Annotated in this window: 110 protein-coding genes, 2 tRNA genes and 2 pseudogenes (2 of these 114 running past the window's edge); 62 read left to right on the forward strand and 52 right to left on the reverse strand. The window is 74.7% G+C overall.

Features of this window, described 5'->3' with window-relative positions; all coding sequences use genetic code 11:
* From A2CP1_RS10530 to A2CP1_RS10545, 4 genes are all read left to right on the forward strand, one after another.
* On the forward strand, nt 1–1,248 hold the 3' portion of the coding sequence (locus A2CP1_RS10530) for a methylmalonyl-CoA mutase family protein (RefSeq protein ID WP_012633292.1). It extends 519 nt beyond the left edge of the window; 1,248 of the gene's 1,767 nt are visible here — the last part of the coding sequence; the start codon falls outside the window, past its left edge; it ends in the stop codon at nt 1,246–1,248.
* Nucleotides 1,249–1,274: 26 nt separating this feature from the next.
* Nucleotides 1,275–2,060, forward strand: coding sequence for a class I SAM-dependent methyltransferase (locus tag A2CP1_RS10535; protein WP_012633293.1), 786 nt, complete (start codon nt 1,275–1,277; stop codon nt 2,058–2,060).
* Nucleotides 2,057–2,479, forward strand: a complete 423-nt coding sequence (gene icmB, locus A2CP1_RS10540) for a coenzyme B12-dependent isobutyryl CoA mutase small subunit (RefSeq protein ID WP_012633294.1) — start codon at nt 2,057–2,059, stop codon at nt 2,477–2,479. The genes A2CP1_RS10535 and icmB overlap by 4 nt, the downstream gene beginning before the upstream one ends.
* A 160-nt stretch (nt 2,480–2,639) precedes the next feature.
* Nucleotides 2,640–3,809 carry a C45 family autoproteolytic acyltransferase/hydrolase gene (locus A2CP1_RS10545; protein WP_012633295.1) on the forward strand — a complete coding sequence of 390 codons (1,170 nt, stop codon included), beginning with the start codon at nt 2,640–2,642 and terminating at the stop codon, nt 3,807–3,809.
* 8 nt (nt 3,810–3,817) lie between these two features.
* Here A2CP1_RS10545 and moaA read toward each other — a convergent pair whose 3' ends face one another.
* Both moaA and A2CP1_RS10555 read right to left on the reverse strand, forming a co-directional pair.
* Nucleotides 3,818–4,822, reverse strand: coding sequence for a GTP 3',8-cyclase MoaA (gene moaA / locus A2CP1_RS10550; protein ID WP_012633296.1), 1,005 nt, complete (start codon nt 4,820–4,822; stop codon nt 3,818–3,820).
* Between the two features lie 87 nt (nt 4,823–4,909).
* Nucleotides 4,910–5,983: an HD domain-containing phosphohydrolase gene (locus A2CP1_RS10555; RefSeq protein WP_012526060.1), complete on the reverse strand. Its 1,074-nt coding sequence runs from the start codon at nt 5,981–5,983 to the stop codon at nt 4,910–4,912.
* Nucleotides 5,984–6,140: 157 nt separating this feature from the next.
* On the opposite strand from A2CP1_RS10555, the gene lipA reads away from it, so the two are divergent.
* The 8 genes from lipA to lipB all read left to right on the forward strand — a co-directional run bounded on the left by lipA (nt 6,141) and on the right by lipB (nt 15,177).
* Complete coding sequence (gene lipA / locus A2CP1_RS10560; protein ID WP_012633297.1) at nt 6,141–7,121, forward strand: lipoyl synthase; 981 nt, start codon at nt 6,141–6,143, stop codon at nt 7,119–7,121.
* 14 nt (nt 7,122–7,135) lie between these two features.
* Nucleotides 7,136–8,329 carry a thiamine pyrophosphate-dependent dehydrogenase E1 component subunit alpha gene (locus tag A2CP1_RS10565; RefSeq protein ID WP_012633298.1) on the forward strand — a complete coding sequence of 398 codons (1,194 nt, stop codon included), beginning with the start codon at nt 7,136–7,138 and terminating at the stop codon, nt 8,327–8,329.
* Between the two features lie 13 nt (nt 8,330–8,342).
* Nucleotides 8,343–9,317, forward strand: a complete 975-nt coding sequence (locus tag A2CP1_RS10570) for an alpha-ketoacid dehydrogenase subunit beta (protein ID WP_012526063.1) — start codon at nt 8,343–8,345, stop codon at nt 9,315–9,317.
* Between the two features lie 13 nt (nt 9,318–9,330).
* A complete protein-coding gene (locus A2CP1_RS10575) occupies nt 9,331–10,656 on the forward strand; it encodes a dihydrolipoamide acetyltransferase family protein (protein ID WP_012633299.1) in 1,326 nt (441 codons plus the stop codon).
* A complete protein-coding gene (locus A2CP1_RS10580; RefSeq protein WP_012633300.1) occupies nt 10,653–11,429 on the forward strand; it encodes a TatD family hydrolase in 777 nt (258 codons plus the stop codon). Before A2CP1_RS10575 ends, A2CP1_RS10580 begins: the two co-directional genes overlap by 4 nt.
* A 33-nt stretch (nt 11,430–11,462) precedes the next feature.
* On the forward strand, nt 11,463–12,317 hold the full coding sequence (locus A2CP1_RS10585; RefSeq protein WP_012633301.1) for a tRNA threonylcarbamoyladenosine dehydratase: 855 nt from the start codon (nt 11,463–11,465) through the stop codon (nt 12,315–12,317).
* Nucleotides 12,318–12,559: 242 nt separating this feature from the next.
* On the forward strand, nt 12,560–14,014 hold the full coding sequence (lpdA, locus tag A2CP1_RS10590; RefSeq protein ID WP_012633302.1) for a dihydrolipoyl dehydrogenase: 1,455 nt from the start codon (nt 12,560–12,562) through the stop codon (nt 14,012–14,014).
* 65 nt (nt 14,015–14,079) lie between these two features.
* Nucleotides 14,080–15,177 (forward strand): lipoyl(octanoyl) transferase LipB, encoded by a 1,098-nt coding sequence (lipB, locus tag A2CP1_RS10595; protein WP_012526068.1) that lies wholly within the window; start codon nt 14,080–14,082, stop codon nt 15,175–15,177.
* On the opposite strand, the gene A2CP1_RS10600 is transcribed toward lipB, so the two are convergent.
* Nucleotides 15,161–16,516, reverse strand: a complete 1,356-nt coding sequence (locus A2CP1_RS10600; RefSeq protein WP_012633303.1) for a serine/threonine-protein kinase — start codon at nt 16,514–16,516, stop codon at nt 15,161–15,163. The two genes, lipB and A2CP1_RS10600, sit on opposite strands and share 17 nt — an antisense overlap.
* A gap of 27 nt (nt 16,517–16,543) precedes the next feature.
* On the opposite strand from A2CP1_RS10600, the gene A2CP1_RS10605 reads away from it, so the two are divergent.
* Entirely contained in the window at nt 16,544–18,166 is a 1,623-nt protein-coding gene (locus tag A2CP1_RS10605; protein WP_012633304.1) for an OPT/YSL family transporter, read from the forward strand.
* 19 nt (nt 18,167–18,185) lie between these two features.
* On the opposite strand, the gene A2CP1_RS23745 is transcribed toward A2CP1_RS10605, so the two are convergent.
* Complete coding sequence (locus A2CP1_RS23745; protein WP_049771363.1) at nt 18,186–20,315, reverse strand: ATP-binding protein; 2,130 nt, start codon at nt 20,313–20,315, stop codon at nt 18,186–18,188.
* Between the two features lie 1,009 nt (nt 20,316–21,324).
* A pseudogene (locus A2CP1_RS23750) lies at nt 21,325–22,062 on the reverse strand (serine/threonine-protein kinase); the annotation flags it as partial.
* 256 nt (nt 22,063–22,318) lie between these two features.
* Here A2CP1_RS23750 and A2CP1_RS10615 point away from each other — a divergent pair.
* From A2CP1_RS10615 to A2CP1_RS10625, 3 genes are all read left to right on the forward strand, one after another.
* On the forward strand, nt 22,319–23,707 hold the full coding sequence (locus tag A2CP1_RS10615) for a beta strand repeat-containing protein (RefSeq protein ID WP_012633305.1): 1,389 nt from the start codon (nt 22,319–22,321) through the stop codon (nt 23,705–23,707).
* 14 nt (nt 23,708–23,721) lie between these two features.
* Nucleotides 23,722–24,087 carry an FHA domain-containing protein gene (locus A2CP1_RS10620; RefSeq protein ID WP_012633306.1) on the forward strand — a complete coding sequence of 122 codons (366 nt, stop codon included), beginning with the start codon at nt 23,722–23,724 and terminating at the stop codon, nt 24,085–24,087.
* 215 nt (nt 24,088–24,302) lie between these two features.
* The gene (locus A2CP1_RS10625) at nt 24,303–25,700 is read left to right on the forward strand and encodes an aspartate kinase (RefSeq protein WP_012633307.1); all 1,398 of its coding nucleotides are present in this window, start codon (nt 24,303–24,305) and stop codon (nt 25,698–25,700) included.
* Between the two features lie 48 nt (nt 25,701–25,748).
* On the opposite strand, the gene hutH is transcribed toward A2CP1_RS10625, so the two are convergent.
* On the reverse strand, nt 25,749–27,275 hold the full coding sequence (gene hutH, locus A2CP1_RS10630) for a histidine ammonia-lyase (protein ID WP_012633308.1): 1,527 nt from the start codon (nt 27,273–27,275) through the stop codon (nt 25,749–25,751).
* Between the two features lie 143 nt (nt 27,276–27,418).
* Here hutH and A2CP1_RS10635 point away from each other — a divergent pair, with 143 nt between their 5' ends.
* From A2CP1_RS10635 to A2CP1_RS10650, 4 genes are all read left to right on the forward strand, one after another.
* Nucleotides 27,419–27,826, forward strand: coding sequence for a helix-hairpin-helix domain-containing protein (locus tag A2CP1_RS10635; protein WP_012633309.1), 408 nt, complete (start codon nt 27,419–27,421; stop codon nt 27,824–27,826).
* Between the two features lie 55 nt (nt 27,827–27,881).
* Entirely contained in the window at nt 27,882–29,474 is a 1,593-nt protein-coding gene (locus tag A2CP1_RS10640) for a zinc-ribbon domain-containing protein (RefSeq protein WP_012633310.1), read from the forward strand.
* Between the two features lie 51 nt (nt 29,475–29,525).
* Nucleotides 29,526–30,734, forward strand: a complete 1,209-nt coding sequence (locus A2CP1_RS10645) for a glycosyltransferase family 2 protein (RefSeq protein WP_012633311.1) — start codon at nt 29,526–29,528, stop codon at nt 30,732–30,734.
* 174 nt (nt 30,735–30,908) lie between these two features.
* A complete protein-coding gene (locus A2CP1_RS10650; RefSeq protein WP_012633312.1) occupies nt 30,909–32,519 on the forward strand; it encodes an amidohydrolase in 1,611 nt (536 codons plus the stop codon).
* Nucleotides 32,520–32,670: 151 nt separating this feature from the next.
* Here the strand turns inward: A2CP1_RS10650 and A2CP1_RS10655 are convergent, their stop codons facing one another.
* Complete coding sequence (locus A2CP1_RS10655) at nt 32,671–33,336, reverse strand: CHAP domain-containing protein (RefSeq protein WP_012633313.1); 666 nt, start codon at nt 33,334–33,336, stop codon at nt 32,671–32,673.
* Nucleotides 33,337–33,475: 139 nt separating this feature from the next.
* On the opposite strand from A2CP1_RS10655, the gene A2CP1_RS10660 reads away from it, so the two are divergent.
* From A2CP1_RS10660 to A2CP1_RS10690, 7 genes are all read left to right on the forward strand, one after another.
* The gene (locus A2CP1_RS10660; protein ID WP_012633314.1) at nt 33,476–35,656 is read left to right on the forward strand and encodes an ATP-dependent helicase; all 2,181 of its coding nucleotides are present in this window, start codon (nt 33,476–33,478) and stop codon (nt 35,654–35,656) included.
* Nucleotides 35,657–35,728: 72 nt separating this feature from the next.
* On the forward strand, nt 35,729–37,351 hold the full coding sequence (locus A2CP1_RS10665; protein WP_012526082.1) for an Hsp70 family protein: 1,623 nt from the start codon (nt 35,729–35,731) through the stop codon (nt 37,349–37,351).
* A gap of 3 nt (nt 37,352–37,354) precedes the next feature.
* Nucleotides 37,355–37,765 (forward strand): SCP2 sterol-binding domain-containing protein, encoded by a 411-nt coding sequence (locus A2CP1_RS10670; RefSeq protein WP_012633315.1) that lies wholly within the window; start codon nt 37,355–37,357, stop codon nt 37,763–37,765.
* A gap of 9 nt (nt 37,766–37,774) precedes the next feature.
* A complete protein-coding gene (locus tag A2CP1_RS10675) occupies nt 37,775–38,110 on the forward strand; it encodes a hypothetical protein (protein ID WP_012633316.1) in 336 nt (111 codons plus the stop codon).
* A 53-nt stretch (nt 38,111–38,163) separates the two neighbouring features.
* A tRNA-Val gene (locus A2CP1_RS10680) sits at nt 38,164–38,235 on the forward strand.
* A 437-nt stretch (nt 38,236–38,672) separates the two neighbouring features.
* Complete coding sequence (locus A2CP1_RS10685) at nt 38,673–39,263, forward strand: hypothetical protein (RefSeq protein ID WP_041450494.1); 591 nt, start codon at nt 38,673–38,675, stop codon at nt 39,261–39,263.
* Entirely contained in the window at nt 39,264–39,527 is a 264-nt protein-coding gene (locus A2CP1_RS10690; RefSeq protein WP_041450495.1) for a hypothetical protein, read from the forward strand.
* A gap of 13 nt (nt 39,528–39,540) precedes the next feature.
* Here A2CP1_RS10690 and A2CP1_RS10695 read toward each other — a convergent pair whose 3' ends face one another.
* The 19 genes from A2CP1_RS10695 to A2CP1_RS10780 form a co-directional block, all read right to left on the reverse strand.
* Nucleotides 39,541–39,993, reverse strand: coding sequence for a hypothetical protein (locus A2CP1_RS10695; RefSeq protein WP_012633318.1), 453 nt, complete (start codon nt 39,991–39,993; stop codon nt 39,541–39,543).
* Nucleotides 39,990–40,238, reverse strand: coding sequence for a hypothetical protein (locus A2CP1_RS10700; protein WP_012633319.1), 249 nt, complete (start codon nt 40,236–40,238; stop codon nt 39,990–39,992). The genes A2CP1_RS10695 and A2CP1_RS10700 overlap by 4 nt, the downstream gene beginning before the upstream one ends.
* Nucleotides 40,235–40,684, reverse strand: a complete 450-nt coding sequence (locus A2CP1_RS10705; protein WP_012633320.1) for a hypothetical protein — start codon at nt 40,682–40,684, stop codon at nt 40,235–40,237. The genes A2CP1_RS10700 and A2CP1_RS10705 overlap by 4 nt, the downstream gene beginning before the upstream one ends.
* On the reverse strand, nt 40,681–40,830 hold the full coding sequence (locus tag A2CP1_RS23465; RefSeq protein ID WP_012633321.1) for a hypothetical protein: 150 nt from the start codon (nt 40,828–40,830) through the stop codon (nt 40,681–40,683). Before A2CP1_RS23465 ends, A2CP1_RS10705 begins: the two co-directional genes overlap by 4 nt.
* Before the next feature lie 107 nt (nt 40,831–40,937).
* Nucleotides 40,938–41,453 (reverse strand): hypothetical protein, encoded by a 516-nt coding sequence (locus tag A2CP1_RS10710; protein WP_012633322.1) that lies wholly within the window; start codon nt 41,451–41,453, stop codon nt 40,938–40,940.
* A complete protein-coding gene (locus tag A2CP1_RS10715; protein ID WP_012633323.1) occupies nt 41,450–41,953 on the reverse strand; it encodes a hypothetical protein in 504 nt (167 codons plus the stop codon). The genes A2CP1_RS10710 and A2CP1_RS10715 overlap by 4 nt, the downstream gene beginning before the upstream one ends.
* A 134-nt stretch (nt 41,954–42,087) precedes the next feature.
* Nucleotides 42,088–42,318: a hypothetical protein gene (locus A2CP1_RS10720; RefSeq protein ID WP_012633324.1), complete on the reverse strand. Its 231-nt coding sequence runs from the start codon at nt 42,316–42,318 to the stop codon at nt 42,088–42,090.
* A gap of 69 nt (nt 42,319–42,387) precedes the next feature.
* Nucleotides 42,388–42,936 carry a hypothetical protein gene (locus A2CP1_RS10725; RefSeq protein WP_012633325.1) on the reverse strand — a complete coding sequence of 183 codons (549 nt, stop codon included), beginning with the start codon at nt 42,934–42,936 and terminating at the stop codon, nt 42,388–42,390.
* A gap of 7 nt (nt 42,937–42,943) precedes the next feature.
* Nucleotides 42,944–43,201, reverse strand: coding sequence for a hypothetical protein (locus A2CP1_RS10730; protein ID WP_012633326.1), 258 nt, complete (start codon nt 43,199–43,201; stop codon nt 42,944–42,946).
* Nucleotides 43,202–43,233: 32 nt separating this feature from the next.
* A complete protein-coding gene (locus A2CP1_RS10735; RefSeq protein ID WP_012633327.1) occupies nt 43,234–43,710 on the reverse strand; it encodes a hypothetical protein in 477 nt (158 codons plus the stop codon).
* A 58-nt stretch (nt 43,711–43,768) separates the two neighbouring features.
* Nucleotides 43,769–45,463 carry a hypothetical protein gene (locus A2CP1_RS10740; protein ID WP_041450498.1) on the reverse strand — a complete coding sequence of 565 codons (1,695 nt, stop codon included), beginning with the start codon at nt 45,461–45,463 and terminating at the stop codon, nt 43,769–43,771.
* Nucleotides 45,464–45,471: 8 nt separating this feature from the next.
* Complete coding sequence (locus A2CP1_RS10745; RefSeq protein ID WP_012633329.1) at nt 45,472–45,819, reverse strand: hypothetical protein; 348 nt, start codon at nt 45,817–45,819, stop codon at nt 45,472–45,474.
* On the reverse strand, nt 45,809–46,105 hold the full coding sequence (locus A2CP1_RS10750; protein ID WP_012633330.1) for a hypothetical protein: 297 nt from the start codon (nt 46,103–46,105) through the stop codon (nt 45,809–45,811). The genes A2CP1_RS10745 and A2CP1_RS10750 overlap by 11 nt, the downstream gene beginning before the upstream one ends.
* Nucleotides 46,095–46,973: a hypothetical protein gene (locus A2CP1_RS10755; RefSeq protein WP_150106338.1), complete on the reverse strand. Its 879-nt coding sequence runs from the start codon at nt 46,971–46,973 to the stop codon at nt 46,095–46,097. The genes A2CP1_RS10750 and A2CP1_RS10755 overlap by 11 nt, the downstream gene beginning before the upstream one ends.
* Nucleotides 46,974–47,024: 51 nt before the next feature.
* Nucleotides 47,025–47,444, reverse strand: a complete 420-nt coding sequence (locus A2CP1_RS10760; RefSeq protein WP_012633332.1) for a hypothetical protein — start codon at nt 47,442–47,444, stop codon at nt 47,025–47,027.
* Nucleotides 47,441–47,638 (reverse strand): helix-turn-helix transcriptional regulator, encoded by a 198-nt coding sequence (locus A2CP1_RS10765; RefSeq protein ID WP_012633333.1) that lies wholly within the window; start codon nt 47,636–47,638, stop codon nt 47,441–47,443. Before A2CP1_RS10765 ends, A2CP1_RS10760 begins: the two co-directional genes overlap by 4 nt.
* A gap of 107 nt (nt 47,639–47,745) precedes the next feature.
* Nucleotides 47,746–48,513, reverse strand: coding sequence for a hypothetical protein (locus A2CP1_RS10770; RefSeq protein WP_012633334.1), 768 nt, complete (start codon nt 48,511–48,513; stop codon nt 47,746–47,748).
* Between the two features lie 66 nt (nt 48,514–48,579).
* On the reverse strand, nt 48,580–48,798 hold the full coding sequence (locus tag A2CP1_RS10775; protein WP_012633335.1) for a helix-turn-helix domain-containing protein: 219 nt from the start codon (nt 48,796–48,798) through the stop codon (nt 48,580–48,582).
* Nucleotides 48,795–49,010, reverse strand: a complete 216-nt coding sequence (locus A2CP1_RS10780) for a hypothetical protein (RefSeq protein ID WP_012633336.1) — start codon at nt 49,008–49,010, stop codon at nt 48,795–48,797. Before A2CP1_RS10780 ends, A2CP1_RS10775 begins: the two co-directional genes overlap by 4 nt.
* Nucleotides 49,011–49,135: 125 nt before the next feature.
* On the opposite strand from A2CP1_RS10780, the gene A2CP1_RS10785 reads away from it, so the two are divergent.
* The 3 genes from A2CP1_RS10785 to A2CP1_RS10800 all read left to right on the forward strand — a co-directional run bounded on the left by A2CP1_RS10785 (nt 49,136) and on the right by A2CP1_RS10800 (nt 51,803).
* A complete protein-coding gene (locus A2CP1_RS10785; protein ID WP_012633337.1) occupies nt 49,136–49,498 on the forward strand; it encodes a hypothetical protein in 363 nt (120 codons plus the stop codon).
* Between the two features lie 793 nt (nt 49,499–50,291).
* Complete coding sequence (locus A2CP1_RS10795) at nt 50,292–50,816, forward strand: hypothetical protein (protein ID WP_012633339.1); 525 nt, start codon at nt 50,292–50,294, stop codon at nt 50,814–50,816.
* A gap of 156 nt (nt 50,817–50,972) precedes the next feature.
* Nucleotides 50,973–51,803 (forward strand): hypothetical protein, encoded by an 831-nt coding sequence (locus A2CP1_RS10800; RefSeq protein WP_012633340.1) that lies wholly within the window; start codon nt 50,973–50,975, stop codon nt 51,801–51,803.
* A 3-nt stretch (nt 51,804–51,806) separates the two neighbouring features.
* On the opposite strand, the gene A2CP1_RS10805 is transcribed toward A2CP1_RS10800, so the two are convergent.
* Both A2CP1_RS10805 and A2CP1_RS10810 read right to left on the reverse strand, forming a co-directional pair.
* Nucleotides 51,807–53,594: a sensor histidine kinase gene (locus tag A2CP1_RS10805; protein ID WP_012633341.1), complete on the reverse strand. Its 1,788-nt coding sequence runs from the start codon at nt 53,592–53,594 to the stop codon at nt 51,807–51,809.
* A gap of 118 nt (nt 53,595–53,712) precedes the next feature.
* On the reverse strand, nt 53,713–54,102 hold the full coding sequence (locus A2CP1_RS10810) for a hypothetical protein (RefSeq protein WP_012633342.1): 390 nt from the start codon (nt 54,100–54,102) through the stop codon (nt 53,713–53,715).
* 54 nt (nt 54,103–54,156) lie between these two features.
* On the opposite strand from A2CP1_RS10810, the gene A2CP1_RS10815 reads away from it, so the two are divergent.
* Both A2CP1_RS10815 and pheA read left to right on the forward strand, forming a co-directional pair.
* On the forward strand, nt 54,157–54,831 hold the full coding sequence (locus A2CP1_RS10815) for an HAD family hydrolase (RefSeq protein WP_245530037.1): 675 nt from the start codon (nt 54,157–54,159) through the stop codon (nt 54,829–54,831).
* Nucleotides 54,832–54,871: 40 nt separating this feature from the next.
* A complete protein-coding gene (gene pheA / locus A2CP1_RS10820) occupies nt 54,872–55,705 on the forward strand; it encodes a prephenate dehydratase (protein ID WP_012526090.1) in 834 nt (277 codons plus the stop codon).
* Here pheA and A2CP1_RS10825 read toward each other — a convergent pair.
* The 3 genes from A2CP1_RS10825 to A2CP1_RS10835 are packed head-to-tail and all read right to left on the reverse strand — an operon-like array spanning nt 55,702 to nt 59,197.
* Complete coding sequence (locus A2CP1_RS10825; protein ID WP_012633344.1) at nt 55,702–56,562, reverse strand: homocysteine S-methyltransferase family protein; 861 nt, start codon at nt 56,560–56,562, stop codon at nt 55,702–55,704. The genes pheA and A2CP1_RS10825 overlap by 4 nt on opposite strands.
* Nucleotides 56,559–57,818, reverse strand: a complete 1,260-nt coding sequence (locus tag A2CP1_RS10830; RefSeq protein WP_012633345.1) for a patatin-like phospholipase family protein — start codon at nt 57,816–57,818, stop codon at nt 56,559–56,561. Before A2CP1_RS10830 ends, A2CP1_RS10825 begins: the two co-directional genes overlap by 4 nt.
* Entirely contained in the window at nt 57,815–59,197 is a 1,383-nt protein-coding gene (locus A2CP1_RS10835; RefSeq protein ID WP_012633346.1) for an MBL fold metallo-hydrolase RNA specificity domain-containing protein, read from the reverse strand. The genes A2CP1_RS10830 and A2CP1_RS10835 overlap by 4 nt, the downstream gene beginning before the upstream one ends.
* A gap of 91 nt (nt 59,198–59,288) precedes the next feature.
* On the opposite strand from A2CP1_RS10835, the gene A2CP1_RS10840 reads away from it, so the two are divergent.
* The 5 genes from A2CP1_RS10840 (at nt 59,289) to A2CP1_RS10860 (ending at nt 64,638) form a co-directional block, all read left to right on the forward strand.
* A complete protein-coding gene (locus tag A2CP1_RS10840) occupies nt 59,289–59,678 on the forward strand; it encodes a (deoxy)nucleoside triphosphate pyrophosphohydrolase (RefSeq protein WP_012526094.1) in 390 nt (129 codons plus the stop codon).
* Nucleotides 59,679–59,856: 178 nt separating this feature from the next.
* Nucleotides 59,857–61,977, forward strand: coding sequence for an ATP-dependent zinc metalloprotease FtsH (gene ftsH, locus A2CP1_RS10845; protein WP_012633347.1), 2,121 nt, complete (start codon nt 59,857–59,859; stop codon nt 61,975–61,977).
* A 15-nt stretch (nt 61,978–61,992) separates the two neighbouring features.
* Nucleotides 61,993–62,220 (forward strand): RNA polymerase sigma factor region1.1 domain-containing protein, encoded by a 228-nt coding sequence (locus A2CP1_RS10850; RefSeq protein ID WP_012526096.1) that lies wholly within the window; start codon nt 61,993–61,995, stop codon nt 62,218–62,220.
* A gap of 90 nt (nt 62,221–62,310) precedes the next feature.
* Nucleotides 62,311–62,949: a nucleotide exchange factor GrpE gene (locus tag A2CP1_RS10855; RefSeq protein ID WP_012633348.1), complete on the forward strand. Its 639-nt coding sequence runs from the start codon at nt 62,311–62,313 to the stop codon at nt 62,947–62,949.
* Between the two features lie 114 nt (nt 62,950–63,063).
* Complete coding sequence (locus A2CP1_RS10860) at nt 63,064–64,638, forward strand: trypsin-like peptidase domain-containing protein (protein ID WP_012633349.1); 1,575 nt, start codon at nt 63,064–63,066, stop codon at nt 64,636–64,638.
* Nucleotides 64,639–64,704: 66 nt separating this feature from the next.
* On the opposite strand, the gene A2CP1_RS10865 is transcribed toward A2CP1_RS10860, so the two are convergent.
* Nucleotides 64,705–65,310, reverse strand: a complete 606-nt coding sequence (locus A2CP1_RS10865; RefSeq protein ID WP_012526099.1) for a DUF6066 family protein — start codon at nt 65,308–65,310, stop codon at nt 64,705–64,707.
* 204 nt (nt 65,311–65,514) lie between these two features.
* Here A2CP1_RS10865 and A2CP1_RS10870 point away from each other — a divergent pair, with 204 nt between their 5' ends.
* From A2CP1_RS10870 to A2CP1_RS10880, 3 genes and pseudogenes are all read left to right on the forward strand, one after another.
* Nucleotides 65,515–65,886: a PilZ domain-containing protein gene (locus A2CP1_RS10870; protein WP_012633350.1), complete on the forward strand. Its 372-nt coding sequence runs from the start codon at nt 65,515–65,517 to the stop codon at nt 65,884–65,886.
* A gap of 93 nt (nt 65,887–65,979) precedes the next feature.
* Nucleotides 65,980–66,747 (forward strand): annotated as a pseudogene (locus tag A2CP1_RS10875) (ABC transporter ATP-binding protein).
* Nucleotides 66,744–68,366 (forward strand): hypothetical protein, encoded by a 1,623-nt coding sequence (locus A2CP1_RS10880; protein ID WP_012633351.1) that lies wholly within the window; start codon nt 66,744–66,746, stop codon nt 68,364–68,366. Before A2CP1_RS10875 ends, A2CP1_RS10880 begins: the two are co-directional and overlap by 4 nt.
* Before the next feature lie 52 nt (nt 68,367–68,418).
* On the opposite strand, the gene A2CP1_RS10885 is transcribed toward A2CP1_RS10880, so the two are convergent.
* A complete protein-coding gene (locus A2CP1_RS10885; protein WP_012526103.1) occupies nt 68,419–69,945 on the reverse strand; it encodes a Glu/Leu/Phe/Val family dehydrogenase in 1,527 nt (508 codons plus the stop codon).
* Between the two features lie 322 nt (nt 69,946–70,267).
* Between A2CP1_RS10885 and A2CP1_RS10890 the strand changes: the two genes are divergently transcribed.
* Complete coding sequence (locus A2CP1_RS10890; RefSeq protein ID WP_012633352.1) at nt 70,268–70,855, forward strand: GNAT family N-acetyltransferase; 588 nt, start codon at nt 70,268–70,270, stop codon at nt 70,853–70,855.
* On the opposite strand, the gene A2CP1_RS10895 is transcribed toward A2CP1_RS10890, so the two are convergent.
* Complete coding sequence (locus A2CP1_RS10895) at nt 70,819–71,187, reverse strand: GIY-YIG nuclease family protein (RefSeq protein ID WP_012633353.1); 369 nt, start codon at nt 71,185–71,187, stop codon at nt 70,819–70,821. The genes A2CP1_RS10890 and A2CP1_RS10895 overlap by 37 nt on opposite strands.
* Nucleotides 71,184–71,768: a DUF2239 family protein gene (locus A2CP1_RS10900; RefSeq protein WP_012633354.1), complete on the reverse strand. Its 585-nt coding sequence runs from the start codon at nt 71,766–71,768 to the stop codon at nt 71,184–71,186. The genes A2CP1_RS10895 and A2CP1_RS10900 overlap by 4 nt, the downstream gene beginning before the upstream one ends.
* Before the next feature lie 346 nt (nt 71,769–72,114).
* On the opposite strand from A2CP1_RS10900, the gene A2CP1_RS10905 reads away from it, so the two are divergent.
* From A2CP1_RS10905 to A2CP1_RS10950, 10 genes are all read left to right on the forward strand, one after another.
* Nucleotides 72,115–73,701, forward strand: coding sequence for a multiheme c-type cytochrome (locus A2CP1_RS10905; RefSeq protein WP_012633355.1), 1,587 nt, complete (start codon nt 72,115–72,117; stop codon nt 73,699–73,701).
* 76 nt (nt 73,702–73,777) lie between these two features.
* The gene (locus A2CP1_RS10910) at nt 73,778–75,562 is read left to right on the forward strand and encodes a sensor histidine kinase (RefSeq protein WP_012633356.1); all 1,785 of its coding nucleotides are present in this window, start codon (nt 73,778–73,780) and stop codon (nt 75,560–75,562) included.
* Nucleotides 75,540–76,172 carry a response regulator gene (locus tag A2CP1_RS10915; RefSeq protein ID WP_012633357.1) on the forward strand — a complete coding sequence of 211 codons (633 nt, stop codon included), beginning with the start codon at nt 75,540–75,542 and terminating at the stop codon, nt 76,170–76,172. Before A2CP1_RS10910 ends, A2CP1_RS10915 begins: the two co-directional genes overlap by 23 nt.
* Before the next feature lie 114 nt (nt 76,173–76,286).
* Complete coding sequence (locus A2CP1_RS10920; protein ID WP_245530038.1) at nt 76,287–77,438, forward strand: tellurite resistance/C4-dicarboxylate transporter family protein; 1,152 nt, start codon at nt 76,287–76,289, stop codon at nt 77,436–77,438.
* Nucleotides 77,435–77,800: a hypothetical protein gene (locus A2CP1_RS10925; RefSeq protein WP_012633359.1), complete on the forward strand. Its 366-nt coding sequence runs from the start codon at nt 77,435–77,437 to the stop codon at nt 77,798–77,800. Before A2CP1_RS10920 ends, A2CP1_RS10925 begins: the two co-directional genes overlap by 4 nt.
* Nucleotides 77,801–77,907: 107 nt before the next feature.
* Nucleotides 77,908–79,707 carry a transporter substrate-binding domain-containing protein gene (locus tag A2CP1_RS10930; protein ID WP_012633360.1) on the forward strand — a complete coding sequence of 600 codons (1,800 nt, stop codon included), beginning with the start codon at nt 77,908–77,910 and terminating at the stop codon, nt 79,705–79,707.
* Nucleotides 79,704–81,140 carry a sigma-54-dependent transcriptional regulator gene (locus A2CP1_RS10935; protein WP_012633361.1) on the forward strand — a complete coding sequence of 479 codons (1,437 nt, stop codon included), beginning with the start codon at nt 79,704–79,706 and terminating at the stop codon, nt 81,138–81,140. The genes A2CP1_RS10930 and A2CP1_RS10935 overlap by 4 nt, the downstream gene beginning before the upstream one ends.
* A gap of 239 nt (nt 81,141–81,379) precedes the next feature.
* On the forward strand, nt 81,380–82,807 hold the full coding sequence (gene aspA, locus A2CP1_RS10940; RefSeq protein WP_012633362.1) for an aspartate ammonia-lyase: 1,428 nt from the start codon (nt 81,380–81,382) through the stop codon (nt 82,805–82,807).
* 11 nt (nt 82,808–82,818) lie between these two features.
* Nucleotides 82,819–84,180, forward strand: coding sequence for an anaerobic C4-dicarboxylate transporter family protein (locus A2CP1_RS10945; RefSeq protein ID WP_012633363.1), 1,362 nt, complete (start codon nt 82,819–82,821; stop codon nt 84,178–84,180).
* Nucleotides 84,181–84,217: 37 nt separating this feature from the next.
* Complete coding sequence (locus A2CP1_RS10950) at nt 84,218–85,252, forward strand: porin (protein WP_012633364.1); 1,035 nt, start codon at nt 84,218–84,220, stop codon at nt 85,250–85,252.
* Nucleotides 85,253–85,366: 114 nt separating this feature from the next.
* Here the strand turns inward: A2CP1_RS10950 and A2CP1_RS10955 are convergent, their stop codons facing one another.
* Nucleotides 85,367–85,768, reverse strand: coding sequence for a group I truncated hemoglobin (locus tag A2CP1_RS10955; protein ID WP_012633365.1), 402 nt, complete (start codon nt 85,766–85,768; stop codon nt 85,367–85,369).
* A gap of 117 nt (nt 85,769–85,885) precedes the next feature.
* Nucleotides 85,886–86,344, reverse strand: coding sequence for a GNAT family N-acetyltransferase (locus A2CP1_RS10960; RefSeq protein ID WP_012633366.1), 459 nt, complete (start codon nt 86,342–86,344; stop codon nt 85,886–85,888).
* Between the two features lie 488 nt (nt 86,345–86,832).
* Between A2CP1_RS10960 and A2CP1_RS23755 the strand changes: the two genes are divergently transcribed.
* Nucleotides 86,833–87,114, forward strand: coding sequence for a hypothetical protein (locus A2CP1_RS23755; RefSeq protein ID WP_012633367.1), 282 nt, complete (start codon nt 86,833–86,835; stop codon nt 87,112–87,114).
* Between the two features lie 223 nt (nt 87,115–87,337).
* Nucleotides 87,338–87,607: a hypothetical protein gene (locus A2CP1_RS10970; protein WP_012633368.1), complete on the forward strand. Its 270-nt coding sequence runs from the start codon at nt 87,338–87,340 to the stop codon at nt 87,605–87,607.
* A 78-nt stretch (nt 87,608–87,685) separates the two neighbouring features.
* On the opposite strand, the gene A2CP1_RS10975 is transcribed toward A2CP1_RS10970, so the two are convergent.
* The 5 genes from A2CP1_RS10975 to map all read right to left on the reverse strand — a co-directional run bounded on the left by A2CP1_RS10975 (nt 87,686) and on the right by map (nt 90,721).
* A complete protein-coding gene (locus tag A2CP1_RS10975; protein ID WP_012633369.1) occupies nt 87,686–87,934 on the reverse strand; it encodes a hypothetical protein in 249 nt (82 codons plus the stop codon).
* A 164-nt stretch (nt 87,935–88,098) separates the two neighbouring features.
* A complete protein-coding gene (locus tag A2CP1_RS10980) occupies nt 88,099–88,572 on the reverse strand; it encodes an RES family NAD+ phosphorylase (RefSeq protein ID WP_012633370.1) in 474 nt (157 codons plus the stop codon).
* A gap of 1 nt (nt 88,573) precedes the next feature.
* Entirely contained in the window at nt 88,574–89,104 is a 531-nt protein-coding gene (gene parS / locus A2CP1_RS10985) for a type II RES/Xre toxin-antitoxin system antitoxin (protein ID WP_012633371.1), read from the reverse strand.
* A 182-nt stretch (nt 89,105–89,286) separates the two neighbouring features.
* The gene (locus A2CP1_RS10990) at nt 89,287–89,808 is read right to left on the reverse strand and encodes a flavodoxin family protein (protein WP_012633372.1); all 522 of its coding nucleotides are present in this window, start codon (nt 89,806–89,808) and stop codon (nt 89,287–89,289) included.
* 115 nt (nt 89,809–89,923) lie between these two features.
* Nucleotides 89,924–90,721, reverse strand: a complete 798-nt coding sequence (gene map / locus A2CP1_RS10995) for a type I methionyl aminopeptidase (protein ID WP_012633373.1) — start codon at nt 90,719–90,721, stop codon at nt 89,924–89,926.
* A 138-nt stretch (nt 90,722–90,859) separates the two neighbouring features.
* Between map and A2CP1_RS11000 the strand changes: the two genes are divergently transcribed.
* On the forward strand, nt 90,860–91,117 hold the full coding sequence (locus A2CP1_RS11000; protein ID WP_041450503.1) for a LysR family transcriptional regulator: 258 nt from the start codon (nt 90,860–90,862) through the stop codon (nt 91,115–91,117).
* Between the two features lie 142 nt (nt 91,118–91,259).
* The gene (locus A2CP1_RS11005) at nt 91,260–91,682 is read left to right on the forward strand and encodes a hypothetical protein (RefSeq protein ID WP_150106339.1); all 423 of its coding nucleotides are present in this window, start codon (nt 91,260–91,262) and stop codon (nt 91,680–91,682) included.
* A gap of 190 nt (nt 91,683–91,872) precedes the next feature.
* Here A2CP1_RS11005 and A2CP1_RS11010 read toward each other — a convergent pair.
* A tRNA-Thr gene (locus tag A2CP1_RS11010) sits at nt 91,873–91,945 on the reverse strand.
* A 111-nt stretch (nt 91,946–92,056) separates the two neighbouring features.
* Between A2CP1_RS11010 and A2CP1_RS11015 the strand changes: the two genes are divergently transcribed.
* Complete coding sequence (locus tag A2CP1_RS11015; RefSeq protein WP_012633376.1) at nt 92,057–92,395, forward strand: hypothetical protein; 339 nt, start codon at nt 92,057–92,059, stop codon at nt 92,393–92,395.
* 34 nt (nt 92,396–92,429) lie between these two features.
* Here A2CP1_RS11015 and A2CP1_RS23470 read toward each other — a convergent pair whose 3' ends face one another.
* The 3 genes from A2CP1_RS23470 to A2CP1_RS11030 form a co-directional block, all read right to left on the reverse strand.
* On the reverse strand, nt 92,430–93,557 hold the full coding sequence (locus A2CP1_RS23470; protein ID WP_168165120.1) for a hypothetical protein: 1,128 nt from the start codon (nt 93,555–93,557) through the stop codon (nt 92,430–92,432).
* Nucleotides 93,558–94,157: 600 nt separating this feature from the next.
* Nucleotides 94,158–97,391 (reverse strand): BamA/TamA family outer membrane protein, encoded by a 3,234-nt coding sequence (locus A2CP1_RS11025; protein ID WP_012633377.1) that lies wholly within the window; start codon nt 97,389–97,391, stop codon nt 94,158–94,160.
* Nucleotides 97,388–98,353 carry an alpha/beta fold hydrolase gene (locus tag A2CP1_RS11030; RefSeq protein ID WP_150106340.1) on the reverse strand — a complete coding sequence of 322 codons (966 nt, stop codon included), beginning with the start codon at nt 98,351–98,353 and terminating at the stop codon, nt 97,388–97,390. The genes A2CP1_RS11025 and A2CP1_RS11030 overlap by 4 nt, the downstream gene beginning before the upstream one ends.
* Before the next feature lie 128 nt (nt 98,354–98,481).
* On the opposite strand from A2CP1_RS11030, the gene A2CP1_RS11035 reads away from it, so the two are divergent.
* Both A2CP1_RS11035 and A2CP1_RS11040 read left to right on the forward strand, forming a co-directional pair.
* Nucleotides 98,482–99,510 carry a cation diffusion facilitator family transporter gene (locus A2CP1_RS11035; RefSeq protein ID WP_012633379.1) on the forward strand — a complete coding sequence of 343 codons (1,029 nt, stop codon included), beginning with the start codon at nt 98,482–98,484 and terminating at the stop codon, nt 99,508–99,510.
* 167 nt (nt 99,511–99,677) lie between these two features.
* Nucleotides 99,678–100,715, forward strand: coding sequence for a sulfate ABC transporter substrate-binding protein (locus A2CP1_RS11040; protein ID WP_012633380.1), 1,038 nt, complete (start codon nt 99,678–99,680; stop codon nt 100,713–100,715).
* Nucleotides 100,716–100,782: 67 nt separating this feature from the next.
* Here A2CP1_RS11040 and A2CP1_RS11045 read toward each other — a convergent pair whose 3' ends face one another.
* The 6 genes from A2CP1_RS11045 to cysD are packed head-to-tail and all read right to left on the reverse strand — an operon-like array spanning nt 100,783 to nt 106,450.
* Nucleotides 100,783–101,862, reverse strand: a complete 1,080-nt coding sequence (locus tag A2CP1_RS11045; protein ID WP_012633381.1) for a sulfate/molybdate ABC transporter ATP-binding protein — start codon at nt 101,860–101,862, stop codon at nt 100,783–100,785.
* Nucleotides 101,859–102,710 carry a sulfate ABC transporter permease subunit CysW gene (gene cysW / locus A2CP1_RS11050; protein ID WP_012633382.1) on the reverse strand — a complete coding sequence of 284 codons (852 nt, stop codon included), beginning with the start codon at nt 102,708–102,710 and terminating at the stop codon, nt 101,859–101,861. Before cysW ends, A2CP1_RS11045 begins: the two co-directional genes overlap by 4 nt.
* Complete coding sequence (cysT, locus tag A2CP1_RS11055; RefSeq protein ID WP_012633383.1) at nt 102,707–103,561, reverse strand: sulfate ABC transporter permease subunit CysT; 855 nt, start codon at nt 103,559–103,561, stop codon at nt 102,707–102,709. The genes cysW and cysT overlap by 4 nt, the downstream gene beginning before the upstream one ends.
* A complete protein-coding gene (locus A2CP1_RS11060) occupies nt 103,558–104,277 on the reverse strand; it encodes a phosphoadenylyl-sulfate reductase (RefSeq protein WP_012633384.1) in 720 nt (239 codons plus the stop codon). The genes cysT and A2CP1_RS11060 overlap by 4 nt, the downstream gene beginning before the upstream one ends.
* Complete coding sequence (locus tag A2CP1_RS11065) at nt 104,274–105,524, reverse strand: sulfate adenylyltransferase subunit 1 (RefSeq protein WP_012633385.1); 1,251 nt, start codon at nt 105,522–105,524, stop codon at nt 104,274–104,276. The genes A2CP1_RS11060 and A2CP1_RS11065 overlap by 4 nt, the downstream gene beginning before the upstream one ends.
* Complete coding sequence (cysD, locus tag A2CP1_RS11070; protein ID WP_012633386.1) at nt 105,524–106,450, reverse strand: sulfate adenylyltransferase subunit CysD; 927 nt, start codon at nt 106,448–106,450, stop codon at nt 105,524–105,526. Before cysD ends, A2CP1_RS11065 begins: the two co-directional genes overlap by 1 nt.
* A 97-nt stretch (nt 106,451–106,547) precedes the next feature.
* On the opposite strand from cysD, the gene A2CP1_RS11075 reads away from it, so the two are divergent.
* The 4 genes from A2CP1_RS11075 to A2CP1_RS11090 all read left to right on the forward strand — a co-directional run.
* Nucleotides 106,548–107,477 carry a hypothetical protein gene (locus A2CP1_RS11075; protein ID WP_012633387.1) on the forward strand — a complete coding sequence of 310 codons (930 nt, stop codon included), beginning with the start codon at nt 106,548–106,550 and terminating at the stop codon, nt 107,475–107,477.
* On the forward strand, nt 107,474–108,013 hold the full coding sequence (rsmD, locus tag A2CP1_RS11080) for a 16S rRNA (guanine(966)-N(2))-methyltransferase RsmD (protein ID WP_012633388.1): 540 nt from the start codon (nt 107,474–107,476) through the stop codon (nt 108,011–108,013). Before A2CP1_RS11075 ends, rsmD begins: the two co-directional genes overlap by 4 nt.
* 19 nt (nt 108,014–108,032) lie before the next feature.
* Nucleotides 108,033–108,527, forward strand: a complete 495-nt coding sequence (gene coaD / locus A2CP1_RS11085; protein WP_012526143.1) for a pantetheine-phosphate adenylyltransferase — start codon at nt 108,033–108,035, stop codon at nt 108,525–108,527.
* A gap of 147 nt (nt 108,528–108,674) precedes the next feature.
* Nucleotides 108,675–109,548, forward strand: partial view of a pyridoxal phosphate-dependent aminotransferase gene (locus tag A2CP1_RS11090; RefSeq protein ID WP_012633389.1) — the 5' portion only. The gene runs 329 nt beyond the window's last position; the window shows 874 of its 1,203 coding nt (coding positions 1–874); its start codon is at nt 108,675–108,677; its stop codon lies beyond the right edge, outside the window.

A 109,548-nucleotide genomic window follows, 5' to 3' on the forward strand; every position in this document is an offset into this window, starting at 1 on the left:
ACGCTGGAGGACTTCGAGATCCTGTTCGACGGGATCCCGCTCGGCGACGTCACCACCTCCATGACCATCAACGCGACCGCGGTCATCGCGCTCGCGATGTACGTGGCGGTCGCGGAGAAGCAGGGCGTGCCGCGCGCGAGGCTGGGCGGGACGCTCCAGGCGGACATGCTGAAGGAGTACATCGCGCAGAAGGAGTGGATGATCCCGCCCACGCCGGCGGTCCGCATCGTCTGCGACATGATCGAGTTCTGCGCGAAGGAGATGCCGCGCTGGAACCCGGTCTCGATCAGCGGCTACCACATCCGCGAGGCGGGGGCGACGGCGCTGCAGGAGCTGGCGTTCACGCTCGCCGACGGCATCGAGTACGTGCAGGAGTGCGTGGACCGCGGCATGGACGTGGACGCGTTCGCCCCGCGCCTCTCGTTCTTCTGGGACGTGCACAACGACCTGTTCGAGGAGGTCGCGAAGTTCCGCGCGGCGCGCCGGATCTGGGCGCGGACCATGAAGGAGCGCTTCGGCGCGAAGAAGCGCGAGTCGCTGCTGCTCCGCACCCACGCGCAGACGGCCGGCGTCTCGCTCACCGCGCAGCAGCCGTACAACAACGTGGTCCGCGTGGCGCTGCAGGCGTTCGCGGCGGTGCTGGGCGGCACGCAGTCGCTGCACACCAACTCGCTCGACGAGACCTACGCGCTGCCCACCGAGGAGGCGGTCACCGTCGCGCTCCGCACCCAGCAGATCATCGCGCACGAGTCCGGCGCCGACCGGGTGATCGACCCGCTCGCCGGCAGCTACTACGTCGAGTACCTCACCGACGAGATGGAGCGGCGCGCCATCGAGTACCTCCGCCGCATCGACGACATGGGCGGCATGCTCCGCGCGGTGGAGGAGGGCTACCCGCAGCGCGAGATCGCCGAGAGCGCGTACCGCTGGCAGCGCGACGTGGAGAGCAACGATCGGCTGGTGGTCGGCGTGAACGCGTTCCAGGCGCGCGAGGAGCAGCAGATCCCGCTGCTCCGGATCGACGAGACGGTGGCGCGCGAGCAGGTGGAGCGCCTGAAGGCGCTGAAGGGCCGGCGCAGCGCCGCGCGGGTGGCCGAGGCGCTGGCGGGCGTGGAGCGCGCGGCGCGCGAGGGGACGAACGTGGTCCCGCCGGTCATCGAGGCGGTGAAGGCGTACGCGACGCTCGGCGAGATCGCCGACACGTTCCGCAAGGTCCACGGCACCTACCGCGAGGACGGCCGGTTCTAGGCCGGCGCTTCCGGTACACTGGCCGGGTGGACGGCTCCCCGGCGCCGCACTGGTCCGACGGCTACTACGGCCCGCTCTACCTGGAGCCGGTCGCGGACCTGCTCACCCCGGGCCTGACCGCGCTCGAGGCGGACGTCATCGCCGGCCTGCTCCGGCTCGGCCCGCGCGACCGCGTGCTCGACCTCGCCTGCGGGCACGGGCGCCACGCGCGGGCGCTGGCGGGCCGCGTCCGGGCGGTGGTGGGGCTCGAGCGCAGCGCCGCGTACCTGGCGCGCGCCCGGGCCTCGTCGTCGGCAGGCGGGGGGCCCGGCCCGGCCTGGCTCCGCGCCGACCTCCGCGCGCTGCCGCTGCGGCCGGGCGCGTTCGACGCCGCGTTCTCCTGGTACGCCTCGCTGTTCATGTTCGACGACGCGCGGAACGCCGCCTGCCTGGCGGCGCTGGCGACCGCGATCCGGCCGGGCGGACGGCTCCTCGTCCACCACGCGAACCCGCTCCGGCTCGCGCTCCAGCCGCGCGACGCGTCGCGTCGCACCCTGCCGGACGGCTCCCTGGTGGAGGAGACCTCGGAGTTCGACCCCGCCGCCGGCGTGGACCGCTGCCACCGCCGCCTGGTCCGCCCCTCCGGCGCGGTGTTGGCGGGCACGGCGGAGTTGCGGTACTACAGGCCTTCCGAGTGGAGGTCCCTGGCCGCTGGCGCCGGCCTCCGCGTCCTGGAGCTGACGAGCACGACCGGCGCGGGGGAGCACCCGGGCCGTGAGCTGGATCCCGAAGCGCCGGATCTCATCGCCCTCTTGGAGAAGCCGACCACATGAGCCCCGCCACCGAGCGCCCCCTCCGCATCCTCGTCGCCAAGCCCGGCCTGGACGGCCACGATCGCGGCGCCAAGATCATCGCCCGCGCGCTGCGCGACGGCGGCTTCGAGGTCATCTACACCGGCCTGCACCAGACGCCGGAGATGATCGTGGCCGCCGCCGTCCAGGAGGACGTGGACGCGATCGGCCTCTCGATCATGTCGGGCGCCCACATGACGCTGTTCCCGGCGGTGATCGAGCTGCTGAGGGAGAAGGGCGCCGTGGACATCGTGGTGTTCGGCGGCGGGATCATCCCGCAGGACGACGTTCCCCGCCTGAAGGAGAAGGGGACCGCCGAGGTGTTCCTGCCCGGCTCCTCCACCCAGGCGATCATCGAGTGGATCCGCGCGAACATCCGTCCGCGTGCCGCGGCCGCCTAGGCGCGAGCCGACCCTCGCCCCTCCCCGCGAGGCCCGCACCGGGCGCCGGGCGTCTGCCCGGCCGCCCGCCGGCGCGCGGGGTCGCACGCGTTCGGCAGTGACCCCATCGGTGCCCCCGGAGCGCCCTCCGCCCGCCTAGTGTCTCCTGCGGGAGGCGCTCATGCCTGCACGCGTGGAGGAGCGGCTCGTCGCGGGCGGCGAGGGCGGCGCGCTCGTCGTCCACCACCTGGTGCTGCGCGGCTCGAACCGCGCCATCGGCCACCACCTCGGCGAGATCGCCCGGACCCGCTACGGCCTGGAGGCGACCACGGCGCGCGACCCGCTGCGCGTGCGCGTGCAGCAGGAGTGGCTGCGCCGGAACGCGCCCGTGCTCCACGAGCGCATGCGCGGCGCCGCGGACGCCTTCGGGGTGGACGCGGACGACGACGCCTACGACGTCTCGCGCCTCGGGGCGCCGCCGCGGGTGGCGGGCTGCTCCGCCGCGTTCGTCCCGCCGCGCGACGCCGCCGGGGGGCACCCGCTCGTCTCGCGCGCCTTCGACTTCGCGCTTCCGTGCGTGAGCAGACCGCGGGGCAGCGGGCCGGGCGCCGACCGGCCCTACCTGCTCGAGCTGCACCCGACCGACGGGCACGCCACGCTGGCGGTGGTGGCGTTCGAGCTGCTGGGCGGCGCGCTCGACGGGATCAACGCGGAGGGGCTGGTGGTGGTGGCCGCCTCCGACGTCGAGGCGGCCGAGGCGCGCCCGCTCGAGCCGGAGGCGGAGACGGTGGGCCTCGACGAGCTGCAGCTCGGGCGGCACCTGCTCGAGACCTGCGCGAACGCGATCCAGGCGCGCGAGGCGCTGCTCGCGGCCAAGCACCACTACGCCGCGTACCCGGTGCACTGGCTGGTGGCGGACCGCCACGGCGACGCGTTCGCGTTCGAGGTGGGCCTGGGCCGCAACCGCGCGCACCTGCTGGACGCGGCCGGCCTCCCGCTCGTGCTCACCAACCACGCGCTGCACCGCCACCCGGAGCGCGAGCCGCTGCCGGCGGGCCCCGGCCCGGCGGGCACCTACGCGCGGTGGCGCGCGCTGCGCGGCGCCCTGGCGGAGGCCTCCGAGCCGTGGACCCCGCCGGCGCTCGCCGCCGCGGCGGCGCGCGCGTTCGTGGAGCCGCCGGGCGGCCCCGGCGAGCTCACCGACGAGCGGACGCTCTGGCACGGGGTCTACGACCTGCGGGAGCGCGCGCTCGAGGTGACGTTCTTCGAGCGCGACGAGCCGGATCCGCTCCGCCGGGGCGGGCTCCGCTCGGTGCGCACCCCGCCGCTCCGCTTCGAGCTGCGAGACTGACGACCGCGCTACCCGCCGGTGCCGATCATGGGCAGCAGCCCGTCGCCGCCGCGCTCCATGTCGTGGCGCTCGCCCTTGCCGAGCAGCGCCGCGCGGATGGCCGCGGCGATGTCCGCGTCGCTGGCGGCGCCGCGCAGCAGCTCCTTCAGCCCGAGCCGCTCGCGGCCGCCGAGGCAGGCGCGCAGCGAGCCGTCGGCGCCCACCCGCACGCGGTTGCAGCCGTCGCAGAAGTTCTCGGTCATGGCCCCGATGAAGCCGACCAGGCCGGTGACGGTCCGTCCCTCGTGCTCGGAGGTGCCGCGCATGTGGTAGGCGGGCCCCCAGCCGCGCGTCGCGTCGGGCTCGAGCCGGATGCCCTGCGCCTCGAGCAGCCGCTTCACCTCGGCGGTGGGCACCGGCTTCCCGGGGCCGAACGGCATCAGCTCGATGAACCGCGCGGTGGCCCCGAACCCCCAGGCGAAGCGGGCCAGCGCGCCCAGCTCGTCGTCGTTCTGCCCGCGCACCACCACCACGTTCAGCTTCACCGAGGCGAAGCCGGCGCGGTAGGCGGCCTCGATCCCGGCCACGATCCGCTCCAGCGTCGCGGCGCGGCCGGCGATGCGGTGCAGCTTCTCCGCGTCGAGCGTGTCGAGCGAGACGTTGAGCCGCGTGACGCCCGCCTCGCGGAGCGGGCCGGCGAGCGCCTGGAGCAGGTGGCCGTTCGTGGTGAGCGCCACCTCCTCGATGCCGGGGGCGCGCGCCACCTCGCGGATCACGTCCAGCACGTCGCGGCGGAGCGTGGGCTCACCGCCGGTCAGGCGCACGCGCCGGATGCCCAGGCCGCCGAAGATGCGGACCAGCCGCGCGACCTCGTCGCGGGCGAGCGGATCCTCGTGCGTCTCCGGTGCGGCCGGCGAGCAGTAGCTGCACCGGAAGTTGCAGCGGTCGGTGAGGGAGAGCCGGAGGTAGACGATCCGGCGGCCCTGGCCGTCCACGAGCGGCGCGGCGGCGGGGGAGGGGGGTTGCTGGAGCACGGCGCCTCATACCACCACCGCGGGGGGAGGAGAAAGCCACCGGGACGCCTGCGCGGGCCCGCGCAGCGCCGCCCGCCGCGCGGAGCGTCAGATGGGCCGCTCGTCCGACGGTCGCGACAGCTCCAGGAGCTCGTCCTCGCCGAGCGACAGGAACGCGTCGGCGGCGCGCGGGTCGAACTGCGTCCCCGCGCAGCGCAGGATCTCCTTGCGCGCGTTCTCGGTGGAGGTGCGCTTGCGGTAGGGCCGGTCGCTGGTCATCGCGTCGAAGCAGTCGGCGATCGCGAAGATGCGCGCCGAGAGCGGGATGGCGTCGCCGGAGAGGCCGCGCGGGTAGCCGCCGCCGTCGAAGCGCTCCTGGTGGCAGAGCACCATCTCGGCGGGCACCTGCAGGAAGTCGACGCTCTTCAGGATGTTGAAGCCGATCTGCGGGTGCTTCCGCATCTCGGTCCACTCCTCCGGCGTCAGCTTCCCCGGCTTCAGCAGGATCGCGTCGGGCACGCCGATCTTGCCGATGTCGTGCAGCAGCGCGCCGCGGCCCACGTCGGGGAGCGCGGTCTCTGCGAGCCCCACCCGGCGCGCGATGGCGAGCGTGTAGCGCACCACCCGCTGCGAGTGATCGCTGGTCTCGTGCTCTCGCGCGTCGAGCGCCGCCACCAGCGTCCAGAGCGTCTGCGAGTAGGTGCTCTCGAGGTCGTGCAGGGTGCGGGAGAGCTCGGCGGTCTTCTCCTTGACCCGGTTCTCGAGGCTGCGGCGGTACCGCCCGCGCGCCAGCTCCAGGCGCCGCCGGCCGAGCGCCCGCTCGATCGCCCGGATCAGCTCGGTGACCTTGGGCGGCTTCAGCAGGTAGTCCGCCGCGCCGTTGCGCAGGCACTCGACCGCCGCCTCGGTGTCGCCGTAGGCGGTCAGCATGATGACCGCGGTGTCGGGCGAGGCCTCGCGCATCTGCTCGAGCAGCCAGAACCCGTCGCGCGCCGGCATCCGCACGTCGCTGATGACGAGCGGGTAGTCGGTCTTGCGCGCCTCGTCGAGCGCCGCCTCGGCGCTCGCCACGGTGGTGCAGACGTAGCCTTCTTCCCGCAGGAGCACCGTGATGACGTCCCGGACCGCGGCGTCGTCGTCCACGATGAGGATCCGGGTGGCTTCGGGGGCGATCTCCGTCATTGGTAACCGGGGCGGACTGGGCGAACCCAAGAGGGGAGAAGCGCGCGGAGTATAGCATGCAGGTACGCTCCCCAATGTGTAGGGTAGCAGAGGGCGGGCGGGCAAAGGAGCGGCGCGTCTTGACCCGGCTCGAACCCATCGCTACATCGGCGGCGCAATGAGCGTACCCCGCAGCAGCCTGCCGGTCCTCGGCACCGACGCGCCCACCTCGCGGCGCGACATCGCGAGCGCGATGCGCGAGCGCGGCGTCCCCATGGACGCGAAGAAGCCGAGCTGGCTCCGGGTGAACGTGCCGGGGGGCGAGCGGTACCAGAAGGTCCGGGAGACGCTGAAGGGCCTCCAGCTCCACACCGTCTGCGCCGAGGCGCACTGCCCGAACGTGGCGGAGTGCTGGGGCGGCGGCACCGCGACCGTCATGCTGATGGGCGACGTGTGCACCCGCGGCTGCCGCTTCTGCAACGTGAAGACGGCCGCCCACCCGCCCGCGCTCGATCCGGACGAGCCGCGCCACCTGGCCGAGGCCATCGCCGAGCTGGCGCTCGACTACATCGTCGTGACCAGCGTGGACCGCGACGACCTGCCCGACGGCGGCGCCGCGCACTTCGCCGACGCGATCCGGCGGCTGAAGGAGATCCCGGGTCTGCTCGTCGAGGTGCTCACGCCGGACTTCCGCGGCGACCCGGAGGCCGTGCGCACCGTCGGCCGCGCCGCGCCCGACGTCTTCGCGAACAACCTCGAGACCGTGCGTCGGCTCACGCCCGCGGTCCGCGACGCGAAGGCCACCTACGACCAGACGCTCGGCGTCCTCGCGCAGCTGAAGCGCGAGTTCCCGCAGGTGGTCACCAAGTCGTCGATCATGGTCGGCCTGGGCGAGCAGGAGGCCGAGGTGGTCGAGGCGATGCGGGACCTCCGCGCGCACGGCGTCGAGATCCTCACGCTCGGCCAGTACCTGCGGCCGAGCGCCTGGCACCTGCCGGTGGTGGAGTACGTGTCGCCCGAGCGCTTCGCGGCGTACCGGGACCAGGGGCTCGCCCTCGGGTTCCGGTACGTGGCGAGCGGCCCGCTGGTCCGGTCGTCGTACCGCGCGGCGGAGCTGTTCCTGCGCGGCGAGATCGAGTCGAGGACGAAGCCCCGCTGACGACAGGAGCGAGCATGCGCCGAGAGCACGTGGTGGGTCCGCCGACGAGGCATCACCCGCGCGAGGCACGGGACTACGAGCCCGGCCGGTTCCTGAAGGAGTTCCCGCTCCACACGGTCATCCGTGAGGACGGCTCCGCGGATCCGGACGAGGTGGTCCTGCCGGACGCGGAGGCGCTGCGGCTGTACCGGTGGATGGTGCTGAACCGCGCGCTCGACGAGCGGATGATCACGCTCCAGCGCCAGGGGCGGATCGGCTTCTACATCGGGTCGATCGGCGAGGAGGCCACCGTGCTCGGCACGGCGGCGGCGATGGACGAGCGCGACTGGATCTACCCGTGCTACCGCGAGCACGGGGCCGCGCTGCTGCGCGGGATGCCGCTCGTCACGTTCGTCTGCGACCTGTTCGGCAACGGCGGGGACGCCATGAAGGGCCGGCAGATGCCCTGCCACGAGGCGTGGCGGCCGGGCCGCTTCACCTCGATCAGCTCGCCCATCGCCACCCAGGTCTCGCAGGCGATGGGCGGCGCCTGGGCGGCGAAGCTGAAGGGCGAGGAGATGGTCGCCATCACCTACTTCGGCGAGGGCGCCACCAGCGCGCACGACTTCCACACCGGCCTGAACTTCGCGGCGGTGCGGAAGATCCCGGTGGTGTTCGTGTGCCGCAACAACGGCTGGGCCATCAGCGTGCCGCGCGAGCGGCAGACCGCCTCCGAGACCATCGCGCAGAAGGCGATCGCGTACGGCATGCGCGGCGAGCGCGTCGATGGGAACGACCTGCTCGCGGTGTACGCCGCCACCCGCCGGGCGCGGGCGCGCGCCGCCGCCGGCGAGGGCCCGACGCTGCTCGAGTGCGTGACCTACCGCATCGAGGGGCACTCGACCTCCGACGACCCGCGCGCGTACCGGCCGGCCGAGCTGGTCGAGCCCTGGAAGCGCAAGGACCCGATCCTGCGCATGCGCCGCTACCTCTCGCGGCGCGGCGCGCTCGACGAGGCGCAGGACGCCGCGCTCCGCGACGAGCTGCGCGAGCAGATCCAGGCGGCGCTGAAGGAGGCCGAGGCGTTCCCGGCCAAGCCGTCCATCGAGACGCTGTTCGCCGACGTGTACGAGGAGCCGCTCTGGCAGCAGCGCGAGCAGCTGGCCGAGATCGAGGCGGCGGTCGCCGCGGACCCGCGCGCGGCGAACCCGCGCCACTCCGACGCGTGATACAGGGGGCCGCATGCCCACCATGAACATCATCCAGGCGGTCAACGACGCGCTCCGGATCGAGATGCGCAAGGATCCGGACGTGGTGGTGCTGGGCGAGGACGTCGGGAAGTTCGGCGGCGTGTTCCGCGCCACGCAGGGGCTCTACGACGAGTTCGGCGCCGACCGTGTCATCGACACCCCGCTCGCCGAGGGCGGCATCATCGGCACCGCGGTGGGCATGGCGCTCTACGGCCTGAAGCCGGTGCCGGAGATCCAGTTCGCCGACTTCATCTTCCCGGCGTTCGACCAGATCGTGAACGAGGTGGCGAAGTACCGCTACCGCTCCGGCGGCCAGTACGCCTGCCCCATGGTCATCCGCACGCCGTACGGCGGCGGCATCAAGGGCGGCCACTACCACTCGCAGTCGCCCGAGGCGATGTTCATCCACACCGCCGGCCTGAAGGTGGTCGTCCCGTCCAACCCCTACGACGCCAAGGGGCTCCTCATCAGCGCCATCCGCGACCCGGACCCGGTGCTGTTCTTCGAGCCGAAGCGCGTCTACCGCGCCGCCAAGGGCGACGTGCCCGAAGGCGAGTACGCCGAGCCGCTCGGCAAGGCCAGGATCACGCGCGCCGGCAACCAGGTGACGGTGATGGCCTGGGGCTCGATGTGGCACGAGGTGGACCAGGCCGCGCGCGAGGCGGCGGCCGAGGGGTTCGACTGCGAGGTCATCGACCTCCGCTCGCTCCAGCCGCTCGACCTCGAGACCATCGTGGCGTCGGTGTCGAAGACCGGGCGCGCCATCGTGGTGCACGAGGCGCCGCGCACCTGCGGGTTCGGCGCGGAGATCGCCGCGCTGGTCCAGGAGCGCTGCTTCCTGCACCTCGAGGCGCCGGTGGCGCGCGTCACCGGCTTCGACACGCCGTTCCCGTACACGCTCGAGAACGAGTACCTGCCGCGCGCGCCGCGCATCCTGAAGGCCATCCGCGAGGTGGTCGCGTACTGAGGGGGAGTCGTCCATGGCCTACAAGCTCGAGCTCCCCGACATCGGCGAGGGGGTCGTCGAGGCGGAGGTCCAGCAGTGGTTCGTCGCCCCGGGCGACGCGATCACCGAGGATCAGCCGCTCGTCGAGGTGATGACCGACAAGGCGACGGTGGTGATCCCGTCGCCGAAGCGCGGCACGGTGGTGAAGCTGTTCTGGAACGTGGGCGACGTCGCCAAGGTGCACTCGCCGCTGGTCGAGATCGAGCTCGACGACGCGCCGCCGCGCCCGGCGCCCGAGGCGCCGGTGCGCGCCGCCACCGCGGCCGCGACGGCCCAGGCGGCCGCGGCGGCGAGCGTCGCCGTGGGCCGGCCGGCCCAGGCCGAGCCGCCCGCGGCGGCGGCGGCCCCCTCGGCGGCGGCAGGGCCCGCGGGCGCGAAGGCGCTCGCCACCCCCGCCGTGCGCGCCATGGCGCGGGAGCTGGGGATCGACGTGAACACGGTGCCGGGCACCGGCCCGGGCGGCCGCGTCACCAAGGACGACCTGTCGCGCGCGCGCGGCAAGGTGAACGGGCACGGCGGCGAGACGGAGGTGCCGGCCCCGGCGCCCGCCGCGGCCCGCGCCCCTGTGCCGGCGCCGTCGCCGGCCGGCCCGCCGGAGGCGGACGAGCGGATCCCGCTGCGCGGCATGCGGCGGAAGATCGCCGAGAACATGGCGCGCTCGAAGCGGACCGCCGCCCACTTCACGTTCGTGGAGCAGGCGGACGTCACCGAGCTGGTCCGGGTGAAGGACCGGATCGCCGCCGCCGCGAAGGAGGAGGGCGTCCGCGTCACGTTCCTGCCGTTCGTGGTGAAGGCGGTCGTCGCCGCCCTGCGCAAGTTCCCGAAGCTGAACGCGTCGCTCGACGACGAGCGCGGCGAGATCGTGGTGAAGCACCGGTACGACCTCGGCGTCGCGTCGGCCACCGACGCGGGCCTGGTGGTCCCGGTGATCCGCGCGGCCGATCGCCGCTCGCTCCTCGATCTCGCCCGGGAGATCGAGCGGCTCTCGCAGGACACCAAGGCCGGGCGCATCCGCCCCGAGGACCTGGGCAGCTCCACCTTCACCATCACCAGCCTGGGCGCGCTGGGCGGGCTGTTCGCCACCCCGGTGCTGAACCACCCCGAGGTCGGCATCCTGGGCATCCACCGCATCCGGCCCACGCCGGTGGTGCGCGACGGGCAGATCGTCGCCCGCGACGTGATGCACGTCTCGCTCACGAGCGACCACCGCGTGGTGGACGGGCACGAGGCGGCCGCGTTCACCTACCAGGTGATCAGGTACCTCGAGGATCCCAACCTGCTGTTCATGCAGATGGTGTGATCGACTCGCACTGCCACCTCGACGCGCGCGCGTTCGACGCGGACCGGGCCGAGGCGCTGGCCCGGGCGCGCGCCGCGGGGGTCACCGACGTGATCGTGCCGGCGGTGGGGCCGGATGCCTGGGCGCCGCTGGCGGCGTGGGCCGCCGCGACGCCGGGCGTCCACCACGGCCTCGGCATCCACCCGCAGCTCCTGCCGGAGCTCGATCCCGGCGGCGACGACCGCCGGCTCGCCGATCTCGAGGCCGCGCTCTCGCGCGGTGGCGCGGTGGCGGTCGGGGAGTGCGGGCTCGACGCGCCGAGCGTCGAGGCGGGCGCGCCCATGGACCGCCAGGTGGCGGTGCTGCGCGGCCACCTGGCGCTGGCGCGCCGCTTCCGGCTGCCCGTGATCCTGCACTGCCTGCGGGCGCACGAGCCGCTCCTGGCGCTCCTCGCCGAGGCGCCGCTCCCCGCGGGCGGCGTGCTGCACAGCTTCTCCGGCAGCGCCGACCAGGTCCGCGCCTACCTGCCCTCGGGCCTGCACTTCTCCTTCGCCGGCCCGCTCACCTACGAGCGCGCCCGGAGGCCCATCGACGCCGCGCGGGCGGTGCCGCGGGACCGGCTGCTCGTGGAGACCGACGCGCCCGACCAGACCCCGCGCCCCAACCGCGGCCGCAACGAGCCCGCCTACCTCCCCGGCATCCTGTCCGCGCTGGCGGGCGCGCTCGGCACCGGCGCGGCGGAGGCCGACGCGCTCACCACCGCGAACGCCCGCGCGCTGTTCCGGCTCGCTTGAGCGGCGCGCGAGGCCGCGCTACACCGGGCCCGCATGGCCGGCGACCGCCCCGTCTCCCCCCGCCTCGATCGCACCGCGCGGCTGCTCGGGCTCGAGGCCATGGGCCGGCTGGCGCGCGCGCACGTGGTGGTGCTGGGGATCGGGGGCGTCGGGACGGTCGCGGCCGAGGCGCTGTGCCGGGCCGGCGTCGGCCGCCTCACGCTGGTGGACGGCGAGCGCGTCGAGGAGATGAACGCGAACCGCCAGCTCCACGCGCTCGACGGCGCGTTCGGCGCGCCCAAGGCGGAGGCGCTGGCGGAGCGGCTCCGGCGCGTGATCCCGGGGGCGCGGGTGGACGCGGTGGTCGGGCGCTACGACGAGGGGAGCGCGGCGCGCCTCGTGCCGGAGGGCGTGTCCTGCGTGGTGGACGCGATGGACACGGTCGTCGCGAAGCTGCACGTCATCGCGCGCTGCCTGGAGCACCGCATCCCCATCGTCACCTCGCTCGGCGCGGCGCGGCGGCTCGACCCCACCGCGATCCAGGTGACGGACCTCTGCGAGACGCACACCGACCAGCTTGCCAAGGACGTGCGCAAGTACCTGCGCCGCCGCTTCGGGATCTCGGCCACCGCGCCCACCGGCGTCACCGCGGTCTGGTCGATGGAGGCGCCGCGGCCGACGCTGGCGCTGCCCGGCGACGAGGACGGCATCCCCGGCACGCGCCCGCGGCTGCCCGGGGAGCGGCGCCGCGAGCCGAAGTGCTACGGGAGCGCCATGTTCGTCACCGGCGCGTTCGGCCTCGCCGCGGCCGCGGCGGTGGTGCACGCGCTCGGCGGTGTGGCCCCGGTCGCGCCGCGCACGCTGTCCGAGGCGGAGGCGAAGCGCCGGCGCAAGCCGCGCGCCCGGTGACGCAGCGCGGGGACGCGGGCCGCGCGGCCGCGCGCACCGGGCGGCCGGTGCCCGGACGGCCGGGCGGCGAGGACGCGGCTCGCGGGCCGCACGCGCACCGCGGCGCCGCGGCGCCGCGGCGCGGTGCCCTGTCCGGGAACGCGTTTTGCGTTTACCCGGCCCCATCCCGCCGTTAGAGTCCGCGCGTGCGCGGGGACACCCGCGCTTCGCTCTTCCAGGTCCTCCTTCATCGAGGGAACGCCATGCCCACCCAGACCTACGACGCCATCGTGATCGGCGCCGGCACCGGAGGCTACCCGGCCGCCATCCGCCTCGCCCAGCTCGGCAAGAAGGTCGCGCTCATCGAGAAGGACGCCACCCTGGGCGGCGTCTGCCTGAACTGGGGGTGCATCCCGTCGAAGGCGCTCATCGCGGCCGCCAACCTGGTGGACGAGATGCGCGGCGCCGCCGATCGCGGGATCATCGCCGAGCCGCCGCGCGTCGACGTGGCGAAGCTGCGCGAGTTCAAGGACGGCGTGGTGAAGAAGCTCACCGGCGGCGTGGCGCTGCTCGAGAAGGGCAACGGCGTCGAGGTGGTGCGCGGGACCGCCACCGTGGTCGCGCCGAACGCGGTCGAGGTGGCCGGCAAGGACGGGCAGAAGACGCGGCTCGAGGCCGGCGCGATCCTGGTCGCCACCGGCGCGCGGCCCATCGAGATCCCGGGGTTCGCGTTCGACGGGAAGGACGTCTGGAGCGCGCGGGAGGCGGTGGATCTCCCGGAGGTGCCGAAGCGCCTGGTCTGCATCGGCGGCGGCATCATCGGCATGGAGCTCGGGACCGTCTACGCGAAGCTCGGCGCGCAGGTGACCTTCGTCGAGGCGCTGCCGCAGGTGCTCACCGGCGTCGATCCCGACGCGGTGCGCCTGGTGCAGAAGGGGCTCCGCCAGCGCGGCGTGGCCGTGCACGTGAACGCGAAGGCGAAGGGGTACGAGCGCCGCGGCAAGGAGCTGGTCGTCAAGATCGAGATCGAGGGCAAGGAGCAGGAGATCCCCTGCGACAAGATCCTGGTCGCGGTCGGCTTCAAGCCGAGCTCGGCCGGCTTCGGCCTCGAGCAGGTGGGCGTGAAGATCGGGCCGAAGGGCTTCATCGAGGTCGATCAGCAGTACCGCACCAGCGTGCCGACCATCTTCGCCGCCGGCGACGTGACCGGGCCGCCGCTGCTCGCGCACAAGGCGTCGAAGGAGGGCGAGATCGCCGCCGAGGTCATCGCGGGCCACAAGACCGTGCGCGACTGGGTGGGGATGCCCACCGCCATCTTCACCGACCCCGAGGTCGCCGCGGTGGGCCTCTCGGAGGAGGAGGCGCGCAAGCAGGGGTACGATCCCATCGTCGGCAAGTTCGCGTTCGGGGCGCTGGGTCGCGCCATCGCCATCCACCACACCGAGGGCTTCGTGAAGGTGGTGGGCGACCGCAAGACGAAGCTCCTGCTCGGCGCGAGCATCTGCGGGCCCGAGGCCGGCGACCTCATCGCCGAGGCCGCGCTGGCGCTGGAGATGGGCGCGTACCTGGAGGACGTGGCGCTCACCATCCACGCCCACCCGACGCTCCCCGAGGCGCTCAACGAGGCCTGCCGCGCCGCGCTCGGCGAGGCCATCCACATGCTGAACCGCCCGGAGCGCCCGAAGAAGGGCGAGGCCGCCGCGGGCGCCCGGGCCTGACGCGCGCGCTCCGCCGGGCACCGGCGCCGCCACCCGGCGGTGCGCGGTCCCGCGGGGAGGGATCGATGCCGCGCGTCCTGCGCACCTACCGCCTCGGCCGCGTCGAGTACGAGGACGGGCTCGCGCTCATGCGGCTCGCCGCCGACGCGGTCCGCGCCGGCACGCCCGCCGCGACCGACTTCTTGTTCCTGCTCGAGCACCCGCCGGTGCTGACGCTCGGCCGCAGCGCCGGGCGCGAGCACATCGTGGCCGCGCCGGCCTGGCTCGAGAAGCAGGGCTTCGAGATCCACGAGACCGACCGCGGCGGGGACGTCACCTACCACGGGCCCGGCCAGATCGTCGGCTACCCGGTGCTCGATCTGAACGGCCGCAAGGACGTGCGGCGGTACGTGGGGGCGCTCGAGGAGGCGATGATCCGCACCTGCGCCGACTTCGGCGTGGAGGCGGGCCGCCACCCCGAGCACCGGGGCTGCTGGGTGGGCCGCCGGAAGATCGGCGCGATCGGCGTGCACCTCTCGCGCTGGATCACCTCGCACGGCTTCGCGTTCAACGCCCGCACCGACCTCGCGCACTTCCAGGTGATCGTCCCGTGCGGCATCGCGGATCCCCGCCTCGGCGTGACCAGCCTCGAGGCCGAGCTGGCGGCGCGGGGCCGGGCCACGCCGGAGCAGGCCGAGATCGAGAACCGGCTGGCCGCGCACCTCGCCGACGTCCTGGAGCTGGCCCGCGCCGACGCCGGGCCCGACCTGCGCACCATCTCGGTGGTCCCGGTGCGGCCGGACGGGCGCGTGCTGCTGCTCCGGCGGAGCGTGGAGCGGGGCGGCTTCTGGCAGCAGGTGACCGGGCGGATCGAGCCGGGCGAGGCGCCGGAGCAGGCCGCGCGGCGGGAGCTGCGCGAGGAGACCGGCGCCGATCTCCCGGTGGTGTCCCTCGGCTACCGGCACGCGTTCGGGCTCGACCCCAGCGTCAACCGCGTCCGGCCCGGCGCGCTCGTGGTGGTCGAGGAGGTGGCGTTCGCGGCCCGGGTGCCCGACGGGTTCGAGCCGCGCCTCTCCGGCGAGCACACCGAGCACGCCTGGGCCACCGGGGAGGAGGCGGCCGCGCAGCTGCGCTTCCCCGGGCTGCGGCGGGCGGTGCGGCTCGCGCTCAGCGCCCGGCGCTGAGCCCCTCGAGCGCCTGCGCCGTCGCGACGAAGCCCCCCGGCGCGTCGCGGACCCACTCCGCGATCCGGAACACCGCACCGCCGGCGCGCCGCTCGTCCGGGCCGAGGCGGATCTCGCCCGCGTGCAGGCACACCTCGACCCGGCAGCGCGCCCCGGCCGCGCGGGCCAGCGACTCGCTCAGCCCGGCCCCGAGCTCGGCGGCCTCGGCGCGCGCGGCGCGCGCCGCCTCCGGCGCCGGCGGCAGCACGCGCGTGGCGAGCAGCGTCCCGCTCGCGCGCACGTCGATCTCCCATCCGGCCGCGGACAGCCGGCCCGCGGCGGCGTCCTCCAGCTCGAGCAGCGCCAGCACGTCCGCGGGCTCGAGCCCGCCCGCCGGCGCGAGCGACACGTGCAGGACGGCGGCGCGCGCCGCGTGCTCCTCCGCCTGCCCGGCGAGGCCCGCCGCCGCCCGCAGCGCCTCGAGGAACGCCGGCGCCGAGCCGAAGCGCTCGTCGGGGCGCTTCGCCAGCGCGCGCTCCACGACCGCGTCCACCGCGGTCGGCACCGGCGCGAGCCGTCCGGGCCGCGGGGGCGGCGCGCTGAGGTGCAGCCGCTCGAGCTCGAACTGGTCCTCCGACCAGAACGGCAGCTCGCCGGTGAGGAGCTGGTACAGCAGGACGCCCAGGGCGTAGACGTCGGCGCGCGCGTCCACCGCCTCGCCGCGGATCAGCTCCGGCGCCATGGCGTGCGCCGAGCCGAGCCGCTCGCCCGTGACGGTGATGCTCGGATCGTCCGGGCCGGCGGCGTGGGCCACCCCGAAGTCGAGCAGCTTCACCCGGGGCGGATCGCCGCTCTCCACGAAGACGTTCGACGCCTTGACGTCGCGGTGGACCACGCCCGCCTGGTGCGCGGCGTCGAGCGCGGTGCACACCGGCGCGAGCAGCTCCACCGCCTCCGGCAGCGACAGGCGGCCGCGGGCGAACACGAGCTCGAGGAGGCTCCGCCCCTCCAGCAGCTCCATGGCCACGAACGGCCGGCCGTCGGCGAGCGATCCCAGCTCGAGGATCTCCACGACGTTCGGGTGGCGGAGCCGGGAGAGGATGCGCGCCTCGCGCACGAAGCGGCTCGCCATCTCCGGGGAGGCGGCGTAGACGTGCGACAGGACCTTCACCGCCGCGCGCCGCCCGGTGGCGCGGTGCGCCGCGAGGTAGACGACGCCGTGACCGCCGGCCGCGAGCGAGCGGACCAGCTGCCAGTCGCCGGCGAACGCGCCGGCGGCGAGCGTCTCCGGCGCCGGGGCGCGGCCTCCGACCGGGGGGGTGGCGCCGGGGAGGGGAAGGGTGGCCTTTTCCTCGGGCATCCTCGATCCCCGGTTTAGCATGGGCGCGTGAGCCTCACTCCCCGCGCCGTGCTGGCCGGCTCCGTCTTCGGCCTGCTCCTCGCGGCGGGCAACGTCTACATGGGGCTCCGGACGGGGTTCTGGGAGATCGGCATCGTCACCGCGACGGTGCTCGCCGCGGCCGTCTACCCGCTGCTGGGTCGACGCCTGGACGCGACGGACGCGACGATCACACAGTCGATCGCGACCGGCACCGGCGCCGCGCCCGCCGTCGCCGGGCTCCTCGGCGCGGTCCCCGCGCTGGAGCTCATGGGCGCCGCCCCGCCAGCCTGGACGGTCGTCGCGTTCGGCATCGGGGCCGGCGTGCTCGGGCTCCTGCTGGCGCACGGCCTGCGGCGGCGGTTGCTCGAGGAAGAGGCGCTCCCGTTCCCGAGCGGGATCGCGGCCGCCGAGGTGCTCCGCACGCACGCCGGCTCCGGCGCGCGCGCGCTCACCGTGAGCGGCGTGCTCGCCGCCGCGCTCACGGCGCTGCGCGACGGGCCGGGGCTGGTCCCCGCGATGCTCCTGACGGGCGGGCGGGCGGGCGCCCTGGGCCTCGGCGTCGCGCTTTCGCCCATGCTGGCAGGGGCGGGGGCGCTGGTGGGGGTCGCGAACGCGAGCGCGCTCGCGGCCGGCTCGGCGCTCGCCTTCTTCGTCATCACGCCCATCCTCGTCCGGACCGGCGCCATCGCCGACGTGACCTTCGTCTCGTCGGCTGCGTGGCTGCTCTGGCCCGGGGTGGGCCTGGTGCTCGGCGGCTCGGTCGTGTCGCTGGTCGCGGACCTCCGGGCGTTCGGTGCCGGCGTCGCCGACCTCGGCGCGCTGCTCCGGGGCGCGAGCCGCTCCAGGGTCGCGCTCGCCTTCACGGTGGGGGCGGCGATCCTGATGGTCGGCGCCGCCCACGTCGGCTTCGGCCTGCACCTCGGGGTGGCGGCGCTCGTCGCGGTGCCCTCGCTGCTCGGCGCGGTCGCCTGCGCCCGGGTGGCGGGGCGGACCGACGTCGCGCCCATCGGCGAGGTGGGGCAGGTGCTGCAGGGCGGCGCGGGCGCGCTCGGCACCGGGGCCGTGGCCGCCACCGCTGCCGGGGCGCTGCCCTCCTCGGTGGGGGGCCAGGCGGCGATCTCGCTCTGGTCGCTGCGCGCGGGGGCCCGGCTGGGCGTGCCCCCTGCGCTGCAGCTCCGCGCACAGATCCTCGGCATCGTGCTCGGCATCGCGGCGGCCGTCCCGCTGTACCGCGCGTTCGTGCACGCGCACGCGCTCGGCTCGGTGGAGCTCCCGGCGCCGACGGCCCTGCGCTGGCGCGCGCTCGCGGAGGCGGTGGGCGGGGGCGGGCACCTGCCGCACGGCGCGCTGCTGCTGCTGGTCGCGGGGACGCTCGCGGGGGCGCTGCTCGAGGTGGCGGGTCGCGGCCGCTTGCGCGGGAAGGTCCCGACGCCGGGCGCGCTCGGGCTCGGGTTCCTGGTGCCGGCGCACTACGTCGGGACGATGCTGCTGGGCGCGCTGCTCGGCGCGTGGCAGGCCCGGCGAGGCCGCGGCACGGCGGTGGAGCCGGTCGCGGCCGGCGCGATCGTGGGCGAGTCACTCGTGGCGCTGATCGCCGCCGCCGTCGCCAGCGGCGCCGGGCCGCGCTGACGCGCCGTGCTCGCGGCGGTCAGGCGGGGCGGTCGCCGAGCGGCGCCGCCGACGCACGGGCGCGGGCGAGCGACGCCTCCAGGCGGCGCCGCATCACGTTGGGGATCCCGTCCGCCAGGCGGAGCGCCTCCTCGAGGACGGCGAGCGCCTCCGCTCCCCGCCCGTCGCGCAGCGCGGCGAGGCCGCGCAGCTCCAGCACCTCGAGCGCCTCCTGGTCGATCGAGGTGCCGCGCGACCTGGCGCTCAGCGCGTCCCACTCCGCTGCCCCGGCCCGCCGGGCCGTGAGATCCACCATGGCCGCGAGCACCTCGTCGGAGGGCGCGAGGACCGCGCCGGCGCTGGAGCGCGCCTCCACCTCGCGCACCTCCGCCAGCCAGCCGCGCGCGCCCTCGGCGTCGCCTCCCCAGGCCAGCAGGCGGGCCATCAGCAGCCGGGCCAGCGGCTTGCCCGCGATCTCCGGGTGACGCCGCTCCAGCTCCACGGCGCGGTGCACGTGAGGGAGCGCCCGGTCGGGCGCGCCGGCCTGGTACAGCAGCTCGCCCATGTTGAACTGCCCGACGTACTCGATCCCGATCATCCCGAGATCGCGGCCGATGCGCAGGAACGCGGCCTCGTCCTCGAGCGCGCGCTCCAGGTCGCCGCGGGCGATCCAGACGTTGCGCCGGTTGTTCAGCGCGGACGCGAGATGGAGCGCGTCCCCGCGATCGCTCGCGAGCGCCAGCGCGCGCCCGAAGGTCCGCTCGGCGTCGGCGGTCCGGCCGAGGCTGGGCAACACCGCGCCGCCCATCACCAGCGCGACCATCAGCGTCTCGTAGCCCTCGTCGCCGAGCGGCTCGGCGAGGGTGGCGGAGGCCTCCACGGCCGCGGCGCCCTCCCGGACCCGCGCGCGCCGCAGGAGCGCGCGGCCCCGCGCCAGCGTGAGGCGCACCGCCACCAGCGGGCCCGGGCTCTTCCCGGCGATCCGCTCGGCCTGGGCGAGCCGTTCGGCCGAGGCCGCCCAGTCGTTCATCCAGTCCAGCGCGGTCGCCTCGTCGAGCAGGCACTCCACCTCGCCGACCGGATTCCCCACGGTGCGCGCCACCGCGGCGGCCGCGCCCAGATCCACGATGGCGTCCCGGTACCGGCCGAGCCGGTAGCGCACCAGCCCGCGGCCGCGCAGCGCCACGAACCGCCCGCGATCGTCCTCCGCCGTGAGCTGGGTCAGCACGCGGGTGTAGTGGGTCTCCGCCTCCAGGTAGGCGTGGCGCCCGCGGAGGCCCTCGGCGATCCGGAGCCAGAGCGAGGCCGCCTCCGGGCGCAGCCCGCACGCCTCGGCGTGCACCGCGAGGCGCGGCAGCCGCTCGCCGTCGGGCAGGGTGGTGACGAGCAGGTAGTAGCGGAACGCGGCGCGGTGCACCGCCCGGCGCTCGTCGTCGGAGGCGGACGCGGCCACCGCGTCGCGGAGCAGCGGGTGCCGGAACGCGACCCGGTCTCCGCGCTCGACGAGCACCCGCAGCTCGAGCAGGCGGCGGGTCGCGACCTCGGGGTCGAGGCTCATGGAGCGCCCCAGGCCGTCGCGGTCGAGCTCGGTCACGACGCCCGCGACCTCGCTGCGCGAGACCTCGTCCGCGAGCAGCGCCACCAGCCGCGCGTGCGCCGCCAGCGCCTCGGGCAGGAGCGCCATCTCCTGCCGCGCCAGCCAGTCCACCAGCGGCAGGTCGGGCACGCGCTCCAGCTCGTCGGTCGCCACGTACCAGTTGCCTTGCGGTCCCTGCTGACGGACCAGCCCCTGCGCGCGAAGCCCGCGCACCAGCTCGACGAGCAGCACCGGGATCCCGCGCGATCGCTCCACCAGCCGGGCCACGGCGCGCGCCGGGACGTTCTCGGCCGGGAGCAGCAGCCGCCGGCACAGCTCGCCGGACTCGTCCGGCTCGAGCGGCCCGAGCACGATCCGGTGCTGCTGCGCGGCGCGCTCGCCCAGGCCCGGCCGCGCGATGCCGAGCGCCGGGCGTGCCAGCGCGCACACGAACAGCGGCACCTCCGCCTCGGCCAGCGCGGCGAACTCCAGCGCGTCGAGCGCCGCGGCGTCGGCGAAGTGCGCGTCGTCGACGAGCACGCAGACCGGACGGGCGCGCGCCCTGGCCCGGAGCGCCTCTCCCGCGGCGCGCATGGCCGCGGTCCGCAGCGCGCCGGGGGCCGCGCGCCACTGCCGGAGCACCGGCTCGTCCGCGTCGATCCAGCCGAGCGCGAGCGCGACCGGCGCCCAGGACTCGCGGCCGGCATCCGGCAGCAGGTTCGCGAGCGCGGCGCGCCCGCGGTCGGCCGGCGGCGGCGCCCCGGGGGGGCAGGCGCAGGGCCCAGGCGAGCAGCGCGCGCAGCGTCTCGTCCTGGCCGACCATGCCGTCTCGCGCGCGGACCTCGAAGACCTCCGGCGTGCTGGGGAGCGCGCGCAGCCGTGCCGCCAGCTCGGCGCCGAGGGCCGTCTTGCCCATGCCGGCCTCGCCGGTGACCGAGACCACCCCCGGAGCGTGCCCGGTGAGCGCGGCCGCGGCCGCGGCGACCAGCCGTTCCAGCACCGGGGCGCGGCCCACCAGCATGGGCAGCGGGGCGTCCACGTCGTCGTCGTCCAGCAGCCGGAGCAGCCCGTCCGGCCGCCGCGCCACGCGCGCGGACGGGACCGCGGCCGCGGCGCGCGCGGTCAGGAAGATCTGGGCGCCCTCCGCACCGCCGTGCAGCGGGGGCCAGGGCTCCGGAGGCAGGTAGTAGCGGGGCCCGGTGGCGAGATCGACCAGCGACACGCTGGCGAGGTCCACGACCGCGCGCGTCGCCACGGCGTCGCGCACCAGCGCCGTCGCGCCGTCGAGCGCCAGGCGCACCGCGTTCTCCCGCGCGCCGGGCTCGAACACCACCGCGGCGGAGCGCGTGTCGAACTGCGCCAGCCGGCCGCCGGCGGCCTGGGCCACGCGCTGCAGCCGGAGCACGTCGGAGTCGAAGCCGACCCGGAGCAGGCCGACGTTGCGGCGCCGCACCCCGGTCGGCTGCGGCGCGTCCGCCGGCGGGCGCACCTCGGCGGTGATCGCGAACGCCGCCTGCAGGGCGGTCCGGAGCGCCGCTCCGTCGGCGTAGCGTCGCTCCGGGAGCTTCGCCAGGCAGCGGAGGATCACCTCCTCGAGCCCGGCCGGCACCGCGGCACGCTCCGATGGCCGCGGCGGTCGCTGGGCGAGGTGCGCCTGGCGCAGCTCGCCGGGAGCGCCCTCGAACGGCGGCGAGCCCGTGGCCAGCTCGAACAGGATGGCGCCGGCGGCGTAGACGTCGGCGCGCACGTCGAGCGCGTCGCCCCGGACCTGCTCCGGCGACATGTAGGCCGCCGTTCCGGCGGAGGCGCCCGGCGGCGCGTCCGCCGGAGCCTGCGTCGCGGGCCCCTCCGCGAGCCCGAAGTCCACGAAGCGGGCCGCGCCCGACCGGACGAACACGTGGCGGGGCTTGAGGTCGAGGTGGCGCCAGCCGCGGCCGTGCAGCAGCGCGAGCGCTTCGGCGAGCGCGAGCGCGACCCGCCGCAGCTCGTCCGCCGGCAGCGGGCCGCGGAGCGCGTCCAGCCGGTCTCCGAGCGAGGGGCCCGGCAGCAGCTCCAGCGCGAGCCAGGCGCGGCCGTCGTCCAGCACCCCGCTGCCGAGGAGCGCAGGGGCCAGCGCCGGCCCGACCGCGCGGACCGCGTCGGCCTCCCGGAAGAGCTGGTCGCGCGCGCGCGGCGTCGAGCCCTGCGCGATCTTGACCGCGGCGGCGACCCCGTCGCGCGCCCGCCGGGCGGCCAGCGTCTCGCCGAACCCGCCACGGCCGATCACGCCCTCGATGTCGAACCCCGGGATCGGCGGAAGGGCCGGTGGAGGCGGTCCGGACGCATTCACGGAGCGCATCATACGACGCGCTCACGGGTGGGTCGCGCGAAACCCGTGAACGGGTGCGCGATATCCGCTTGGAGTAAAGCCACGTGATCCTTAGGGACGCAGATCTGCCCCTTTCACGTACAGTATACCCCCTACGAGTGTCACATGATCAAGGGATATCGTACCCGTTTGAAGGGACAAAAAGTGGTGCGGATCCGTGCCCAAAGGTGCGCGAGGGGGAGTGGCGGTGGGGACCCCTGCGTGGACAGGCGACGGAGGAGGAAAGCTCATGCACGTCTACATCCGCTCGCTCCTGATCGCAGCTCTTCTCACCGTCGCCGCGCACGCCCGCGCAACCACCAGCGAGAACGGCCTGGTCGGGAACGGCATCAACACGAACGGCATCAACACGAACGGGATCAACACCAACGGGATCAACACCAACGGTCTCGTCGGCAACGGCATCAACACGAACGGCATCAACACGAACGGCATCAACACGAACGGCATCAACACGAACGGCATCAACACGAACGGGATCAACACCAACGGTCTCGTCGGCAACGGCATCAACACGAACGGCATCAACACCAACGGCATCAACACGAACGGCATCAACACGAACGGCATCAACACGAACGGCATCAACACGAACGGCATCAACACGAACGGCATCAACACGAACGGCATCAACACGAACGGCATCAACACGAACGGCATCAACACGAACGGGATCAACACGAACGGCATCAACACGAACGGCATCGACACGAACGGCATCAACACGAACGGCATCAACACGAACGGCATCAACACGAACGGCATCAACACGAACGGGATCAACACGAACGGCATCAACACGAACGGCATCAACACGAACGGCATCAACACGAACGGGATCAACACGAACGGGATCAACACGAACGGCATCAACACGAACGGGATCAACACGAACGGCATCAACACGAACGGCATCAACACCAATGGCTTCCGTCCGCTCGACAACGGCCTCGCCTTCGGCGCGGGCACGTCGGGGATCGCGGCCGCGGGCCTGACCGGCTCCGCGATGGCCGCCCCGGCGTTCGCCGCCTGGTTCGACCGCGACGCCGGGTACTCGGACATGGTCATGAAGTACGTGGCGCAGTGCGCGCTGCCGGCCGGCGCCACGCTGTCCTACGCGCACGCCGGCAAGTCCTACGCGTGGTCGGGCGTGTTCGGCCTGGCGCCGCGGTGGTCCGCGGGCGCCGCCATCCCCGCCGCCGAGCAGGAGCTCGTGAGCGCCTGCGTCGCGGCGCACACGAACGCCTTCGGCAAGCACGTCCAGATCTCCGTCCGCGGCTACGACCCCAGCGGCGCGGCCATCCCCGTCACCGCCGAGGAGACCGCCGGCTGGCGGTTCAGCGAGGCGACGTACTTCGGCAACCTCTTCGACGGCTCCGGCGTGTACGTGGCGCTCTCGGCCGAGTCGCTCGATCCGCGCGTGTCCACGCCCCGCGGCTGCGCCGCCGAGCACGGCGTCCCGGGCTCCTGCGGCCCGATGGTCCAGGCCGGGCTGGCCGCGGACCGCTGCACGGCGGGCGCGGACGGCGTCACGCACGCCTCCTGCTCGGTGAACGGGCGCGCGTTCCGGCCCGTGCAGGTCTTCCTGACCACGGCCGACGTGTCCATCTCGGAGTAGCCGAGGAGGTCCCCATGCTCGCCACCTTCGAACCCGCAGGAACCGCCCCCGCGCCGTCGCTGGTCTGCAGCTTCGCCAGCCACCTCGACGCGTTCGGGCGCGTGCTGCGGCTGTCCGACGGCCTGACCATCGGCCGCGCCGAGCAGGCCGACCTGCCCGTCGACGACCGCGGCGCGTCGCGGCTGCACGCGCGCATCGCCCGCCGGCCGGACGGCGCGTGGATGGTCACCGACCTCGGGTCGACGAACGGCACGTTCGTGAACGGCGTGCGGATCCGGTCCGCCGTCCTCAGGGACGGCGACGAGATCCGCGTCGGCGCGGTGACCGCGTTCCGGTTCTCGGCGCGCGGCGACCTCCGCCGGACCGCGCTCGCCGCCTAGGCTGCCACGCGCTACCCCGGCGCCCGGCGCCCGGATCCTCGACGCCCGAGGGTCCGGGCGCCGTCGTCTCGGGCCCGCCGAGGCGTCTCCGGCCCAGGGGCCGCCCGTCCGGATCCCGGGCGGGTGGCATGTGGCGCACGTTTGGGTATCATCGCGGACCGTCCATCCCAGGCCACGAGTCCCGCACCGCCACCCAGTCCCCCGGAACCCTTCGCATGATCAGCGTCGAGAAGATCGGCGGCACCTCGATGTCCCGCTTCGACGAGGTGCTGCGCAACATCATGCTGCGCGACCCGAGCCGCGTGTACGGCCGGGTCTACGTCGTCTCCGCGTACGCCGGCGTCACCAACCAGCTCCTCGAGCACAAGAAGACCGGCGAGCCCGGCGTCTACGCGCGCTTCGCGAACGGCGGCGACTACACCAGCGCCATCGAGGCGCTCACCGGCAAGCTGAAGGCCATCAACGCCGGCCTCGCGCCGCTCGGGCTCGACCTGGCCCGCGCCGACGGGTTCATCGAGAAGCGCATGAAGGAGCTGCGCGCGCTGCTCGACTCGATGCGCCACGTGCTCGCGAGCGGCTACGTGCGCCGCGACAGCGTGCTGCTCGCCGCGCGCGAGATGCTCGCGGCGGTGGGCGAGGCGCACAGCGCGTTCAACAGCGTGGAGCTCCTCCGGGCGAAGGACGTCGAGGCCTCCCTGATGGACCTCTCCGGCTTCGACGACGACGACCCGCTCACCATCGACGAGCGCATCCACAAGTGCTTCACCGGCGTCGACGTGACCCGTCAGGTGGTGGTGGTCACCGGGTACACGAAGGGCGTCGAGGGCATCATGCGGGAGTTCGACCGCGGGTACTCCGAGGTCACCTTCAGCAAGGTCGCCGTCGAGCTGAAGGCCGACGAGGCGGTCATCCACAAGGAGTACCACCTGTCCTCGGCCGACCCGGAGCTGGTCGGGGCGCAGAACACGGTGGTGGTCGGGATGACCAACTACGACGTGGCCGACCAGCTCGCCGACGTCGGGATGGAGGCGATCCACCCGAAGGCCGCGAAGCCCATGGAGCTCGCCGGCATCGCCATCCGCCTGAAGAACACGTTCGAGCCGGAGCACCCCGGCACGCTCATCACCAAGGACTACGTGGGCAGCCAGGCCCGCATCGAGGTGATCGCCGGCTCACCGAAGGTGAGCGCGGTGGAGATCCACGATCCGTCGATGGTCGGGACGGTGGGCTTCGATCTCGGGGTGATGGAGATCTTCCAGCGCCACGGGATCTCGTACATCCTGAAGGCCACCAACGCGAACTCGATCACGCACGTGGTCTGGGAGAAGTCGATCTCCTCGGCGTTCCTGGAGGAGCTCGAGAACCAGTACCAGAAGGTGACGGTGGTCCCGTCCGCCATCGTCTGCGTCATCGGGAGCAACATCGCCTTCCCGGGGGTGCTGGCCCGCGCCACCCAGGCGCTCGCCGAGAACGGCATCAACGTGAACGCGTTCTCGCAGTCGCTCCGGCAGACCAACATGCAGTTCGTGATCGACCGCAAGGACTACAAGCAGGCGGTGATCGCGCTGAACCGGGCGCTCTGCCTGAACCCGCCGACGCAGGCGGTGGCGTAGGGAGGCTGCCGGCGCCGCCGCCCGTGCGGGCAGCGGCCCGGGCCAGGCTCACGGCTCCAGCGCGCCCTCGTCCACGAGCCGCGACACCGCCTCGATGTCGCGGTGCAGCGCGCGGTCCTCGGACAGGTGCGGGACGCGCTCGCGCAGGCGCGCGTGCGCCTCGGCCACGCGCTGCGCGGGCCGGAGCGGGGCGCGGAGATCGAGCGCCTGGGCCGCGACCAGCAGCTCGATGGCGAGGCAGGTGCGGACGTTCTCCACCACCTGGCGCGCCTTGAGCGCCGCGGTCATGCCCATCGACACGTGGTCCTCGCGGCCGGCGGAGGACGGGATCGAGTCCACCGAGGCCGGGTGGCAGAGCACCTTGTTCTCCGAGACGAGCGCCGCGCTGGTCACCTGCGCGATCATGAACCCCGAGTTCAGCCCGTGCTGGGGCGCCAGGAACGGCGGGAGCCCGGACAGCGACGGGTTCACGAGCTGCTCCACGCGGCGCTCCGAGATCGCGGCGAGGTGCGAGGCGGCCACCGCGAGCACGTCGAGCGCGAGCGCCACCGGCTGGCCGTGGAAGTTGCCGCCCGAGACGATCTCCCCGGTGTCCGGGAAGACCAGCGGGTTGTCCGTGGCGGCGTTCACCTCGCGCGCCAGCACGCCGCGGCAGAAGTCGATGCCGTCGCGCGCGGCGCCGTGCACCTGCGGCATGCAGCGGAGCGAGTAGGGGTCCTGCACCTTGTGGCAGCCCGGGCCCTGGTGCGAGGCGTTCAGCTCGGAGCCGGCCAGCAGCGCGCGCAGGTGCGCCGCCGCGGCGATCTGGCCGGGCTGCCCGCGGGCGGCCTGGATCTCCGGCGCGAACGGCCGGTGCGAGCCGAGCAGGCCCTCCAGCGTCATGGCGCCGGCGAGATCGGCGAGCGCCGCCAGCCGCTCCGCGCGGAGCAGCGCGAGCGTGCCGACCGCGGCCATGGCCTGGGTGCCGTTCACCAGCGCCAGCCCCTCCTTCGGCTGCAGCACGACCGGCTCGAGCCCGGCGCGCCGCAGCGCCTCGCCGCCGGGGAGCCGCTCGGGCCGGCCCGCCGCGCCGGGCGGCGCGAGGAACGCCTCGCCGTCGCCGATCAGCACCAGCGCCAGGTGCGCGAGCGGGGCGAGGTCGCCCGACGCGCCCACCGACCCGCGCTCCGGCACCACCGGCACCACGCCGCGCTCCAGCATGGCGAGCAGCAGGTCCAGCGTGTGCTCGCGGATCCCGGAGACGCCCTTCGCGAGCACGTTGGCGCGCAGCAGCACCAGCGCGCGCGCCTCCGGGAGGGGCAGCGGCGCGCCCACGCCGGCGGCGTGCGAGAGCACCAGGTTGCGCTGCAGCCGCTCGAGGTCGGCCCGCGGGATGCGGACCTCGGCGAGCGTCCCGAAGCCGGTGTTGATGCCGTAGTGCGCCTCGCCGTCCTCGAGCCGGGCGTCCACCAGCGCGCGGGAACGCCGCACGCGCTCGCGGGCCGCGGGGGCGAGCGCGGCGCGGGCGGCCCCGGTCGCGACCGCACGGACCTGCTCCAGCGTGAGGGTCTCGCCGTCGAGGAGGAGGGTTTCCATGGGCGCTCCGTGCTGGGATGGACCGGCGGCGCCTTCCTACACCGTCCCGGCGTCGGCCGCCGTCGCTTCCGGCCGGGGCACCCGCCGTGGTGTGCGGTCCGGCCCGGCCCGCCCCGGCTCCCGGGTTGCAGCGGGCGCGTCGCATGCCACGCCGCGTCGCGCTCGCCCTCGTGCTCGCCGCCACCCTGCTGCCGGCGCGCTTTCGCGTCCAGGTGGAGTCCCCGCCGCCCCCGCCGGCCTGCGCGCCCGAGGGCCGCGGCGTGCCGCCGCGCCACTGGCTCGGCTGCGCCGCGGACCCCGGGGGTCGCCGCGCGCTCGCGGCGGACGAGCGCCTGGTCCTGGCCCTGCCCATCGATCCGAACACCGCCGGTGCGCGCGAGCTGGCTCACGTCCCCGGGCTCTCCCGGCGGCTGGCCGAGGCGGTGGTTCGCAGCCGGGAGCAGGACGGGCGGTTCCGCAGCGCGGAGGACCTTCGCCGCGTGCGCGGTATCGGCCCGCGGCGCCTGGAGCAGGCGCGTGCCGCGCTGCAGTTCGAGGCTGCTGCGCCGTAGCGACCCGCCCGGCCCTGGGGTAGGCTCCTCCACCCGGGGGCGGAGGAACGTCGTTTTGCTGATCCGATGCGAACGCTGCTCGACGCTCTACGAGCTCGACGAGGCGCTGCTCGCGCCCGAGGGCTCCGCGGTCCAGTGCACGCGGTGCCAGCACGTGTTCACGGCCCGTCCGCCGGAGGCCGCGCGTCAGGCCGCGCCGCCTGCATCGAACCCCGAGCCGCCGGCCGCCCCGCCGCCACCACCGCCCGCGCCGGAGCCCGACGACGAGCCGGAGCGCGAGCCCGAGCCGCCGCGCCCTGCCACGCGCGCGTACGCGCCCGAGCCCTCCCGCGCGGCCCGGTCCGGGCCGACGGTGTACAAGCCCCAGCCGACGCAGGCGGCGGTGACGCGGGCGCCCGTGCTCCGCAAGGACACCGTCGGCACGTTCGAGGCCCGGCTCCGCTGGAGCGCCCGGCGCAAGTGGCTCATCCCGCTGGTCGTCGTGGCCGTGGCCGCCGTGGCCTCGGCGGGGTGGCTGCTGCTCTCGCGCCGCCACGCGCCGGAGGCCGGCCGGCTGCGCGCCGAGGGGCTCGCGCTCATGGCGCTCGACGACGCCACCAGCCTGGATCAGGCGCGCGCGCGCTTCGACGAGGCGCTGCGCCTGGCGCCGCGGGATCGGGCGCCGGAGGCGGACCGCGCCGCGGCGGAGATCCTGCGCGCCGCCGAGCTGAGCGAGGGCGCTTCCGCGATGCAGCTGCGCGCGGCCGCGCGCGCCGCCGAGCGGGATCGCCTGCGGGCCGAGCAGCAGCCCGGCTGGGAGGCGGCCGAGCAGGCGGCCGGCGCGGAGGCGGACGGCCTCGCCGCCGACGCCCGCGCGCAGGCCGAGCAGGCCCGCACGCTCGCCGCCGGCGCGGCGGAGGCGCTCGGGCGGTTGCAGGCGGCGCACGCGGCGCCGGCCGAGGTGGCCCGGGCCCAGGCGCTGCTGGCGGCGTGGTCCGGCGATCGCGCCGGGCTCGAGCGCGCCGTGGCCGAGGCGCGGAAGCGGCTCCCCGGCGATCCCTGGCTCGCCCTGGCCGAGGCGGCGCTCGACGCGCGCGCGCAGGATCGGGCCACGCAGGAGCGGGCGGCGGTCGCGCTCTCGGCGCTGCTCGCGCACGACCCCGAGGTCCTCCGGGCACGGCTCCTGCTCGCGCGCACCCAGGGCGCGCTCGGGCGCCGCCAGGAGGCGATCGGCACGCTCGACGGCTTGCTGGCCGCGAACCCGCGGCACGAGGGCGCGCTCACGCTCCGCGCGAAGCTCGCGGCCGCGGCGGTGCCCGAGCCGGCGACCCCGTCCGGCTTCCTCCCGGCGCCTGCGCCCGGGCGCGCCGGCGCGGCGGGCGGGCAGGGGGCGCCCGCGGCTGGGAACGGCGCGTCCGCGCCGCGGAACGGCGTTGCCCAGCGCCCGGGCGGCCCGGCGGCGCCGCCGGCCACCGCGCCCCCCGTCACCGGCGCGCCCCGGCCCGCGACGGCCCCCGCGCCGGCACCGGGCGCGCCGGCTCCCACGGGCGCGGCGCCCTCCGCGAGCCCTGCCGCCGCCCCGTCCGCGCCGCCGGCGGGCGCTCCGCCCCGCCCGCGCCCCCGCCCGGCACCGTCCCCGGAGCCGGTGGAGTTCGGCGGGGGCCACTAGCCCCGAGAGGCGGCCGATGGCTGGCGCGCGGGTTGCTCGCCCGCTGCCGCCATGGAAGCGATCTTCTGGCTCGCGCTCGCCCTCGTCGCGTTCAGCTACGTCGGGTACCCGCTCGTGCTCGCCGTCTGGGACGGGGCGCGCGAGGCCCTCGCCGCCGTCCGCTTCGTGTCCGGCGGCGACGACCGCCGGGGGCGCGCCGCCGAGGGCTGGCCCTCGGTGACGCTGCTGTTCTCGGCCTTCGACGAGGAGGCCTGGATCCGGCGCAAGATCGAGAACTGCCTCGCCCTCGACTACCCGCCGGACCGCCTCGAGATCGTGGTCGGCTGCGACGGCTGCACCGACCGCACCGCCCAGATCGCGCGCGAGGTGGGCGGCGCGCGGGTGAAGGTGCACGCGCTCACGCCCCGCGCCGGGAAGGCGAGCGTCCTCTCGCGCCTCGTGCCGCAGGCGCGCGGCGACCTGGTGGTGCTCACCGACGCGAACGTAATGCTGGAGCGGGGCGCGCTGCGCGCGCTGGCGCGGCGCTTCCGCGAGCCGGGCGTGGGCGCGGTGGTGGGGCGGCTGCGGCTCTTCAACCCGACCCGCCGCGAGTTCGAGGAGAGCCTGTACTGGAAGTACGAGACCGCCATCAAGTTCTACGAGGGCAAGCACGGCTGCGTGCTGGGCGCGAACGGCGGCATCTACGCCATCCGCCGCATCCTGTTCTCGCCGCTCGCGCCCGACACCATCGTGGACGACTTCGTCATCCCGGTGCGGATCGCGGCCCGTGGGTGGGAGGTGCCGTTCGAGCCGGAGGCGGTCGCGTTCGAGGAGACCACCGAGGACGCCGGGCACGAGTTCGGGCGGCGCGCGCGCATCGGCGCGGGCAACTGGCAGGCGCTGGCGCGCGTGCCGGAGCTGCTCGACCCGCGCACCGGCTTCCTGTGCTTCGCGTTCGTCTCGCACAAGCTGCTGCGGTGGTCCGCGCCGTTCCTGCTCGCCGCGGCGGCGGTGGCGAACGGCCTGCTCGCCGCCGCGCCCGGCGCGTGGGGCTACCGGGCGCTGCTGCTCGCCCAGGCCGCGTTCTACGGGCTCGCGCTGGCGGGCCGGCACGGCGCGGCCGGCCTGCGGGGGCCGGTGCGCCGGCTCGCCTCGCTGGCGCACTACTTCGTCGCCATGAACGCCGCGCTGGCGGTGGGGCTGTGGCGGTTCCTGCGCCGCAGCCAGCGCGCCGCCTGGCAGCGCACCGAGCGCGCCGGCCCGAGCATCCCGGCCGCCTGACGGCCGGGCGCGGTCGGGTCGTCCTCTGCTCGGGCTCGAGGGGCGCTCGGCGAGTCGTCGGCGGTCCGGCTCGCCCCAAGGCCATCCCGCCTCGACGCGCGGGCCGGGTGACAGGCGGTCCCGGCGGCGCTACACAGCCCCGTGCGCCCCCGAGCGGCGCGCGCCGGGGGCTCCATGGACGATCTGCTGGTGATCGGCACGCTGCACACGCTCGACCCCGCGCGGCCGCGCGCCCGGGCCGCGCTCGTGCGCGACGGTCGGTTCGTGTGCGTGGGCGAGGCGGCCGAGTGCGCCGCGCGCGCGGCCCCGGGTGCGCGCCGCATCGAGCTGGGCGGCGGCAGCGCCGTGCCGGGCCTGGTGGACGCGCACGGGCACGTGCTCGGTCTCGCCCGCGCGCGGCGGGAGGTCCGCTGCGAGGGGGCGGCGAGCGCCGAGGCCTGCGCGGCGCGGGTGGCGGAGCGCGCCCGCGCCACGCCGCCCGGGCGCTGGATCCGGGGCCGCGGCTGGGACCAGAACCGCTGGCCCGGGGGCGGATTTCCGGACGCGGCGGCCCTCACGCGCGCGGCGCCGGATCACCCCGTGGTGCTGTTCCGCGTGGACGGGCACGCCTGCTGGGTCAACGCCGCCGCGCTCGCGGCCGCGGGCATCGGGCCGGCCACGGTGGATCCACCGGGCGGACGCATCCTCCGCGACGCCGCGGGCCGGCCGACCGGCGTGCTGGTGGACGCCGCCATGGACCTCGTCATCGCGCGGCTGCCGCGGCCCGGCCCGGCGGAGCTGGAGGAGCTGCTGCTCGCCGGGCTGGAGGAGCTGGCGCGGCTCGGGCTCACCGGCGTGCACGACGCCGGGGTCGAGCCGGACGTCCTCGACGCCTACCGTCGCCTGGCCGAGGCGGGCCGGCTGCCGCTGCGCGTGTACGCCATGATCGACGGGCTGGCGCCGCGCCCGGTGCTGGACGCGGAGCTGGCCCGGTGGCGCGGGACGCCGGAGCTGGGCGGCCGGCTCGAGGTGCGGGCGGTGAAGCTGTTCGCCGACGGCGCGCTGGGCAGCCGCGGCGCGGCGCTGCTCGAGGACTACGCCGACGACCCGGGGAACCGCGGGCTGCTGCTCACCGCGCCCGAGGAGCTGCGGGCGCGCCTCGACGCCGTGGTCCGGGCCGGCCTGCAGCCCGCGGTGCACGCCATCGGCGACCGGGCCGTGCGCGAGGTCCTCCGCGCGTTCCGGGGCGCCGGCCCCACGCTCCGGGCGCTGCGCCCGCGCATCGAGCACCTCCAGATCGTCCAGCCGTCGGACCTGCCGCTCCTCGCCGACACCGGCGCGGTGGCCTCGATGCAGCCCGTCCACGCCACCAGCGACGCGGGCTGGGTGCCGGCGCGGCTGGGGGAGGGGCCGGGGCGCCTCCGCGGCGCCTACGCCTGGCGCAGCGTGGCCGGGGCCGGCGCGGTGCTGGCGTTCGGCTCGGACTTCCCCATCGAGTCGCCCGACCCGCGCGCCGGGCTGTACGCCGCCGAGGCGCGCCGCGGGCCGGACGGCGCGCCCTTCCAGCCGCAGGAGGCGGTCTCGCGGGAGGTGGCGCTCCGGGCGTTCACCGCCGGGGCCGCCTGGGCCGCGTTCGCCGAGGGGCGCCGCGGCATGATCCGCGAGGGCATGGACGCCGACCTCACCGCGTTCGACGCCGACGTGCTCGCTGTCCCGGCGGAGGCGCTGCCGGGGCTGGGCGTGGTCGCGACGCTGGTGGGCGGGCAGGTGGTGGCAGGAGCGGTCGCCGGCGCTCAGAGCGCGTGAATCCATCCCCGGACCGAGCCAGGCGGTCGAGCCGCGAGCAGCGCGAGGCGCGACGACCGAGCATGCCCGTCGGCATGTGAGGGAGGAGCAACGACGCGATGCGACGCGGATCGGCCGCCGCGGCGACGGGAGGGGATGGGTTCACGTGCTCTCAGAGTAGCCGGGCGTAGCCCACCAGGAGCCGTCCGGCGGGGAGCCGGCCGCCGCCGACCACCAGCAGGTCGTTCACGGTGCGACCGTCCTCGCCCTTCAGCTTCCAGGCCTTGCCGAGGTTCACGCGGAACCGCGCCACGCCGTGCTCCGTCAGGTGGAGCACCACGGCGGTGCCGTCCCCGGCCGCGGACTCGACCAATCCCACGTGCTCGACCGGCCCGCCGGGACGGTCGGCCAGGAACGCCAGATCGCCGGCCGCAGGCGCCCAGCGCCGGGCGGCGCCGCGGTCGCGGGCCAGGGCGTGGAGCTCCCGCGGGTCGGCCTCCGCCGGGAGCGGCGCGCCGGCCTGGGCGTAGGCGGCGCGGACCAGCGCGGCGCAGCGGTCGCCGTACCGGACGCCGTCCACCGCGATCTCGCGGGCGCCCACCAGGCGCGCCGCGGTGCCCACCGCCCGCTCCACCGCGAGCGCGCGCGGCAGCGGGCGGGTGACGGCGCTGGCGCGGACCGGGGCGACACCTCGAGCCGGGCCGGCATCCGGTTCACGGATGCCGGCCCGGCCCTGGGCGGGCGGGGGCAGGGGGTTGTCGCGGGCGGCGCGCATCGGGCCCGCGCAGGCGGCCAGCAGGCCGGCCAGCGCGACGGGCAGCGTGCGCAGCGGCGACATCGGGGTGGGATGCTAAGCGGCGGGGTGAGCGCCTCCAACTTTTCGGCCGCAATTGACGCATCGTGAAGTCGTCGCCCGCGGAAGCGACCGCCGGTTTGACCCGGCCGATATCGCCTGCTAGGTTGCCTGCCCTGAACGCATGTCCCGGCATTACCAGCTCAAGGCGGCCTCCCCGCCCGCCCGCGCGCTCAACTACCAGGGGCTGCTCAACGACCAGCAGATCGCCGTGGTCGAGGCGGGCGACGGCCCGATCCTGGTGATCGCCGGCGCGGGCTCCGGGAAGACGCGCACGCTCACCTGGCGCGTGGCGCGGCTGGTCGCCGATGGCGTCGCGCCGGAGGGCATCCTCCTCCTCACGTTCACCAACAAGGCGGCGCGCGAGATGCTCCGCCGCGTGGAGGAGGTCTGCCGGGTGGACACCCGCCGCATCTCCGGCGGCACGTTTCACCACGTGGCGCACGAGGTGCTGCGCGAGCACGCCGCGGAGCTGGGGTACCAGCGCGGCTACTCGATCCTCGATCGCGAGGACTCGCGCGACGTGATGACCGCCGCCATCGCGGAGTGCGGGCTCGCGGTGGGCGCGCGCCGCTTCCCGAAGGCGGACGTGCTCATCGACCTCGTCTCGATGGCGGTGAACACCCAGACGCCGCTCGCCGACGTCCTCGCCGACCGGCGCCCGCAGTTCGTGCCGCTGACCGACGACGTGCTGCGGGTGGCCCGCCGCTACGCGGAGCGCAAGCACGCGCTCAACGCGATGGACTTCGACGACCTGCTGCTCAACTGGAAGATCCTGCTCGCCGAGCGCGAGCACGTCCGCCGCGCGCTGGCCGGGCGCTACCGGCACGTGCTGGTGGACGAGTACCAGGACACGAACCGGCTGCAGGGCGACGTGGTGGATCTCATCGCCGCCGAGCACCGGAACCTGTGCGTGGTGGGCGACGACGCGCAGAGCATCTACTCGTTCCGCGGGGCGCACTTCGCGAACATCCTCGAGTTCGAGAAGCGCTACCCGGACGCGCGGCGCTTCGACCTCACCGTCAACTACCGCTCCACCCCGCAGATCCTCTCGCTCGCGAACGCGTCCATCGCCGCGAACGTCCGCCAGTTCAAGAAGGAGCTGTCGAGCGTCCGGCGCGACGGGACGCTGCCCGCGGTGGTGCCGTGCCGCGACGTGCAGCAGCAGGCGGCGTTCGTGGCGCAGCGGGTGCTGGAGCTGCGCGACGAGGGCATCCCGCTCCCCGAGATCGCGGTGCTGTACCGGGCGCACCACCACTCGATGGAGATCCAGTTCGAGCTGGCGCGCCGCGGGATCCCGTTCGTCGTCCGCAGCGGGGTCCGCTTCTTCGAGGCCGCGCACGTGAAGGACGTGCTCGCCCACCTGCGCTTCGCGCGGAACCCGGGCGACGAGCTGGCGCTGAAGCGCTGCCTCAAGATCACCCCCGGCGTCGGCACCGCCACCGCCGACGCGGTGTGGAGCGCGTTCTCGCTGCGGCGCAGCCGCGGGCGCGGCACGCTGGACGAGCTGCTCGCGCCCGACGTCGCCTCGCACGTCCCGGCCAAGGGGCGCGCCGGCTACACCCGGCTCGCCCAGCTCCTGCGCGCGCTGGGCCGCCCGCCCACCTCCGACCTGCCGGGCGAGGCCATCGAGAAGGTGCTGGACGGCGGCTACGAGGAGTACCTGCGGGCCGAGTTCCTGAACGCCGATCAGCGCGTCGAGGACGTCCAGCAGCTCGCGCAGTACGCGCGCGGCTACGAGGACACCGAGGCGTTCCTCTCCGAGATCGCGCTGCTCACCGAGATCTCGGCCGAGACCGTGTCGGAGGGCGGCGAGCCGGACGAGAAGATGATCCTCTCGTCGGTGCACCAGGCGAAGGGCCTCGAGTGGCGGGCGGTCTTCGTGGTGTGGCTCGCCGACGGTCGCTTCCCGTCGGCGCAGGCGCTGAAGGACACCGACGGCGAGGAGGAGGAGCGGCGGCTGTTCTACGTCGCCTCGACGCGCGCGAAGGACGAGCTGTACCTGACGTACCCGGTGGTCGCCGCGCCGCGAGACCGCGAGCGGGTGGTCATGAAGGCCTCGCGCTTCCTCGAGGAGCTGCCCGCCGAGCCGGAGCTGTTCGAGCGCTGGCAGCTCGACGATCCCGGCCTCCCGGCGGCGCTGGGCGCGGCGCCGCCGCCGGCGGCCGGGCTCCCGCCGCGCGATCCGAGCGTCGTCCCCGCGCTGTTCGGCGAGCCTGCGCCGAGGCGCGGGCCCGCCGACGTCGTCGCGCCGGTGGAGGCGGACGGCGGGGACCCGGGCGGCGGCGACGACGTGCCGTTCTAGGGCGGCGGCGAGTCCGGGGCGGGTCGCGCTCCGGGTTCGGGTGTCGCCGGTTCCGTGCTAGGTTTCGGGGCCATGGCAGGCGCGCGGGAAAAGCCCATCATCGGCATCGACCTCGGCACGACCAACGCGTGCGTCGCGTACGTGCGGAACCGGATCCCAAAGGTCGTCCCGACCGACCGCGGCAACTTGATCCTGCCCACCGTGGTGGCGCTGAGCGAGAAGGGCGACGTGCTGGTGGGCGGGGTGGCCAAGGACCAGCTCGTCACGAACCCCAAGAACACCATCTACGGCGCGAAGCGGCTCATCGGCCGCAAGTGGAACTCCAAGGTCGTGCAGGAGCTGCGCAACTACTACTCGTACGACATCGTGGAGGGGCCGAGCGGCGAGGCGGCGGTGCTGCTCGGCGGGCAGGTCCACACGCTCCCGCAGATCAGCGCGCTGGTGCTCGCGCACATCCGCACCATCGCCGAGGCGTTCCTGCAGAAGGAGCTGGCCGGGGCGATCATCTCGGTGCCGGCCTACTACTCCGACGCCCAGCGCCAGGCGGTGCGCGAGGCGGGGCGCATCGCCGGGTTCGAGGTGAAGCGCATCGTCAACGAGCCCACCGCGGCGGCGCTCGCGTACGGCTTCTCGCGCGGGCTCGATCAGAAGGTGCTGGTCTACGATCTCGGCGGCGGCACGTTCGACGTCTCGGTGCTGCAGCTCTCCGGCAACGTCTTCGAGGTGCTCGCCACCGGCGGCGACACGTTCCTGGGCGGCGTGGACTTCGACAACCGGATCATCGACTACGTGCTCGAGGACTTCTGGCGCCAGCACAAGATCGACCTGGCGCAGTCGCCCATCGCGATGCAGCGGGTGAAGAAGGGCGCGGAGTCCGCCAAGATCGACCTGTCCCTCATCCCCAACGTCGTCATCGACCTGCCCTTCATCGAGGAGCGCAAGGGGCGGCCGCTCGACGTGCGGATGCCGCTCTCGCGCCAGCAGCTCAACGAGCTGACGCTCGACCTGGTCGAGCGCACGTTCGAGATCTGCGACCAGGTGATGGAGGAGAAGGGGCTGCGCCCGCAGGACATCGACGAGATCATCCTGGTCGGCGGGCAGAGCCGCATGCCGCTCGTGCAGCAGAAGATCCAGGAGCACTTCGGCAAGCCGCCGCGCAAGGGCGTCCACCCCGACGAGTGCGTGGCGCTCGGCGCGGCGCTGCTCGGCGACTCGCTCGACCAGATCGACTCGGTGACGCTGGTGGACGTGCTCTCCATGCCCATCGGCATCGCCACCCCGACCGGCCACTTCCGCAAGGTGCTCGAGAAGAACACGCCCATCCCGGCGAGCAAGAGCTTCCGCCTGCCGCCGCCGCGCGAGCCCGGGCAGCCCATCGAGATCGACATCTACCAGGGCGACTCCGACTTCCTGGTGGACCACGAGTTCCTCGGCTCGATCCGCCTCCCGGCCGCGGCCACCGGCCGGCGCATCGACTTCAAGCTCGACGAGGAGTGCCTGCTGAAGGTGAGCTTCGACGATCCGGTCAAGGGCATGACCGAGATCGGCCTCGCCACCCGCGACACCCCCGAGGCCATGAAGCGCGCGCTGGCCGAGGAGGCGCGGCGCCGCCAGGCGGCCGGCGAGCAGGCCGCGGCCGCCGCGGCGGGCGAGGAGCGGCGCGGCGGGTTGTTCGGCTGGCTGAAGCGAGGCTGACGGATGCGGTTCGGCTCGCGCGAGTGGATCGACGCGCTGGTGGCCGCGCTGAACGCGCAGCCCGGGCTCGGCACCGCGCTGCGCGGGCTGGGCACCACCGCGGCGGTGGTGGTGGAGGCGGATCCGCCCGCCTGGCCGGGCACGGTCGCCGCCTGGGCCGAGCAGCGGGGCGGGCGCATCGCGCGGTGGCGGCTGCTCGCCGACGAGGACGAGCTCCTCGAGCTCGAGCCGGATTACGTCATCCGGGCGCCGTACCGGACGGTGAAGGCCATCCTGCGCGGCGCGGACGCGGTGCAGGCGGCGCTGTCCGGGCGCGTGAAGGTCGAGGGCGACCTCGAGGCGCTCATCCGCCGCGCGCAGCACCGCGGGGTGGTGGACGCGGCGCTCGCGGCGGTGCAGACGGAGCTACCGTAGGGAGGGCGCATGGCACGGGAAGGGAAGGGCATCGCCGGCTCGCTCCTCGACGCCGGGACCAGGCTGGTGGCGCGGGCGGCCGAGACCGTCATCAAGGACCCGCGCGGCCAGGAGGCGGTGGCGCGCGCGGTCGGCCTGGCCCAGCGCGGCCGGAAGCAGGTCGAGGCGATCCAGGAGCGGGTGATGGCCGCCGCCGGGATCCCCGGCCGGCAGGACTACCAGGACCTCGCGAAGCAACTCGCCCGCATCAAGCGCAAGGCGCGCGAGCTCTCCGAGAAGCTCCAGGAATCCGGGCGCGGCGGCGGCGGCGCGCCGCCCGGCAGCCCCGGCGACGGCTCGCGCTGATCCCGTTGACACTCCCGGGGACCGACGGCATACTTCGCCGCCTCGCAACACCAGGGCGCTTGGCTCAGCGGTAGAGCACTGCCTTCACACGGCAGGGGTCGCAGGTTCGAACCCTGCAGCGCCCACATTCAGCACCGAGGTTGTGAACAGGCCCAAGCCCGCAAGGCGTCGGGCCTTTTCCATTTCCGGGTCCGCGGCTGCAGGTGCGACTGCGATCCCCCCTGCGACCTCCCCATCGGTATCGTTTCGCGTGACCCCCGGCGTCGCCGGCGAGGGCGCCTCGAGCTCGATCGCGAGCACCGCCCGGCACAGCGCCGGCCAGACCTTCTCCAGGCGCGTGTAGACGTCCTTAGCCTCGCGCGGCGACGGGTGCGTGATGAGGTCCAGGTCCGCCCGCTGCGCGCCGCCGGCGATGGCGAGGGACCGGAACGTCGCCCGCGTCTCGTAGTGGCTGCGGCCGGGCGGGAGGCCCAGGCGCTCGGTGTCTGCCTTCCATCGCTTGTTGCTGTGGCCGTTCGTCCGCACCCCGCCGCCTCCACGCGGCACGACCAGGTCGTCAGGGGTGGGGTCTCGGCCCTGGAACCTCCTCCAGCCCTCGGCGTACCAGCTCCGGAGCAGCTCCCGGAGCAGCGGGTGGACCGGGACCACCTTCTCGACGTCCGTCTTCGTGCTCTTCTCGGTGCTGTTCCGGCTGTTGATGGCCGTCCCGACGTGCAGCCGCCAGAGCGGCTCGGCGGTGGTGTCGAGGTCGCGCCAGCGGCGCGCCGCGACCTCGCCCGGGCGCATCCCGGTGAGGAGATCGAGCGCGTACATCACCCGGCGGTCCTCGCCGATCCGCTCGTCGTGGATGAGCTGCCAGACCTCGCCGGGTTCGAGGCCGCCCTGGTTGCGCTTTCCGCCCTTCTTGTCGCGCTTCGCCGGGAGGTCGCGCTTCGGCCGCCAGGTGCAGGGGTTCACCTGGATGTGGTCGACGTCCACCGCCTCCTGCAGGAGCCGCTTCACCGTGCCGGCGACGTGGTGGACGTACCGCGGCGACAGCAGCTCGCCGGTGTTCTCGGTGCGGCGGGAGGGGAGGGAGCGGACCCACTCCAGCATGCGCGCCCGGGTGAGCTCCGCGAGCGGGATGGCGCCGAGGTCCGGGAAGGCGTGGTAGGTGAGCTGCGCCTCCTCGTTCGCGACCGAGATCACGCCACGCTTCTTCCGCTCGGCGATCCAGGCCTCGCCCCAGGCGCGGAACGTCAGCGCGCCCGGCCGCGGCGCCGCGGCGGCCGGCCCGCGCAGCTCCTCGAGGAGGACGTCGAGGAACCGCTGCGCCTGCTCCTCCTCGCCGACGCTGAACCCGGTCGCCTTCGGCCGCTTCGTCCCGTCGGCGAGCACGAGCACCGCCTCGAGCTTCCGGCCGCGCGGGCGGATGTAGCCGCGGATCTCGCTCATGCCGCCCTCCGCCTGGCGAGGCCCAGCTGCGCGTTGGACGGCTCCTCGCCGGGGCGGGCGCGGTACCACCCGCGGCTCCGCGCGATGCGGATGAGGTCGAAGGCGACGCACTGGCCAGCGTCGAAGCTCGCGCTCCCGTAGGTGCCATCCTCGGCGAGGAGGTTCGCGCTGGGCGAGCAGGCGATGATCAGGTGCGCGTCCGCCGCGGTCGCGATGTGCTCGGCCGCGATCTCGTCGATGACGCGCTCGATGGGCACGCGGTACTCCCAGTCCATCCGCGCGTTGGCCTCATCCCGGAGGGCTGAGTACGCCTCGTCGAACCCGTGGAGCTCGCCGCTCCGGAACCTGTCCTGGTAGACCCTCTCGGCGAGGGCTTCGACCCAGCGCGCGTACCGATCGCGTAGGTAGAGGAGGTCGGCGCGGCGGCCCTTCTTCGTGACGGCGGTCATGCTGCCCTCCGCGCCGCGCGCGCGGCGGCGGCCTGGCGCCGCACGTTCTCCTTGATGACGGGCAGCATGTGCTCCGTCCACTCGACCATGACGCCTGCCTTGTGCGCCGCCGCGATAGCCGGGACCGGCTCGCGGTCCTTGGCCGCCGCGTCGAGCGCGTCCGCCTGCCGTCGCAGCGCGTCCGCGGCCCGCCGGGCGTGGTCGCGCGCGATATCCTTCCTGAGCCTCGATCCGGTGCGGTTCATGCTGCCCTCCTGGTGTCGCCGCGGCTGAGCTCGGCGACGACCCCCGCCATCACGTGCGCGAGCGCCTCCGCGGTGCGCGCGCTGTGCGCGACCACGTGCTCCGGCTCGCGCCGCCACAGCTTCGCGCCGATCTTGTCGGCAGCCGACTGATCGCCCTCTGGCAGAAAGAGGCCGTTCAGGTACAGGCGGACGAGCTCGCTGCGGTGATGCGCCTGCGCGAGCCACGGCTCCCCTCGCGGCCCCGTGGTGAGGGCTCCAGCCTCGATGGACGCGAGCGCCCGCCGCCTCGCAGCATCGTCGAGTCCGGGCCTGGCGGGCATGCGCATCACGGCCAGCATCTTCCGCTCGACCGCGCCGGCGAGTTCGGCGAATGCCTGCGCCGTCTGCTCGGCGTTCGCGAGGATCTCCGCATCCCGCTGTGCGCGGGTGGTCTTGGTCGCCTTCATGCTGCCTTCCTGGTCTCCTGCGCCGCCGCCGGCGCCTCGGGCGCGGGCTGCGGGTTGGTGGTGGGGTTGCCGCTCAGAATCTCCGCCGTGCCCCAGCGCCGGCGGGCCTCCTCGAGCTTCGGCTGCTTCTTCGACTCGTTCGCCATCGTGCCTCCGTCCGGCCGCAGGTACCTTCTCTGCAACCCGTGTAGCGCAAGATAGCCGGATATTAACTTAGACTGCAAGTCCTCCCTGCCGGGGTCACGCCCAAGCGCTACTCGTCGAGCCACCCGCCGTCCTCGAGACGCTCGCGGATCACCCGGTGGACTCGGCTCATTACCCGCCGCACGTCCGCCTCCTCGCGCCCCGCCTCCTCCGCGATCCACGCGTACGCCCGGCCCAGCGCGTAGTGCTCGGCCAGCCAGCGGGCGACCGGCGCGGCCTCGCCTCTCGAGCGCGCGTCCCGCTCGGCCTCCCCGACCGCGAACGCGACCGCCGCGAACTGCTCGTCGCCGACGGCGCGCCGCACGGGGTCGTCGCCGATCCTCCCGTTCGCCGGCTCGAGACGGGCCGGGCGCGGCGTCGAGCGGCGGCGGAGCTGGCGGAAGTACCACCCCAGCGCGTCGCCGGCGCCCGACCACGCGCGGCGCCCGGTGTGCTTCTCCCGGATGCGCCGGATCGCGCTCTGCAGCATCGCGGCCGCGAGCTGCGCGCGCTCGATCTCGACGCGGCAGGTCTGCCGGTGCTCGGCCTGGCCGCAGGTGCAGCGCGGGTCGGCGGTGGCGGTCATATCCGGGCCCTCCGCGCCAGCCGCGCGACGTACTCCGCGAACCCCTCGAACCGCGCGGCCTCGGCCCTCGCCGCGCTTCCTTCGGGGAGGCGCTCCTCGACGAGCCGCGCCTCCTCGACGAGCTCCTCGAGGCGGTCTCGGAGCTGCGTCCGCGCCCACTCGCGCCGGGCGCGCCTGTCCGCCTTGCGCTCCCGCTCGGCAGCGTCGGCCCGGCGCCGCTCGACATCTGCAGCGCGGCGCTCGGTCTCCTCGCGGTAGCGCTGCTCCGCGAGCAGCGTCTGCAGCACCAGCCCCACCGCGTTCGCGCTGCGGGGGTCGAGCTGGCGCGCGAGGGTGGCCCTGCCCACGTCGCGGAGCGCGCCGAGCACGTCCTCGCGCGTCTCGAGCTTCGCCCACGCGGGCGGCGCCGACGCGGGGCGGCGCGCGATGGTGCCCGGCGCAGCGTGGCCGTCGAGGGCCTGTGCGGGCAGCACCTCGACCACGGGCCGGAGCGCGAGCATGCGATGCTGGCCGCCTCGGCGGCGCGCCTCGCGGGCCTGCCGCGTCGTCGCTGGCGCGTGCCAGAAGCACCGCCGCGAGCCGCGCATCGCGTCGGCACCGCAGCGCTTGCCCCTGGCGTTGCGGGCGGTGCACTTCACCGCCGACCCCGCCGACCCTTACCTTGCACGGGGGGACGGGGGCGCGCGTCCACGTCGGCCGGGTCTTCCCACGCGGGGAAGTCGAACCCGAGGGCGCGGGCCGCCTCCTCGAGCTTCTCGGAGGCCCGCTCCAGGTCCTCGGCCGTCATCTGCTCGCGCCGCGCGAGGATCTCCTCGATCTGCGCGTGCAGCTGCTTCACCTTCGGGTAGTCGACGCGTCGTGCCACGGTTCATCTCCAGGTAGAGCGCTCCGCCGCAGGCTTGGGACCTGTGGTCTTCCGCCGCCGCGGCGCCCTTCACCTGCAGCGGCGGTCCGTCGGGTCGATGATCCCCGACGCGATGAGGGCCCTGCGCCGCAGCTCCCCGGGCGTCGGCTCGCCGGCGAAGCCGGGGCCGTACATCATCGTGTCCCAGCCGGTGGTGGTCGGTGGCGCCCTCCAGGCCGCCTCCCACGCTGCCCACGCGGCGCTGCCCGCCTGCGCAGCCGTCTTCGCCGCAGCGAGGTCCTCGAGGCTCTGCTCGTAGCCCCTCCGGCGCCGCATCTCGTCGGCGAGCAGGTCCGCCTCCCGGACCTCGCTCGTTGAGAGGTCGAAGCGCCGCGCGACCTTGTGCGGCGGCTCCCCGGCCTCGAGCGAGCGGGCCGCCAGCGCGACCGCCTCCGAGCTGGGCGGCGCGGAGCGAGCCCACGACTCCACCCGCGAGCGAGCGCACTGCGCGCCCACCCGCGCCCTGAGGAAGACGATTTGCGGAGACGGGTTCGGCGTCCCGCTGCGGAGCTCCCTCAGCTCGTCGCTGGTGAGCGGCGCCAGGTCGTCTTCCGTCAGGGTCGGCGGGAGGGTCGGCATGGCGGCCTCAGCCCACGTGCGTCCGCGCCTCGGCGGCGCGGGCGTCGAACTCGTCGAGCGCGCGCTGCTTCGAGGCGGCGCTCGCGGCCGCGGCGGCGGCGGCGCGGGCGGTCTCGGCGTCGATCTCGGCCTGGGTGGCGAGGCGCCCGCCCTTGGCGACGTGCGCGGCTGCGGCCTCGTCGCTCACCTGGACGGCGACGTAGCCGGTGGGGACGCCGGTGGCGACGCCGCCGGCGTACTGCGGAGCTGCGATGAATGCGGCCATCTATCTGTCCTTTCCTGCGCTGGGGGACTGCTTCAGGCGCTCCGGTTCGCGTTGGGGAACCTGCGCGCGGACTCCTCGGCCGCGGCCTGCTGCTTCTGCTGCTCGGCCTCGATCGCCTTGAACTCCCCGAGCTCGCGATCGGCGCGCTCGATGTCGGAGTCGACGTTGGGGAGGCGCTCGACCTGGCCGGCGAGCTGCTGGCGCATCGTCTCGAGCTGCCGCTCGTTGTCGCGCCACGCGCGGACCTTGCGGACCGTCGCGTGGTCGGGGTGCGTCTTGTCGAGGCTCCGGCCGGAGTGGAAGCCCACCGTCTGGACCTCCTCGGCCGTCGGCGCCATCGCGGCGGTGGCCGCCTCGAGGTCCGCGACCTGCTTCGCGAACGCGGCGTGCGCCAGGTGGACGCGCTGCGCCCGCATCCGGGCGTGGGCGGCGCGCGCGCGCGGGTGGTTCGGGTTCATCGCCGAGAACTGCACCTCTTCCGCGGTGACCTGGTACTTCGACGTGCTCATCCGATCCTTCCTTTCGTGCCCTCGCGGGCGGGTTGGTGCTGCAGGTTGTCTGACTGCGTCAGCGCGCGAAGCGGCCGGCGAACGAGCAGCCGAGGTCGAGAACGCCGATGGGCGAACCCTGGTACGTGCTCGCGGACTCGAGCTGGTGGCGCACCGGCATCTCTTCCTGCTCCTCGTAGCGCTCGGGCAGGTTCGTCGGGTACGAGACGAGCTGCGACTCGAAGCGCACGCTGGGCGCGTCCTTCTCCGGGCGGGCGAACCACGACACGCCCGCCCAGTGCACGAAGCCGACGGTGCCCATCCGCCAGTCCTGCGGCGGGTTCGTCACCGCGTACGGCTGGAACCTGGTGATGGCCGCGAACTCCACCATCCGCTCGAACGCCCATTGCCTCGAGGACGTGACCGGGTCGTACGCGCCATCGCCGGTCGGGAGCCGCCGCACCATCCGCAGCCCCGCCACCGCGAGGTCATCGCCTCGCGGCGTGAGCGGGCCGGTGTAGACGTCGGGCCCGAGGTAATCGGCGTCGGGTGCGGCCCAGCCACCCGGACCGATCCCGGTGTGCAGGCAGTCGCAGACCGTCTGGCGCCGGCGGTAGCGGTACGCCCACAGGATGCCCTGCCAGCACTGCAGGAGGTCCTGGGCCCTGATCACGTTGCGCGAGACGATCGGGCCCGGCAGCGCGGGCGGGTTGAACGCGTCGCCGTACGTCTCGCCTGCGGGCATCCCCATCTCGACGTGCGACGGGTACTGCTCCCAGCACGAAACGGAGGCGAGGAAGAAGCCGTTGTCGCCTGGCGGCTGGTACACCCTGATCCGGAGCTCCACCTCGAACCCGCCGAGCCGCGCGGAGTGGTTGATCGGGAGGGTGTACGTGAGCCATCCGTATGCGCTCGGGCTCGCTTGCGCCTCGAGAGCGAGGAACGTCTCGCCGGCCGTGTAGAGCTCCGCCACCACCGTGGCCGCCGCGCCGACGTGCTTCACGAGGGTCTTCACGGTGAGCATCGCGGTCCCGGGTGACACCCAGATCCGGTAGCGCGCGACGACCTGGTCATTGATCCCGCCTGCGACGTACCAGGGCGTGTAGCTCTTGTTCACCACCGGCCGCGGCGCCCGCGCCGAGAGCAGGTTGCAGTTCAGCGTCATCGCGCTGAGCGCGTCCGGCGAGAGCGGTTCTCCCGGCGCGAACGCCGCCGAGCTCATCGGCTGGATGGCCGAGGGCACGTCCGCGTAGCGCGCACTCGTCCACGTCGACGGGTCCCACCAGCCGCTCAGCGAGTGGATGGTGATCCCGCACCCGAGGCGGGGGATCAGCGAGACCGTGACGGTATCGAACTCCGGCATGCCGATCGGCAGCGACCCTGACACCCACCCCGTCCCGCCGGGCACGGAGTCGGCGTTGAACTCGAGGTCCGTGACGTTTCCCGAGCCGGAGCGGAGGCGCACCACTGCGCCCGTCGCCGGAAGGGTGACCGTCGCGTACACGCGGATCGCGAGCGCCGCGAGCGGCGCCTGCGCGGGGGGTACGATGAACGTGCCGATCACCACCTCCGTCAGACCCGCCGGCGCCGTGTTGACGGGCGGGCGGATCCCGCCGGTCAGGTCCACGATCTTCGGGTCGCAGGGCGTCCAGGTGAGGTCGTAGTGCCGGGCGTGGTCGGCCCATCGCGCGAGCTTGCGGACGAGCTGCGCGAGCACCGGGCGGCTGGCGTGCGTCTCGGCAGCGGCGAACACCGGGCGGGCGTTGGCGATCATGTTGGTGCTCATCGTGCGACGCCCCTTCCTGCGGCGGCCACCGCTGCCGACGCCCTCCGAACGACGACGTCCCCGACCTGCGCCTCGACGGTCCCGGCCGCGGCCGCGATCGTGAGGCTCGCCGCTGAGTGCGCGACGACTGTCCCGACGCAGCGGGTGGTGCTGTGGTCCGGCGAGCAGATGCGCACCGGATCGCCCACCTTGAAGTGCAGCGCGTCCTCGGGCTGGTCCTCGCCGGTGAAGGCCCGACGGAGCGTGGTCACGCACGCGGTCGAGCGCCCCGACGCCGGCTCCGCCACCCGCGCCGACGGCGCGATCGTGTTGGCCTCGTCGAAGGTGGTGGTCTCACCGGCCATGGGGCACCTCGGCATGCGCCGGGCGGGCGCGCTGCAGGTCGGAGGTCTGCGGCAGCGGCCGCGCGGCGGTCGGGTCGGACGCGATCGAGCGGTGGCCGAACGGCGGCCACAGGTCGATCCCGCCGTCCTCGCGCACGCGGAGCTGCTCGCCGTGCAGGCCGACGATCACGGTCCCGGGCTGCGCGAGAGCGAGGTCCTCGAGGCGGAAGGCGCGGCGGGCGCGCGGATCGAGCGCCACCGGCCGGGAGTCGTTGCCTGTGTAGACGTCTGCATTGCTAGACCGCATCTGCGATTCCTCCTCGTTGCGGGTCGCCCCCTGCCATGGACGCGGCCTGCGCCTCGCGGCGCTCACCGCCTTGCCGTGGCTCGCCGGGCGCTCGGCTGCGCTCGTTGCACGCCACGGTTTCCAGCCATCCCGGGAGCGCTGCGAGCGAGCGGATCGGTCCGCTCCTCCGGGCCGCCATCTCGTCGGCGATCTGCAGCGCGGCTTCCGTCGCAACGCGCAGCCCGAGCCGCGCCACCTGCTCCGCGAGCGGCGCCGTGCCGGTTCGTCCGCAGCCGCCGAGGCGCTCCTCGGGACCGAGCCGCCCCCGGGAGCGCTCGTGCACCTCGAGCGCGGTGCGGAGCTGCTCCAAGTCCGCGCCCATCGCTCGCGCCGGCCGGCCGCCGCCGGACGCCGCCCGCGCCCGCGCGGGCCGGCCGGCAGGTGTTTCAGGTGCGGGTTCAGGGGTTCCTTCTTGGATGGGTGCGGCCGAGGGTGCGGCCGAGGTCGCGGCCTGGGTCGCGGCGGAGGTGGCGCCCGAGGTTGCGGGAGAGGTGGCGGCCTCGCCGTCGGGCCACAGAATTCCGCCCCACTTTCGGAAGTCTACGAGCGTCGGCGAGGTGGCGGCCGGGGTGGCGGACCGCGCGCGGCTGAGGTCGCAGATCCCGACGCGGGCGAGGGTGCGGAGGGCCCTGCGGGCAGCGTCCTCCGAGATGCCCAGCGCGGCGCCGATCCCGGCGTAGCTGACGAGGACCTGCCCGCGCTCCACGCGGAGCACGCGGCCGTCCGGGAGACGAACGTCACTGCCGCCCGCCTTGAACTCCGCCAGGTACAGCAACGCCGCGAGGACGTGCATGTTCACGGGCGGCCTGGCGTTCAGCGCGAGGGCCATCAGTTCGTTCGGCCAGGCGGTGAAACCGCCGCGGGCGCGGAAGCCGAGCACCTAACGGCGCCCCCCGTGCTTCAAGTCCGCCGCGATGCGCCGCGCGCGGGCCTCCGCCAGGTCGACCGCGCCCGCGGGCTGCTTCCGCTGCTCGCCGGCGAGGAGGGCCCGAAGTTCGGGCATGATCACGCGACCGCGGTGGCCGCGCGAGAGGCGCCCGGTGCCCTGCCAGCGAGCCAGGGTCGCGGGCGACAGGCCGACGGCGCGCGCAGCTGCCCGCCGCGGCAGCGTCTCGGGCTCTCCGGCCGTGCGGTCGCCGAGGACCTCGCGCACCACACCGCGGACGAGCTGCTCGAGCTCGCCGCGCTTCAGCTCGAGCAGCTCCTGCCGGATGAGGCCGGCGACGACGGCGACGGCCGCCTCGAGGGGCGAGGGGGCGCAGGCTGGCGCTCTGGGGCGCGGCTCCAGGTCGTCGGTCACCGCGCCAGCTCCTCGGCGCGCAGCCCGAGCGCTCCCGCGATCTTCTCGAGGGTCGCGGCCGACAGCCGCCTCCCGGCTTCGCCCTGCTGGATCGTCGCGTAGTGGACGCCGGCGGCTTGCGCCAAGCCGAGCTGCGTGAGTCGCGCGCGCTGCCGCGCCGCGCGGATCGGGTTCGTGTTCTCCGTGGTCGCCATCGGTCTCGCCTCCGTACGCTTCTGCATACGGGACGAGTTTCGACGGCAAGCTCGAACGGCCTCCACTCCAGGCAGCACCGCCCGGAAGAAACCGGGGGGTAAGACCTCTAGGTTTCCCCCTCGCCGCCGGCCGCCTCGACTTCGCGCCACCAGGTCGCCTGCTCCTCCAGCCGGATCGCCAGCTCCAGCTCAGCGGTCCAGCGCGTGTCGTCGGAAGCGAGCTCGTGCCAGGGGGCTAGGATCGGCACCGGCTCGCCGACCTCGCGGGCGATCTCGGGCGTGATGAAGGACGCGTACATCTCGATGTTCAGAGTCTCCAGCCGGTCCGCCGGCAGGTTCCGAAGGCAGTCCTTCACCAGGCGCGCGCCGTTCTTGGCGGCATGCGGCGCGAACGCCTCGGAGCCGACCGCAAAGCGGGCGAGCCGATAGACGACCCGTCGAACCTCGGCCCGCTGCAGCTCCGCCGTGGTGAACAGGGATGCGAGCCGTAGGATCGCTGCGTACGCGCGGTCGCGCCCGGGCCGCCCTCCCGGCGTGCTGACAAAATGGCGTGCGAGCAGCTCGGCTTGCTCGACCGACAAGCCGCCACGGAGGAGCGCGAGGCAGCAGCGGTGGTAGAGCGTCTCGGCCTGCTCCCGGCTCCGGGGGGACGGCAGCCACTCCGCCGGGTTCGTGAGCAGCCACTCGACATGGTCGGTGCGGAGCGTCAACCCTGCTGCAGTCGCCTCGGCGGCGAGCTCCCCCGCACGTTTCCGACGTTCCGCAGCCGCCCGCTTCTCGGCGACCACCGCGGCCCGCTTGGCCGCGCGCGCCCGACCGACGTCCTCGTACTCGCGTTCGCGGGCGTCCGATCGTGATGCTACCGTCTTCCGCATCGGCTCGGCCCTCCCACGCCGGTCGATCACGGGGGCGGCCGCTGGCAGGCGGCGCGCCCCCGCTTCCTACGCGGCCCTCACCAGCGACAGCGATCGCTCCCGCTCGCGGCGCAGGTACGCGAGCACCTCGGCCTCGGGTAGGCAGACCTTCCCCCCGACGCGCTGCCCGCCGAGCAGCTCGCCGGCGCGGATCCGGCGCGCCACGGTCTTCTTCGACACGCCGAGGCGGCGGGCGACGGCGGCCATCGGCAGCAGCGGGCCCTTCGTCCCGGGCTCCGGCGTCATCGGCGCCCCATCCAGCCGTCGAGGATCTCGCGCAGCACCGCCGACTTGTCCGGCCGGGCAGTCTCCGCCTCGGCGGCGCGCCGCAGGGCCTCTGCGGTGAGCGCCTTGTCCTGGCGCTCCTCGAGCCGGAAGAGCACCGGCTTGAATCCCTTGAAGTCGCTGCGGCGCTGCCGCTTCGGCTCCGCCTCGGTCTTCTGCGGCTTCTTCCTCATGCACGCCTCCCGGCACCACTCTCCCAGACGCATATCAAGCTAGCACGCTGGGGTGACGTGCGCTCCGGGTTGACGCAGCGTGCGAGACACGGTAGCCGTCGAGGCCTCCAGCAAGGGGGATCCAGATGCCTCGTCTGCGCGCGCTCGCCGTCGCCACCGTGGTCGCCGTCACCAGCTCGGGCTGCATCGCGCTCGGCTCGTCGATGGGGCTCGACATGGACAGCTCCATCGGCTCCAAGCCGTACATGGGCGAGAGCTTCAACGCGCTCTCCGAGCCGGAGCAGGACGGGTTCCGCCGGTGCCGGCCGCAGACGTACCGGGCGATGTGCGGCACCGACGAGAACCAGGTGTTCGCGAGCCTGTGCGTCAAGGAGCGCGGCGAGGAGTACGCCGGCCTGGAGGACGCCCGCGCGCGGAAGCTGTGGCTGCTGAAGCAGGGCTGCCCGCTCTCCATGGTCGACCCGGCCGCGGCGCTCGGCGAGCGCTGACGCGCGGCTCACGACCGCCCGCCGGCGACGACCCTCAGGCCGCCCGGCGCGGTCGCCTCGAGGACGCGGAGGGCGTCGGCGAGCAGGACCCGCGCCCGCGCCTGATCGTCGCCCAGGAGGGCCCGCGCGGCCTCCAGCGCGGCCGCCGCAGCGAAGGCCGGCGCGCCGGAGGGGAGGGCGCCGCCATCCGCGGCGACGCACGGGGCAGGGTCACAGGGCGCGCTCGGTGAGTGCGGCTGCGCGCACATGTCGACTGCCGGCGCTGCCGGATGAGTGCCGATGCGAGCCCCGGTGAGCGCGGGTGAGCACGTCTGAGCGGTTCTCCGTGCAGCTTCGAACCCTGCAGCGCCCACTCCGAGACGGGCCGGAAGCTCCGGGAGAGATCCCCGAGGTCTGGCCCGTTTCTCTTTGGCGCGCGGCGACGTCGCCGCTCCTCGCGTGAGTCGTACCACACGCTGAGCGAAGGGCCGCGCCCAGGCGGCCGACGCGCGCCGGCGGCGCGGGCGAGGGGGGGCGCGTGCTAACCTCGCGCCGTGCCCTCCGTTCGCAAGATCCTGCTCGCCGCGATGCTGTTCGCCCTCGGCTATCTGACGATGCAGGCCACGCGCTGCGAGTCGCGGTCTTCCGGCGCGCCCGTCGCGCGGTAGGACCCGCGGCTCGCGCGGCGTGCCCGTCCCTCGCGGCTGCCGGTGAGGCCGGAGGACCGGTGGCGCACACGCGCGCAGCTTCGCCGACCCCGGCGCCGCCCCGCGCGCGGGCTCGGCCGCGCGAGGAAGCACGCTACACTGAGGGGATGACCCGAACCCTCGCCGCCGCCGCCCTCGCCCTCGCCGCCTGCGGTCGCCTCGACCAGGTGGACATCACGCGCTCCGCGTCGGTGAACGTCCCCGGTGTCCCCGGTGCGCCCGCCGGCTCGATCCCGGCGATCCAGGCGCTCGACATCGGCGGGGGCGACCAGCTCCGCGCCGAGGGCATCGACCCGGGCGACGTGGACTCGGCCAAGCTCCGCCGGCTCAGCCTGGAGGTGACCGCCGGCGCCAGCCTGGAGGCCTGGGTGGACTCGGTCTCGATCTACGTCGAGACGGCCGGCCAGCCGCGGATCCTGCTCGCCTCGAGGTCGGGGATCTCGGCGCTGCCTGCGGGCACCACCCTGGTGGACCTCGACGTGAACCCGGGCGTGGACCTGAAGCCGTACCTGACCGCGGCCTCGGCGCCGCTCACCGTGGAGGCGACCGGCAGCGCGCCGGACGTGAACACCACGGTGAAGGTCACGGCGAGCATCCGGGTGGACGTCAACGTGAGCGGGCTGCTGAACTGACCCTGACCGCGTCTCGCGCGGGGCAGGCCGCCCCGATCGACGACGCCTGCTCGCGCGCGTCCCCGGACTCGTGCGAAGATGCGCGCTGATGACCGGCTCACCCGCGACCGTTCCACCGGCGACACCGGCCCCGGCGCGCCAGCAGGAGGCGCTCCGGTGAGGCTGGGCTGGCTCGGTGCGTTCCCGCTGCTGGCGCTCGCGATCCACGTGGCGGTGGTGGCGGCGCTCGGGCCGACCGACCAGGTCTGGTGGTCCCTGCAGGTGGGCTGGCAGGTGATCGGCGCGGCCGGATGCATGGCGGCGGCGCTCGCCTTCCGGCCCGGCGACCTGCTCTGGAAGGCCTGGGCATGCACGGGCGGTTCCCTGGCGCTGCCCACGCTGGTGCGGTTCATGAACGGCCCGGCCCGGAGCTGGGATCTCGTGCCGGCCCTGTCGGATCCATGGGTCCGCCTCGGCATCCTGGTCGCCATCAACGCGTTCTCGGTGGCGGGCGCGGTCCTCTTCCTGGCCGCCTTCCGCCGCACCGCGACCGGGCTCGGGCTCACCGACCGGCGCAGCGTCCGCACCAGCGCGGCGACGGTGATCGGCGCCCTGGTGATCGGGATCCCGGTGCTCGCGCTCGATCTGCGCGACGCCCTGGGCGGTGGCCTGTCCTCGGACGCGCTGGCCGCCGCGGTGTCGGTGACCGGCGACATGATCTGCTTCTCCGCGGTGGGCCCGCTGGCGCTGGTGGCGCGCGGCCTCGTCGGCGGGGCGCTGCAGCGCACCTGGACGCTGCTCGCGGTCTACAACCTCGGGTGGCTGTTCTACGATCTGACCACCACGACGGCGCGCATCACCGGCCACGTGGACGGCGGGACGCTGGTCGCGGAGGCGGTCCTGTGCGTGGCCTGCGTGGTGGTCGGCTCGGCCGGGTTCGCGCAGCGGATCGCGCTGCGCGACGTCTCGCGCCGGGCCGCGGAGCGCGCGTCGTCGCTGGCCGCCTGACGTCTAGGCCTGCTCGCTGCCGCCGCGCGGCTTCCTCGGAAGCCAGACCGTGAAGGTGGTCCCGTCCTCCTCGGAGGAGTGGACCTCCACGCGGCCTCCGTGTGCGTCGGCGATGCGCTCCACGATGAAGAGGCCCAGGCCCACGCTCCTCCCGGTCGGATCCGGCGCGGCCCGGCCGCCCGCCTCGAAGATCGTCCGGACGGTCTCGGCGGGGATGGGAGTGCCCTGGTTGTGCACCGAGAGCCGGACCTCTCCGTCCTCGGCGGCGATCCGGACCGCGACCGGCGTGCCGCGCGCTCCGTACTTGAGCGCGTTCGTCACCAGGTTCCCGATCACCTGCGCGATGCGGTCCGGGTCCCACTGTCCGTGCGTGTCGCCCGAGGCCTCCACCGAGATCGGGCGGTCGGGGTACGACGGCTCCAGCTCGTCCACCACCTGCTGGGCCACCTGGCGCAGGTCGGCCGGGCGGGGCTGGACGGGGATGCCGCCGCCGAGGCGCGCGCGGGTGAGGTCGAGCAGGTCGCGGATGAGCCGGGCGGCGCGCTCCGCGGCGGAGCGGATGCGCGCGATCGACGCGACGTTCCGGTCGGAGAGGTCCTCGCGCGCGAGCAGCGACGACGCGCCCAGCAGGATCGCGTTCAGCGGGTTGCGCAGGTCGTGCGAGACGATCCCGATGAGCTGCTGCTCGAACGCCTGGGCCTGCCGGAGCCGCTGCTCGTCGCGCATGCGCCGGGTGGCGTCGCGGAAGAACACCGCCACGCCGCCGTCGGTCACCGGGTACGCCGCCACCGCGGTCCACATGTCGAGCGGCTCGAAGTACGCCTCGAACTCGCTGGGCACGCGCTCGTTCATGACCCGGTGGTACTCGACCCAGTACGCCGACTCCGGCCGCGCCAGCTCCGGCCAGACCTCCCAGAACACCCGGCCCAGCGTGGTGTCCCGGCTGCGCTGCGAGAGCCGCTCCTGGTTCCGGTTCACCCGGACGATCCGCCAGGCGCGATCCAGCTCCAGGAACGCGTCGCCCAGCTCGAGCAGCTCGTCGGCGTGCCGCAGGCGCTCCAGCGCGGTCTGGGCGTCGGTGACGTCGAGGCCGATCGACACGATGGCAGGATCCTCGGGCGCGCTCGCGCCCGCGAGCGCGAACGTCACCGTGTGGAACGTCCTCAGGCCGCGCGGGGTGTCGAGCGTCTCGCGCTGCTCCACGGTGGTGCCGCGCCCGGCGCGCGCGTCCGCCCCCGCCAGGCGGCGGGCCACCGCCGGCGGGAGGACGTCCTCGAACCGGCGGCCCAGCAGCTCCGCCTGGGGTCGCCCGAGCGCCTCGGCCGCGAAGCGGTTCACGAACCGGAACCGTCCCTCCCGGTCGCGCAGCACCAGGGCCGCGGGCGCGTGATCGGCGACCGCCCGCAGCCGCGCGTCCGCGCGCCGGGAGGCGCCCTCGCGCGCCTGGACGAACCGGCGCACCGACTCGGCGATGGCGGCCTTGAGCGCGGCCTCGAGCACGCGCAGGTCGGCGATCTCCGGCCGGAGCCCCTGCTCCTCGGCGAGCTCCAGGATCACGTCGCTGACGACGCCGTACTCCCAGACGAGCTGCACCACGTCCACCGGCATGGCCGCGCGCTGCTCTCCGTGCTCGGTCGCGACCGCCGCCACCCGCGGCGGCTCGGCCGGCGCGCGCGGCGCGGGCCCGTGGCGCAGCGCGTCGACCAGGGCGTCCAGGAGGGCCGGGAAGGAGTCGAGCAGCTGCGGATCGGGCATCCGCGACTCGCGCAGCTCCCGGCGGGCGCGCTCCATGAAGCGGCGACCGAGCTCCTCCCGGCGCGCTTCGATCAGGTCGGCAAGGGGTGAGGGCGCGCGCGGCACGGTCCGCTGGAGGATGCGGCAGCCGGAGACGCGCGGCAGCGCCGCCGCCTCATGCGGGCACCCCGGTCCCCTCCGGAGAGCGGAGCCCGAGCGGGAAGCCATCGAGGCCGGGCGCACCATCTCCATCCGGCTCCACGACCGTGGGCCCGCTCTCCTCCAGGTCGAGGCCGAACGCCGAGAGCAGCCGCGCCTGTTCGCGCGTGCCCGCCCGGAAGCGCACGCGCTTCTCGCGCCGGTGCTCGCGCACCCATCCCGCGAGGACGCACGCCGCGAACTCGCACGCCTCCTCGGCGTGCGTGAGGTCGATCACGAACGCGTCCGCAGCGGATTCGTCCATCTGGACCCGGAGCGCCCACGCGGAGGCGCCGTCGAACGCGCCGTACACCGTGAGCACCTCCGCCGCCCCATCCGACCGCCGAACGATCGCCGCTCCCGTCATCGCGCACCGAAATTAGGCACGATCGTCGGGAGGGGATGGGGAATTTTCACTATGATGGCGGACGTGCCAGAACACCGCCGGATGGCGATCCTGTTCGATCTGGACGGGACGCTCGTCGACACCGTTCCGTTCATCCTCGCCTCCGTGCGCCACGCCTTCGACGGGTACGGGAGCTGCCCGACCGACGCCGAGTGGATCGCCGGGATCGGGACGCCGCTCCGCACCCAGCTCGCCTCGTTCGCCCGCTGCGCCGAGGACGTCGAGCCCTTGCTCGCGCGCTACCGCTCCTTCTGGATCGCGGAGCACGATCGCTGGACGCGCTGCTTCCCCTCGGCGCGCGAGACGGTGCTGACGCTCGCGGGCCGGGGCCATCCCCTCGGCGTGGTGACGGCGAAGACCGAGGAGGGCGCCTACCGCACGCTCCGCCACGTGGGGCTGCTCGAGCGGATGGGGGCCGTGATCGGGGCGGACAGCTGCGCCCGCTCGAAGCCCGACCCCGAGCCGGTGCGGCTCGCGCTGGCGCGGCTGGGCGTCGGCGCGGACGAGGCGGTGATGGTGGGCGACTCGCCGCACGACCTGGCGGCCGGCCGGGCGGCGGGCGTGCGGACGGTGGCCGCGCTGTGGGGCGCCTGCACGCCCTCGGTGCTCCGCGCCGCCTCCCCCGACCACCTCCTCGAGGACATCGCGGCCCTGCCGGCGCTGCTCGAGGCCATCACCCAGGGTGCATGAGGCGGCGCGCCCGCGCCGTTCCGTGATAGGAGTCGCGAGCATGCGCGTCGGATACCTCGGCCCCCCGGGCACCTTCAGCGAGGAGGCGGTCGCGCGCTGCGAGGCGGTCCGCGGCGCGGAGGCGGTGCCGTTCCCCACCTTCGCGGACGCGCACGAGGCGCTGCTGCGCGGGGAGCTCGACGCCGCGCTGCTGCCCATCGAGAACTCGATCGAGGGCGCGGTGAGCGCGGTGCTCGACCTGCTGGTGCACCGGCCCGGCGCCCGCATCCGGGCCGAGCTGCTGCTGCAGGTCCGCCAGCACCTGCTGGCCCGGCCCGGCACGCGGCTGGAGCAGGTGCGGCGCGTGCTCTCGCACCCGCAGCCGCTCGGGCAGTGCGCCCGCTTCCTGAGGGCGCGGCTGCCCGCGGCGGCGCTCGAGCCGGCGCTCTCGACCGCGGAGGCCGCGCGCAAGGTGGCCGCCGGCGAGCCGGACGCGGCGGCGCTCGGCCCGCGCCGCGCCGCCGAGCGCTACGGCCTGGAGGTGCTGGCGGAGAACGTCCAGGACTCCGACGAGAACGTGACGCGGTTCGTGCTGCTGGCGCGCGAGGACGCCCCGCCGAGCGGCGCCGACCGGACCAGCATCGCCTTCACGCTCGATCGCGACCGGCCGGGCGGGCTGTACGAGGTGATGGGCGAGTTCGCCCGCCGCGGGATCAACCTGTCCAAGATCGAGAGCCGGCCCACCAAGCAGGCCATGGGCCACTACGTGTTCTACCTGGACTTCGAGGGGCACCGCGCGGACCCCGCCGGCGCGAGCGCGCTCGAGGGCGTGCGCGAGCAGGTGCACGAGCTGCACCTCCTGGGCTCGTACCCGCGCACCGGCGCGCCGGTCTAGCCGGCCCGGGCGGCCGCGAGCAGCCGCCGGAGCGCCGCGAGGTGCCCGGGCCCGGCGCCGCAGCAGCCTCCGGCGACCCCCAGGCCCGCATGGACGGCGGGGCGGAGCGCCTCCGCGAACGCGTCCGGCCCGAGCACCTCGCCGGGCAGCCCGGGGCTTGGCTTCGCCACGAACCGCACCGCCAGCCGCCGCGCGGCCCAGGCGGCGAGCGCGGCGAGCGCCGGTCCCGGCGGCACGCAGTTCACCCCCGCCGCCGCGGCGCCGGCGTCCGCGACCGCCTCCAGGAGCTCCTCGGCCGGCGTGCCGTCCGGCGCCGCGAGCCGGCCGGCCGCCTCGCGCAGCGCGAACGTCACCACCACCGGAAGGCCGGTGGCGCGCGCGGCGTCGAGCGCGAGCCGCGCCTCGGCGAGGTCCCACTGCGACTCCGCCCACAGCAGATCCGCGCCGGCCGCCGCGAGCGCGCCGGCGGCCCGCGCGTACCGGGCGCGCACCGCCGCGCCGTCGGGGGGCGGGCGTCCGGGGCCGTACAGCGCGGTGGGCCCGAGGTCGCCGGCCACGCGCGCGCCGGGGGCGGCCCGGCGCGCGAGGCGCACCGCGGCGGCGCAGAGCGCGCCGACCCGGTCCGGCGGGACGAGCGGGTCGAGGCGCGGACCGGCCGCGTTGAACGTGCAGGTGAGCACCACCTCGGCGCCCGCCGCCGCGTGGGCGGCGTGGACCGCGGCGACCGCCTCCGGCCGCTCCAGCACCCAGGCCTCGGGCAGCGTGCCGGCGGGGAGGCCGCCGGCGAGGAGCGCGGTGCCCATGGCCCCGTCGAGCAGGGTGGGGCCGTCGAACGGGCGCGGCGAGGCGGGCGTCATGCGGTGCGCGCGCCGGCGGCGACGGGCTCGGCGAAGAAGGCGAGCAGGGCGTCGCGGCGCTGCCGCGCGTCGGCGTGGCCGAGCGCGATGAGCTCGTCGGCGAACTCGCCGTCGAACAGGAGGAAGCTGGCGAGGTCGGCGGCGCCGTCCGCGGCGGCCTCCACGTCGGCGGCGGCCCGCCGCAGCAGGCGCGCCGCCAGCGTGCCGGGGCGCAGGTGCCGCACCCGCCGGATGGCGTGCTCGTGCGCGAGCCGGCCGATGTCGCGGGACGGCCGGATCACCAGCTCGCGCACCCGGCGGAACGGCGCGGCCAGCTCGCGCGCGGAGAGCGCGGCGAGCTGCTCGGCGAAGCCCGGGCCGAACACCTGCTCGGCGCGGTCCATCATCGCGTTCACGTGGCGGAGGCGATCGATGTCGTAGTCGGCGTGGTCGAGCAGCAGGGCGTTGAGCAGCCGCCCGAGCTGCGCCGCGGTGGTGGGCGCCTCCTCGGGGTGGAGCCGCGGCGCGCGGTCCGCCTCGCGCCCCTCGGCGCGGAGCGCGATCACGAGCACGCGGTCGGCGCCGAGGCGGAGCGCGGGCGCGAGCGGGGTGTTCTGGCGGACGCTGCCGTCCACGAACCAGGAGTCCTCGATGCGGACCGGGCGGAACAGCAGCGGGATCGCGCCCGAGGCGAGCGCGTGGGCGGGCCCGATGGCGCAGCCGCGGGCCTCGACGAGCGGGTCGCGGCTCCACGCCGGCAGCTCGCGCATGCTCTCCACGAACACGACCGCGCGGCCGGTGCCGAGGTCGGTGGCGCTCACGGTGAGCGCGCCGACGTGGCCGTCGCGCACGTTGCGGTGGAGGCGCGCCCAGTCGATCCGGTCGTGGACCAGGCGCGCCAGCGCCTCGGGGAACACGAAGTCGGAGAGGCGCCAGCTCAGGTGGCGCATCCGCGTGGCGCGGAGCTGGCGGACCACGTAGCCGGGCAGGGCGGCGAGGTTGAGGGCGCTCCAGTGGAACACCTGCTCCAGCTTGAGGCTGCGCCAGGCGGCGGCCAGCGCGGCCCCCTGCCGCTCCGGGACGTCCGCGGTCGACGCCATCACGCAGGCGTTCACCGCGCCGATGCTCGTCCCGGAGAGGACGTCGAAGCGCGGCTGGCGGCCGAGCTCGGGCGCGAGCTCCTCGCGCAGGTAGCGGACCACGCCGGCCTCGTAGGCGCCGCGGGCCCCGCCGCCGGACAGCACCAGCGCGGTGCGCCCCCCGTCCGCGGCCGTCACAGCCGGACCTCCTCGAGGTGCGAGGGGACGAGCGCGGCCCAGCCCAGCTCGTCCATGCGCGCCTTCGCCGCCGCGAGCGCGGTGGGCTCGCCGTGCACCAGGAACGTCCGGCGCGGCTGCGCCGGCAGCGTGGCGAGCCAGCGCCGGATCTCCGCCTCGTCGGCGTGCGCCGAGAACCCGCCCAGCGTCGCGACGCGCGCCTTCACCGGCACGTCCTCGCCGTGGATGCGCAGCGTCTCGGCGCCGTTCTGCAGGCGCCAGCCGCGGGTGCCGCCGGCCTGGAAGCCCACCAGCAGGACCGTGTTGCGCGGGTCGGGGAGCCGGCGCGCCAGGTGGTGGAGCACGCGCCCGCCGGTGGCCATGCCCGAGGCCGACAGGATGATGCACGGGCCGCGCACGTCGTTGATGGCCTTCGACTGGTCCGGGCTGCGGCAGAACGTCAGCTTCGCGGGCCGGAGCGGCTCCTCCCCGGCGGCGATGCGCCGGACCGTCTCGTCGTCGTGATCCTCGCGGTGCGCGAGGTAGATCGGGGTCGCGTCCACCGCCATGGGCGAGTCCACGAACACCGGGATGGCCGGGATCTCGCGGCGGTCCTCCAGCTCACGCAGCGTGAACAGGATCTCCTGCGTGCGCCCCACCGCGAACGCCGGCACCACCAGCGCGCCGCCGGAGCGGACCACGGCGTGGACCTCGGCCGCGAGCGCGGCGGCGGGCGAGGCCGCCTCGTGGCGCCGGCCGGCGTAGGTGCTCTCCAGCACCAGCGCGTCGGCGGCGGGGCCGGGCTCGGGGTCCGAGAGGATGGGGGCGCCGTAGCGGCCCAGATCCCCGCTGAACAGGATCCGCGCCCCGCGCGCGCCCCCGACGCTCAGCTCCACCAGCGCGCTGCCCAGGATGTGCCCGGCGCGGTGGAAGCGGATGGTCACGCCGGGCGCGATCTGGCGGGGCTCGCCGTACCGGAGCGGCGCCAGCCGGGGCAGCACGTCCTGCGCGTCCTGCTCGGTGTAGAGCGGGAGGGCGGGCGCATGCTTCGAGTAGCCCTTCCGGTTCGCGTAGCGGGCCTCCTCTTCCTGGAGCCTCCCCGAGTCGGGGAGGAGCAGGCCGGCCAGGTCGCGGGTGGCCGGGGTGCAGTGGACCGGCCCGCGGAAGCCCTGGCGCGCCAGCAGCGGCAGCGCCCCGCTGTGGTCCACGTGCGCGTGCGTCAGGACCACCGCCGTCAGGTCTCGGGGGGAGACCGGCCAGGGGGCGCGGTTGCGGAGGCGCAGCTCCTTGTGGCCCTGGAACAGGCCCGCGTCGACCAGGATCCGGACCGAGCCGGTCTCCACCAGGAACCGTGAGCCCGTCACCGTGCCGGCCGCGCCGAGGAAGCGGATGGACGTCATCGTGAGCGAATTCTACAATCCCTGGACGCGCGCGGCGCGGCCCTCCCGCGCGCGGTGGGCACCACGGGACCGCAGACGGAGCGTTCACGACATGCGCCGGAAGATCCGCGTGGTGGGAGCGATGATCGAGCAGGACGCGCGCTACCTCATCACCCAGCGCCCGCCCACCGCCTCGCTGCCGCTGCTGTGGGAGTTCCCCGGCGGGCGCGTCGAGGCGGGCGAGACCGATCCCGCCGCGCTGGCGCGCGAGCTCGCGGAGGAGATGGGCATCGGCGTCGAGGTCGGCGGCCGCGTGATCCACGTGGAGCACGCGTACGAGGCCTACGACATCGACTTCTGCGTCTACCGCTGCCGCCTGGTCCGCGGCCCCATCCAGCACATCCGGGTGCACGACCACCGCTGGGTCCGGCCCGACGAGCTCGATCAGTACGAGTTCCCGCCGGCCGACGAGAAGAGCATCGCGAAGCTGCTCGGCCTGTAGGGCCGGCCCGCCCCGGCCGTCCGCGCCGCGCAGCCCGCATGGGCGCGCAGGCTCCCGCTCCGCCTGACCCGACCGCAGGCCCCCACCGGCGAGCAGCCTGCCGGGGCCTTCCGCGCTTACCCGGATTGCCCGATCCCCGGACGTGCGCAGATTGCCTGCGAAGGGGGCAGGAGGCTCGGTGTCCGCAGACGAGAAGAAGGGCCACGGGCAGCGCAGCGAGCGGGGGCGCGGGCCTGGCGGTCCTGGCACCCAGCCCCGGATCCCGCTGGCCTCGCCGGCGGCGTGGCTGGTCCTCATCGCGCTCGCCATCTTCCTGTTCCGCGCGTTCCAGGACGTGGGCGTGCGGCGCATCCCATACTCTCAGTTCAAGGAGATGGTGCGCCAGAGCGCGTTCGAGCGCGTCGTGATCGGGCCGGACTGGGTCCGCGGCGTGCCGAAGCCGGTGGAGGCCGGGGCGGCGCAGGGCGGCGGCGCACAGCCGCAGCAGCAGGCGCAGGGCGAGGGCGAGCGCAACGGCCAGGCGCTGCCCTACGTCGCGACCCGCATCCCGGGAGGCGGCGACGACCTGGTGCAGGCGGTGGAGAAGGCCGGCGTGCCCTACGACGCGGTGGCCGGAGGCGGCATGGGCGACCTGTTCTGGGTCTGGATCGCGCCGATCGCGATCGGGCTGCTGTTCTGGGCCTGGGTGATGCGGCGCATGTCCGGGCAGCTCGGGCAGGGGCCGCCGGGGGTGATGGCGTTCGGGAAGTCGCGGGCCCGCATCCACATGGAGCCGGACACCGGCGTCACGTTCCAGGACGCGGCCGGCATCGACGAGGCGGTCGAGGAGCTGCAGGAGATCGTCGAGTTCCTGAAGACGCCGGAGAAGTACCGGCGGCTCGGCGGCCGGATCCCGAAGGGCGTGCTGCTGGTCGGGCCTCCCGGCACCGGCAAGACGCTGCTCGCGCGCGCCACCGCGGGCGAGGCCGGCGTGCCGTTCTTCTCGCTCTCCGGCTCGGAGTTCGTGGAGATGTTCGTGGGCGTGGGCGCGGCGCGCGTCCGCGACCTGTTCGCGCAGGCCACGCAGAAGGCGCCCTGCATCGTGTTCATCGACGAGCTGGACGCGCTCGGCAAGTCGCGCAACGCCGGCATCATGGGCGGGCACGACGAGCGCGAGCAGACGCTGAACCAGCTCCTCGCCGAGATGGACGGCTTCGACGCGCGCGCCGGCCTCATCATCATGGGCGCCACCAACCGGCCGGAGATCCTCGATCCGGCGCTGCTGCGCCCGGGCCGCTTCGATCGCCAGGTGCTGGTGGATCGGCCCGACAAGCGCGGCCGCGAGCAGATCCTCCGGATCCACGCACGCAACGTGAAGCTCGGGCCGGACGTGGACCTCCGCTCGGTGGCCGCGCGCACCCCCGGGTTCGCCGGCGCCGACCTCGCCAACGTGGTGAACGAGGCCGCGCTGCTCGCCGCGCGCCGCAACAAGAACCACGTGACCCGCGCCGAGTTCGAGGAGGCCATCGAGCGGGTGGTGGCGGGCCTCGAGAAGAAGAGCCGGCGCATCAACGAGCGCGAGAAGGAGATCGTCGCGTTCCACGAGGCCGGGCACGCGCTGGTGTCCTGGATGCTGCCGTTCGCGGACCGGGTCTCGAAGGTCTCGATCATCCCGCGCGGCCTGGGGGCGCTGGGCTACACGCTCCAGCTCCCGCTCGAGGACCGGTACCTGCTCACCCGCAGCGAGCTGCGCGACCGGATGGCGGGCCTGATGGGCGGGCGCGTCGCCGAGGAGGAGGTGTTCGGCGAGCCGTCCACCGGCGCGTCGAACGACCTGCAGCACGCCACCGCGGTGGCCCGGATGATGGTGCGCGACTACGGCATGAGCCCGGCGCTCGGGCCGGTGTCGCTGGGCGACCAGAACGGCCCGAGCTTCCTGGGGGTGAAGGGGTTCGAGACCCGGTCGTACTCCGACCACACCGCGCTGGCGGTCGATCGCGAGGTCCAGGCGCTGGTGGAGGAGGCGCAGGACCGCGCGCGGACGGTGGTGCGCGAGCACCGCGAGCGGCTCGAGGCGCTCGCGGCGCGCCTGCTCACGATCGAGGTGGTCGAGGAGGACGAGATCACGCGCCTGTGGGGACCGAAGGTGGTGCGGCCCGGGACGATCGAGGGGCGCGGCCACGAGGAGTCGCCGCCCGAGACGCCGAACCGTCCGGTCGCGGCCTCGGCGGACGCGAGCGCGGGCTTCGGGAGGTCGGGGCCGCAGCCGCCGCAGGCGCTCGCGCGCCACGCCGGCGGCGACCCGGATCCCGAATCGTGAGGAGGCGTCGCGGCGGTGAGGCACGGGAGCGAGAGCCACGAGGCGCGCAAGGCGCTCTTCCAGATCGGGATCCGGCGGGGCAGCCTGACCATCGCCGAGATCGACCGGGCGCTGCCGCCCGGCAGCCTCTCGCCGGCGGAGCGCTGGCTGCTGTTCTACAGCCTGCGCGCGGCCGGGGTGGACATCCGCGACGAGCGCGGCGAGCAGGTGGACGCGCTGCCCGGCGAGCCCCCACCGCCCTGAGGGCGGGCGCCGCAGGCTCGGACGCCCCCGGGGCCTTGCTCGTTTGACACGACCTTTCCGCTGGTTAGCTTGCCTGCCGGAGGTCGTGACATGGCAGACGAACGCCGCGACACCTCTGCGCCGGGCGCGGAGGGTCAGGTGAAGGTGGTGGATCGACGCCGGTTCCGGCAGGACGGGGAGCCCCTCGACCCGGCCGGCGCCGACGCGCCGCCGGAGGAGGCGGGTGGGCCGCCCCCGGGCGCGGCCGTCGAGGCGCGCCTCGCCGAGCAGGCGGCCCGCATCGACGAGCTGACCCGCGCGTACGCCGCCCTGGTCGAGGACAACAGGGCATTCCGGCAGCGCCTCGAGCGCGAGCGGACCCGCGTCGTGGACGCCGAGCGGGCCGCGGTGGCGCAGACGCTGCTCGAGGCCACCGACGACCTGGAGCGCGCCCTCGCGGCCGCGTCCGCGCCCGGTGAGCCCACCGACGAGCGCCTGGCGAACCTGCTGGAGGGCGTGCGTCTTTCACTGAGCGTGCTGCACCGGCGCATCGCCGCGCTCGGGGCGGAGCGGATCCCGACGCTCGGCCAGCCGTTCGACCCGCACGTGGCCGAGGCGGTGGACACGGTGCCGGTCGGCGACGCGTCGCAGGACGGCATGGTGGTGCAGGAGATCCGCGCCGGGTATCGCGTCGGCGACCGCGTGCTCCGCCCCGCCAGGGTCCGCGTGGGGAAGGTGGCGCGCGCGTGATGCCGCGCCCCACGCCGTGCCCGCCGGGCGCCGGCGCGGGGAATAGAATCCGGGCCCGAGCGTCCTTGGAACGTGACTGACCGTCTCTACATGACCAACCCCAGGAGAGGGGCCATGCGCCTCATCACCCGAATCGTCACCGTCTCTCTCGCAGCCGCAGCGATCTTCGCGTGCACGCGGGACGGCAGCGCGGCGACCGCGTCCGCCGCGCCCGCGGCGGCGCCGGCCCAGCAGCTGTTCCGCGACGCCGCGGCGGCCGCGCCCGGCCCCGAGGCCGCCATCCCGGTGCAGACCTCGCTCGCGCCGCTCATCGACAAGCTCCGCCCGGCGGTGGTGAACATCTCCACCACCACCGTCACCAAGCACCCGCGCGTCCAGCGCGGCCCGCGCGGCCAGAACCCGCACGGCGGCGGCACGCCGGACGAGGGCTTCGAGGACTTCTTCGAGCGCTACTTCGGCCGCCCCGCGCCGGAGATGCCCGAGGAGTTCAAGGGCTCGTCGCTCGGCTCCGGGTTCCTGCTCAACACCGAGGGCTACATCCTCACCAACAACCACGTGGTGAAGGACGCCACCGACATCCGCGTGCGCCTCTCGGACGACCGCGAGTTCGGCGCCAGGATCGTCGGCCGTGACCCGCTCACCGACGTGGCGCTCATCCAGCTCGTGAACCCTCCGAAGAACCTGCCGACGGTGGTGCTGGGCGACTCCGATGCGCTCCGCCAGGGCGACTTCGTGCTCGCGCTGGGCAGCCCGTTCGGCCTGCGCGACACCGCCACGCTCGGCATCGTGTCGGCGAAGCACCGCCCCGGTATCAACCCCGGCGGCACCTACGACGACTTCATCCAGACCGACGCCGCCATCAACCCGGGCAACTCGGGCGGCCCCCTCTTCAACCTCCGCGGCGAGGTGGTCGGCATCAACACCGCCATCGTGTCGCCGCAGATCGGCCAGGGCATCGGCTTCGCGGTGCCCATCAACATGGCGAAGGCGCTGCTGCCGCAGCTCAAGGAGAAGGGCAAGGTCACGCGCGGCTTCCTGGGGGTGTCGGTGTCCGACCTCTCGCCGGATCTCATCCAGGGCTTCGGCCTGCAGTCCGGCACCAAGGGCGCGCTGGTCCAGAACGTGGTCCCGCGCTCGCCGGCCGACAAGGCGGGGCTGCAGCCCGGCGACGTGGTGGTCGCGCTGAACGACAAGACCGTCGAGACCGCCGGCGCGCTCACCCGCGGCGTCGCCCTGGTCTCCCCTGGCCAGACCGCGAACCTGACCGTGCTGCGCGGCGGCCAGAAGAAGCAGTTCGCGGTGAAGGTGGTGCAGCGGCCCGAGGACGGCGAGGCCGTCGGCCGCAACGAGCAGGGCGGCGGCGACGAGGGCGGCGGGCAGGGCGCCCGCGATCAGTCGCCGAAGCTCGGCGTCTCCATCGCGCCCATCACCCCGGACGTCGCGCGCCAGTTCGGCGTCGAGCCGGGCGAGGGCGTGGTGGTGGCGGACGTCACCGAGGGCGGCCCGGCCGATCGCGCCGGCATCCGCCGCGGCGACGTCATCCTCGAGGCGAACCGCCAGAAGGTGGCGCGGCCGGAGGACATGCGGTCGGCGGTGGCGAAGCTGAAGGAGGGCGACATGGCGCTGCTGCGCGTTCGCCGCGGCGACGCCGCCGTGTTCATCGCCGTGCCGGTGGGCGGCGGCAAGTAGCTCGATCCCTTGCGATCGTTCCCGCGCCGCCCTCCGGATCCGGGGGGCGGCGCGGCCGTCAGCGGGTCAGAACACCTTCGAGGCGATGGGCGCGCCGGTGCGTGCGTCGAGCACGCGCACCGCGAGGAAGCGCGCGGCCACGCCCTCGTAGCTGCCGGCCTCGCCCTTGCGCTTCAGCTTCCAGGGCTTCTCGGGCCGGAAGACGATCTCGAGCTCGATCGCGCCGGTGCGGAACGGGCTCTCGAACTCCATCTCCATCGTGCCGTCGGGCAGCGTGCCCTGGATCGGCAGGAGCCCGACCAGCGGGTGGCCTTGCGCGTCCTGGCGCAGCGGCGCGCCGTGCGTCAGCGCGACGCCACCGCCGTCCACGAACGGCGTGAGCAGCAGCAGGAACCGGCCGTCGCCGCGCACCTCGGGCTTCACCAGCGGCGCCGCGTCCTGCACCCGGACCGCGAACGTCTTCCCGTCCGCGCTGCGGCGCGTCGCGGCGACGTTCGCCTCGCAGGTGCGCCGCTCGTAGACGTCCACGCAGTGGCCCACGTAGCGAACCAGGAACGGCTCGAGCGCGTCGAGCCGCTCGGCGGCGCGCGCGACGGCGTCGAAGTCCGCGGCGCGGGCGGGGGCCTGCGCGAGCGCGGCGGCCAGGAGGACGGAGCCCAGGAGTGCACGCATGTCGATGACCTCGGTGGCGGGGAGGGGGACGGGGGGCGCTGCGGGCCCGCCGAGGGGTCGCGAGTGTACCGTGTCGAGGGTACCCCGAAGGAACCCAGTGATCCCGCGCAGGTGGGACCCGTAGCGGGGCAGGTGAGCGTAGGTGCTCTTCTTGACTACATCGCCCCACCACCGTAGGCTCTGCTCCGTTCCGAGGAGGACGGGATGCTCTGGAGCCGGCGAGAGGCGCGGAAGGTGGTGGCGGCGGCGGGACCGGATCGGCGCGCGGCGCCGCGGCTCGACAAGGTGTTCCGCGTGTACCTGGAGGGCGAGACCGGCTGCGGCCTGGGGATCGCCCGGAACATCTCCGAGGGCGGCCTGTTCGTGGAGACCCGCTCGCCCCAGCCGATCGGCTCGCAGGTGCGGATCACGTTCCCGTCCGAGAACGGCGACATGATCGCGGTGGCGGAGGTGCGGTACGTCTGCCACCTGCTCGGGCGCGGCACGGGCGCGCGGGGTCCGCTCACCATGCGCGGCATGGGCATGCGGTTCCTGTACTTCGAGCTGGACGCAGCCGTGCCCTCCCTCCTGCAGTGAGGCGCGGGGTGCGCGCCCGCGCGCCCCTCCGGTTCACCTTCCGTGGCCGGCGGCGCCTTGCCGCCCCCCGGTCGCCGTGTTACCCGGACCGGGATGCTCGCCATCGAGACGCACGGGCTCACCCGGCTGTTCGACGGGCGGCCCGCGGTCCAGGATCTCTCGCTCGCCGTCCCGGCCGGCGCCTTCTACGGCTTCCTCGGGCCCAACGGCGCGGGGAAGAGCACCACCATCAAGATGCTGACCGGCCTGCTCGCGCCCACCTCCGGGCGGGCCGCCGTGCTGGGGACGGACCTCGCGCGGGATCCGCTCACCGTGAAGCGGCAGGTGGGGGTGGTGCCGGACGGGCTCGGGCTGTTCGAGCGGCTCACCGGCGCGGAGCAGCTCCGCATCCACGGCCAGCTCTACGGCCTGCCGCGCGCCTAGGCGGCCCGGCGCGCCGACGAGCTGCTCGGGGCGCTCGAGCTCGCGGACCAGGCCGGGAAGCTGGTGGGCGAGTACAGCCACGGCATGAAGAAGAAGCTCGCGCTGGGCTGCGCGCTCATCCACGGCCCGCGCCTGCTGTTCCTGGACGAGCCGTTCGAGGGCATCGACGCGGTGGCGGTGTCGGGGATCCGCGGCCTGCTGCAGGACCTCGTGGCGCGCGGCGCCATGACGATCTTCCTCACCAGCCACGTGCTGGAGGTGGTGGAGCGGCTGGTCACGCACGTCGGCATCGTGCGCGAGGGGCGGCTCGTGGCGCAGGGGACGCTGGAGGAGGTGCGCGGCGCGGCGGAGACGCTCGAGGAGGTCTTCATCCGCACCGTCGGCGAGGAGCGGCCGCGGCCCGGGCTGTCCTGGCTGGGCGAGGGCGGCGCCGCGTGAGCGCGGGCGGACCGCTGCGCGCGCTGGCCGAGCTCCGGCTGCGGATGCTCTGGCGGCGGCTGCGCGGCGGCTCGGGGGTGCCGGAGCTGGTGGCGCGCATCGCGACCTTCGCGTTCGCGATCCCGGCCGGCCTGGTCTTCGCCGGCCTCACCGGCGCCGGCGCGTACCAGGCGGCGCGGGCCGGGCCGGGCCTGCGCTCGTCGATCCCGGTGGCGGCGCTCTACTTCGGCGTGTGGCAGACCTGGATGGCGGTGTCGCTCTCGGTCTCCGACCGCTCGCAGCTCGATCTGCGCCGCTTCCTCGTCTACCCGCTGCCGCCGGCCCGGGCCTACGGCTACGGGCTGGCCGCGTCGGTGCTGGGCGACCCGTTCACCTGGTTCTGGTGCCTGCTGCTGGCCGGCGCGTTCGCGGGCGCCGCGCTGGCGCGGCCGGGCGCGTGGCTGCTGCTGCTCGCGCTGGTGAGCCTCGGCTTCGTGGCGGCGACCGCGGCCATGGCCGCGCTGGTGCAGGAGCTCCTGGGCCGGCTGCTGCGCGGGCGGCGGGTGCGCGAGCTCGGCATCGCGGCGATCTACCTCGGCCTGGCGTTCCTGCTGCTGTCCTCGAGCGGCGGTCCGCGGCCCGGCGTGTTCCAGGCCGTCCGCGCGCTGGCCCGGTTCCGCTGGCTCGCCTACCCGGCGGCGCTGGCGAGCGAGGCGGGCGCGGCGCTGTTCACCGGGCGAAGCGGCGCGGCGCTCCCCTGGATCGCGGCGCTGCTCGTCGCGGGTGCGCTGTCCGGCTGGGCGGCCTACCATCTCGCGCTCGCCGACGCGCGGTCGGGCGCAGAGGGGTCTGCCGGCGCCGGCGGCGCGGCGCGCCGGGCCGGGCGCGGGTGGCGGCTGCCGGGCCGGCTCGCGCCGCTCCTCGAGAAGGAGCTGAAGTACCTGGCGCGCCACCCGCTCGTCACCGTGCTCGCGCTCATCGTCCCGGCGCTCTCGGCGTTCTTCGGCTGGAAGGTGGCGCCGCACCTGCCGGCGGACGCGGGAGAGGTGGTGCGCCTGCTGCCGCTGGTGGGGCTGGCGGTCTACACGCACCTCGCCACCGAGGTGTTCTGGCTGAACGCGTTCGGCGGCGACCGCGGCGGCGCACGGGCGTGGTTCCTCGCCCCGATCCCGCTGCAGGACGCGCTCGCCGCCAAGAACGCGGCGGTCTACGCGCTCGCCCTGACGCTGTTCGCCGCGAGCGCGGCCGCCCTGATCGGCACCGCGGGCCCGCCGCCGGCGTGGGCGATCGCGGCCGCGGTGACGCTGCACGCGGGCAGCGCGCCCTGGTTCCTGGCGGCCGGCAACGTGGTCTCGGTGCTGGTGCCGCGGGCGGCCTCGACCTCGATCCAGCGCGGCGGCAGGCTCTCGCCGCTCACCGCGCTCGCCGGGATGGCGCTCGTCTCGGCCGTGAGCGCCGTGTTCGCGCTGCCGGTCCTGGCGGCGCTGCGCCTCGAGTCGCCCTGGCTGGTGGTGGCGTCCTGGGCCGCGCTGGGCGCGCTGGGCTTCTGGCTGTACCGCTGGGCGCTGCCGCGGACCGCGCGCCTGCTGTCGGCGCGGCGCGAGGCGCTGCTCGCGGCGGTGGCGGGGGACGAGGAGTGACCCGCCCGCTCCCGCGGACGCGCCGGGGGAGCGGGCAGGGCGGGGCAGGGCGCTACTGCGAGAAGCCTTCCAGCAGGTAGTGCGCCTCGATGCGCTTCAGCGCGAGCACCATGGCGGCGGTGCGCACGTCCACCTGCTGGCCGACGCAGTACGGCCGCGAGTCGTAGAGCGGCGTGCGCTGCGGGCGGTTCAGCGAGATGTCGCGGATGATGGCGTAGTTCTTCTTGATGGCCTGCTCGAGGCGGGCGTTCACCTCGGCCTCCGACCAGTGCTCGAGGCGCTGGTTCTGCAGCCACTCGTAGTACGAGACGGTCACGCCGCCCGCGTTGCAGATGATGTCGGGGATGACCTCGATCTTGCGCGAGGCGAGCACGCGGTCGCCCTCGCGCGTGGTCGGGCCGTTCGCGGCCTCGGCCACCAGGCGCACCTTGAGCCGCTCCGCGACCGGGCCGTCGATCTCCTCGCCGAGCGCGGCCGGGATGCAGATGTCGGCGTCCACGCCCCAGAAGTCGTCCTTGGAGATGGCGGTGCCGCCGGTGAACCCGGCCACCGTCTTCTTCAGGTTCTTCGGGTTCTGGTGGACGTGCTGGGCCAGCGCATGGACGTCGAGGCCCGCGTCGGCGTGGATGGTGCCGAACGCGTCGTTCACCGCGACGATCTTCGCGCCCATGGCGGCGAGGATCTCGGCCGCGTTCGAGCCCACGTTGCCGAAGCCCTGCACGATGACGCGCGCGCCCTTCAGGTCGAACTTGTGCTCGCGCGCCCACTCCTCGATGCAGTAGACGACGCCCTGGCCGGTGGCGCGGACGCGCCCCTCCGAGCCGCCGATGCGCACGTCCTTGCCGGTGACCACGCCGCGGAGGCGGTGGTGCTCGCGCTCACCGTCCGTGAACTGGCGCATCATCATCGCCATGATCTCGCCGTTGGTGTTCACGTCCGGCGCCGGGATGTCGATGTAGGGCCCGATGAGCCCCTTCATCTTGTAGATGAAGCGCAGCGTGAGGTGCTCGATCTCCTCCTTCGAGTAGTTGAAGGGGTCGATCTTGATGCCGCCCTTGGCGCCGCCGAACGGGATCTCGGCGATGGCCGTCTTCCACGTCATGTCGGCCGCGAGCGTCTTGAACAGGTCGAGCGAGACGTCCTTGTGGTAGCGGATGCCGCCCTTGTACGGCCCGCGGACCTGGTTGTGCTGGATCCGGTACGCCTTGAACTTCTTCGGCCCGCCCTTCTCGATCCGGAAGAAGCCCTTGCCCGGGATGTTCATCACGCCCGAGCGCATGGTGATGTCCGCCTTGAGCAGCGCGCGGCGGTGCAGCACGTAGTTCCCGTTCGCGAGCGGCTCGAACGCGTCCGCCGCCTTGACGTCAGACGCGGGGAGATCGCGGAACTTCGCCTGCTCCTCCGGCGACAGCGGGACCAGCCGGTCCCTCGTCTCGACGGTGACGTAGAAGATGTGCTCGAAGTCCGGCTCCTCCAGCTCCATGCGGACGCGCGGGTCCATCTTGATGAGGTCCGCGGCCCGGTGAAACGTCTCCATCGCCTCGTCGTAGAAGCTCGTCTTCCCGTTGCGTCCGGCCATGTCGGTGATTGCCTCGCGTCATGAGGGAGTTCCGAAGGCGGGCGAATGGTAGCCTTCGCTTCCCCGTTAATCAATGTTCCGTCTTGCCCGAAAACGCCAGTGCTTACGCGATGATGTCGTCAAGCGTCGGCTCGCCTGCCAGCCCTGCTCACCCCCGGCGGAGGGACTTTCGGCGCGCGGAATCTAGCAGCCCTCCGCGCCCGATCCTGCGCCCCTTGTGAAGGGCACCCATGCCGCAGCGCGGCGCGAGCGCCCGCACGGATCGCGAAGGCGCGACGACGTGGCCGGCGCAGGCAGCGCCGGCGGCGCCTAGGATCGCTCCATGGCCGTGCCCACGCTGGAGACCGCGCGCCTGCTGCTCCGCCCGCTGGAGCTCTCCGACGCCGTGCAGGTCCAGGCGCTGTTCCCGCGATGGGAGATCGTGCGGTACATGGCCGCCGTCGTCCCGTGGCCGTACCCGCCCGACGGCGCGCTCGCGTTCTTCCGCGACGTGGCGCTGCCCGCGGTGGCGCGCGGGGAGGCGTGGCACTGGACCATCCGGCGGAAGGAGGCGGCCGGCCGGCTGATCGGCGTGATCAACCTGAACGCCGGGAAGGACGAGCACCGCGGCTTCTGGATCGGGGTGCCGTGGCAGGGGCGCGGCTACGCGACCGAGGCGTGCGCCGCGGTGACGGCGTACTGGTTCGAGGTGCTCGGGTTCCCGGTGCTCCGCGTGGGCAAGGCGGCGGCGAACGTGCCGTCGCGGCGCATCTCCGAGCGCTCCGGGATGCGGTGCGTCGGGGTGGAGGAGCGCGCGTTCGTGGCGGGCAGGCTGCCGGCCGAGGTGTGGGAGCTCACCGCGGCCGAGTGGCGGCGGCGACACCGCGGCCGGGCTCACCGCGCGGGGTCGCGTGGCCGCGGCGGCGCGTGATAGCCGCGCTCGTCCCACGGGCGGAGCCGCTCGATCCACTCCGCCTCCAGCCGCCGCAGCGCGTCGCGCCGCCAGACGAGCCCGTCCTCGTCCTCCTCGAGCACCTGCAGCACCTCGAGCGCGAACGCCTCCGGCCCGAGCGCGGCCACGTCGGCGCGCAGGCGCGCGTTCGGGTGGGTGCCGCTCGCCAGCGTCAGCCGGCGCCCGTTCAGCGTCCGCAGGTTGAGCGTGCTCTCGACGAGGATGCGCCCGTCGCGCACGTTGCGGATCTGGTAGACGGCGGCGACCGGCTTCTCCTCGCGCGCCTGCCGCTTCAGCTCCTTGCGGTTCATGCCCCGTCCTCTCCCTGCGATGGCCGCTCCAGGCGCTCGGCCTCCTCCGCCAGCGCGAGCAGGTGCGCCCGCACGTCCCTGGGCCAGCCCCGCACCACCGCGCGGAGCCGCTGGCCGTCGCGCGCGTACAGCGCGCGCGAGGCCTCCTCGGTGCCGGGCAGGTCGCCGGCCATCGCCCACATGAACCGGTCTGCGGCCTCGCGCGCCCGGCGCGCGCGGGCCCGGTCCGGCTCGCGCCGGCGCGCCTCGTCCACCAGGCGGCGCAGCGCCGCCGAGATCCCGCCGGGCTGCCGCTCCAGCCACTCCCAGTGACGCGGCAGGAGCGACACCTCGCGGCTCACCACGCCCAGCCTCGGCCGGCCCGGTCCCGCGCGCCGCGGCGGCGCGGCGCGGGCCAGCACCTCGTCCACGGTGCCCCGCAGGTCGAAGTCCACCTGCTTGCCGGTGGCGTCGTGGAACGCGAGCGTGGGCGCGCCGCCGGCGTCGTGGTGCGCCTTCAGCGCGCGCAGCACCTCGCGCAGGGGCCCCGCAGCGATCCGCCGCTCGCGCGCGAACACCGTGTAGCGATCCTCGTCCGTCATCGGCCGCGCTCCGCGCCCGGGGCGGGAATTGCACCCGGGTGAAATCCGGGCAGGGGCTTATCGCGGGCCGCGGCGTGCCGTCAATATGACCCGGGTAGAATGTGCGTGACGCTGCGATCCCGCGCGCGGCGGAGGGCCGCCACAGCGCGGGCCTGACGGTGCAGCGGGAACATTGGCGCACCGAAGGATCGGTTCGGGGTACCCAAATCGCGGTGCCGCCCATGGGGCTGGGCGCGCAAGGGCGCGAGAGCACGGGGGGCGCGCGCTGGCAGGCGGATTGCTTTCGTGGCGCGCGCCGCGCGACGACCGCCGCGCGCCCAACTCGAACGCGCATCCGAGAGGATCCATGCACCCACGCCGCCTCGTGCTCCTCGCCGCTCTCTGCCTCGCGCCCGCCGCGCTCGCCGCGTCCCGCGCCGCGAAGCCTGCCTCCGCCGCCCGCCCGGCCGCGCTCTCCGCGCGCTCGCAGGCCTGCCTCGATTGCCACGCCGACGCGAACGCCGGCATCGTCGAGCAGTGGCACGAGAGCGCCCACGCGAAGCGGGGCGTGGGGTGCCTCGAGTGCCACCAGGCCGCGAAGGGCGAGGCCGACGCGTTCGAGCACAACGGCGAGCTGGTCGCGACCATCGTCACGCCGCGCGACTGCGCCCGCTGCCACGCCACCGAGAGCGCCGAGTTCGGGAAGAGCCACCACGCCAAGGCCGGCAACATCCTCGCCTCGCTCGACAACCAGATCGCCGAGACCATCGAGGGCGCGCGCGAGCCGTTCGCGCCGTTCGCGCCGTTCGCGCCGTCGGCGGCCGGGACCGCGGCCGGCCCGGTGAACGGGCTCGCCAGCGCGCAGGCCGGCTGCCAGCAGTGCCACGGCAACAAGACGGCGCTGAAGGCGAGGACCGGCGCGCCCATCACGGTGGACGACCTGAAGCCCGGCCCGGACGGCAAGCCCACCCGGCCCGAGGTGCTGGCGCGCGTCCTGCGGGACGCGGACGGCAAGCCGGAGTTCGTGGAGGGCACCTGGCCCAACACCGGCATCGGCCGGGTCAACCTCGACGGCTCCCTCGGCTCCTGCGCCGCCTGCCACAGCCGCCACGACTTCTCCGCGCGGCGCGCGCGCCAGCCGGAGGCCTGCGGCACCTGCCACCTCGGCCCGGACCGCCCGCAGAAGGAGATCTACGAGTCGTCCAAGCACGGCGTCGCCTACCGCGACGCGCGCGAGCGGATGAACCTGGACGGCAAGAGCTGGGTGCTCGGCAAGGACTACGCCGCCGCGCCGACCTGCGCCACCTGCCACATGTCCGCGAACGTGAACGGCGGCAAGGTCACGCACGATCCCGGCGAGCGGCTCTCCTGGACGAACCGCCCACCGGTCTCGCTCCCGATGGACACCGACGCGGAGCACCGCGTGGTCACCGCGTCCGACCCGGCCCGCCGCGCAGCGGCGGTGACGGACACCGCCGCGCAGAAGCGCGACCGCATGAAGACCGCGTGCAACGTGTGCCACGCGACCTCCACCGTGGACGCGGCGTACCGTCAGTACGACGACCTCGTCGCGCTCTACAACGAGAAGTTCGCGAGGCCCGGCCAGGCGCTCATGGACGCGCTGTACGCGCAGGGGATCCTGACCCGCACCCCGTTCGACGAGAAGATCGAGTGGGAGTGGTTCGAGCTGCACCACCACGAGGGCCGCCGCGCGCGCCACGGCGCCGCCATGATGTCGCCCGACTACGCCCACTGGCACGGGATGTACGAGGTCGCGAAGCGCTTCTACGAGGGCGTGGTCCCGGAGGCGCGCGCGGCCATCGCGCACGCCGAGGCGGCCGGCCGCAAGACGCAGGCGCGGGCCGCCACCGCGGTGCTCGAGGGGATCCTCGCCCGCCCCGAGCACGCCTGGTACCTGCAGGAGAAGGCGTCGCGGGTGCAGGCTGCCCCGTAGGCGCGACGGTCGCGCCCCGTCCTGGCTGCCGGCGGCGTCCGCGGGGACGCCGCCGGCGCGCTAGGGTGATCGCTGCATGCGCAGGCTCCTCGCCGTCCTCGGGACGCTCCGCGGCAGGCTGGTGCTGCTGGTCTGCTTCGCGACGCTGCCCGCGATGCTGTTCACGTTCTACGCGGCGAGCGCGGAGCGCACCGCGGTGCTGCGGCGCATCGAGCAGGAGGCGCTCCTGCTCGCGCAGCTCGCCTCGCGCGAGCACGGCCACCAGCTCGAGGGCGCGCGCACGCTGCTGCGCCGGCTCGCCGGGCTGCTCCGGGCCGCGCCGGAGGCAGGGGACGCGGCGCGCTGCCCGGAGCTGCTCCCGGCGCTGCTCGCCGGCTACCCGCAGTTCACCACCATCGGGATCCTCTCGCCGGAGGGCCGGCTCCGCTGCAGCGCCCGGCCCGCGCCGCCCGGGGTGACCTTCGCCGGCAGCGCGGCGCTCGAGCGCGCGCTCTGGTCCAACGACGTCGAGGTGGGCGAGTACGCCCTCGGCCCGGTGGTGGGGCGCCCGGTGCTCCACCTCGCCTACGCGGTGCGCGGCGCCGGCGGCGCGCCGTCGGAGGTGCTGTTCGTCGGCCTCGACCTGCAGTGGCTGGAGCAGCTCGCGCACCAGGCCGAGCTGCCGGCGGGCTACGCGCTCGTGATCGCCGACCGGAACGGCGCCGCGCTCGGCCGCTCCGGCGGCGACGCCTGGCCGGCCAGGGCGGCCCGCGACCCCGCGCTGGCGCGGGCGGTCGCGTCGCCGGGGCAGGGCACCGTGACGGAGGCGCCCGCGGCGGACCGCCGGTTCCTGGTGGCGGCCCCGGTGGCGGCGGTGCCGGGCGTCTCGGTGGTGGCGAGCCTGCCGTACACCCGGGTCGCCGCGCAGGCGAACCGCGCGTTCTACCGGACGGTCGCGGGGCTGGCGCTGCTCACGCTGTTCACGATCGGCTGCGTGCTGCTCGCGGCCGAGGTGTCGGTGCTGCGCGTGCTCCGGCACCTGGCCCGCACCGCCCGTCGCTTCGGCGAGGGGGAGCTCTCGGCCCGCGCCGAGACGCCGGCCGCCCACGGCGAGCTCGCCGAGCTGACGCGGGCGTTCAACGCCATGGCGGACGCGCTCGCCGCGCGCCAGCGCGAGGCGGCCGAGAGCCAGGGGCGGCTCCGCGCCATGTCGCACCGCCTGGCCGCCGCGCGCGAGGCCGAGGCGGCCGCGATCGCACGCGACCTGCACGACGAGCTGGGCCAGGTGCTCACCAGCGTGAAGGTGGAGCTCGCGGCGCTGCAGCGGGCGGGCGCGGAGGGCGAGGACCCGGCGGCGCGGCGCGCGCGCGTCGCCGAGCTCGGGCAGCGGCTCGACGAGGCGGTGGCGTTCGTGCGGCGGGTCTCCTCCGACCTCCGCCCGCCCGTGCTCGACCGGCTCGGCCTCGCCGCCGCGCTCGAGGGGCTGGTGCGCGACCTCGAGCAGCGCACGCGGCTCGCGGTGATGCTGGACGTGGACCCCTCGGTCGAGCCGGTCGAGTGGCTCCCGGCCGTCACGCTGTTCCGGATCGTGCGCGAGGCGCTCACCAACGTGGTGCGCCACGCCGGCGCGACCGAGGTCTGGATCGAGCTGCGCGCCACGCCGGGGGCCCTGGTCCTGACCGTGCGGGACGACGGCAAGGGCATCGGTCCCTGGGCGGCGGACGACCGGCGCTCGCTCGGGATCCAGGGCATGCAGGAGCGCGCCCTGCTCGTGGACGGCACGTTCGAGATCTCCGGGACGCCGGGCGGCGGGACGACCGTCGTGGTAACGATCCCTCGGACGAGGACGGGCGCGACCGATGCTGCGCATCCTGCTGGCTGACGATCACGCGATGTTCCGGTCCGGGCTCCGGCGCATCCTCGAGGCCGAGTTCCCGGGCGCGTCGGTGGGCGAGGCGGCCACCATCGGCGAGCTCGAGGCGCGGCTCGGGGCGCAGCCGTGCGACGTGCTCGTGCTCGACATCTCCATGGCCGGGCAGAACAGCCTGAACGCGCTCCCCGGGCTGAAGGAGCGCCACCCGCGGCTCCCGGTGGTGGTGCTGAGCATGTACGGCGACCGCCCGTTCGTGATCCAGGCGCTGCGCGCCGGCGCGTCCGCCTACCTCACCAAGGAGCGCGCGCCGGAGGAGCTGATCCGCGCCATCCGCAGCGTGCTCGCCGGCCGGCGCTACGTCGGCGACGAGCTCGCCGAGCAGCTGGCCGACCACCTGGCCGGCGGCGGCACCGGGAGCCCGCACGAGCGCCTCTCGCCGCGCGAGCTGGAGATCTTCCTGCAGCTCGCGGCGGCGCGCTCGGTGTCCGAGATCGCCGAACGGCTGCAGCTCAGCGTGAAGACCGTCAGCACCTATCGCAGCCGCATCCTCGAGAAGATGGCCCTGCGCTCGAACGCCGAGCTGATGCAGTACGCGGTGCGCCACGGGCTGGCCGGGTAGCGCGAGCCCGGACGGGCGTCGGACGGACGCCGACACCGGGCCACCCCGCGTCCTACGCGCGCGTCGGACGCCGGCCGATGCACGCGGCGCCGCGCCGTCGGCATGCTGTGGGGCATGGAGACGGCCGTCCGCCCCGCGCCTGCGCCGAACCCGCTGCGCGAGCACCTCGCCGCCGGGCTGAAGGGGCTTCACCCGGCGTACTTCGCGCTGGTGATGGCCACCGGGATCGTGTCGATCGTCTCCGACCTCCTCGGCCTGCGCGAGGCGGCGACGATCCTGTTCTGGCTGAACGTCCCCGCCTACGCGGTGCTCTGGGTGCTGGTCGCGGCGCGCGCGCTGCGGTACCCGCGCGCCCTCGCCGCGGACCTCGCCAGCCACCAGCGCGGGCCCGGGTTCTTCACCTCCGTGGCCGCCACCTGCGTGCTCGGGCTGCAGCTCGTGCTGCTGCGCGGCGACGCGGCCGCGGCCCTGGTCCTGTGGTGGCTGGGGATGCTGCTCTGGTGCGCCTGCACCTACGCGGTCTTCGTGGTGCTCGCGGTGCGCGACCCCAAGCCGACGCTGGGCGAGGGCATCAACGGCGGGTGGCTGGTCGCGGTGGTGGCGACGCAGTCGGTGGTGGTGCTCGGCACCCGGGTGCTCGTCCCGCGCCATCCCGGCAGCGAGGCGGTGCTGTTCTTCCTCACCTCGCTCTGGCTCTGCGGCGGGATGCTCTACGTCTGGATGATCTCGCTCATCTTCTACCGGTACATGTTCTTCCGCTTCTCGCCGTCCGACCTCATGCCGCCCTACTGGATCAACATGGGCGCGGTCGCGATCTCGGTGGTGGCGGGGACCTCGCTCGCCGCGCTCGCGCCCGGCTCCGCGCTCCTCGGCGCGCTCCTCCCGTTCGTGAAGGGGCTGACGCTCATGTTCTGGGCCACCGCCACCTGGTGGATCCCGATGCTGGTCCTGCTCGGGATCTGGCGCCACGGGGGCCGGGCTCGCATACGGATCGCGTACGACCCGCTGTACTGGGGGCTGGTGTTCCCGCTGGGCATGTACGCCCTGTGCACCTACCGGCTGGGCGAGCTGTTCGCGATGCCGTGGCTGCCCTGGGTGGCGCGCGCGTTCGCGACGGTCGCGCTGGCCGCGTGGCTGCTCACGGCGCTCGGCCTGGCGGGCCGCCTCCTCCACCTCATCCTCCTGGCGGTGCGATCGCTCCACGCGGAGCGGGGCGCCGCCGGGCCGCACCCCGGCAGTCTCGAGCGAATGGCGAGGAGATCATGAACCGACCCGGCGTCCTCACGTCCCCTGGCAGCATCCCGCTCCGGCCGCGGCGGCGCGATCCCTCCGGCGCCGGGTCCGCCCGCGCGCGCGTCGAGGCGCGGCAGCGGATCGGCAAGGTCCTGGTGGTGGCGGGCTGGATCGTCGCGCTGGTGGGCGTCGGCATCTACTGCGTGGCGAGCTTCGCCGCCGGCGCGGACGCGGACCTCGCGGCGGTCCTGCTCGACGGCGCCATCCCCGCGGCGCGAGGTGGCCTCGCCGTGGTAGGGGCCGGCACGCTCACCTGGGTGATCGGCTCGATCCTGCACCTGAACGCGTCGCTCGACGCGGCGGATGCGGAGCGGGACGGGCCGGGCGAGCGCTGATCTGCCCGCGGCGCTGCGCCGCGGCGATCCTTGTGGCCGCGGGGGGCCGGCCGTACCATGCTGACCCTGCCGCGGCGGCCCGCACCGAGGGCCGCCGGGCAGCACGCATGCACCACGCCGACGCCGACTCCCCCGGGCGCCGCGCCGCCTCCGGCCAGCACCTGCTCCGCCTCGCGGTCGCGCTGGGCTGCGCGCTCGCGCTCGCCCTCGCCCTGCCAACGGTGGCCGACGACCGCGCCGCGCCGGGAGCCCGCGCGCCGGCGCGGCAGCGGGTGATCGTCGGCGGCGACCAGAGCTACCCGCCCTACGAGTTCCTGGATCAGCAGGGCAGGCCCGCGGGGTTCAACGTGGATCTCACCCGCGCCGTGGCGCGCACCGTCGGGCTCGAGGTCGAGTTCCGCCTGGGCCGCTGGGCCGACATGCGGCGCGCGCTCGAGACCGGCGAGATCGACGCACTGCAGGGCATGTCCTTCTCGGAGCAGCGCGCCAAGGAGGTCGACTTCACGCCGCCGAGCCTGATCGTCCACCACGCCATCTTCGCGCGGCGCGGCGACCGGCCGGTCCGATCGCTCGCCGACCTCGCCGGCAAGGAGGTGCTGGTGCTGCGCAGCGGCATCATGCACGACACCCTCCGGCGCGAGCACCCCGACGTGAAGGTCGTCCCGGCCGACACGCACGCAGACGTGCTGCGGCAGCTCGCGGCGGGCAAGCACGACTACGCGGTGATGGCGAAGCTGCCGGGCCTGTACCTGGTCCGCGAGATGGGCCTGTCCAACCTGACCGCGATGGACCAGCCGGCGGCGGTGGAGCGCTACGGCTACGCGGTCCGCCGGGGCAACGAGGCGCTCGCGGCGCGGCTCGCCGAGGGGCTCGCGATCGTGCGCAACACCGGCGAGTACCAGTCCATGTCCGAGGCGTGGCTGGGCGTGCTCGAGCCGCGCGGCCCGACGGTGCAGCAGGTGCTGCGCTGGGGCGCGTTCGTGCTCGTCCCGCTCGTGCTCCTGCTCGCCACCATGGCGGCGTGGTCCCGCACGCTGCACCGGCAGGTGACGCTCAGGACCGCGGACCTCACCCGCGAGATCGCCGAGCGCCGGCAGAAGGAGGAGGAGCTGCGCTCGAACCAGCAGCAGCTCCTGCAGGCCGACAAGATGGCGGCGCTCGGGGTGCTGGTGTCCGGCGTGGCGCACGAGATCAACAACCCGAACGGCCTCATCCTGCTCGACCTGCAGGTCCTCGACGACGTGCTGCGCGACGCGACGCCCATCCTGGACGCCCACGCGCGCGCGAACGGGGACTACACGCTCGGCAGCCTGCGCTGGTCGCGGCTCCGCGAGGCCATGCCGAGCATGGTGTCGGACGCGCTCGACGCCTCCCGCCGCGTGAAGCGGATCGTGGAGGACCTGAAGGACTTCGCCCGGCAGGAGTCGCCCGAGCTGCGCGACGGGGTCTCCGTCGACGAGGTGGCGCGGACCGCCGCGCGGCTGGTGGAGGCGCTCGTCAAGAAGAGCACCGAGCGGTTCGAGGTGGCGCTGGAGCGCGGGCTGCCGCCGGTCCGCGGCAACCCGCAGCGGCTGGAGCAGGTCCTCGTGAACCTGCTCGTGAACGCCTGCCAGGCGCTCCCGGGCCGCTCGCACGGGATCCGCCTGCGGACGTTCCTCGACGCGGGGCGGGGCGCGGTGTGCGTCGAGGTCCGTGACGAGGGGGTGGGGATCGAGGCGCAGCACCTGCCCCGCCTCACCGACCCGTTCTTCACCACCAAGCGCGACCGCGGCGGCACCGGGCTCGGCCTGGCGGTCTCCGCGGGCATCGTGAAGGAGCACGGCGGCACGCTCGAGTTCGAGTCGGCGCCGGGGCAGGGCACCGCGGCGCGAGTGGTCCTGCCCGTCGCCCGCGAGGAGGCCGCGTGAGCGAGATCGCGTACCCGCCGTTCGCCGTGCTGCTCGTGGACGACGAGCCGGGCTGGCTGCGGACCATGTCGCTCAGCCTGGAGCGCTCGCTGGGCGTCACGAACCTGCTCACCTGCCAGGATCCTCGGGAGGTCATGGGCCTGCTCGGGCGGCACGAGGTGGGGCTGGTGCTGCTCGACCTCACCATGCCGCACCTGCCGGGCGAGGAGCTGCTCCGGCGGATCGTCGAGGCCCACCCCGAGGTCTCGGTCATCGTGGTGAGCGGGCTCAACCAGCTCGAGACCGCGGTGCGCTGCATGCAGGCGGGCGCGTTCGACTACTTCGTGAAGACCAGCGAGGAGGACCGGATCGTCAAGGGCGTCGGGCGCGCCGTCCGCATGCAGGAGCTGCAGCGCGAGAACCGCGAGATCCGCCGGCGGTTCCTCGACGACCAGCTCGAGCACCCGGAGGCGTTCGACCGGATCGTCACGGCCGACGCGCGCATGCACGCGGTCTTCCGCTACGTCGAGGCGGTGAGCCGCAGCCGGCAGCCGGTGCTGGTCACCGGCGAGAGCGGCACCGGCAAGGAGCTCATCGCGCGCGCGGTGCACCAGGTGTCGGGCCGCGCCGGCGAGCTGGTGCCGGTGAACGTGGCCGGCCTCGACGACACCGTGTTCGCCGACACGCTGTTCGGGCACGTGCGCGGCGCCTTCACCGGCGCGAACGAGGCGCGCAGCGGGATGGTGGAGCGCGCGGCCGAGGGCACGCTGTTCCTCGACGAGATCGGCGATCTCAGCCCGGCGTCGCAGGTGAAGCTGCTGCGGCTGCTGCAGGAGGGCGAGTACTACCCGCTCGGCGCCGATCGGCCGCGGTGGATGCGCGCGCGGGTGGTGGTCGCCACCCACCACGACCTCGCCGCCCGCCAGGCGGCGGGCACGTTCCGCCCCGACCTGTACTACCGCCTTCGCGCCCACCACGTGCACCTGCCGCCGCTCCGGGAGCGCCGGGGCGACATCCCGCTGCTGCTCGAGCACTTCCTCGACGAGGCGGCCCGCGAGCTCGGCAAGAAGAAGCCCACCCCGCCGAAGCAGCTCGCCGGGCTGCTCGCGAGCTACGCGTTCCCGGGCAACGTGCGCGAGCTGCGCGCCATGGTGCTCGACGCGGTGGGCGCGCACCAGGGGCGGGTGCTGTCGATGGAGGCGTTCCGGCGCGCCATCGGCGAGGCCGAGGTGGCGCACGAGGCCGACCGGCGGGGCGAGGCGCCCGCCAGCCCGTTCGCGGCGCTGGAGCGCATCCCGACGCTGGACGAGGCCGACGAGCTGCTGGTGCAGGAGGCGCTCCGGCGCGCCGACGGGAACCAGTCGCTCGCGGCGCGCCTGCTCGGCATCACGCCCTCGGCGCTCTCGAAGCGCCTCAAGGCGCGGCGCGAGGCCGAGGGCCAGCGCGAAGGGTAGGGAGATCCCTCAACCCTGTGAGATCCGTCACGGCGGGCCAACCCCGCCGGATTCCTCGGGGTGCGCCCGCCGCGCGGCGCGCGCGTTTCCTCCGCTCAACCCCCTTCGGCCTGCGCGGGCGCGCCGCACCCGGAGTCGAACCTGGCGACGGCGCTCGCGTTCCGGCGCGCGCGCCCGCCTGGCACCGCGGTTGCCAATGGCCTCCTCCGTGAGCCGCCCGGAGGCGGCGAGGAGACCGCATGACGACGAAGACGAGGCTGGAGCACGACTTCCTGGGCGAGCGCGAGCTCCCGGACGACCGCTACTACGGCGTCCAGACGCTGCGCGCGCTCGAGAACTTCCCGATCACCGGGGTCGCCATCTCCAGCGTCCCGGAGCTGGTGCGCGCGCTGGCGCAGGTGAAGAAGGCGGCCGCGCTCGCGAACGGCGAGCTGGGCGTCATCCCGGCCGACGTGTCGCGCGCCATCTGCGCGGCCTGCGACGAGATCGTCGCGGGCGCGCTGCACGACCAGTTCCCGGTGGACGTCATCCAGGGCGGCGCCGGCACCTCCACCAACATGAACGCGAACGAGGTCATCGCGAACCGCGCGCTCGAGATCCTGGGCAAGCGCAAGGGCGAGTACCAGTTCGTGCACCCGAACAACCACGTCAACTGCTCGCAGTCCACCAACGACGCCTACCCGACGGCGTTCCGCATCGCGCTCCACGCGAAGCTCGGCCAGCTCATCGCCGAGCTGCGCCGGCTGCAGCAGGCGTTCGCCGCGAAGGGCCGCGAGTTCGCCGACGTGCTGAAGATGGGGCGCACCCAGCTCCAGGACGCGGTCCCGATGTCGCTCGGCCAGGAGTTCGACGCGTACGCGACCACGCTCGGCGAGGACGTTCAGCGGCTGGAGGAGGCGCGCGCCCTGGTGCTCGAGGTCAACATGGGCGCCACCGCCATCGGCACCGGCATCAACGCGCCGCCCCGCTACACCGAGCTCGTCACCCGCCGCCTGCGCGAGATCGTGGGCACGCCGCTCGTCTCGTCGGAGAACCTCATCGAGGCGACCTGGGACACCGGCGCGTACGTGCAGATCGCGGGCGTGCTGAAGCGCGTCGCGGTGAAGACCTCCAAGATCTGCAGCGACCTCCGCCTGCTCTCCTCCGGCCCGCGCACCGGCCTGGGCGAGATCAACCTGCCGCCGCTCCAGCCCGGCTCGTCGATCATGCCGGGCAAGGTGAACCCGGTGATGCCGGAGGTGGTGAACCAGATCTGCTACTACGCCATCGGCGCCGACCTGACGGTCACGCTGGCGGCCGAGAACGGGCAGCTCGAGCTGAACGTGATGGAGCCGGTGATCGGCTACGGCCTGTTCACGTCCATCTCGTTCATGGTGAACGGGTTCCGCGTCCTGCGCGAGAAGTGCGTGGACGGGATCACCGCGAACCGCGAGCGCTGCCGCGAGCTGGTGGTGAACAGCATCGGCATCGTCACCGCGCTCAACCCCATCATCGGCTACGAGGCCTCGGCGGCGGTCGCCCGCGAGGCGCTGGTCACGGGCCGCTCGGTGGCCGAGCTGGTGCTGGAGAAGCAGCTGGTCTCGAAGGAGCTGCTCGACGAGGTGCTCTCCACCGAGAACCTGCTCCGCCCCCGCTACATCAACCCGCGCCTGCAGAAGGTCGCGTAGGCGGCGCCGCCATGATCTGGCTCCAGCTCGTGGTGGTCCTCGCCGCCATCTTCATCGGCGCCCGGCTCGGCGGCATCGGCCTGGGCGTGATGGGCGGCCTCGGCCTCGGCGTCCTCACCTTCGGCTTCCACCTGCAGCCCACCTCGCCGCCGATCGACGTGCTCCTCATGATCGCGGCGGTGGTCACCGCCGCCGGCGTGCTGCAGGCGGCCGGCGGGCTCGACTACCTGGTCTCGGTGGCGGAGCGCATCCTCCGCAGCAACCCGGACCGGATCACGTTCCTCGGGCCGCTCGTCACGTACGTGTTCACGCTGTTCGCCGGCACCGGCCACGTCGCCTACTCGGTGCTGCCGGTGATCTCGGAGGTGGCGCGCGAGACCGGGGTCCGCCCGGAGCGCCCCATGTCCATCTCGGTGATCGCCTCGCAGCAGGCCATCACCGCCAGCCCCATCTCCGCCGCCACCGTGGCGCTGCTGGGCATGCTCTCCACCGGCGCCGCCGGCGCGGCGTTCCACGTCGAGCTCATCGACATCCTGAAGGTCTGCATCCCGTCCACGCTGCTCGGCGTGCTGGTGGCCGCGTTCGTCGCCAACCGGATGGGCAAGGACCTGGACCAGGATCCCGAGTACCAGGACCGCGTGGCGCGCGGGCTCGCCGCGCCCGCCGGCCATCAGGCCCTCGCCGGCGCCGACGGCGGCACCCCGGTCCGCGTCGCCGCGCCGGTCACGGCGAAGATCGCGGTGGGGATCTTCCTCGCGGCGGCGCTCGCGGTGGTGCTGTTCGGCTCGTTCCCCGGGATGCGCCCGGAGTGGACCACCGCGAGCGGCGTCACCAAGCTCGGCATGCCGCACACCATCGAGATGGTGATGCTCTCGGCGGCGGCGCTCATGCTGATGGTCTGCCGGGTGGACGTCTCGAAGGTCGCGACCGGCAGCGTGTTCGGGGCCGGCGTGCAGGCGGTGATCGCCATCTTCGGCATCGCGTGGATGGGCGACACGTTCTTCGCCGGCAACATGGAGGTGCTGGGCGGCAGCATCAAGGGCATGGTCACCGCCGCGCCCTGGCTGTTCGCGGCCGCGCTGTTCGCGCTCTCCGTGCTGCTCTACAGCCAGGCCGCCACCGTGCGCGCGCTCATGCCGCTCGGGATCGCCCTCGGCATCCCCGCGCCCGCGCTCATGGCGATGTTCCCGGCGGTGAACGGGTACTTCTTCATCCCCAACTACCCGACCATCGTCGCGGCCATCAACTTCGACCGCACCGGGACGACGCGCATCGGGCGCTGGGTGCTGAACCACAGCTTCATGGTCCCCGGCCTGATCTCGACGGTGGTCGCGATCGCCACCGGGCTCGTCATCGTCCGCTTCGTGTTCTGACCCGCAGCCCGCACCGCCACCTGAGAGAGAGGAAGCCATGAGACCGCTCGTCTCGGCAGCGCTCTTCGCCTGCCTCGTCGCCGCCCGCCCCGCCGCCGCGGAGCCGCCCGCCATCACGATCTACGGCAAGATGGACGTCGGCTACGCCCACGTGCAGGGCGCGAACGGTGCCGTCCCGCACCAGACCCCCACCGACCTCGTCGAGTCCGGCCAGCTCTCCGGCAGCCGGCTCGGCTTCAAGGCCACCGAGGACCTCGGCAACGGCATCAGCGCCCTGTTCCTGGTGGAGACCGGCGTCAGCCTCGACACCGGCAGCTCGACCAGCGCGCAGTTCTGGGGCCGGCAGGCCTACGCCGGCCTGACCGGCGCCTGGGGGAAGGTCACCGTGGGCCGCCATCAGACCCCCGGCTACTACGTGCAGTGCGACGTCGATCCGTTCGAGATCGGCACCGTCGGCAACATCGAGAACCTGCTCAAGCGGCAGTCGCGCACCGACAACTCGGTCCAGTACGTCACGCCCACGTTCGCGGGCCTCGAGCTGACCGCGCTCTGGGCCCAGAACCGCGCCGGCCCGGAGACGGAGGGGAACGGCGACGACACGCCCGGCTTCTCCGGCGGCCTGCGCTGGAAGTACGGCCCGGTGTTCGCCGCGGTCGCCTACTACCAGGACAAGAGCAAGGTGACCGACGTCATCACCCGCATCGGCAACGCCGGCGCGACCTGGGATCTCGGCGTCGTGAAGCTGCACGCCTCGGGCGGCTTCTACCGCCTGAGCGACGACACCGCCCAGCAGACCAGCGCGCTCGCCGGCGTCACCGTGCCGGTGCCTGGGATCGGCGGCACCGTCCGCGCGTCCTACTCGCAGATGTGGGAGGACGCCGCGGACGCCGCCGGCGCCTCCAAGGTCGCGCTCGGCTACCTCCGCCCGCTGGCGAAGAAGACCGACGTGTACCTGGTCTTCGCGCACATCGAGAACGAGCGGAACGGCACGAAGACGTTCGACATCACCGACGCCATCGCGAAGGCGGGCGGGGTGGACGGCGTCTCGGCCGGCCTGCGCTACGCGTTCTAGCCGCGCGAACGGTCGTCCCCGGTCCGCGAGCACCGCCTGTTCCGCCGAGAGGTGGGGCCTCGCAGCGGGGGAGGGCGCCTGGATGGTCCAGGCGCCCTCTTTTCGTGCGCGGGGTCAGATCCGCAGCACCTCGCCCTTCAGCGAGTACAGGATCGCCACCACCTCGCCGCGCTCGGGCGCGCCGATCCCGTTCCGCTCCAGGGCGAGCACGATGTCGTCGATGGCGGCGACCAGCTCCTGCTCGCTCACGTTCATGCCGGTGTGCACCTCGCGCAGGTCGCGCCCGGTGTACGTCTGCGGGCCGCCGCTCCCCGACGCGAAGAACTCCACCGTGACCCGCTTCAGCCGCGCCGCCGCGGCCGCCTCGTCACCGCCGAACGCCGCCGCGCCGTGCGCGAGCGCGCGGCGGAAGCGCGTGCCGATGATCGGGTTCTGCAGGTGGAGCTCGAGGACGTCGTTCACGATCTGGGCGATCTTCTCCTCGCCGCCGAGCCGCTCGTACAGGGACGCCGCCATGGCACGCTCCTTCGCCGGGCACCGCCGGCCGCGGAGTTGTGGTGGGGCGTGCACGGCGAAACCTTGCGCGCGCGTCCGGCAGGCTTGATTCGGACGCCGCGCCGGCGACCTCGACGGTCACCCTCCGGTGGCCGCGAGCTCCATGTAGGTCTCGGGTTCGCTCAGGGGAGTGAACCCGGACTTGAGATACAGCCTCGGATCGTGCGTCACGAGCAGCACGCGGCGCAGGCCTTGCAAGCTCGGTTGCGCGAGGATGCAGCGCATCATCCACGCGCCGAGGCCCTGGCCGCGGTGCGCCGGGAGGATGAAGTCGTCGGTGATGAACGCGAACGTGGCGCCGTCGGTGACGACGCGCGCGAAGCCGACCTGCCGGTCGCCCTCGTAGACACCGAAGCAGAGCGAACGCTCGACCGCGCGCTCCAGCACCTCGCGCGTCATGCCGAGCGTGTCCCAGAACTCGGTGGACAGGAACCGGTGGACGAGGTCGAGGTCGAGCCGGTCACGGCGCGTGCTGATCTCATAGCCGCCGCGGCGCAGCTCGGTCCCGCCGGTCGTCGCGCGCGTCGATGGGAGCATGGCGTCGCCTCCTCGATCGCTACCGTCATGTCCGGTCGCCCCCCGGGCAAGCGCCATCCGGGGCGCCCGCTTCCCCATCGTCCCTCCTACGCGTTCCGTGAAGCAGCGCGCATCAATACAGAGGCCAGGTCCGCGCCGAGGGGAAAGCCATGAGGGGTTCGATCGCGGTGGCGGTCATCGTGATGCTCGCGTGCGGGGGAGGTGACCCGTCGCCGCCGGCACCTGGGCCCCAGCCGCAGCCTCAACCTCAACCGGAACCGCAGCCGCAGCCGCAACCGCAACCACAGCCGCCCCAGCCGCAACCGCCGGCGCCCCAGCCGCAACCGCAGCCGCCGGCGCCACAGCCGGAACCCCAGCCGCCGCCGCCGCAGCCGCCTCCGCCGCAGCCGACGGCGTGCTTCCTCGAGGAGGGCGGGCACGGCGAGTGGCTGTACCACTTCACCCGCTTCGAGGGCGATTGCGGCGCCGGCACCGATTTCTCGAGCAACATGGCGCCGGGCACGTCCTTCACGCCGTGGGGGCCGATCGACAGCTCGCCATACACCAGCTGTGAGACGCTCTCGAACGTCGTCTCGTCCGACCGCTGCCAGAAGAACATCAGCCGGGAGTGCCTCACCGGCGGCGGAGACGTCACGTTCCACCTGGTCGAGGAGTTCCACCAGGAGTCGGCCACGCGCATCACGTTCACGGTCGACTACCGGCGCGATCCCATGGGCGAGCGCGTCATCGGATGCTCCGGCACGTACTACGGGACCATCACGAAGGAGTGACGTGCGGGCGCTCGGCCCGCGCAGCGGGCGGCGCTCGGGTCGCGGGCGTGATACATTTTACTGTGGTACGAGTCTCCGGCGCTCCGCCCCGCAGCAGCGGCGCAGCGGCCGCTCGGTCCCCCGTCACCAACGAACGAACGCGCGCGTCCACCCGTCGGCGGGGGCTCGCGGTCATCTCGCCTCTGCGCGGGGTGACGACCTCGCACGCTCAGGAGTCGAGACGATGCGCAAGCCACGCTGGATGGACGTGCTCCGGGAGCGGCTCTCGCTGCTCGTGCCGGAGTGGCGCGGGTGGGGGAGGCTCGTCTGGTGCATCCGCCAGCAGCGCGCCCTCGTCGGCTCGGGCGGAAGGGTCGTGTGGGTTCGGGGGCCGGAGCTGGCGTGGGCGACCTGGGGCGCCCGGCACGGGCTCTTCGCGATCGAGCAGATGGACGGGCTCCCGTATCTGCAGCCGTCGTCCGCGGCGCCGCACGACGCCGGGCCGGCGCGCTAGCCGTCGCGGAGCCTGGCGACGCGGGGCGCGATGCGAGCGCCGGGCGTCGGAGGAGCCCCACGCGAACGGGAGGCGCCGTCAGTCCTCGGACTCGTCCGCGCGCGGGCTGCCAGCGTGGGCGGCACGTCGCGCGTCGTCCGCGAGCAGCCGCAGGCAGGCGGTGCAGGTGACGCGCAGAGGCTGGTGGGGCGGCGCGAGGACGGCGTCGGCGCCGCAGAGCGGCCGGCCGCCCGGCGTCGAGAGCTCGTGGACGACGCGGGAGGCGCGCTCGGCCACGGCCGGGCGTCGCGGCTGCGCGCCGTGTGACCGGGCCTCGGGCTTGTGCATGAACGCTCCTCCGTGGAGGTGAGGCGCTCGCGGCCGGCCGTCGCAGCCGTCCGCGTGCCTGCCCGGTGGCGCCGGGCGGAGGCAGAACGTAACCGCGGCGACGGCCGCGCGCCGCGCGGCGTCGAGCCGGTCGTCGGGCGACGAGGGGGAGCGGGGGCCGGCGCCTAGCGGACGAGCCTGGGATCGAACGAGAACGGCTCGGGCGCGCCGTAGGCGATGCGCGCGGCGTCCGGATGGGCGGGGTTGAGGAGCACGTTCTGCTCGGAGGGGATCACTGCGGAGCGTACCAGCAGGATCGCCGTGCGCCGCTCCGCGATCCAGCGGTCGCCGAAGGCCGCGAGCGCTGGCGGGGCCGGGCTCCGGCGCCAGCCGCGGACGTAGACGGAGGGCGGGGCGGCCTCGACCTCGAGGTCGTCGGGCCAGGTGGCGCGGCACGCCGCCAGCGGCGCGCCGGCGAGGAACCGCTGCTCGGCGTGGGTGAGGAGCTCCAGCGCCGCGAGCGAGAGCGTGGCGCTCGCGTAGGCCACGGCGACGCCCTTCGAGTTCCAGCGGCCGCCGTACAGGCGCGCGCCCTCGCCGGAGAACGCGCGGCGCCCGTCGGGCGCGTGGCGGGCGAAGCTGATGCGCCAGGCGTCCACGTCAGGAGAGGACGCCGTGCTCGAGGCGGCCCAGCTCGTCCATGACCGCGGTGAAGCCGTCGGCCGTGTCGAGCAGCGTGATGGGGATCTCGCCGCCGAGCGAGCGGCAGGGTGCGCGGACCCAGCCGCGACCGTGCGCCTCGCCGAGCAGGTCCTCCGCCTTCGCGAGCACCCGCGCCGCGCGGACCGCGCGCTCGCTCTCCTCCGGCGTGAGCGGCTCGCCCTTCTCGAGGCGCCGGTGCACGGTCCGGACCGGCAGGCGCAGGCTCGCGGCGAGGTCCTTCACCGACATGTCCAGTGACGACGCGAGCGTCTGGGTGGACCGGGCCGGCAGGCCGGCGCGGATGAGGCCGGTCCAGCGGAGATCGCCGGGGGCGAGGCGCGCCTTCCCGGGGCCCTTCGCAGCGGGGCGGGAGCCCTTCGCGGGCGCGGCCGGGCGCGTCGCGCCCGCCTTCCGGCCTGCTGCAACACCGCGGCGCAGGAGCGCCCGGCCGCCCAGGATCGCGATCGCCTTCGCCTCGCCCTCTGCCATGTGGCAGATATATCGCGCCAGATGGCGCGGTGCCATCCGGCCGTGAGGCAGCGCCCGGGCGCCTTGCCGGCGTGCCGCAACATCCCGCGCTCGTAGGCGGCTGCACGGGCGCCGCAGGGGCTCCGAGAGATGCCCCGGAACGGGCGGGGCGGGGCGGCTGCAGGCGACTCTGGCCCGGCCCATCAGGCGGCGCGTGCCTTCCGGCGACGGGAGGGTCTGCGCGCGCGCACCAGGATCGCCGTCGTGAGGCGGGCGATGCCCTGTCGCGGTAGAGCGCCGACGGCCTCCCGCTCGGTGACCGCGAGCGTGGCGACCGGCGCCCGGGCCGCGACCGAGGCCATCTGCGCGAAGCCCCGATCCGCCCCGCGACCGCCCATGGTCGCCACGAACGCGACCGGCGGCAGCCGACGGCGCTCGAGCCAGAGGTACGTCCGCACCGGCGAGCTCACCGACAGCGCCCAGACCGGTGTCGCGATCACCACCGCGTCGTAGGTGGCGGGGTCGTGCCGCGGGCGCTCCAGCGGCACGAGCACGCCCGCGGCCGCCTCCGCGCCGCTGCGCAGGAAGCCGAGCACGCCGGCGCGGTCGGTCGGGTCGTGCAGCGCCTCGAGATCCGCGCCGAGCGCGGCCGCGATGGCGCGGGCGATCCGCCGGGTGTGCCCCGACCGCGAGTAGTAGGCGACGAGCACCTTTGGGCGGTCCATGGCGATCCCCTCTCTCGCCAGTCTCGCGCGGTGCGCGCGGGCCGCGGTGCCGCGAACGAGGCGAGGGCGCGGTCGTGAGGGGTGGCCCGAACGGCGGCGGCGGGATGACGCTCGGTCAAGCGCTCAGCCCGGACGCGGCGGGCGCCAGAGCTGCACGTCCGGCGCATCCGGTCATCACCTCGCACCCGTCGCGCGTCACTACCACCGTGTGCTCGAACTGCGCCGAGAGGCTCCCGTCCGCCGTGACCACCGTCCACCCGTCGGCGAGCAGCTTCACCTCCGGTCGGCCGAGGTTCACCATCGGCTCGACGGTGATGGCCATCCCGGCCTTCAGCTTCACGCCCTGTCCCCTCGGGCCGACGTGCATCACGAGCGGCGGGCCGTGCATCGCCTTGCCGATGCCGTGACCGCCGTACTCGCGCACCACGCTGCAGCCGCCGGCGCGCGCGACCTCCTCGATGGCCGCGCCCACGTCGCCGAGCCGGACGCCGTGGCGCACGACCGCCACCCCGGCCTCGCGGCAGCGGCGGGCGACCTCGACGACGTGCCGCGCCTCCGCGGAGACCTCGCCGATGCAGAACGTCGCCGAGGTGTCCCCGTGGAAGCCGTCGAGGCGCGTGGTCACGTCCACGTTCACGATGTCGCCGGGGCGCAGCCGCTCCTCGGCGCGCGGGACGCCGTGGCAGACGACGTCGTTCCGGCTCGTGCAGACCGCCGCAGGAAAGCCGTGGAAGCCGAGCTGGCTCGGATGGCCGCCCCGCCGCGCGGTGTCCTCGCGCACCCAGGCGTCGATGTCGGCCGTGGAGACGCCCGCCGCGAGCCGCTCGGCCACGTGCGCCAGCGTCGCCGCCGCGGCCCTGCCCGCATGCCGCGTCCGCTCGATCGCCTGCTCGCCCAGCAATGGGATTGCCATGCCGGCAAGGTCCCGCGAGCCGCCGGAGGGGTCCAATGCCGTCTCGGCATCGGCCCGTGCTTCCGCCGAGGGCCGTGGTCCTCCGGGACCTGACACGCACGCCGGGCTTCGGATAGGTTGCGCCCGTGAGCCTCACGTATCCAGTCCTTCGTGGCCGTCGCCGAGGAGGGCCACGTCGGCCGCGCCGCCCGGAAGCTGCACCTCACGCAGCCGCCCCTGTCGCGGCACATCCTCGCGCTCGAGGACGAGCTCGGAACGCGCCTGTTCGAGCGGACGCCGCGCGGGATGATGCTCCTGCCCGCCGGTGAGGTGTTCCTCTCGCACGCACGGCGGATCCTCGCGGAGGTGGACGTCGCCATCGCGCGGACGAAGGGGGCTGGGGAGGGCGAGGCGTGAAGGCCGCGGTAGGCACCGGCAGCGTACGGGCCATGGCGACACGGTGGACGGCGGCGCGGCGAGCGCCAGCCGCGCCGCGAACGCGCACATCGTGGCGCCCGTGCACCCCCTGACGAGACTGCGGGTCTGGTACTCTGTCGGTATGACTTCTCGGAGAGTGGGCCTGGCGGCGGTGCTGGTGGTGGCGTGCGCGGGCGGGGACCAGCAGCCGTACTACGTCTTCGGCGAGCCGGCGCCGGACGAGGCCGCGGTGGACCTCTCGTGCGAGACGCCGGTCGAGGTCCTCCGGACGCGCACGTTCGACGACCCGCTCTTCCTCGACACCCACGTCACATGCCCGCCGGACGCCTTCGGCTGGAGTACGTACGACGAGACCACCGCACCAAGAACGCCCGTCGCGTTCCACTGCGAGTGGCGTTGCGTCGACTACGCCTGTGCTCCTGGGCAGGACGTGCGGATCGACTTCGGGATGGACGGGCACGTACTCGCCATCGTGAGCGGCGCGAGCGCCTACTGCGCTGGCCCCACCCTGGTCCCGCCACGTGCGGCCGGCCTCGGCCGCTGACGGCCGCCCTCGCGCAGCGCGAGCGCGGCGAGGCAGCCGGCGTACGGCGCGCGCGACGAGCCCTCAAGGCCATGCAGGAGCACGAAAGCGGTCGCGGCGCATTGGACGGCAGCCGGGCCATCCCCTAGCGCAGGTCCTACAAAGAACAACGGGCGCCCGGCCGTGAGGCCAAGCGCCCGTTATTTCGAAGAGCCGACACCCAGACTTGAACTGGGGACCTGCTGATTACGAATCAGCTGCTCTACCAGCTGAGCTATGTCGGCGGCCCTGCTCAAGCGCGCGTTTTCTAGCATCGCCCACGCCGGGCCGCAAGGGCTCGCAGGCCTGGACCGGGGGCCGTCGCGCGGGGGCGGGGGTGCGCCTAGCTTCCGTCCATGACCGTGAAGAATCGGCCGGGGGCGGCGAAGCAGGTGCTGGCGCAGCAGCGCGCGGAGGTGCGGCGTTCCGCGCCGGGCAAGCGCTTCGTGGGCGACGCGGCGGCCCAGTCGCGGGAGGCCCGCGAGGCCGAGCGCGAGCGGGTGGGGCAGATGGTGGCCGAGAACGCGATCGAGCAGGCGGCCGCGGCCGAGGAGGAGCGCCTGGAGGAGATCCACCAGGAGGCGCTCTCCGACATCCTCTCCGACCTGGTCCGCGACACCTGGCAGCTCGCCCGCACGCTCGTCTCGGCGCCGTTCCGCATCGTCCGGGCCATCCGGGCACCGCACCCGGCCTGACCCATCCGCGACCTCGCGTCCTTCGCTCGGAGTGTCAGAGGCGCGTGCTACGCCTCGGGCCGTGGACGCGAACGTTCGCCAGCAAAACCAGCAGCTTGACGGCCCGGACGGGCTGGAGGCGCTCGCGGTGCGGGCGTGGGAGCTGGAGGTCCCGCGGCCGAGCGAGCGGCGGTTCATCCTCCGACCGGAGGCGGCGGAGCTGATCGACGGGCTGCTGGCGCGCGTGGCCCGGGGCGCGGGCGCGCTCGACGTTGCCCTGGGCGACGGGCTGCGTGCGCTCGAGGCGGGCGGCGGCCCGCTGCGCCTGGGCTACTCGAGCCTGGGCGACTACGCGCGCGAGCGGCTGGGCCTGCCGGAGTCCACCTCGCGCCGGCTGGCGCGGCTCTCGGCGGGCCTCGGCGAGCGCCCGCTGCTCCACGCGGCGGTGCGCGCGGGCGAGGTGACGCTGCGCAAGGCGCAGGTGGTCCTGGGCGTCGCCCGGGGGCCGGACGAGGAGCGCTGGGTGGCGCGGGCGCGGGTCGAGACGGTCCGAGCCCTCGCGCTGGCGGTGCGGGACGGGACGGGCGGTGATCGCGCGACGCCGGACGACGGGGAGACCAGCGGGCCGCTGGCTCCGCTCGAACTCGAGCTCTCCGACGGGGACCGGTCCGCGCTGCGCGAGGCGCTCGCGCTGGCGGGGACCATGCTGGGCGCGACGGCGTCGCGGTGGCAGCGCATCGAGGCGCTCTGCCAGGAGTACCTCTCCTCGCACCCGGAGCCGGAGCGGCTTCGCCTCGAGGACCTCGACCCGGAAGCCGCGGCGGCGGCGCTCGAGGGCGCGCCGCGGGGCCGGGGCAGCGAGTGGTGGGACACGGCCCGGCTCGCGCTCGAGGAGGAGACGGAGCGCTGGAGCTACCTCGAGAAGCTCGAGCCGCTCGCGGCGCCGGATGTCACCGGCGGGCTCGCGCCGGGCGATCTGCACGCCCTGGACGCGCGCCTGCGCGAGCTCGCGGCCATGCGCACGCGCTGGGACGCGCTGGTGGGCCACCTGGGCCTGCTGATGCGGTGCCTGGGGCTCTGGCGCGAGGCGGGCTTCGCCTCCTTCGGCCACTACTGCGCGGAGCGCCTGGGAATGTCGCTCCGCGCGATCGAGCAGCGCATCGCGCTCGAGCGCCGCCTCCACGCGCTGCCGCCGCTCCGCGCGGCGCTGGCGGAGGGACGGGTGAGCTACGGCAAGGCGGTCGTCATCGCGAACGCGGCGGACGAGGACACGGTCGATGCGTGGATCGCGCGCGCGGAGACCACGCCCTGCGCGGCCCTCCGGCGCAATGCGGAGTCAGCCGAGGACGCGCAGATGTGTTCGCGTCGGGCGTGGAAGGCCCGGCTGCCCGCTGGGGTGGTCGAGCTGCTCGACGCGGCCTTGGGCGCGGCCCGCCTGGCTGCGGGGAGGCCGGTCCGGGACGGCGAGTGCCTGGGGATCATCGCCCGGCACTTCATCGACACCTGGGGTGCTGCGCGGCCGGCGCACGCTGGCGCGGCGGGTCCTGGAACGCGACGGCGGGCTCTGCCTGGTTCCGGGGTGCACCCGCGCGGCGGACCACGCGCACCACGTGTGGCAGCGTGCGCGGGGCGGGCCGGACGAACCGTGGAACCTCGCCTCGCTCTGCGCGCCCCACCACCTCGTCGCGATCCACGGGGGCTTCTTGCGCGTGCGCGGGCGGGCGCCGCACGCGCTCGTGTGGAAGTTCCCGGGATCGGAACCGGGACCGGAACCCGGGCCCGGCTAGAACGACTGCCCCACCGTCACGTACGCGGTGACGGGGTCCACGCCGGGCTCGCGCCACTCTCCCGCCAGCAGCCGGCCGAACCCGTGGGCGAGGCCGAGGCGCAGGTCGGTGCGCAGCCAGTACCCGAGCACCAGCTCGGCGCGGAGCTCGGCGCCGGCGGCGAAGCGCACCTCGTTCCACGAGAACGGGTGCCCGGCGAAGGGCAGCTCGCCGGGGAGATCGAACGCGTCGCCGGCGTCCACGAACACGCTGCCGTGCACCCGCCGCAGGAACACGGGCCAGGTGGAGTACCCGCGGACGGGCGCGAGCAGCGGGAAGCGCAGCTCGAGGTTGCCGAGCGCGAACGCGGTCCCGGCGAGCCAGCCGTACGGGTAGCCGCGGAGCTGGTCGGGCGCGACGCCGGCGGTCTGCATCACCACGGCGACGGGGTCCACCGTGGCGGCCCCGCCGAGCTCGTACGGCGCCCGGCCGCCGATGGACCCTTCCGCCACGCCGCCGGCGAGCCGCAGCGCGAGCACGGTGTGGCGGGTCCCGGGGACGCGCAGGTACTGGGCGACGCTGAGCCGCGCCCGCGTGAGGCCGAAGTCGCTGCCGATGGTGGGATCGGCGGCGCGCAGCGTCAGCGCCACGGTCCGGCCCTCCTCGGGCGAGATCGAGCGCACGTACCGGCGCGCGTCGCTGTACACGGCGCGGAACGACGCCTCGGAGAGGAACCCGTCGCGCCACTCGAGCCAGTCCGAGGTGGGCGCGCGGCGCGTCTCGCCGAGCACGTCGTACGAGGTGCCGGCCCAGCCGATCCGGAAGCTGAGCGTCTCGGCGAGCCCGGGGAACGTGAAGGTCAGGCCGGCGGCGACGGGCGTCCACACCGACTCGACGCCGCGGCCGCCGGGCGCGGAGTCGAAGTAGCGCACCGACGCGAGATCGAGCGTGGGCCACGACCAGCCGCCCTGGTACGAGAACGCGTACCCGGGCTCGCGCCCGCCCTCGCTCCACCACGCCTGCAGCGCCCACGCGTGCCGGGCCAGCACGTCCACGCCGCCGGTCATGGCGCCGTAGATGCTCCCGGCGCCGTCGCTGCCCCACAGCGGCAGCCACCACCGCGGGCCGACGGTGTCGAGCGCGCGGTACGGGCGCGAGGGCAGGGGCGGGGGCGGGGAGGACGTCGAGGGGGCGGTCGCGGTCGCGGGGCTGGTGGGGTCTGCGGGCGCGCTGGGGGGCGCGGCGGTGGCGGCGACCGCACTTGCAGAGGGAATCGCGGTCGCGGTGGGCGCCGCAGTCGCGGTGGGCGCGGCGGTCGCGGTGGGGGCCATGGCGGGCGCCGTGCGCGCGACGGCCGGCGCGGGGGCCGCGGGCGTGGGCTCGAGCCAGGCGGAGGGGTCGAACGGGATCGTGGCGACGTCGTAGCCTTCGCGGCCGAACGTGACGAACCCGATCGTCCGCCCGTCGGGCGACACGGCGGGCTGGAACGCGCCGGTCTCCACGTTCGTCACCTTGCGGATCGCGCCGGTGGCGGCCTCCCACGCGTACAGGTCGTAGACGCCGCCGCGGTCGGACGCGAACAGGAGGTACCGGCCGTCGGGCGTCCAGGCGGGCCCGGTGTCGAGGGCGTCGTCGTCGGTGATCCGCCGGACCTCGTCGTCCTCCCACAGCGCGAGGTCGCGGCGCCCGCCCTCCTGCAGCTCGAACGCGATGCGCCGGCCGTCGGGCGACGGTGCGGGCGCGAAGACCTGCGCGCCGGGGCGGGCGAACAGCACCTCGACCTGCGCGGGCGGCGGGACGGCCAGCTCCGCGCGACGTTCACGAAGCGTCGCGTCGTCGGGGACCATGGGCGCTGGGGGCAGCGTCCGGCGCACCAGCGCCATCCGCCCGCCGGGCTCGTGGCGCACGTACACCACCGCGCGGCCGCCGGGCACGACGGCGGGATCGCCGGCTCGCTCGCCATCGGTGAGCCGGCGCCGCGCGCCGCGCGCGAGGTCCACCGCCCACAGGTCGTCGTAAGTCCGGTGCAGCCGCCACACCTCGCCGATGGCGACCACGGCCTCCCGCGGCGACGCCATCGAGAGCGCGCCGTTCACGTCCACGGTGAGCGCGAGGCCGAGGTCGGCGCCGCCGGGGGTGACGCGGTACGTGCCGGGCCGGCGGTCGAGGTCGCGCTTCTGGTACGCGATGAAGCTCCCGTCGGGCGACCAGCGCGGGGTCTCCACGCGCCCGCCGGCGCGGGTGAGGCGGGTGGGCACGGTGACGGGCCGCTCGTGAACCCGGGCGCGCACCGCCTCGGCGTGGCGCCGCTCCTCCTCGGCGTACTCGGCCCACAGCGACGGGAAGTCCCGCCCGCCGAACGCGCGCGCGCCGGCCCAGCTCGGCGCGTAGGACCACACCTGCGAGCCCTGGTCGGCGACGAACGCGGCGATCGCGGCGTCGCCGTACCGCGCCCGCAGGAACGCCATGAAGCGCCCGCCGAGCAGGTAGGGCGCGGTGCCGAGCGGCCACTCCAGCAGCGGGTTCGAGATCTGGTCGAGCCGCGGGAACGGGCCGTCGAGCGCGAGCGCCCGCGCGTACATGTCGTGGATGGCGCTCGCGTTGCGGCCGGCGCCGGGCACGGCCTCGCCGTCGGCCTCGTGCAGCACCGCGAGCCCCTCGGCCATCCAGCTCGGCGTGAGGCCGTTCGGCACGAAGAGCTTCCCGAACACGGCGTTGGCGAGCGCGGGGAGCCCGCCCACATGGTCGAGGTGCAGGATGTGGACGTACTCGTGGAACACCAGGCTGGAGACCCAGTCCCGGTAGTCGTTCAGCTCGGAGAGCCCGGGCGGCGGGACGGCGTAGAGCCGGATGGTGTCGTACGGCAGCGGCGTGGCGAGGCCGTTCGCGTCGTCGGTGTCGTCGGAGAGGACGATCTCGGTGCGCTCGCGCGGCGCGAACCCGAGCACGGGCGACAGGATCGCGTGCGCGCGCTCGGCGGCGCGGGCCACCTCCTGCGCGAGCGCCTCCTCGCCCTGGTGGTGGTGGACGCGGAAGTGCCGGGTCTCGAGCGTCCGCCAGGTGAAGCCGGGATCGTAGAGCTGGGCGCGCGCCGCGGCGGGGACGAGCGCGAGCGCGGCCACGGCCACGGCCGCGGCGGCGAGCGGGACGGCGCAGGCGCAGGCGAGGGCGAGGGCGAGCGCGGCGCGGGGCGCGCGGCGCGCAGGGGCGTGGCCCGCGGGGCGGGCGTCGCGGGGCGAGGGGGCGATCACTCGGGGCGCCGGGTGGTCGCGGGACGCCGGCGCCGGGTCGCGGCGGGACGGGAGCGCTTCGAGGCTGGCGACTCGCGCTTGCGGGAGCGGGCCGCCGCGACGCGAGCCTCGAGGAACGCGAGCACGCGCTCGGCCACCAGGTCGGGCGCCTCGAGCGGCGCGACGTGCGTGCCGCCGGGCACGACCAGCAGCTCGCTCCCGGGGATCTCCGAGTGCATGCGCTCGGAGAGCCGGAGCGGCGTGAAGGAGTCGCGCTCGCCGGCCACCACGAGCGTCGGCACCTCCACCTCGTGGAGGTGGGGGAGGCAGTCGTGCTCGGCGGCGGACGCGAGCATGCGCACGAACAGCGTGGGCTCGACGCGCGAGAGGTCGTCGAAGTAGCGGGTGAGGTCGGCGCGCTCGACGCGGGTGCGGTCCACCTCGAACTGCAGCGCGTACTGCATGGCGAGCTCGCTCGGGAGCAGCACCCGGAACCCGGTCCGCACCGCCTCGGGGAACCGTTCCACCAGCGCCCGCGCGAACGGGAACGCCAGCCGGAGCACGGGCGAGTCGTGGAACGTGTCGATGGGCCGGCCGGGCGCGCCGCACACCAGCACGAGCGCCTGCACGCGCTCGGGCGCGCGGCGGTACAGCTCGAGCGCCACCTGCACGCCCATCGAGTGGCCGGCGATGACCGCGGCGCGCTCGCCGGCGGCGTCGAGCACCGCCAGGAGGTCGTCCACGCAGTCCTCGAGGCCGACCCGGGCCGGATCGGCCGGCGGACCGCTCCGACCGTGGCCGCGGTAGTTCCAGTGGACGGTCCGGTGCCGCCCGGCGAGCGCGGGCTCGAGCGCCCGCCAGACGTAGCCGGCGCAGCCGATGCCGTCGGTCAGCACCACCGCGGGCTCGCCGGACCCGCGGTGGGTCCAGTGGAGCCGGGTCCCGTCCCGGGCGATGGCCTGCTGCGGCTCGGTGCGTTCCATCGGCTCCCCGTGCGTGGTCCCGGCGGCGGCCGCGCCCGCGTGCGATGCGGCGGGGCCTTGCCGTGCCGCCCGCGCGTGCGCGTCCATGGAGCATGGCGTAGACTGCACGGCCCGGAGGTTCAAGCGGAATGTCGCACGGCCACCCGCACGTCCACGGAGCGCACGAGCCCCCGGCCACGGCCGGGACAGGAGGGGCGCGGGACTGGTCCGGCGAGCGCCGCGGCGCGTGCGGCCTCCACCACGCCGAGCACGAGCGGGCGCACCAGCACGGCGCGCACGGGGCGGGCGCGAGCCTGCGCCGCCTGGGGATCTCGCTCGCGCTCACGGCCGCGATCATGGTCGCCGAGGCGGTGGGCGGCTGGCTGTCGGGCTCGCTGGCGCTCGTCTCCGACGCGGGCCACATGCTCACCGACGCGGGCGCGCTGGGGCTCGCGCTCGTCGCGGCCTGGCTCTCCACCCGGCCTGCGGACGACAAGCGCACCTTCGGCTACCGCCGCGCCGAGGTGCTCGGGGCGCAGCTCAACGTGGGCGCGCTGGTGGTGCTCTCGGGCTGGATCGCCTGGGAGGCGGTCCAGCGCCTGCGCGATCCGGGCCCGCCCATCCGGCTCGAGCTCATGGCGTTCGTGGCCGGCATCGGCCTCGCGGCGAACCTGGCCATCCTCTGGTTCCTGCACGGTGAGCACTCGCTCAACGCGCGCTCGGCGTTCCTGCACGTCCTCTCCGACACCATCTCCTCGGTGGCCATCCTCGCCGGCGCGGTGGTGATGGGCATCCGGCCGGACCTCCGCTGGATCGACCCGGTGCTCTCGCTCGCCATCGCGCTCCTCATCCTCTGGGGCGCGGTGCGGCTCATCCTCGAGATCACCGACATCCTGATGGAGAGCGTGCCCGCGCACCTCGACGCGGGGGCGATCGGCTCGCAGATGGAGTGCTGCCCGGGCGTGGTCGCGGTGCACGACCTGCACATCTGGACCATCTCGAGCGGCATGCTCTCTCTCTCCGCGCACCTCGTGGTGGAGCCGGGGAGCGTGGGCCGCAACGACGAGATCCTCACGGCGGTGAAGCGCGACCTGCGCCACCGGTACGGGATCGACCACACCACGCTGCAGATCGAGTCGGCCGAGTACGCGCACGTCGACGACGTGCACCGGCACTGATCCCGCCCCGGCCGCCGAGTCGCGCTCCGATCCCTGCACCGCGCGCCCGCGCCCGCCGGCGCCGTCATAACGGACGGTTGTTCGCTTGACCGGACAGACGGCGCTCCCTACGATGCTCATCCGTTAGAACGGATGCGGCGCCGCCGCGTCGCCAGGGAGGAAGGGCCATGTCTCATCGTGTGAAGCAGCTGGGCCGGCGTGCCGCCGCGCTCGCATTCGCCGCCGCATTCGCCGCGCTGGTCGCGGTCGCGGCACCGGCGCGCGCCGCGGAGGTGAAGCTCCTCAACGTCTCCTACGACCCGACCCGCGAGCTGTACGAGGCGGTGAACCGGGCGTTCGCGGCGCAGTGGAAGGCGCAGTCCGGTCAGGAGCTGGTCGTGAAGCAGTCCCACGGCGGCTCCGGCAAGCAGGCGCGCGCCGTCATCGACGGGCTCGAGGCGGACGTGGTGACGCTGGCGCTCGCCTACGACGTGGACGCGGTCGCGAAGGTCGGCCTGGTCGCGCCCGCCTGGCAGCACCGGCTGCCGCAGAACGCCTCGCCGTACACGTCCACCATCGTGTTCCTGGTGCGCAAGGGCAACCCGAAGCACCTCGCCGACTGGGACGACCTGGTGAAGCCGGGGGTCCAGGTGATCACGCCCAACCCGAAGACCTCGGGTGGCGCGCGCTGGAACTACCTCGCGGCCTGGGCCCACGCGCTCCGCAAGCCGGGCGGGAGCGAGGCGAGCGCCAAGGCGTTCGTGAAGGCGCTCTTCCACAACGTGCCGGTGCTCGACTCCGGCGCGCGCGGCTCGACCACCACCTTCGTCGAGCGCGGCATCGGGGACGTCCTGCTCGCCTGGGAGAACGAGGCGTTCCTGGCGGTGGAGCGGCTCGGGAAGGGGCAGCTCGAGATCGTGGTCCCGCGCACCAGCATCCTGGCCGAGCCGCCGGTGGCGGTGGTGGATCGCAACGTGGACCGCCACGGCACGCGCGCGGTCGCCGAGGCGTACCTCCGGTTCCTGTACGGCCCGGAGGGCCAGGAGATCGCGGCGCGGAACTTCTACCGGCCGCGCGATCCGAAGGTCGCGGCGAGGCACGCCGGCCGCTTCCCGCAGGTGAAGCTCGTGACCGTCGACGAGGTGTTCGGCGGCTGGCAGAAGGCCCAGGCGGCGCACTTCGCCGACGGCGGGACCTTCGACCAGATCTACGTCCCCGGGACCTGAGCGGCCCGTCGCCATTCCCGGAGCCGCGCCGTCGCCGTTCGCGCGTGGCTTCCGGGCAGCGGCGCCCCTACAGGCCGCTGGCGGTGAGGCTGTCCAGCTCGCCGTCGGCGGCCGGGAACACGCGCACGCGCCGCGGCGAGAGGTGGACCGGGTCCCCGGGCTGGAGGCCGAGCGCCTCGCCCTTGCGGACGTCCAGCTCGACCTCGACCGCGCTGCCGTAGCCCGGAGCGCTCAGCTCGACCCGGGTCGCGGCGCCGAGCGGCACGAGCCGGACCACGCGCGCGGCGAAGCTGCCCGGCACCGGCGCCCGGTGCACCTCCAGCTCGTGCGGCCGGACGTACACGTTCGCCCGGGCGCGGTCGGTGCCGGCGGTGGGGGCAGCGAACTCCAGCTCGTTGACCCGGGTGCGGTTCCCCTCCACGCGGCCCTGGAACACGTTCACCGCGCCGAGGAAGCGCATCACGAACGGGCTGGCCGGCTCCTCGAACACCTGCGCCGGGGTGCCCACCTGCTCGACGCGGCCGGCGTTCATGAGCACCACCCGGTCCGAGACCTCGAACGCCTCCTCCTGGTCGTGCGTGACGAACACGCTGGTGACGTGCAGCTCGTCGTGGAGCCGCCGCAGCCAGCGCCGCAGCTCCTGGCGGACGCGCGCGTCGAGCGCGCCGAACGGTTCGTCGAGCAGCAGGATCCGCGGGGAGGTGGCGAGCGCGCGGGCCAGCGCCACGCGCTGCCGCTGGCCGCCGGAGAGCTGGTGCGGGTATCGCGCGCGCAGCCCGTCGAGCTGCACCAGCGAGAGCAGCTCGTCCACCCGCGCCGCGATCTCGGCGCGGCGCCGCCGGCGCACCGCCAGCGCGAACCCGACGTTCTCCGCCACGGTCATGTGCCGGAACAGCGCGTAGTGCTGGAACACGAGCCCCACGTTGCGCTCGCGCGCCGGGCGCGCCCCGACGTCCTCGCCGGCGTGCCGGACCTCCCCGGCGTCGGGCACCTCCAGGCCGGCGAGGATGCGCAGCAGCGTGGTCTTGCCGCAGCCGGAGGGCCCGAGCAGCGCCACCAGCTCGCCCTCGGGGATGTCGAGCGTGACGTCGCGCAGGACCGGGTGGGCGTCGAACGACTTGGACAGGTTGCGGATCTCGATGCTCATGCGTGGCTCCGGCGGGCCGCCGCCCGCGCCGACCGCTGCCTCCACTCGAGCGCCTTCTTGGCGACGAGCGTGACCAGCGCGAGGAGGAACAGGAGGGAGGCGACCGCGAAGGACGCGCGGAACGCGTACTCGTCGTAGAGGATCTCGACGTGGAGCGGGATGGTGTTCGTCACCCCGCGCACGTGGCCGGAGACCACCGAGACGGCCCCGAACTCGCCCATCGCGCGGGCGTTGCACAGGACGACGCCGTACAGCAGGCTCCACTTCACGTTGGGCAGCGTGACGCGGGAGAGGATCTGCCAGCCGCTCGCGCCCAGCACGAGCGCGGCCTCCTCCTCCTCGACGCCCTGCGCCTCCATGAACGGGATGAGCTCGCGTGCGACGAACGGGAACGTCACGAACACCGTCGCGAGGACGATGCCCGGGACCGCGAACACCACCTTCAGCCCGTGCGCGTCGAGCCACGGGCCGAGCCAGCCCTGCGCCCCGAACAGCAGCACCGTCACCATCCCGGAGATGACCGGCGAGACGCCGAACGGCAGGTCCACCAGCGAGACGAGCAGGCTCTTGCCCCGGAACCGGAAGCGGGTCAGCGACCACGCGGCGGCGATCCCGAACGCGGTGTTGAGCGGCACCGACCAGGCGGCCACGAGCAGCGTCAGCCGGATGGCGGCGCGCGCGTCGGGGTCGGTCACGGCCGCCCACCAGACCTGGGCGCCGCCGCGCACCGCCTCCCACAGCACGGCCGCGGCCGGGACCAGCACGAACGCCGCCAGGAACGCGAGCGCGAGGCCGGTGAGCGCCCACCGCACCGCGGCCGGATCCTGGTTGGCGACGCGCGCGCTCATGCCGTCCCCGTGCGCACGCGGGTCCAGGCCTGCAGCCGGTTGATCCCGAGGAGCAGCGCGAACGAGGTGCCCAGCAGCACGCACGCGATCGCCGAGGCGCCCGCGTAGTCGTACTGCTCGAGGCGGGTCATGATGAGCAGCGGCGCGATCTCGGTCCGCAGCGGCATGTTCCCCGAGATGAAGACGACCGAGCCGTACTCGCCGAGGCCGCGCGCGAACGCGAGCGCGAAGCCGGTGACGGCGGCGGGCACGAGCGCGGGGAGGATGACCCGGCGGAAGGTGGCCCAGCGCCCCGCGCCGAGCGTCGCGGCCGCCTCCTCGAGCTCGGGGTCGAGGTCCTCCAGCACCGGCTGGACGGTGCGGATCACGAACGGCAGGCCGATGAAGGTGAGCGCCAGCGTGACGCCGAGGGGAGAGAACGTCGCCTTCACGCCCAGCGGCTCGAGCAGCGCGCCCAGCCACCCGTTCCGCGCGTACACCGCCGTGAGGGCGATGCCGCTCACCGCGGTGGGCAGCGCGAACGGAAGGTCCACCACCGCGTCCACCAGCGAGCGGCCGGGGAAGCGGTACCGCGCCAGCACCCACGCCACCAGCACGCCGAACACCACGTTCACCGCGGCGCCGGCGAGCGAGGCGCCGAAGCTCAGGCGGTAGGAGGCGACCGCGCGCGGCGAGGCCACGACGGCCCAGGCCTGCGCCCAGGAGAGCGTGGACGCGCGCAGCGCCAGCGTGGAGAGCGGGACGAGCACCACCGCGGAGAGCCAGGCGACGGTGAGCCCGGTGGAGAGCCCGAAGCCGGGCAGCACCCGGCGCGCCCGGCCCGGGAGCGTCGCCGCGCCGACCGCGGTCATCGCCGCTCCCCGCCCGGCCCGAGCCGGTGCAGCCCGCACTCGGTCTTCTCGCGCCCGCGCCAGCGCCCGGCGCGCGGATCCTCGCCGGGCCGCACCGGGCTGGTGCAGGGGGCGCAGCCGATGGACGGGTAGCCCTGCTCGTGCAGCGGGTTGGTGGGCACGCCGAGCCGGCGGAGGCGGCGCCAGACGTCGTCGGAGGTCCAGGCGACGAGCGGGTTCACCTTCGCGAGGCCGAAGCGCGGATCCCACTCGAAGGCGCGCGCGCCGCCGCGGTCCGGGGTCTGGTCGCGGCGGATGCCGGTGACCCAGCCGCCGGAGGGGCCGAGCGCGGCGAGCGCCGCCCGCAGCGGCCGGACCTTGCGCACGTCACAGCAGGCGTCCGGGTCGCGCTCCCAGGGCGGCGGCTCGCCGGCCGGCACCACCGCCGGCGCGTCGCCCTTCACCGCGCGGATCCGCAGCCCGTGGCGCGCCTCGAGGCGGCCCCACAGCGCGTACGTCTCCGCGAACAGGAACCCGGTGTCGATGGTGAAGATCTCGACGGGCAGCCGCGCGCGCCCGACCGCGTCCACCAGCAGGCAGTCCTCGGCGCCGAAGCTGCACGCGAGCGCGATGCGCCCGGGGAACCGCTCCGCCGCGGCGGCCAGGATCTCCTCCGGCTGGCCGCCCTCGTGGCGCGCCGCCAGCGCCGCCAGCTCCTGCGCGATCGGCTCGCTCACTGGATCATCCCCGCGCCCACCGTGTCGTTGGTCGCCTCGTCGATCACCACGAACGCGCCGGTGGCGCGGGCGTCGGCGTAGCGGTCGGGCGCGACGGGCTGGGCGAGCCGCAGCGTCACCCGGCCGATGTCGTTCATGGCGAGTCCCTCGGCCGGCACCCGCTCCAGCGCGGCGAGGTCGAGGCGCCAGGCGATCTCGCTCACCTGCGCCCGCGTCTCGCGGGTGGTGTGCCGGACCAGGTAGCGCCGCGCCGGCGAGAGCGGCCGTTCGGAGAGCCAGCACACCAGCGCGTCCACGGTGCGGGTCGGCTCCGGCCCCTCGCCGGCGTGGACCAGCAGGTCGCCGCGCGAGACGTCCACCTCGTCCTCCAGCGTGAGCATCACCGACTGCTCGGCCCACGCCGAGGCGCGCCGCTCGTCCCCGACCCGGATCTCCTTCACGCGGGTGGTGCGGCCGGAGGGGAGCACCTGCACCGCGTCGCCGACGGCGACCGCGCCGGACTCCACCCGGCCGGCGAAGCCGCGGAAGTCGTGGTGCTCGCGCGTGTGCGGCCTGCAGACCCACTGCACCGGGAAGCGGAGGCGCTCGCCGGGCGCGGCGTGCGCCGCGGGCGCCCGCTCCAGCAGCTCGAGCAGCGTGGGGCCGCGGTACCAGCCGAGGTTCGCGCCACGGTCGACCACCATGTCGCCGTGCAGCGCGGAGATCGGCACGAAGCGCACGTCGAGGATGCCGAGGCGGGCGGCGAAGGCGCGGGCGTCCGCCTCGATGCGCGCGAACACCTCCTCGGACCAGCCCACCAGGTCGAGCTTGTTCACCACGAACACGAGGTGCCGGATGCCGACCAGGTGGGCGATGACCGCGTGGCGGCGCGTCTGGGTGACCACGCCCTTGCGCGCGTCCACCAGCACCAGCGCGAGGTGGGCGGTGGACGCGGCGGTCACCATGTTGCGCGTGTACTGCTCGTGGCCGGGAGCGTCGGCGATGATGTACTTGCGCGCGCCGGTCGAGAAGTAGCGGTACGCGACGTCGATGGTGATGCCCTGCTCGCGCTCGGCCTGCAGGCCGTCGGTGAGCAGCGACAGGTCCACCGCGTCCAGGCCGCGGCGGCGCGAGGTGCGCTCGATGGCGCTCAGCGCGTCGGCCAGGATCGAGCGGGTGTCGTGCAGCAGGCGGCCGATGAGCGTGCTCTTGCCGTCGTCCACGCTCCCGCAGGTGAGGAAGCGCAGCAGCCCGTCCTCGCGCGACATTAGAAGTACCCCTCCTTCTTGCGCTGCTCCATCGAGGCGTCCGAGGTCTGGTCGTCGAGGCGCGTCGCGCCGCGCTCGGTGACGGTGGTGGTGGCGGTCTCGGCGACGATCTCCTCCACCGTCGCGGCGGTGGACTCGACCGGCGCGGTGCAGGTGATGTCGCCGACGGTGCGGAACCGGACCGAGACGACCTCGGCCCGCTCGCCGGGGCGCGGCGGCGTGACTTCGGTCACCGGGACGAGCGCGCCGCCCCGCCGCACCACCGGGCGGCGGTGCGCGAAGTAGATCGACGGCAGCTCCAGCCGCTCGCGCGCGATGTACTGCCAGACGTCGAGCTCGGTCCAGTTGGAGATGGGGAACGCGCGGATGTGCTCGCCCCTGCGGATCCGCGCGTTGTAGAGGCTCCACAGCTCGGGCCGCTGGTGCTTGGGATCCCACTGGCCGAGGTCGTCGCGGAACGAGAAGACCCGCTCCTTCGCGCGGGCCTTCTCCTCGTCGCGGCGCGCCCCGCCGATGCAGGCGTCGAACCCGTGCTCGGCGATCGCGTCGAGCAGCGTGACCGACTGGTGCCGGTTGCGCGGCTCGTCCGGCCGGGCCAGCAAAACCTTGCCCTCGCGGATCGAGTCCTCCACCGAGCGCACCACCAGCCGCTCGCCGAGCTCCGCGGCGCGGCGGTCGCGGAACGCGATCACCTCGGCGTAGTTGTGGCCGGTGTCGATGTGGAGCAGCGGGAAGGGGAAGCGCGCGGGCCGGAACGCCTTCTCGGCGAGGCGCAGCAGGCAGACCGAGTCCTTGCCGCCGGAGAACAGCAGCGCGGGGTTCGCGCACTGCCCGGCCACCTCGCGCAGCACGTGGATCGCCTCGGCCTCGAGCCAGTCGAGGTGCGCCAGGGGGCGCCGGAGCTCTGCTGGATGGATGTCCGTCATAGCGGAAAGCGCATCCTAGTTAACGGACGAACATCCCGTCAAGCGGACGCGCCGTCCGCGGCCCGCCGGCCGGGCGCTCGCGTGCTATGAACCGGGCGTGCTCTCGCGGATCCTCGCGTTCCGTCCGCCCGGCGTGCTCGGACGCCTGCCGCCGCGCAGCGGCGCCTGCCCCCTCTCGCTGCGCGAGCTGATGGGCCCGGCGGTGGAGCTCGGGACGGCGCTCCCGCTCGTGGCCGCGCCCTCCGCCGCGGTGGCCCGGGCCGCGCTGGTGGCCGCGAAGGAGCTGGGCAGCGCGCTCGGCCTGGCGCTGCCGGCCGGCACGGCGCCGGAGCCCTGGTTCGCCACGGTGACCGCCGCGGCCGACGAGGTCGCGGCGGGGCTGCCCATCTTCCTCTCCGCCGAGGTGCGGGTGGAGGGCGAGGCGGCGATGCAGGTGGACCGCGCCTGCGAGGAGGCGTGGCGCCTGGTGGACGCGGGGCTCACGCACCTCGCGATCGACGCGGCGGAGGTGGCCGCGGAGGAGCGCGCGCGCGTGCTCGCCGAGGTGGCGGCGGGGGCGCTGGAGCGCGGGGTGTGCGTCGACTGCGTGGTGCCGATCGACCCGGGCGCCCCGGCGGCGCGGCACGCCGCGGTGCTGTTCGAGGCGCTCGCGGCGTGCGGCGCCCCGCCCGACGTGGCGAGCGTGCGCTGCCCGGCGCCCTCGGGCCCGGAGGACGCGCGCGCCCAGGTGGGCGCGCTGGCGCGGCTCTCGGCGGCGCTCGCCGGCGTGCCCGTCGTGCGCCGTGGGCCGGTGTCCCGCCCGCTGCTCGGGCTGCTCGCGGGCTCGCCGGTGAAGGCGTGCGAGGACGGGGGCGCGGCCGCTGCGCGCGCGCGGGCGCCGCTCGGCGGCGGCGCCGACGAGGCGGACCGGCGCGAGGCCCGGGTCTACGTCGAGGTGATGGACTTCCTGGAGCGGCTCGGCGCGGCGGGCAGCGCGCGCGGGCTGGCGCGGGCGCTGGAGGCGCGGCTCACCGAGGGCGGCGCGTGACGCGCATCATCGCCGGGACCGCGCGCGGCCGGCGGCTGGCCGTGCCGAAGGGGCAGGGGACGCGGCCCACCAGCGACAAGGTCCGCGGCGCGGTGTTCAACCTGCTCGGCCAGTTCTTCGAGGGCGGCGACGTGCTCGACCTCTACGCCGGCACCGGCGCGCTGGCGCTCGAGGCGCTCTCGCGCGGCTGCGCGCGGGCCGTGTGCGTCGAGGCGGATCGCCCCACCGCGGAGCTGCTGCGCCGGAACGCGGAGACCTGCGGCTGGACCGATCGCGTCGAAGTCGTCCGGGGCCGGGTGCCGGAGGCGCTGGCGCGGCTCGCGCCGGGCCGCTTCGCGCTGGCGTTCGTCGATCCGCCCTACGCGGAGGGGCCGGACGCGGCGCTGGCGGCGCTGGGCCCGCTGCTCGCGCCGGGGGGACGGGCGGTCGCCGAGCACGACGCCCGCCGGCCGCCCGTGGACCGGATCGGTCCACTCTCGCTGGCGGATCGGCGCACGTACGGCGGCACGGGAATCTCGATCTACCAGCGCGACTGAGCGATACTGCGCACCCCACATGAACCGCGCCGCCATCTACCCTGGCTCGTTCGATCCGCTCACCAACGGGCACCTCGCGATCATCCAGCGCGGGCTGAACCTGTTCGACCGGCTCGTCGTGGCGGTCGCGAACAACCCGCAGAAGTCGCCGATGTTCACGGTCGACGAGCGCAAGGCGCTCATCCGCGAGGCCGTGGGCAACGATCCGCGCGTCGAGGTGGACTCCTTCGACGGCCTGATGGTGGACTACGCCCGCACGCGCGGTATCCCCAAGGTGCTGCGCGGGCTGCGGGCGGTCTCGGACTTCGAGTACGAGTTCCAGCTCGCGAACATGAACAAGAAGCTGCTGCCGGAGTTCGAGTCGGTCTTCGTGATGACCGGCGAGGACTACTTCTTCGTCTCGGCGCGGCTGGTTCGCGAGGTGGCGCAGTTCGGCGGCAACGTCGAGGGCCTGGTGCCGGCGAACGTGCTCGAGGCGCTCCAGCGCAAGCTGGGCCGCCCGCCGCGAAGCTGATCCGCGGCGCCCGCCGCCCACGGGGGAAGCCCGCCGGCCGCGCAGCACGCCCCTGGCGGCGAGCACCCGTTCTGGTATTCTCGGTTCCCTTTTTTTCACGCCGCGGAGGCACGGCGGCGGTCACCTTCTCTCCGAGGGAACGGAACCATGAAGCTCGCGAAGCGGCTGGACGTGGTCAAGCCGTCGCCCACCCTGGCCATCACCGCGAAGGCGCGGGAGATGAAGTCGAAGGGCATCGACGTGGTGGGGTTCGGCGCCGGCGAGCCGGACTTCGACACGCCGTCGATGATCAAGGACGCGGCGAAGAAGGCGATCGACGCCGGCTTCACGAAGTACACGCCCACGAACGGCATCGTCGAGCTGCGCGAGGCGATCGCGGCCCGCATCCAGCAGGAGCACCGGGTCTCGTACAAGGCGAGCGAGGTGCTGGTCTCCTGCGGCGGCAAGCACGCGCTCTACAACCTGTTCCAGGCGCTGCTGAACGACGGGGACGAGGTCGTCATCTTCACGCCGTACTGGGTCTCCTACGCGGACATGGTGCGGGTGGCGGGCGGCGTCCCGGTGCTGGTCGAGACCAGCATGGACACCGGCTTCGATCCCTCCCCGGAGCAGATCCGCAAGGCGATCGGGCCGAAGACCCGGGCCGTGATCGTGAACAGCCCGTCCAACCCGACCGGCGCGATGCTCTCCCGCCGCACGCTCGAGACGGTGATCTCCTGCGTGAAGGGCACCGAGACGCTCATCGTCTCCGACGACATCTACGACAAGCTCGTCTACCGCGGGAAGTTCGAGAACGTCCTCGACCTCGACCCGTCGCTGCAGGGCCAGGTGGCGCTGGTGAACGGCGCCTCCAAGACGTTCTCCATGACCGGGTGGCGCATCGGCTGGACCGCCGGCCCGCAGGCGCTCATCTCGGCCATGCAGAAGCTCCAGGACAACTCGACCTCCAACCCCGCCTCGATCTCGCAGAAGGCGGCGCTCGGCGCGCTGACGGCCCCCGGGGTGGGCGACGAGGTCGAGA

The organism is Anaeromyxobacter dehalogenans 2CP-1, from assembly GCF_000022145.1.
Classification (GTDB): domain Bacteria; phylum Myxococcota; class Myxococcia; order Myxococcales; family Anaeromyxobacteraceae; genus Anaeromyxobacter; species Anaeromyxobacter dehalogenans.

Bases quoted from the DNA above. Each gene is read 5' to 3' on its own strand.
- icmB (WP_012633294.1), top strand. From the start codon at position 2,057: ATGAGCCCCGCCACCGAGCGCCCCCTCCGCATCCTCGTCGCCAAGCCC.
- A2CP1_RS10545 (WP_012633295.1), top strand. From the start codon at position 2,640: ATGCCTGCACGCGTGGAGGAGCGGCTCGTCGCGGGCGGCGAGGGCGGC.
- A2CP1_RS10555 (WP_012526060.1), bottom strand. From the start codon at position 5,983: ATGACGGAGATCGCCCCCGAAGCCACCCGGATCCTCATCGTGGACGAC.
- lipA (WP_012633297.1), top strand. From the start codon at position 6,141: ATGAGCGTACCCCGCAGCAGCCTGCCGGTCCTCGGCACCGACGCGCCC.
- A2CP1_RS10565 (WP_012633298.1), top strand. From the start codon at position 7,136: ATGCGCCGAGAGCACGTGGTGGGTCCGCCGACGAGGCATCACCCGCGC.
- A2CP1_RS10570 (WP_012526063.1), top strand. From the start codon at position 8,343: ATGCCCACCATGAACATCATCCAGGCGGTCAACGACGCGCTCCGGATC.
- A2CP1_RS10575 (WP_012633299.1), top strand. From the start codon at position 9,331: ATGGCCTACAAGCTCGAGCTCCCCGACATCGGCGAGGGGGTCGTCGAG.
- A2CP1_RS10585 (WP_012633301.1), top strand. From the start codon at position 11,463: ATGGCCGGCGACCGCCCCGTCTCCCCCCGCCTCGATCGCACCGCGCGG.
- lpdA (WP_012633302.1), top strand. From the start codon at position 12,560: ATGCCCACCCAGACCTACGACGCCATCGTGATCGGCGCCGGCACCGGA.
- lipB (WP_012526068.1), top strand. From the start codon at position 14,080: ATGCCGCGCGTCCTGCGCACCTACCGCCTCGGCCGCGTCGAGTACGAG.
- A2CP1_RS10600 (WP_012633303.1), bottom strand. From the start codon at position 16,516: ATGCCCGAGGAAAAGGCCACCCTTCCCCTCCCCGGCGCCACCCCCCCG.
- A2CP1_RS23745 (WP_049771363.1), bottom strand. From the start codon at position 20,315: ATGCGCGCCGCGGGAGAGGCGCTCCGGGCCAGGGCGCGCGCCCGTCCG.
- A2CP1_RS10615 (WP_012633305.1), top strand. From the start codon at position 22,319: ATGCACGTCTACATCCGCTCGCTCCTGATCGCAGCTCTTCTCACCGTC.
- A2CP1_RS10620 (WP_012633306.1), top strand. From the start codon at position 23,722: ATGCTCGCCACCTTCGAACCCGCAGGAACCGCCCCCGCGCCGTCGCTG.
- A2CP1_RS10625 (WP_012633307.1), top strand. From the start codon at position 24,303: ATGATCAGCGTCGAGAAGATCGGCGGCACCTCGATGTCCCGCTTCGAC.
- hutH (WP_012633308.1), bottom strand. From the start codon at position 27,275: ATGGAAACCCTCCTCCTCGACGGCGAGACCCTCACGCTGGAGCAGGTC.
- A2CP1_RS10635 (WP_012633309.1), top strand. From the start codon at position 27,419: ATGCCACGCCGCGTCGCGCTCGCCCTCGTGCTCGCCGCCACCCTGCTG.
- A2CP1_RS10645 (WP_012633311.1), top strand. From the start codon at position 29,526: ATGGAAGCGATCTTCTGGCTCGCGCTCGCCCTCGTCGCGTTCAGCTAC.
- A2CP1_RS10650 (WP_012633312.1), top strand. From the start codon at position 30,909: ATGGACGATCTGCTGGTGATCGGCACGCTGCACACGCTCGACCCCGCG.
- A2CP1_RS10655 (WP_012633313.1), bottom strand. From the start codon at position 33,336: ATGTCGCCGCTGCGCACGCTGCCCGTCGCGCTGGCCGGCCTGCTGGCC.
- A2CP1_RS10660 (WP_012633314.1), top strand. From the start codon at position 33,476: ATGTCCCGGCATTACCAGCTCAAGGCGGCCTCCCCGCCCGCCCGCGCG.
- A2CP1_RS10665 (WP_012526082.1), top strand. From the start codon at position 35,729: ATGGCAGGCGCGCGGGAAAAGCCCATCATCGGCATCGACCTCGGCACG.
- A2CP1_RS10670 (WP_012633315.1), top strand. From the start codon at position 37,355: ATGCGGTTCGGCTCGCGCGAGTGGATCGACGCGCTGGTGGCCGCGCTG.
- A2CP1_RS10675 (WP_012633316.1), top strand. From the start codon at position 37,775: ATGGCACGGGAAGGGAAGGGCATCGCCGGCTCGCTCCTCGACGCCGGG.
- A2CP1_RS10695 (WP_012633318.1), bottom strand. From the start codon at position 39,993: ATGACCGCCGTCACGAAGAAGGGCCGCCGCGCCGACCTCCTCTACCTA.
- A2CP1_RS10700 (WP_012633319.1), bottom strand. From the start codon at position 40,238: ATGAACCGCACCGGATCGAGGCTCAGGAAGGATATCGCGCGCGACCAC.
- A2CP1_RS10705 (WP_012633320.1), bottom strand. From the start codon at position 40,684: ATGAAGGCGACCAAGACCACCCGCGCACAGCGGGATGCGGAGATCCTC.
- A2CP1_RS23465 (WP_012633321.1), bottom strand. From the start codon at position 40,830: ATGGCGAACGAGTCGAAGAAGCAGCCGAAGCTCGAGGAGGCCCGCCGG.
- A2CP1_RS10710 (WP_012633322.1), bottom strand. From the start codon at position 41,453: ATGACCGCCACCGCCGACCCGCGCTGCACCTGCGGCCAGGCCGAGCAC.
- A2CP1_RS10715 (WP_012633323.1), bottom strand. From the start codon at position 41,953: ATGCTCGCGCTCCGGCCCGTGGTCGAGGTGCTGCCCGCACAGGCCCTC.
- A2CP1_RS10725 (WP_012633325.1), bottom strand. From the start codon at position 42,936: ATGCCGACCCTCCCGCCGACCCTGACGGAAGACGACCTGGCGCCGCTC.
- A2CP1_RS10730 (WP_012633326.1), bottom strand. From the start codon at position 43,201: ATGGCCGCATTCATCGCAGCTCCGCAGTACGCCGGCGGCGTCGCCACC.
- A2CP1_RS10735 (WP_012633327.1), bottom strand. From the start codon at position 43,710: ATGAGCACGTCGAAGTACCAGGTCACCGCGGAAGAGGTGCAGTTCTCG.
- A2CP1_RS10740 (WP_041450498.1), bottom strand. From the start codon at position 45,463: ATGATCGCCAACGCCCGCCCGGTGTTCGCCGCTGCCGAGACGCACGCC.
- A2CP1_RS10745 (WP_012633329.1), bottom strand. From the start codon at position 45,819: ATGGCCGGTGAGACCACCACCTTCGACGAGGCCAACACGATCGCGCCG.
- A2CP1_RS10750 (WP_012633330.1), bottom strand. From the start codon at position 46,105: ATGCGGTCTAGCAATGCAGACGTCTACACAGGCAACGACTCCCGGCCG.
- A2CP1_RS10755 (WP_150106338.1), bottom strand. From the start codon at position 46,973: ATGGCCCTCGCGCTGAACGCCAGGCCGCCCGTGAACATGCACGTCCTC.
- A2CP1_RS10765 (WP_012633333.1), bottom strand. From the start codon at position 47,638: ATGGCGACCACGGAGAACACGAACCCGATCCGCGCGGCGCGGCAGCGC.
- A2CP1_RS10770 (WP_012633334.1), bottom strand. From the start codon at position 48,513: ATGCGGAAGACGGTAGCATCACGATCGGACGCCCGCGAACGCGAGTAC.
- A2CP1_RS10775 (WP_012633335.1), bottom strand. From the start codon at position 48,798: ATGACGCCGGAGCCCGGGACGAAGGGCCCGCTGCTGCCGATGGCCGCC.
- A2CP1_RS10780 (WP_012633336.1), bottom strand. From the start codon at position 49,010: ATGAGGAAGAAGCCGCAGAAGACCGAGGCGGAGCCGAAGCGGCAGCGC.
- A2CP1_RS10785 (WP_012633337.1), top strand. From the start codon at position 49,136: ATGCCTCGTCTGCGCGCGCTCGCCGTCGCCACCGTGGTCGCCGTCACC.
- A2CP1_RS10795 (WP_012633339.1), top strand. From the start codon at position 50,292: ATGACCCGAACCCTCGCCGCCGCCGCCCTCGCCCTCGCCGCCTGCGGT.
- A2CP1_RS10805 (WP_012633341.1), bottom strand. From the start codon at position 53,594: ATGGAGCGCGCCCGCCGGGAGCTGCGCGAGTCGCGGATGCCCGATCCG.
- A2CP1_RS10810 (WP_012633342.1), bottom strand. From the start codon at position 54,102: ATGACGGGAGCGGCGATCGTTCGGCGGTCGGATGGGGCGGCGGAGGTG.
- A2CP1_RS10815 (WP_245530037.1), top strand. From the start codon at position 54,157: ATGGCGGACGTGCCAGAACACCGCCGGATGGCGATCCTGTTCGATCTG.
- pheA (WP_012526090.1), top strand. From the start codon at position 54,872: ATGCGCGTCGGATACCTCGGCCCCCCGGGCACCTTCAGCGAGGAGGCG.
- A2CP1_RS10825 (WP_012633344.1), bottom strand. From the start codon at position 56,562: ATGACGCCCGCCTCGCCGCGCCCGTTCGACGGCCCCACCCTGCTCGAC.
- A2CP1_RS10835 (WP_012633346.1), bottom strand. From the start codon at position 59,197: ATGACGTCCATCCGCTTCCTCGGCGCGGCCGGCACGGTGACGGGCTCA.
- A2CP1_RS10840 (WP_012526094.1), top strand. From the start codon at position 59,289: ATGCGCCGGAAGATCCGCGTGGTGGGAGCGATGATCGAGCAGGACGCG.
- A2CP1_RS10855 (WP_012633348.1), top strand. From the start codon at position 62,311: ATGGCAGACGAACGCCGCGACACCTCTGCGCCGGGCGCGGAGGGTCAG.
- A2CP1_RS10860 (WP_012633349.1), top strand. From the start codon at position 63,064: ATGCGCCTCATCACCCGAATCGTCACCGTCTCTCTCGCAGCCGCAGCG.
- A2CP1_RS10865 (WP_012526099.1), bottom strand. From the start codon at position 65,310: ATGCGTGCACTCCTGGGCTCCGTCCTCCTGGCCGCCGCGCTCGCGCAG.
- A2CP1_RS10870 (WP_012633350.1), top strand. From the start codon at position 65,515: ATGCTCTGGAGCCGGCGAGAGGCGCGGAAGGTGGTGGCGGCGGCGGGA.
- A2CP1_RS10885 (WP_012526103.1), bottom strand. From the start codon at position 69,945: ATGGCCGGACGCAACGGGAAGACGAGCTTCTACGACGAGGCGATGGAG.
- A2CP1_RS10890 (WP_012633352.1), top strand. From the start codon at position 70,268: ATGGCCGTGCCCACGCTGGAGACCGCGCGCCTGCTGCTCCGCCCGCTG.
- A2CP1_RS10895 (WP_012633353.1), bottom strand. From the start codon at position 71,187: ATGAACCGCAAGGAGCTGAAGCGGCAGGCGCGCGAGGAGAAGCCGGTC.
- A2CP1_RS10900 (WP_012633354.1), bottom strand. From the start codon at position 71,768: ATGACGGACGAGGATCGCTACACGGTGTTCGCGCGCGAGCGGCGGATC.
- A2CP1_RS10905 (WP_012633355.1), top strand. From the start codon at position 72,115: ATGCACCCACGCCGCCTCGTGCTCCTCGCCGCTCTCTGCCTCGCGCCC.
- A2CP1_RS10910 (WP_012633356.1), top strand. From the start codon at position 73,778: ATGCGCAGGCTCCTCGCCGTCCTCGGGACGCTCCGCGGCAGGCTGGTG.
- A2CP1_RS10915 (WP_012633357.1), top strand. From the start codon at position 75,540: ATGCTGCGCATCCTGCTGGCTGACGATCACGCGATGTTCCGGTCCGGG.
- A2CP1_RS10920 (WP_245530038.1), top strand. From the start codon at position 76,287: ATGGAGACGGCCGTCCGCCCCGCGCCTGCGCCGAACCCGCTGCGCGAG.
- A2CP1_RS10925 (WP_012633359.1), top strand. From the start codon at position 77,435: ATGAACCGACCCGGCGTCCTCACGTCCCCTGGCAGCATCCCGCTCCGG.
- A2CP1_RS10930 (WP_012633360.1), top strand. From the start codon at position 77,908: ATGCACCACGCCGACGCCGACTCCCCCGGGCGCCGCGCCGCCTCCGGC.
- aspA (WP_012633362.1), top strand. From the start codon at position 81,380: ATGACGACGAAGACGAGGCTGGAGCACGACTTCCTGGGCGAGCGCGAG.
- A2CP1_RS10945 (WP_012633363.1), top strand. From the start codon at position 82,819: ATGATCTGGCTCCAGCTCGTGGTGGTCCTCGCCGCCATCTTCATCGGC.
- A2CP1_RS10950 (WP_012633364.1), top strand. From the start codon at position 84,218: ATGAGACCGCTCGTCTCGGCAGCGCTCTTCGCCTGCCTCGTCGCCGCC.
- A2CP1_RS10955 (WP_012633365.1), bottom strand. From the start codon at position 85,768: ATGGCGGCGTCCCTGTACGAGCGGCTCGGCGGCGAGGAGAAGATCGCC.
- A2CP1_RS10960 (WP_012633366.1), bottom strand. From the start codon at position 86,344: ATGCTCCCATCGACGCGCGCGACGACCGGCGGGACCGAGCTGCGCCGC.
- A2CP1_RS23755 (WP_012633367.1), top strand. From the start codon at position 86,833: ATGGCGCCGGGCACGTCCTTCACGCCGTGGGGGCCGATCGACAGCTCG.
- A2CP1_RS10970 (WP_012633368.1), top strand. From the start codon at position 87,338: ATGCGCAAGCCACGCTGGATGGACGTGCTCCGGGAGCGGCTCTCGCTG.
- A2CP1_RS10975 (WP_012633369.1), bottom strand. From the start codon at position 87,934: ATGCACAAGCCCGAGGCCCGGTCACACGGCGCGCAGCCGCGACGCCCG.
- parS (WP_012633371.1), bottom strand. From the start codon at position 89,104: ATGGCAGAGGGCGAGGCGAAGGCGATCGCGATCCTGGGCGGCCGGGCG.
- A2CP1_RS10990 (WP_012633372.1), bottom strand. From the start codon at position 89,808: ATGGACCGCCCAAAGGTGCTCGTCGCCTACTACTCGCGGTCGGGGCAC.
- map (WP_012633373.1), bottom strand. From the start codon at position 90,721: ATGGCAATCCCATTGCTGGGCGAGCAGGCGATCGAGCGGACGCGGCAT.
- A2CP1_RS11005 (WP_150106339.1), top strand. From the start codon at position 91,260: ATGACTTCTCGGAGAGTGGGCCTGGCGGCGGTGCTGGTGGTGGCGTGC.
- A2CP1_RS11015 (WP_012633376.1), top strand. From the start codon at position 92,057: ATGACCGTGAAGAATCGGCCGGGGGCGGCGAAGCAGGTGCTGGCGCAG.
- A2CP1_RS11030 (WP_150106340.1), bottom strand. From the start codon at position 98,353: ATGGAACGCACCGAGCCGCAGCAGGCCATCGCCCGGGACGGGACCCGG.
- A2CP1_RS11035 (WP_012633379.1), top strand. From the start codon at position 98,482: ATGTCGCACGGCCACCCGCACGTCCACGGAGCGCACGAGCCCCCGGCC.
- A2CP1_RS11040 (WP_012633380.1), top strand. From the start codon at position 99,678: ATGTCTCATCGTGTGAAGCAGCTGGGCCGGCGTGCCGCCGCGCTCGCA.
- A2CP1_RS11045 (WP_012633381.1), bottom strand. From the start codon at position 101,862: ATGAGCATCGAGATCCGCAACCTGTCCAAGTCGTTCGACGCCCACCCG.
- cysW (WP_012633382.1), bottom strand. From the start codon at position 102,710: ATGAGCGCGCGCGTCGCCAACCAGGATCCGGCCGCGGTGCGGTGGGCG.
- cysT (WP_012633383.1), bottom strand. From the start codon at position 103,561: ATGACCGCGGTCGGCGCGGCGACGCTCCCGGGCCGGGCGCGCCGGGTG.
- A2CP1_RS11065 (WP_012633385.1), bottom strand. From the start codon at position 105,524: ATGTCGCGCGAGGACGGGCTGCTGCGCTTCCTCACCTGCGGGAGCGTG.
- cysD (WP_012633386.1), bottom strand. From the start codon at position 106,450: ATGACGGACATCCATCCAGCAGAGCTCCGGCGCCCCCTGGCGCACCTC.
- coaD (WP_012526143.1), top strand. From the start codon at position 108,033: ATGAACCGCGCCGCCATCTACCCTGGCTCGTTCGATCCGCTCACCAAC.